This is a genomic window from Microbacterium sp. LjRoot205 (genome assembly GCF_056175745.1).
On the sequence record NZ_JBGFFH010000001.1, the window covers coordinates 562,931 to 673,934 of the forward strand.

114 protein-coding genes (2 of these 114 cut by a window edge) are annotated in these 111,004 nt (G+C 68.2%); 68 read left to right on the forward strand and 46 right to left on the reverse strand.

Features of this window, described 5'->3' with window-relative positions:
• The 4 genes from AC04ME_RS02805 to AC04ME_RS02820 form a co-directional block, all read right to left on the reverse strand.
• A protein-coding gene (locus tag AC04ME_RS02805) for a metal-sensitive transcriptional regulator (protein WP_042538273.1) crosses the window boundary here: on the reverse strand, positions 1–127 show its 5' portion. 155 nt of this gene lie to the left of the window's left edge; only the first 127 of its 282 coding nucleotides appear in the window; its start codon is at positions 125–127; its stop codon lies off the left edge, out of view.
• A gap of 108 nt (positions 128–235) precedes the next feature.
• Positions 236–1,261 carry a cation diffusion facilitator family transporter gene (locus AC04ME_RS02810; protein WP_042538271.1) on the reverse strand — a complete coding sequence of 342 codons (1,026 nt, stop codon included), beginning with the start codon at positions 1,259–1,261 and terminating at the stop codon, positions 236–238.
• Positions 1,258–1,623, reverse strand: coding sequence for an ArsR/SmtB family transcription factor (locus AC04ME_RS02815; RefSeq protein ID WP_042538269.1), 366 nt, complete (start codon positions 1,621–1,623; stop codon positions 1,258–1,260). The genes AC04ME_RS02810 and AC04ME_RS02815 overlap by 4 nt, the downstream gene beginning before the upstream one ends.
• Positions 1,624–1,765: 142 nt before the next feature.
• Positions 1,766–2,827, reverse strand: coding sequence for an alpha/beta fold hydrolase (locus AC04ME_RS02820; RefSeq protein WP_082041040.1), 1,062 nt, complete (start codon positions 2,825–2,827; stop codon positions 1,766–1,768).
• A gap of 425 nt (positions 2,828–3,252) precedes the next feature.
• On the opposite strand from AC04ME_RS02820, the gene AC04ME_RS02825 reads away from it, so the two are divergent.
• The 4 genes from AC04ME_RS02825 (at position 3,253) to AC04ME_RS02840 (ending at position 6,797) form a co-directional block, all read left to right on the forward strand.
• Positions 3,253–3,969, forward strand: coding sequence for a VIT1/CCC1 transporter family protein (locus AC04ME_RS02825; RefSeq protein ID WP_136042897.1), 717 nt, complete (start codon positions 3,253–3,255; stop codon positions 3,967–3,969).
• A 73-nt stretch (positions 3,970–4,042) separates the two neighbouring features.
• Positions 4,043–5,464 carry a ferredoxin reductase family protein gene (locus AC04ME_RS02830; protein ID WP_042538265.1) on the forward strand — a complete coding sequence of 474 codons (1,422 nt, stop codon included), beginning with the start codon at positions 4,043–4,045 and terminating at the stop codon, positions 5,462–5,464.
• A gap of 14 nt (positions 5,465–5,478) precedes the next feature.
• Positions 5,479–5,958: an FMN-binding protein gene (locus tag AC04ME_RS02835; RefSeq protein ID WP_042538263.1), complete on the forward strand. Its 480-nt coding sequence runs from the start codon at positions 5,479–5,481 to the stop codon at positions 5,956–5,958.
• The gene (locus AC04ME_RS02840; RefSeq protein WP_052492863.1) at positions 5,958–6,797 is read left to right on the forward strand and encodes an FAD:protein FMN transferase; all 840 of its coding nucleotides are present in this window, start codon (positions 5,958–5,960) and stop codon (positions 6,795–6,797) included. The genes AC04ME_RS02835 and AC04ME_RS02840 overlap by 1 nt, the downstream gene beginning before the upstream one ends.
• On the opposite strand, the gene AC04ME_RS02845 is transcribed toward AC04ME_RS02840, so the two are convergent.
• The 4 genes from AC04ME_RS02845 to AC04ME_RS02860 all read right to left on the reverse strand — a co-directional run bounded on the left by AC04ME_RS02845 (position 6,788) and on the right by AC04ME_RS02860 (position 10,061).
• Complete coding sequence (locus tag AC04ME_RS02845) at positions 6,788–7,765, reverse strand: sensor histidine kinase (RefSeq protein WP_042538261.1); 978 nt, start codon at positions 7,763–7,765, stop codon at positions 6,788–6,790. The genes AC04ME_RS02840 and AC04ME_RS02845 overlap by 10 nt on opposite strands.
• On the reverse strand, positions 7,762–8,475 hold the full coding sequence (locus AC04ME_RS02850; protein WP_228385636.1) for a response regulator transcription factor: 714 nt from the start codon (positions 8,473–8,475) through the stop codon (positions 7,762–7,764). Before AC04ME_RS02850 ends, AC04ME_RS02845 begins: the two co-directional genes overlap by 4 nt.
• 236 nt (positions 8,476–8,711) lie before the next feature.
• The gene (gene lgt, locus AC04ME_RS02855; RefSeq protein WP_052492873.1) at positions 8,712–9,599 is read right to left on the reverse strand and encodes a prolipoprotein diacylglyceryl transferase; all 888 of its coding nucleotides are present in this window, start codon (positions 9,597–9,599) and stop codon (positions 8,712–8,714) included.
• Positions 9,600–9,767: 168 nt separating this feature from the next.
• Entirely contained in the window at positions 9,768–10,061 is a 294-nt protein-coding gene (locus AC04ME_RS02860) for a metal-sensitive transcriptional regulator (RefSeq protein ID WP_042538258.1), read from the reverse strand.
• Between the two features lie 294 nt (positions 10,062–10,355).
• On the opposite strand from AC04ME_RS02860, the gene AC04ME_RS02865 reads away from it, so the two are divergent.
• The 5 genes from AC04ME_RS02865 to AC04ME_RS02885 all read left to right on the forward strand — a co-directional run bounded on the left by AC04ME_RS02865 (position 10,356) and on the right by AC04ME_RS02885 (position 14,016).
• Positions 10,356–10,721: a thioredoxin family protein gene (locus tag AC04ME_RS02865; RefSeq protein WP_042538256.1), complete on the forward strand. Its 366-nt coding sequence runs from the start codon at positions 10,356–10,358 to the stop codon at positions 10,719–10,721.
• 160 nt (positions 10,722–10,881) lie between these two features.
• A complete protein-coding gene (locus AC04ME_RS02870; protein WP_042538252.1) occupies positions 10,882–12,291 on the forward strand; it encodes an MBL fold metallo-hydrolase in 1,410 nt (469 codons plus the stop codon).
• Positions 12,292–12,308: 17 nt separating this feature from the next.
• The gene (locus tag AC04ME_RS02875) at positions 12,309–13,079 is read left to right on the forward strand and encodes a sulfite exporter TauE/SafE family protein (RefSeq protein WP_475433490.1); all 771 of its coding nucleotides are present in this window, start codon (positions 12,309–12,311) and stop codon (positions 13,077–13,079) included.
• Positions 13,080–13,099: 20 nt separating this feature from the next.
• Positions 13,100–13,618: a DUF4395 domain-containing protein gene (locus AC04ME_RS02880; protein ID WP_042538248.1), complete on the forward strand. Its 519-nt coding sequence runs from the start codon at positions 13,100–13,102 to the stop codon at positions 13,616–13,618.
• A gap of 32 nt (positions 13,619–13,650) precedes the next feature.
• Positions 13,651–14,016 (forward strand): rhodanese-like domain-containing protein, encoded by a 366-nt coding sequence (locus tag AC04ME_RS02885; RefSeq protein ID WP_042538246.1) that lies wholly within the window; start codon positions 13,651–13,653, stop codon positions 14,014–14,016.
• Positions 14,017–14,292: 276 nt separating this feature from the next.
• Here AC04ME_RS02885 and AC04ME_RS02890 read toward each other — a convergent pair whose 3' ends face one another.
• From AC04ME_RS02890 to AC04ME_RS02900, 3 genes are all read right to left on the reverse strand, one after another.
• Positions 14,293–14,838, reverse strand: a complete 546-nt coding sequence (locus AC04ME_RS02890) for a hypothetical protein (protein ID WP_136057006.1) — start codon at positions 14,836–14,838, stop codon at positions 14,293–14,295.
• Positions 14,839–15,053: 215 nt separating this feature from the next.
• Positions 15,054–15,635: a hypothetical protein gene (locus AC04ME_RS02895; RefSeq protein WP_042538244.1), complete on the reverse strand. Its 582-nt coding sequence runs from the start codon at positions 15,633–15,635 to the stop codon at positions 15,054–15,056.
• A gap of 273 nt (positions 15,636–15,908) precedes the next feature.
• Positions 15,909–17,426: a SulP family inorganic anion transporter gene (locus tag AC04ME_RS02900; protein ID WP_042538242.1), complete on the reverse strand. Its 1,518-nt coding sequence runs from the start codon at positions 17,424–17,426 to the stop codon at positions 15,909–15,911.
• Positions 17,427–17,618: 192 nt separating this feature from the next.
• Between AC04ME_RS02900 and AC04ME_RS02905 the strand changes: the two genes are divergently transcribed.
• From AC04ME_RS02905 to AC04ME_RS02915, 3 genes are all read left to right on the forward strand, one after another.
• Positions 17,619–17,972: a MerR family transcriptional regulator gene (locus AC04ME_RS02905; RefSeq protein WP_042538356.1), complete on the forward strand. Its 354-nt coding sequence runs from the start codon at positions 17,619–17,621 to the stop codon at positions 17,970–17,972.
• A gap of 520 nt (positions 17,973–18,492) precedes the next feature.
• A complete protein-coding gene (locus AC04ME_RS02910; protein WP_475433494.1) occupies positions 18,493–18,897 on the forward strand; it encodes an ArsR/SmtB family transcription factor in 405 nt (134 codons plus the stop codon).
• 2 nt (positions 18,898–18,899) lie between these two features.
• Positions 18,900–19,877: an SRPBCC family protein gene (locus AC04ME_RS02915; RefSeq protein WP_475433496.1), complete on the forward strand. Its 978-nt coding sequence runs from the start codon at positions 18,900–18,902 to the stop codon at positions 19,875–19,877.
• A gap of 103 nt (positions 19,878–19,980) precedes the next feature.
• Here the strand turns inward: AC04ME_RS02915 and AC04ME_RS02920 are convergent, their stop codons facing one another.
• A complete protein-coding gene (locus tag AC04ME_RS02920) occupies positions 19,981–20,397 on the reverse strand; it encodes a DoxX family protein (protein WP_056375373.1) in 417 nt (138 codons plus the stop codon).
• A 43-nt stretch (positions 20,398–20,440) separates the two neighbouring features.
• Positions 20,441–21,187, reverse strand: a complete 747-nt coding sequence (locus AC04ME_RS02925) for a ribonuclease H family protein (RefSeq protein ID WP_056375374.1) — start codon at positions 21,185–21,187, stop codon at positions 20,441–20,443.
• Between the two features lie 84 nt (positions 21,188–21,271).
• Here AC04ME_RS02925 and AC04ME_RS02930 point away from each other — a divergent pair, with 84 nt between their 5' ends.
• Complete coding sequence (locus AC04ME_RS02930) at positions 21,272–22,324, forward strand: mechanosensitive ion channel family protein (RefSeq protein ID WP_475433498.1); 1,053 nt, start codon at positions 21,272–21,274, stop codon at positions 22,322–22,324.
• An 18-nt stretch (positions 22,325–22,342) separates the two neighbouring features.
• Here AC04ME_RS02930 and AC04ME_RS02935 read toward each other — a convergent pair whose 3' ends face one another.
• From AC04ME_RS02935 to AC04ME_RS02950, 4 genes are all read right to left on the reverse strand, one after another.
• The gene (locus tag AC04ME_RS02935; RefSeq protein ID WP_475433500.1) at positions 22,343–22,582 is read right to left on the reverse strand and encodes a hypothetical protein; all 240 of its coding nucleotides are present in this window, start codon (positions 22,580–22,582) and stop codon (positions 22,343–22,345) included.
• A gap of 87 nt (positions 22,583–22,669) precedes the next feature.
• Positions 22,670–22,999, reverse strand: a complete 330-nt coding sequence (locus AC04ME_RS02940; RefSeq protein ID WP_042538227.1) for a hypothetical protein — start codon at positions 22,997–22,999, stop codon at positions 22,670–22,672.
• A 69-nt stretch (positions 23,000–23,068) separates the two neighbouring features.
• Positions 23,069–23,374 carry a protealysin inhibitor emfourin gene (locus AC04ME_RS02945; RefSeq protein WP_042538225.1) on the reverse strand — a complete coding sequence of 102 codons (306 nt, stop codon included), beginning with the start codon at positions 23,372–23,374 and terminating at the stop codon, positions 23,069–23,071.
• A complete protein-coding gene (locus AC04ME_RS02950) occupies positions 23,349–24,413 on the reverse strand; it encodes a M4 family metallopeptidase (protein WP_056375377.1) in 1,065 nt (354 codons plus the stop codon). Before AC04ME_RS02950 ends, AC04ME_RS02945 begins: the two co-directional genes overlap by 26 nt.
• 246 nt (positions 24,414–24,659) lie before the next feature.
• Here AC04ME_RS02950 and AC04ME_RS02955 point away from each other — a divergent pair, with 246 nt between their 5' ends.
• From AC04ME_RS02955 to AC04ME_RS02965, 3 genes are all read left to right on the forward strand, one after another.
• Positions 24,660–25,877 carry a hypothetical protein gene (locus AC04ME_RS02955; RefSeq protein WP_475433503.1) on the forward strand — a complete coding sequence of 406 codons (1,218 nt, stop codon included), beginning with the start codon at positions 24,660–24,662 and terminating at the stop codon, positions 25,875–25,877.
• A 74-nt stretch (positions 25,878–25,951) separates the two neighbouring features.
• The gene (locus AC04ME_RS02960; RefSeq protein WP_475433505.1) at positions 25,952–27,157 is read left to right on the forward strand and encodes a hypothetical protein; all 1,206 of its coding nucleotides are present in this window, start codon (positions 25,952–25,954) and stop codon (positions 27,155–27,157) included.
• Positions 27,158–27,398: 241 nt separating this feature from the next.
• Complete coding sequence (locus AC04ME_RS02965) at positions 27,399–28,919, forward strand: SDR family NAD(P)-dependent oxidoreductase (RefSeq protein WP_311877211.1); 1,521 nt, start codon at positions 27,399–27,401, stop codon at positions 28,917–28,919.
• Positions 28,920–29,048: 129 nt separating this feature from the next.
• Here the strand turns inward: AC04ME_RS02965 and AC04ME_RS02970 are convergent, their stop codons facing one another.
• Positions 29,049–29,387: a winged helix-turn-helix transcriptional regulator gene (locus AC04ME_RS02970; protein WP_475433507.1), complete on the reverse strand. Its 339-nt coding sequence runs from the start codon at positions 29,385–29,387 to the stop codon at positions 29,049–29,051.
• A gap of 77 nt (positions 29,388–29,464) precedes the next feature.
• Here AC04ME_RS02970 and AC04ME_RS02975 point away from each other — a divergent pair, with 77 nt between their 5' ends.
• A complete protein-coding gene (locus AC04ME_RS02975; protein WP_475433509.1) occupies positions 29,465–30,121 on the forward strand; it encodes an FMN-dependent NADH-azoreductase in 657 nt (218 codons plus the stop codon).
• Between the two features lie 236 nt (positions 30,122–30,357).
• Here the strand turns inward: AC04ME_RS02975 and AC04ME_RS02980 are convergent, their stop codons facing one another.
• A complete protein-coding gene (locus AC04ME_RS02980; protein ID WP_475433511.1) occupies positions 30,358–31,440 on the reverse strand; it encodes a sensor histidine kinase in 1,083 nt (360 codons plus the stop codon).
• A 28-nt stretch (positions 31,441–31,468) separates the two neighbouring features.
• Entirely contained in the window at positions 31,469–32,140 is a 672-nt protein-coding gene (locus AC04ME_RS02985) for a response regulator transcription factor (RefSeq protein WP_042538211.1), read from the reverse strand.
• Between the two features lie 102 nt (positions 32,141–32,242).
• On the opposite strand from AC04ME_RS02985, the gene AC04ME_RS02990 reads away from it, so the two are divergent.
• Genes AC04ME_RS02990 through AC04ME_RS03005 form a run of 4 tightly spaced genes read left to right on the forward strand, consistent with a single transcriptional unit; the run spans position 32,243 to position 35,968 of the window.
• Positions 32,243–32,851 carry a M15 family metallopeptidase gene (locus tag AC04ME_RS02990; protein WP_475433514.1) on the forward strand — a complete coding sequence of 203 codons (609 nt, stop codon included), beginning with the start codon at positions 32,243–32,245 and terminating at the stop codon, positions 32,849–32,851.
• The gene (gene alr, locus AC04ME_RS02995) at positions 32,848–33,984 is read left to right on the forward strand and encodes an alanine racemase (RefSeq protein ID WP_475433516.1); all 1,137 of its coding nucleotides are present in this window, start codon (positions 32,848–32,850) and stop codon (positions 33,982–33,984) included. The genes AC04ME_RS02990 and alr overlap by 4 nt, the downstream gene beginning before the upstream one ends.
• On the forward strand, positions 33,981–34,937 hold the full coding sequence (locus AC04ME_RS03000) for a D-alanine--D-alanine ligase family protein (RefSeq protein ID WP_079112085.1): 957 nt from the start codon (positions 33,981–33,983) through the stop codon (positions 34,935–34,937). Before alr ends, AC04ME_RS03000 begins: the two co-directional genes overlap by 4 nt.
• Positions 34,934–35,968: an acyltransferase family protein gene (locus AC04ME_RS03005; protein ID WP_475433518.1), complete on the forward strand. Its 1,035-nt coding sequence runs from the start codon at positions 34,934–34,936 to the stop codon at positions 35,966–35,968. Before AC04ME_RS03000 ends, AC04ME_RS03005 begins: the two co-directional genes overlap by 4 nt.
• A 70-nt stretch (positions 35,969–36,038) precedes the next feature.
• Here AC04ME_RS03005 and AC04ME_RS03010 read toward each other — a convergent pair whose 3' ends face one another.
• The 3 genes from AC04ME_RS03010 to AC04ME_RS03020 all read right to left on the reverse strand — a co-directional run bounded on the left by AC04ME_RS03010 (position 36,039) and on the right by AC04ME_RS03020 (position 40,096).
• A complete protein-coding gene (locus tag AC04ME_RS03010) occupies positions 36,039–38,552 on the reverse strand; it encodes a DEAD/DEAH box helicase (protein ID WP_475433520.1) in 2,514 nt (837 codons plus the stop codon).
• Positions 38,553–38,679: 127 nt separating this feature from the next.
• Positions 38,680–39,393 (reverse strand): purine-nucleoside phosphorylase, encoded by a 714-nt coding sequence (gene deoD, locus AC04ME_RS03015; protein ID WP_079112088.1) that lies wholly within the window; start codon positions 39,391–39,393, stop codon positions 38,680–38,682.
• 34 nt (positions 39,394–39,427) lie between these two features.
• Complete coding sequence (locus AC04ME_RS03020; protein WP_475433522.1) at positions 39,428–40,096, reverse strand: DNA alkylation repair protein; 669 nt, start codon at positions 40,094–40,096, stop codon at positions 39,428–39,430.
• Between the two features lie 104 nt (positions 40,097–40,200).
• Between AC04ME_RS03020 and AC04ME_RS03025 the strand changes: the two genes are divergently transcribed.
• Positions 40,201–40,389 carry a hypothetical protein gene (locus AC04ME_RS03025; protein ID WP_042538199.1) on the forward strand — a complete coding sequence of 63 codons (189 nt, stop codon included), beginning with the start codon at positions 40,201–40,203 and terminating at the stop codon, positions 40,387–40,389.
• A gap of 33 nt (positions 40,390–40,422) precedes the next feature.
• On the opposite strand, the gene AC04ME_RS03030 is transcribed toward AC04ME_RS03025, so the two are convergent.
• A complete protein-coding gene (locus AC04ME_RS03030) occupies positions 40,423–41,457 on the reverse strand; it encodes an FUSC family protein (protein WP_042538197.1) in 1,035 nt (344 codons plus the stop codon).
• A gap of 121 nt (positions 41,458–41,578) precedes the next feature.
• On the opposite strand from AC04ME_RS03030, the gene AC04ME_RS03035 reads away from it, so the two are divergent.
• From AC04ME_RS03035 to AC04ME_RS03085, 11 genes are all read left to right on the forward strand, one after another.
• Complete coding sequence (locus tag AC04ME_RS03035; RefSeq protein ID WP_042538348.1) at positions 41,579–42,034, forward strand: SRPBCC family protein; 456 nt, start codon at positions 41,579–41,581, stop codon at positions 42,032–42,034.
• A gap of 184 nt (positions 42,035–42,218) precedes the next feature.
• Positions 42,219–42,584: a hypothetical protein gene (locus tag AC04ME_RS03040; RefSeq protein WP_475433525.1), complete on the forward strand. Its 366-nt coding sequence runs from the start codon at positions 42,219–42,221 to the stop codon at positions 42,582–42,584.
• Positions 42,585–42,652: 68 nt separating this feature from the next.
• Positions 42,653–45,538, forward strand: a complete 2,886-nt coding sequence (locus tag AC04ME_RS03045) for a helix-turn-helix transcriptional regulator (RefSeq protein WP_475433527.1) — start codon at positions 42,653–42,655, stop codon at positions 45,536–45,538.
• Between the two features lie 76 nt (positions 45,539–45,614).
• Positions 45,615–45,818: a cold-shock protein gene (locus AC04ME_RS03050; RefSeq protein ID WP_042538190.1), complete on the forward strand. Its 204-nt coding sequence runs from the start codon at positions 45,615–45,617 to the stop codon at positions 45,816–45,818.
• 382 nt (positions 45,819–46,200) lie between these two features.
• Positions 46,201–47,235: an iron-siderophore ABC transporter substrate-binding protein gene (locus tag AC04ME_RS03055; protein WP_475433529.1), complete on the forward strand. Its 1,035-nt coding sequence runs from the start codon at positions 46,201–46,203 to the stop codon at positions 47,233–47,235.
• Between the two features lie 53 nt (positions 47,236–47,288).
• A complete protein-coding gene (locus AC04ME_RS03060) occupies positions 47,289–48,311 on the forward strand; it encodes a FecCD family ABC transporter permease (protein WP_042538343.1) in 1,023 nt (340 codons plus the stop codon).
• Between the two features lie 5 nt (positions 48,312–48,316).
• On the forward strand, positions 48,317–49,390 hold the full coding sequence (locus AC04ME_RS03065; RefSeq protein WP_475433990.1) for a FecCD family ABC transporter permease: 1,074 nt from the start codon (positions 48,317–48,319) through the stop codon (positions 49,388–49,390).
• The gene (locus AC04ME_RS03070; RefSeq protein WP_042538187.1) at positions 49,387–50,187 is read left to right on the forward strand and encodes an ABC transporter ATP-binding protein; all 801 of its coding nucleotides are present in this window, start codon (positions 49,387–49,389) and stop codon (positions 50,185–50,187) included. The genes AC04ME_RS03065 and AC04ME_RS03070 overlap by 4 nt, the downstream gene beginning before the upstream one ends.
• Positions 50,177–51,133: a siderophore-interacting protein gene (locus AC04ME_RS03075; protein ID WP_475433531.1), complete on the forward strand. Its 957-nt coding sequence runs from the start codon at positions 50,177–50,179 to the stop codon at positions 51,131–51,133. The genes AC04ME_RS03070 and AC04ME_RS03075 overlap by 11 nt, the downstream gene beginning before the upstream one ends.
• A 91-nt stretch (positions 51,134–51,224) precedes the next feature.
• Positions 51,225–51,935: a hypothetical protein gene (locus tag AC04ME_RS03080; RefSeq protein ID WP_475433533.1), complete on the forward strand. Its 711-nt coding sequence runs from the start codon at positions 51,225–51,227 to the stop codon at positions 51,933–51,935.
• Between the two features lie 115 nt (positions 51,936–52,050).
• The gene (locus AC04ME_RS03085; RefSeq protein ID WP_475433534.1) at positions 52,051–52,938 is read left to right on the forward strand and encodes an alpha/beta fold hydrolase; all 888 of its coding nucleotides are present in this window, start codon (positions 52,051–52,053) and stop codon (positions 52,936–52,938) included.
• Here AC04ME_RS03085 and AC04ME_RS03090 read toward each other — a convergent pair.
• On the reverse strand, positions 52,935–53,942 hold the full coding sequence (locus AC04ME_RS03090; RefSeq protein ID WP_475433536.1) for a LacI family DNA-binding transcriptional regulator: 1,008 nt from the start codon (positions 53,940–53,942) through the stop codon (positions 52,935–52,937). The genes AC04ME_RS03085 and AC04ME_RS03090 overlap by 4 nt on opposite strands.
• A 215-nt stretch (positions 53,943–54,157) precedes the next feature.
• Here AC04ME_RS03090 and AC04ME_RS03095 point away from each other — a divergent pair, with 215 nt between their 5' ends.
• The 5 genes from AC04ME_RS03095 to AC04ME_RS03115 all read left to right on the forward strand — a co-directional run bounded on the left by AC04ME_RS03095 (position 54,158) and on the right by AC04ME_RS03115 (position 62,952).
• On the forward strand, positions 54,158–56,164 hold the full coding sequence (locus AC04ME_RS03095; protein ID WP_475433538.1) for a beta-galactosidase: 2,007 nt from the start codon (positions 54,158–54,160) through the stop codon (positions 56,162–56,164).
• A 114-nt stretch (positions 56,165–56,278) separates the two neighbouring features.
• Positions 56,279–57,508, forward strand: a complete 1,230-nt coding sequence (locus AC04ME_RS03100; protein ID WP_475433540.1) for a sugar ABC transporter substrate-binding protein — start codon at positions 56,279–56,281, stop codon at positions 57,506–57,508.
• A gap of 113 nt (positions 57,509–57,621) precedes the next feature.
• Positions 57,622–59,244 (forward strand): ABC transporter permease subunit, encoded by a 1,623-nt coding sequence (locus AC04ME_RS03105; RefSeq protein ID WP_309693260.1) that lies wholly within the window; start codon positions 57,622–57,624, stop codon positions 59,242–59,244.
• A complete protein-coding gene (locus AC04ME_RS03110) occupies positions 59,244–60,155 on the forward strand; it encodes a sugar ABC transporter permease (protein ID WP_475433542.1) in 912 nt (303 codons plus the stop codon). Before AC04ME_RS03105 ends, AC04ME_RS03110 begins: the two co-directional genes overlap by 1 nt.
• Positions 60,156–60,186: 31 nt before the next feature.
• Positions 60,187–62,952, forward strand: coding sequence for a glycosyl hydrolase 53 family protein (locus tag AC04ME_RS03115; protein ID WP_475433543.1), 2,766 nt, complete (start codon positions 60,187–60,189; stop codon positions 62,950–62,952).
• 172 nt (positions 62,953–63,124) lie between these two features.
• Here AC04ME_RS03115 and AC04ME_RS03120 read toward each other — a convergent pair whose 3' ends face one another.
• Positions 63,125–63,967 (reverse strand): alpha/beta fold hydrolase, encoded by an 843-nt coding sequence (locus tag AC04ME_RS03120; protein WP_042538169.1) that lies wholly within the window; start codon positions 63,965–63,967, stop codon positions 63,125–63,127.
• A gap of 96 nt (positions 63,968–64,063) precedes the next feature.
• Between AC04ME_RS03120 and AC04ME_RS03125 the strand changes: the two genes are divergently transcribed.
• The 3 genes from AC04ME_RS03125 (at position 64,064) to AC04ME_RS03135 (ending at position 65,825) form a co-directional block, all read left to right on the forward strand.
• Positions 64,064–64,627, forward strand: a complete 564-nt coding sequence (locus tag AC04ME_RS03125; protein WP_042538167.1) for a TetR/AcrR family transcriptional regulator — start codon at positions 64,064–64,066, stop codon at positions 64,625–64,627.
• A gap of 99 nt (positions 64,628–64,726) precedes the next feature.
• Entirely contained in the window at positions 64,727–65,521 is a 795-nt protein-coding gene (locus AC04ME_RS03130; protein ID WP_475433545.1) for a tryptophan-rich sensory protein, read from the forward strand.
• A 31-nt stretch (positions 65,522–65,552) separates the two neighbouring features.
• Positions 65,553–65,825, forward strand: coding sequence for a DUF1905 domain-containing protein (locus AC04ME_RS03135; protein ID WP_042538163.1), 273 nt, complete (start codon positions 65,553–65,555; stop codon positions 65,823–65,825).
• A gap of 124 nt (positions 65,826–65,949) precedes the next feature.
• On the opposite strand, the gene AC04ME_RS03140 is transcribed toward AC04ME_RS03135, so the two are convergent.
• The 6 genes from AC04ME_RS03140 to AC04ME_RS03165 form a co-directional block, all read right to left on the reverse strand.
• Positions 65,950–66,621 carry a response regulator gene (locus AC04ME_RS03140; protein ID WP_042538161.1) on the reverse strand — a complete coding sequence of 224 codons (672 nt, stop codon included), beginning with the start codon at positions 66,619–66,621 and terminating at the stop codon, positions 65,950–65,952.
• The gene (locus AC04ME_RS03145) at positions 66,618–69,140 is read right to left on the reverse strand and encodes an ATP-binding protein (RefSeq protein ID WP_475433992.1); all 2,523 of its coding nucleotides are present in this window, start codon (positions 69,138–69,140) and stop codon (positions 66,618–66,620) included. Before AC04ME_RS03145 ends, AC04ME_RS03140 begins: the two co-directional genes overlap by 4 nt.
• 14 nt (positions 69,141–69,154) lie before the next feature.
• The gene (gene kdpC, locus AC04ME_RS03150; RefSeq protein WP_042538159.1) at positions 69,155–69,754 is read right to left on the reverse strand and encodes a potassium-transporting ATPase subunit KdpC; all 600 of its coding nucleotides are present in this window, start codon (positions 69,752–69,754) and stop codon (positions 69,155–69,157) included.
• Positions 69,755–69,857: 103 nt separating this feature from the next.
• The gene (gene kdpB, locus AC04ME_RS03155; protein ID WP_475433547.1) at positions 69,858–72,065 is read right to left on the reverse strand and encodes a potassium-transporting ATPase subunit KdpB; all 2,208 of its coding nucleotides are present in this window, start codon (positions 72,063–72,065) and stop codon (positions 69,858–69,860) included.
• Between the two features lies 1 nt (position 72,066).
• Complete coding sequence (gene kdpA / locus AC04ME_RS03160; RefSeq protein ID WP_079113886.1) at positions 72,067–73,746, reverse strand: potassium-transporting ATPase subunit KdpA; 1,680 nt, start codon at positions 73,744–73,746, stop codon at positions 72,067–72,069.
• A gap of 17 nt (positions 73,747–73,763) precedes the next feature.
• The gene (locus AC04ME_RS03165) at positions 73,764–73,853 is read right to left on the reverse strand and encodes a potassium-transporting ATPase subunit F (RefSeq protein WP_056276367.1); all 90 of its coding nucleotides are present in this window, start codon (positions 73,851–73,853) and stop codon (positions 73,764–73,766) included.
• Between the two features lie 289 nt (positions 73,854–74,142).
• On the opposite strand from AC04ME_RS03165, the gene AC04ME_RS03170 reads away from it, so the two are divergent.
• From AC04ME_RS03170 to AC04ME_RS03195, 6 genes are all read left to right on the forward strand, one after another.
• Positions 74,143–74,328, forward strand: a complete 186-nt coding sequence (locus AC04ME_RS03170) for a hypothetical protein (protein WP_079112101.1) — start codon at positions 74,143–74,145, stop codon at positions 74,326–74,328.
• 107 nt (positions 74,329–74,435) lie between these two features.
• A complete protein-coding gene (locus tag AC04ME_RS03175) occupies positions 74,436–75,734 on the forward strand; it encodes an RNA polymerase sigma factor (protein WP_475433549.1) in 1,299 nt (432 codons plus the stop codon).
• Entirely contained in the window at positions 75,731–76,084 is a 354-nt protein-coding gene (locus AC04ME_RS03180) for a YciI family protein (RefSeq protein WP_079112102.1), read from the forward strand. Before AC04ME_RS03175 ends, AC04ME_RS03180 begins: the two co-directional genes overlap by 4 nt.
• Before the next feature lie 71 nt (positions 76,085–76,155).
• Positions 76,156–77,334, forward strand: coding sequence for an SLC13 family permease (locus tag AC04ME_RS03185; RefSeq protein WP_475433550.1), 1,179 nt, complete (start codon positions 76,156–76,158; stop codon positions 77,332–77,334).
• A 212-nt stretch (positions 77,335–77,546) separates the two neighbouring features.
• Complete coding sequence (locus AC04ME_RS03190) at positions 77,547–78,281, forward strand: GntR family transcriptional regulator (RefSeq protein ID WP_079112103.1); 735 nt, start codon at positions 77,547–77,549, stop codon at positions 78,279–78,281.
• Position 78,282: 1 nt separating this feature from the next.
• The gene (locus AC04ME_RS03195) at positions 78,283–78,984 is read left to right on the forward strand and encodes a GntR family transcriptional regulator (protein ID WP_475433552.1); all 702 of its coding nucleotides are present in this window, start codon (positions 78,283–78,285) and stop codon (positions 78,982–78,984) included.
• Here AC04ME_RS03195 and AC04ME_RS03200 read toward each other — a convergent pair.
• The 3 genes from AC04ME_RS03200 to AC04ME_RS03210 are packed head-to-tail and all read right to left on the reverse strand — an operon-like array spanning position 78,971 to position 81,147.
• Positions 78,971–79,576: a GNAT family N-acetyltransferase gene (locus tag AC04ME_RS03200; RefSeq protein ID WP_475433554.1), complete on the reverse strand. Its 606-nt coding sequence runs from the start codon at positions 79,574–79,576 to the stop codon at positions 78,971–78,973. The genes AC04ME_RS03195 and AC04ME_RS03200 overlap by 14 nt on opposite strands.
• A 9-nt stretch (positions 79,577–79,585) precedes the next feature.
• Positions 79,586–80,197, reverse strand: a complete 612-nt coding sequence (locus tag AC04ME_RS03205; RefSeq protein WP_079112106.1) for an FMN-binding negative transcriptional regulator — start codon at positions 80,195–80,197, stop codon at positions 79,586–79,588.
• Positions 80,197–81,147, reverse strand: a complete 951-nt coding sequence (locus AC04ME_RS03210) for a DMT family transporter (protein ID WP_475433556.1) — start codon at positions 81,145–81,147, stop codon at positions 80,197–80,199. Before AC04ME_RS03210 ends, AC04ME_RS03205 begins: the two co-directional genes overlap by 1 nt.
• On the opposite strand from AC04ME_RS03210, the gene AC04ME_RS03215 reads away from it, so the two are divergent.
• On the forward strand, positions 81,146–82,552 hold the full coding sequence (locus AC04ME_RS03215) for an aminotransferase-like domain-containing protein (protein ID WP_079112108.1): 1,407 nt from the start codon (positions 81,146–81,148) through the stop codon (positions 82,550–82,552). The two genes, AC04ME_RS03210 and AC04ME_RS03215, sit on opposite strands and share 2 nt — an antisense overlap.
• Before the next feature lie 6 nt (positions 82,553–82,558).
• Here the strand turns inward: AC04ME_RS03215 and AC04ME_RS03220 are convergent, their stop codons facing one another.
• Both AC04ME_RS03220 and AC04ME_RS03225 read right to left on the reverse strand, forming a co-directional pair.
• On the reverse strand, positions 82,559–84,646 hold the full coding sequence (locus tag AC04ME_RS03220; protein ID WP_475433994.1) for an APC family permease: 2,088 nt from the start codon (positions 84,644–84,646) through the stop codon (positions 82,559–82,561).
• A 102-nt stretch (positions 84,647–84,748) separates the two neighbouring features.
• Entirely contained in the window at positions 84,749–85,108 is a 360-nt protein-coding gene (locus tag AC04ME_RS03225) for a nuclear transport factor 2 family protein (protein WP_056375415.1), read from the reverse strand.
• Positions 85,109–85,206: 98 nt separating this feature from the next.
• Here AC04ME_RS03225 and AC04ME_RS03230 point away from each other — a divergent pair, with 98 nt between their 5' ends.
• The 5 genes from AC04ME_RS03230 (at position 85,207) to AC04ME_RS03250 (ending at position 89,070) form a co-directional block, all read left to right on the forward strand.
• Positions 85,207–85,905 (forward strand): GTP pyrophosphokinase, encoded by a 699-nt coding sequence (locus AC04ME_RS03230; protein ID WP_042538139.1) that lies wholly within the window; start codon positions 85,207–85,209, stop codon positions 85,903–85,905.
• Between the two features lie 200 nt (positions 85,906–86,105).
• On the forward strand, positions 86,106–86,378 hold the full coding sequence (locus AC04ME_RS03235) for a hypothetical protein (protein ID WP_056375416.1): 273 nt from the start codon (positions 86,106–86,108) through the stop codon (positions 86,376–86,378).
• Between the two features lie 84 nt (positions 86,379–86,462).
• Positions 86,463–88,103: a molybdopterin-dependent oxidoreductase gene (locus AC04ME_RS03240; RefSeq protein ID WP_475433559.1), complete on the forward strand. Its 1,641-nt coding sequence runs from the start codon at positions 86,463–86,465 to the stop codon at positions 88,101–88,103.
• A gap of 41 nt (positions 88,104–88,144) precedes the next feature.
• Complete coding sequence (locus AC04ME_RS03245) at positions 88,145–88,633, forward strand: MogA/MoaB family molybdenum cofactor biosynthesis protein (RefSeq protein ID WP_042538132.1); 489 nt, start codon at positions 88,145–88,147, stop codon at positions 88,631–88,633.
• Positions 88,630–89,070, forward strand: a complete 441-nt coding sequence (locus AC04ME_RS03250; RefSeq protein WP_367822276.1) for a molybdenum cofactor biosynthesis protein MoaE — start codon at positions 88,630–88,632, stop codon at positions 89,068–89,070. Before AC04ME_RS03245 ends, AC04ME_RS03250 begins: the two co-directional genes overlap by 4 nt.
• 13 nt (positions 89,071–89,083) lie before the next feature.
• Here the strand turns inward: AC04ME_RS03250 and AC04ME_RS03255 are convergent, their stop codons facing one another.
• From AC04ME_RS03255 to AC04ME_RS03270, 4 genes are read right to left on the reverse strand one after another with little or no spacing between them, the layout of a single operon-like run.
• Positions 89,084–89,317: a MoaD/ThiS family protein gene (locus AC04ME_RS03255; RefSeq protein WP_367822278.1), complete on the reverse strand. Its 234-nt coding sequence runs from the start codon at positions 89,315–89,317 to the stop codon at positions 89,084–89,086.
• Positions 89,314–89,793: a cyclic pyranopterin monophosphate synthase MoaC gene (moaC, locus tag AC04ME_RS03260; RefSeq protein WP_079112112.1), complete on the reverse strand. Its 480-nt coding sequence runs from the start codon at positions 89,791–89,793 to the stop codon at positions 89,314–89,316. Before moaC ends, AC04ME_RS03255 begins: the two co-directional genes overlap by 4 nt.
• Complete coding sequence (locus AC04ME_RS03265; protein WP_475123371.1) at positions 89,790–91,037, reverse strand: molybdopterin molybdotransferase MoeA; 1,248 nt, start codon at positions 91,035–91,037, stop codon at positions 89,790–89,792. Before AC04ME_RS03265 ends, moaC begins: the two co-directional genes overlap by 4 nt.
• Positions 91,034–91,801, reverse strand: a complete 768-nt coding sequence (locus AC04ME_RS03270) for a HesA/MoeB/ThiF family protein (RefSeq protein ID WP_475433561.1) — start codon at positions 91,799–91,801, stop codon at positions 91,034–91,036. The genes AC04ME_RS03265 and AC04ME_RS03270 overlap by 4 nt, the downstream gene beginning before the upstream one ends.
• A 150-nt stretch (positions 91,802–91,951) precedes the next feature.
• On the opposite strand from AC04ME_RS03270, the gene AC04ME_RS03275 reads away from it, so the two are divergent.
• Genes AC04ME_RS03275 through AC04ME_RS03290 form a run of 4 tightly spaced genes read left to right on the forward strand, consistent with a single transcriptional unit; the run spans position 91,952 to position 94,962 of the window.
• The gene (locus AC04ME_RS03275) at positions 91,952–92,344 is read left to right on the forward strand and encodes a TOBE domain-containing protein (protein ID WP_042538120.1); all 393 of its coding nucleotides are present in this window, start codon (positions 91,952–91,954) and stop codon (positions 92,342–92,344) included.
• 1 nt (position 92,345) lies between these two features.
• Positions 92,346–93,125: a molybdate ABC transporter substrate-binding protein gene (modA, locus tag AC04ME_RS03280; protein WP_042538118.1), complete on the forward strand. Its 780-nt coding sequence runs from the start codon at positions 92,346–92,348 to the stop codon at positions 93,123–93,125.
• Positions 93,122–93,910 carry a molybdate ABC transporter permease subunit gene (gene modB, locus AC04ME_RS03285; protein ID WP_042538116.1) on the forward strand — a complete coding sequence of 263 codons (789 nt, stop codon included), beginning with the start codon at positions 93,122–93,124 and terminating at the stop codon, positions 93,908–93,910. The genes modA and modB overlap by 4 nt, the downstream gene beginning before the upstream one ends.
• Positions 93,907–94,962: a sulfate/molybdate ABC transporter ATP-binding protein gene (locus AC04ME_RS03290; RefSeq protein ID WP_475433564.1), complete on the forward strand. Its 1,056-nt coding sequence runs from the start codon at positions 93,907–93,909 to the stop codon at positions 94,960–94,962. Before modB ends, AC04ME_RS03290 begins: the two co-directional genes overlap by 4 nt.
• A gap of 130 nt (positions 94,963–95,092) precedes the next feature.
• Here AC04ME_RS03290 and AC04ME_RS03295 read toward each other — a convergent pair whose 3' ends face one another.
• The gene (locus tag AC04ME_RS03295; RefSeq protein ID WP_475433566.1) at positions 95,093–96,073 is read right to left on the reverse strand and encodes an aldo/keto reductase; all 981 of its coding nucleotides are present in this window, start codon (positions 96,071–96,073) and stop codon (positions 95,093–95,095) included.
• A 124-nt stretch (positions 96,074–96,197) separates the two neighbouring features.
• Here AC04ME_RS03295 and AC04ME_RS03300 point away from each other — a divergent pair, with 124 nt between their 5' ends.
• Together AC04ME_RS03300 and moaA are read left to right on the forward strand one after the other, a co-directional pair.
• Entirely contained in the window at positions 96,198–97,085 is an 888-nt protein-coding gene (locus tag AC04ME_RS03300) for a helix-turn-helix transcriptional regulator (protein ID WP_475433568.1), read from the forward strand.
• 207 nt (positions 97,086–97,292) lie between these two features.
• On the forward strand, positions 97,293–98,378 hold the full coding sequence (gene moaA, locus AC04ME_RS03305; protein ID WP_475433570.1) for a GTP 3',8-cyclase MoaA: 1,086 nt from the start codon (positions 97,293–97,295) through the stop codon (positions 98,376–98,378).
• 117 nt (positions 98,379–98,495) lie between these two features.
• Here the strand turns inward: moaA and AC04ME_RS03310 are convergent, their stop codons facing one another.
• Positions 98,496–99,710, reverse strand: coding sequence for an amidohydrolase (locus tag AC04ME_RS03310; protein ID WP_042538106.1), 1,215 nt, complete (start codon positions 99,708–99,710; stop codon positions 98,496–98,498).
• Positions 99,711–99,733: 23 nt separating this feature from the next.
• Entirely contained in the window at positions 99,734–100,381 is a 648-nt protein-coding gene (locus AC04ME_RS03315) for a TetR/AcrR family transcriptional regulator (protein WP_042538103.1), read from the reverse strand.
• A 166-nt stretch (positions 100,382–100,547) separates the two neighbouring features.
• Here AC04ME_RS03315 and AC04ME_RS03320 point away from each other — a divergent pair, with 166 nt between their 5' ends.
• The 6 genes from AC04ME_RS03320 (at position 100,548) to AC04ME_RS03345 (ending at position 108,436) form a co-directional block, all read left to right on the forward strand.
• Positions 100,548–102,215, forward strand: a complete 1,668-nt coding sequence (locus AC04ME_RS03320; RefSeq protein ID WP_042538101.1) for an ABC transporter substrate-binding protein — start codon at positions 100,548–100,550, stop codon at positions 102,213–102,215.
• Between the two features lie 139 nt (positions 102,216–102,354).
• Positions 102,355–103,179 carry an ABC transporter ATP-binding protein gene (locus tag AC04ME_RS03325; RefSeq protein ID WP_042538098.1) on the forward strand — a complete coding sequence of 275 codons (825 nt, stop codon included), beginning with the start codon at positions 102,355–102,357 and terminating at the stop codon, positions 103,177–103,179.
• Complete coding sequence (locus AC04ME_RS03330; protein WP_475433573.1) at positions 103,176–103,982, forward strand: ABC transporter ATP-binding protein; 807 nt, start codon at positions 103,176–103,178, stop codon at positions 103,980–103,982. Before AC04ME_RS03325 ends, AC04ME_RS03330 begins: the two co-directional genes overlap by 4 nt.
• Positions 103,979–105,067 carry an ABC transporter permease gene (locus tag AC04ME_RS03335; protein WP_042538094.1) on the forward strand — a complete coding sequence of 363 codons (1,089 nt, stop codon included), beginning with the start codon at positions 103,979–103,981 and terminating at the stop codon, positions 105,065–105,067. The genes AC04ME_RS03330 and AC04ME_RS03335 overlap by 4 nt, the downstream gene beginning before the upstream one ends.
• A 1-nt stretch (position 105,068) precedes the next feature.
• Positions 105,069–106,190: an ABC transporter permease gene (locus tag AC04ME_RS03340; RefSeq protein WP_475123380.1), complete on the forward strand. Its 1,122-nt coding sequence runs from the start codon at positions 105,069–105,071 to the stop codon at positions 106,188–106,190.
• A complete protein-coding gene (locus AC04ME_RS03345) occupies positions 106,190–108,436 on the forward strand; it encodes an exo-beta-d-1,3/1,6-glucosidase (RefSeq protein WP_475433575.1) in 2,247 nt (748 codons plus the stop codon). Before AC04ME_RS03340 ends, AC04ME_RS03345 begins: the two co-directional genes overlap by 1 nt.
• 19 nt (positions 108,437–108,455) lie before the next feature.
• On the opposite strand, the gene soxR is transcribed toward AC04ME_RS03345, so the two are convergent.
• A complete protein-coding gene (soxR, locus tag AC04ME_RS03350) occupies positions 108,456–108,938 on the reverse strand; it encodes a redox-sensitive transcriptional activator SoxR (RefSeq protein ID WP_042538088.1) in 483 nt (160 codons plus the stop codon).
• A gap of 79 nt (positions 108,939–109,017) precedes the next feature.
• On the opposite strand from soxR, the gene fdxA reads away from it, so the two are divergent.
• The 3 genes from fdxA to AC04ME_RS03365 are packed head-to-tail and all read left to right on the forward strand — an operon-like array spanning position 109,018 to position 110,513.
• Positions 109,018–109,344 (forward strand): ferredoxin, encoded by a 327-nt coding sequence (gene fdxA / locus AC04ME_RS03355; protein WP_042538086.1) that lies wholly within the window; start codon positions 109,018–109,020, stop codon positions 109,342–109,344.
• The gene (locus tag AC04ME_RS03360) at positions 109,341–109,862 is read left to right on the forward strand and encodes a flavin reductase family protein (protein WP_042538083.1); all 522 of its coding nucleotides are present in this window, start codon (positions 109,341–109,343) and stop codon (positions 109,860–109,862) included. The genes fdxA and AC04ME_RS03360 overlap by 4 nt, the downstream gene beginning before the upstream one ends.
• A gap of 21 nt (positions 109,863–109,883) precedes the next feature.
• On the forward strand, positions 109,884–110,513 hold the full coding sequence (locus AC04ME_RS03365; protein WP_042538081.1) for a superoxide dismutase: 630 nt from the start codon (positions 109,884–109,886) through the stop codon (positions 110,511–110,513).
• 120 nt (positions 110,514–110,633) lie between these two features.
• Here AC04ME_RS03365 and AC04ME_RS03370 read toward each other — a convergent pair whose 3' ends face one another.
• On the reverse strand, positions 110,634–111,004 hold the 3' portion of the coding sequence (locus AC04ME_RS03370; RefSeq protein WP_475123382.1) for an arsenate reductase ArsC. It continues 37 nt past the right edge of the window; 371 of the gene's 408 nt are visible here — the last part of the coding sequence; the start codon falls outside the window, past its right edge; its stop codon occupies positions 110,634–110,636.

Here is a 111,004-nt window from a genome sequence, read left to right on the forward strand (position 1 = left end):
AGACCTGCGTGAGGATGTCGATGCAGCACTTGTCGTCGTCGACCATCCGCGCGATACCCCGCACCTGACCCTCGACACGGTTCAACCGCTTACGCAGATCAGCCTTGTTGTTCTCGTAGCCGTTCATACTTCCAAGATACCCCCTGGGGGTATCCAACACAATGGCACGCAGATCATTCCCGCGGGTCGGACCGACCTCAGGCGTGAGCTTCGTCACCCCTGTGCGGACTCTGGATCAGGTGTTGCTTGTGGCCATCGAGCTGCGGGTGCTGACAAGAAACTCATCCAGGTTGGGGAGGTGGGAGTGGACACTTCGGCGTGCGCGCTCAGTGACTTCATCTACCCGTTCACGGGTGGCGTGCGCGTCGACAGCGAGGATCGCGTCGCCTTCCAGGCGATGTCCGTTCCAGCGGAGTCTGATGCGGTCGACAGCGGTGATGCCGTCGACATGATCGAGGGCGTGCGCAACCTTGTCGACGAGTTCTGGTTCGACGCCGTCCAGCAGGCGCCGTCCGACGCTGCGGACCGTTCCGATGAGGAGGACGAAGATCGCGACCGAGATGACCAGGCCGACGATGGGATCTGCCAGAGGGAAGCCGAGGAGCACGCCGATCCCGCCGGCCACGACGGCGAGTGAGGTGAATCCGTCTGTGCGGGCATGGATGCCGTCGGCAACAAGGGCGGCGGAGCCGATTCGCTGCCCGACTCGGATGCGGTAGACGGCGACGATCTCGTTGCCGAGGAATCCGATGATGCCCGCGGCGATGACCCAGCCGATGTTTGTGAGGGGCTGCGGGTTCAGGATGCGGTGGATGGATTGCCAGGCGGCGGCGATTGCGGAGAGGGCGACCACGAAAACGATGAACAGCCCCGCGAGATCTTCGGCACGGCCGAGCCCGTAGGTGTAGCGGCGCGAGGCTGCACGCCGGCCGAGGATGAAGGCAACCCACAAAGGAACAGCGGTGAGCGCGTCGGAGAAATTATGGACGGTATCAGCCAAGAGCGCGACGGAACCGCTGAAGATGACCACGACAGCCTGAAGGACGGTTGTGACCAGCAGGATCAGAAGGCTGATCTTCAGAGCACGGATGCCTGACCGGTTCGCCTCCAACGCATCATCGATGGAATCTGCCGCGTCATGGGAGTGGGGCACGAAGAGTCCGTAGAAGAACCCCTTGATGCCGGTCGGGTGGTCATGGTGTGCGTGCGGGGCGCCGTGGTCGTGGTGCCCGCCGTGCGAGTGATCGTGGGTCGGACTCATTCGCTCGCCCGATCCGCATGATGGTGTCGGGGTGTGCCACCCAGGGAGTGTTCGGCTTGGAAGATGGCGTCCGCGACCAGTCGGGATGCGTGCTCGTTGTCTAGCCGGTAGAAGACCCTTTGCCCGTCCTGACGGGTGGAGACGATGCGAGCCAGACGAAGTTTCGCCAGGTGCTGCGATACCGCGGCTGGTGACTTGCCAACCGCGTCGGCGAGGCTGTTCACCGACAGTTCCGAGGCTTCCTGAAGAGCGAGAATGATCCGCACCCGTGTTGCATCCGCGAGCATCCCAAACACTTCCACCGCCAGCTCAACGAAGGAACTATCCGGCCGATACCCACATCCTTGCGTATCTGCACTCATACGCAGATACTACGACATCTCTGCATCAGCGCTGGCAGCAGCTCGAGATCGCCTTCGGGGACCGATTCTCGATGTGGCCCGCGGCTTGTCCGATGCCCGTCAGGCAGGATGTCTCTCGCACATCCCTCAATACGCTTGCTTTTCAGGACGGGTCGCCGTTGATCGCCCTTGCCACGGTCTCGGCGCACCAGTCGGGATCACTCAGTGGAAGCTGGTGTCCACCCCGATGAGTCGAGACGGTGAGGTTCGGATAGGAGCGTGCGAGCCGATCGGCCAGTCCGGGCACCGGCACGGGGTCATCGGTGCCGTTGACAAGGAGGACGGCGATGTTGCGCCGCCCCAGGGCCTCCAGTGCGGGTAACCAGTCATCCGACATCACGATCGAGTTCAGGGCGCCGGAGTACGACAGCCATGTGTGCCTGACACCGTCTCTGGCCACGGTTATGGGCAGTGATGGGTTCACCGCGATGGCGGCATAGGAGGCGAATCGCCGATGGCGGCACATCCATGAGCAGACCAGATGGGCGATCGGACCGCTGGCCAGCAGGGTTTCGAACCAGCCCATGCCCGAGATTCGTTGCCGGGCTTCCTGCTCTGACACGAACAGGGGGGCGTCGAAGGCGATCACCCCTGCAATGGTGATCGCGGTGTCGGCGGCGGCGGCGGCGGTGATGATCGCGAGGGAGGCGCCCATCGAGTGGCCGACCAGGGTCACCGGGCGAGATGCTAAAGGGGAAGAAGACAGCACATCGATGATCGCGTTCTGATGATCGGAGATTCCGAATAGAGCATCGCCGTCGGGTTCGACCATCGATTGGCCGAACCCGAGCGGGTCGATCACGAGGACGGTGGCGATGTCACCGAGCTGATCGAAGGCGGCACCGTAGAACGATCCGCTTGCGGCGATTCCGGGCAGCAAGACCACGATCGGGTCACCGTCGCCGAATGTTCGGATGCTGAGTGGACCGTGCCGCGACACCACTCCCGCGCCGGGACGCCAGCGCGCCCGTCGGCGGGAGAGCAGGTGAGTCCCTCCCCACAATGCGACCGCTGCGCCCAGAGCGGTCCCGACAACGCACCGTGCTGCCGTCGTCTTCGATCTCGATGCCATCCCATTTACCTCTCTATCGATCGGACGCGGAAGGTCTACTGAATGGATAGCGACATTTCGGCTAAGCCGAGGGGCGGGCGGGTTGTGGTTCATGATGGTCTCGAACTCGAACGGGTGTCAAACGTCCCAGGCAAGCCCGTCGACGACGCCGATGGCAGGGGCGGTCGGACCTACCTGAAGATCGCTTTGCGGAGGTCTGGTGGGTGTGCCGGAAGCGCCTGTTGACTGGTACGGCTACTGCCTCTGTTCAACCCACCGAAAACGATCGTTTCCGGCGCGGTATCACTTGGTTGCCGGGGCGGTCGCCGCTAACGGGAGCCGGAACCCCGTTCTGGCATGGGCCTTCGGTTGGTGCCGCGACCGGACTTGCTAGCGGTCGAGCTGCGGAGGGCGCGTTTGTGGCGGGCGTACTCTTGTCCGATGACTCGACCTCTCACGAAGTGGCATTCCGCGCACGCAGAGCTCGACCTACGTCGGGATGTGCCTTCCATAGCCGCGCCGGGAGAAAGAACGGGGCGATGATGTTGGCGACGCATCCGGGTGAACCCCACCGCGGCGATCTCGCTGGGCGGCTCAACTGGCTCAGAGCCGGAGTGCTCGGCGCGAACGACGGCATCGTGTCGGTCGCGTCGCTCGTCGTCGGTGTCGCGGGGGCGACGACCGATTCCGCGACGCTGCTCGCCGCGGGTGTCGCCGGTCTCGTCGGCGGTGCGATCTCGATGGCGCTCGGGGAGTACGTGTCGGTGAGCAGCCAGCGAGACAGCCAACGGGCTCTGATCGAGAAGGAACGAGGAGAGCTGGCCGATAATCCTGCGACCGAGCTCGAGGAGCTGGCGGGCATCTATCAGGCGAAAGGTCTTAGCCCGGCGACCGCACGCCTCGTTGCGGAGGAGCTCACCGCGCACGACCCGCTGACCGCGCACCTCGAAGCGGAACTAGGCATCACGGAGAATCAGGTGGTCAGTCCGTGGGCGGCGGCGGGGGCCTCCGCACTTGCCTTCGCACTCGGAGCGCTGCTTCCGCTCTTGGCGATACTGCTCCCGCCTCCCGAGATCCGGGTGCCGGTCGCTTTCGCGGTGGTGCTGCTGGCGCTCGCGCTGACCGGATTCCTGAGCGCGAGGATCGGCGGGAACCCCGCGCTGAGGCCCACGATCAGGGTGGTGCTCGGTGGGGCGATCGCGCTGGTGGTCACGTTCGCGATCGGTACGCTGCTCGGGACGAGTGGCGTTGCCTGAGAGACAGATATGAGTTGCCTATCGGGAGCCGTTCCTTAGACCTGTCTCAGAGTCGGCGCAGCACGATTCCCCTATGACCACTCTGACGACGAGACCGCGTGCTTCCGTCCCCGCCGCTTCCCCTGAGCCACGGCGGGCAGCCCATGGCCGCGCGCGGGTCTGGCGTGCAGCGGCGATCACGGTGATCTGGGCGACCAGCCTGTTCGTCGTCGCTTTGTGGATCGCCTGTGGTGGAGTGACCGCAGTCCTGGGAGTCAACGCCGAGACCGTCACGACGCTCGGACGCCTCACCGGGTTGGTCGCGGCGAATCTGCTGCTCTATCAGGTGCTGCTGATGGCGCGCGTCCCGCTGTTCGAGCGCGGATTCGGTCGCGACGGGATCACGCGGCTGCATCGCTTCGTCGGATTCTGGTCGTTCTGGTTGATGGGCGCGCACATCGCACTGCTCGCGGTGGGCTACGCGATGGCTGCCGGCATCAACCCGCTCGTCCAGCTGTGGAGCTTCATCTGGGAATACCCCGGCATGCTCCTGGCGACTGCCGGCACTCTGCTGATCCTGCTCGTGGTCGTCACCTCGATCCGGCGTGCTCGTCGGCACCTGCGGTACGAGTCCTGGCACCTCCTGCACCTGTACGCGTACCTGGGCGTCGGGCTCGCGCTGCCGCACCAGCTGTGGACGGGCGCCGACTTCCTGTCCTCACCGATCGCGACCGTCTACTGGTGGTCGATCTGGGCGCTCTCCGCAGGATCGGTACTGCTCTTCCGCATCGGGATGCCGCTGCTGCGGTCCACTCGTCGGGCCCTGCGGGTGGCGGGGGTCGAGGCGGACGGTGCTCGGGGCGTCACCATCCGGGTCACCGGTCGCGACCTCGCGACGCTCGGTGCCAGGGCTGGTCAGTTCTTCGTCTGGCGGTTCCTCGATGGACCAGGCTGGACTCGCGCGCACCCGTTCTCGCTCTCCGCTGCGCCGGGAAGCGAGCTGACGTTGACTGCCCGTGTGCTGGGCGACGGCACGCGACGCCTCACCGCGCTGCTCCCTGGCACCAGGGTCATCGTGGAAGGACCATACGGGGAGATGACCGGTGAGCGCAGGACCGGGACGAAGCTGCTTATGATCGGCGCAGGCGCCGGGGTCGCACCGCTCGTCTCGCTGCTCGAGACGGAAGGCTACGGACCGGGAGAAGCGATGCTTATCACCCGGGAGTCCGCGGCCGAGGACGCTCTTCGGCAGGAGGCCATCGCTCACCTCATCAGTACCCGTGGCCTGAGCTACCTGCCGTTCATCGGCCCGCGATCTTCCGGCGCGTCGAGCTGGATCCCTGCCACGCACGAGGCGTGGTCGGGCGCAGATCTCCTCCGCCATCTCGTGCCGGAGCCGAAGGACCACGACGTGTTCATCTGTGGCGGTGAGGCCTGGATGAAAGACCTCAGGCGCGACCTGGTTGGCGCCGGGTTCCCCGCCCATCGCATCCATTCCGAATCGTTCACGATCTGAGCAGGGAGACGGCCATGAAGAAGATCCTCTACACGCTGCTCGCGACCGTCAGCGGACTCGTGCTGCTGTTCAGCTACCGAACGTCTCTGGAGGCGGTCACCCCGACCGACGCCAGTGCGGCGACAGCGGGCAGTTCATTGACGACCGCCGAGACCGGCGCGAGCGGCTCGGGAACCACATCGACGAACTCGGGAACCATGTCTGGCACCGGCCTCGCCGACGGAACCTACACCGGCGCATCATCGCAGACCCGCTACGGGCCGGTGCAGGTGCAGATAACCGTCTCCGGTGGACAGATCACGGACGCACAGGCGGTCGATTACCCGAACAGCAACGGTCGGGACCGGCAGATCAACGGCACCGCGATCCCGAGGCTCGTCTCGGAGACGATCCAGGCGCAGAGCTCGAAGATCCAGATGGTGTCCGGTGCCACATACACGAGCGGTGGCTACCTCTCGTCGCTGCAGAGCGCGATCGACCAGGCGCAGAGCTGATGCGTACCGCGAATGAGGTGACGCGGGTCTGGGTCGAGGAGATCATGGGCATTCCGATGAGCATCCATCTGATTGCTCCGGGGGAAATGACCGACGAGGGCGCCGACCGGGCAGTGCGAGCATGCTTCGACGAACTGCGTGACATCGACCGGGTCTTCTCGACATATCGCACTGATTCCGACATCAGCCGCATCCGTCGCGGTGAACTCTCCATCGCCGACGCTGACAGCAGGGTGGCGCTGGTCGCGGATGCCTGCGAACGCGCCGAAGAGGAGACTGGCGGCCTGGTCTCCGCCCGGTGGCGGGGAAGGTTCGACCCGACGGGATACGTCAAGGGCTGGGCGGTGGAAGCTGCGGGCCGTCGGCACCTCGAGCCGCTGCTGGCTGCCGCGACCGCGGTCGGCATCAACGCCGGAGGAGACCTGCAGCTGTTCACAGCCGAGGGAGCCGACTGGCGATGGCCGGTGGGAATCGCCGACCCGCACGACCGCGGTCAGTTGATCGCGGTGGTCGACGTGGTGAACGGTGCGGTGGCGACCTCAGGGACGGCGGAGCGCGGGCATCATATCCTCGATCCGCGCACCGGTAGGCCCGCGACAGGCACCGCGTCGGCCACGATCGTGACCGACGGTCTCACGCAAGCGGACGTCTGGGCGACCGCTGCCGTGGTGGCCGGCCCGGCGAACCGCTCGTGGATCGCGGCTGCGGGGTCGCGCACCGGCATCGTCGTCGATGCTGATCGTCGCGTGACCCGCTGGCTCGGCACGACGATGGTGGACGTGCAGACGACGACGGTCGGTTCGCATCCGATCGGAGGAGACGCACTCGTTCAGGGATGAGCCGGCAGTGTGAGCAGGAAAGTCGTGCCGGATGCTGTCGACCGTTCGACCTCGATGGACCCTCCGGCACGGCGAGCGACATCTCGCACGAGTGAGAGTCCGAGACCGAAGCTGCGAGGGCGCCCACTCTCGCGCGGACGCGCGAAGCGCTCGAAGACCTGCTCGGGCGAGATGCCTTCGATCCCGGAGCCCTCGTCGATGACGCGCACCGTCACGTTGCGGGCGTCCCGCGCGATGCGGATCGAGACGGTACCTCGCGCCGGGGAGTGCTGCACGGCGTTGTCGAGCAGCGCGACCAGGATGCGGACGAGCGTGACTTCCGGCAGCTGCGCCTTCACCTCCTGATCCACGGTGATCGCGAGCGAGACCTCGGAGCGCTTCTCGCTCGTCGTCATCGCTGCGACCGCTGTCGCCGCCGCTGTCGCGACGTCCGCGTTCCCGTCGGCGAACGATTCTCCTTCCGCGGCGATGAGCAGGTCGTTGAGCACGTCGGCCATCATGTCCGCATCGCGCCGGAGGTTGGTGAGACCCGCTCCGAGGTCCTCGCCTCGGTCATGACGGCGTTGCAACACCTGGATACGGCTCGTCAGCGCCGTCAGCGGCGTACGCAGTTCGTGGCTCGCGTCGGCCACGAAGTTTCGCTGCCGACGCAGCGCCTCCCCGAGCGGGCGGACCGATCGTCGAGCGGCGACCGCGGCGACAACCCCGAGCAGCACCACGCCGATCACTCCGATGATGATCACGGCCGGAACGATCACGTCGATGTCGACGATGAAGTCGTCCCGCGTTCCGGCGGGACCGCCGAACCAGCCGCCGCCGTGCTCCTCGCCTTCGCGGCGCGACGTTGAGAGCACCACCGCGATCAGCACGCCGATGCCGATCGCGACGATCACACCCGACGAGACTCCGACCCAGAGTCCGATGGATAGCGCTGCGCGACGCACGCGTCGATTATCGGCGTCGCTCATGACGGTGTTCCCGCGCGGTAGCCGCGTGCGCGGACGGTCTCGATCATGTCGGGGGACGTCTTGCGCCGCACATAGTGCACGTACGTGTCCACCGAACTCGTCGTATCTCCTTCATGGAACACGGCGCGGAGGATCTCGTCCCGACTGAACACGTGCTCGGGGCTGGTGCTCAACAGCTCCAGGAGCGCGCTCTCCGTCGCCGTCAGCGCCACTCGGATTCCAGATGGATCGTACGCGGCCTGGGCGTCCGGCGTGAACACCCACTCGCCGAGGCGTCGACGTACCCCATCAGCCCTGAACGCGCGTCGCAGCGCCCGAAGGCGCGCCAGCAGCTCGTCGTAATCGAACGGCTTCACCAGGTAGTCGTTCGCTCCGCCGTCGAGACCGGTGACACGATCGTCCACGGTGCCGAGCGCGGTCAGCATCAGGACCGGCGTCGTGATGTGCGCGGTACGCACGGCACAGATGAAATCGACGCCGTCCATGCCGGGGAGGCGTCGATCGACCACCATGGCGTCGTATCGCCTGCTCAGCGCGAGCCGGAGCGCGGTCTCGCCGTCCGCGGCATGCTCGACGTCGTACACCTCTTCCAGCACTTCGACGGTCAGCGCAGCGATCTCCGCATCATCTTCAACATAGAGCAGCGAACCGCGTGGCCCCTGTGCCGAGTCGCCCATGGTCGTCGTCCCGTCTTCCGCGATCGAGACCATCAGCGTACGCCCGGCGCAAACCGGGTCGGGTAACCCGGATGATCTTCCGCATGCCGTCGTCCGTCACACCAGAAACGATCGTTTTGGCGTCACTGGCCCGGTGGCTCCTTATGAGGCGCCACAAACGATCTTCGGAAACCCCTCTCGGCAGGGATTTTCGGCGCACCACGTCAAGAGGCGTTGTGTCCGTGATCGCTTAGACAGAACTAGCTGACAGCTGGAGGTGTGGGTGGCGTTCAGCTCTCGTCTGCGCTGCTGGGCTGATGTTCCACCGCTGGCGCGCGTCCTTCTTGGTACACGGAGGGTTCGGGTTCGGGGTGTCGTCGCCCCTGGACGACGAATAGCGCGATGCCGAGGGCGACGACGACGACGGATGCCCAGACGTTCGCGGGGATGCCGAACAGGGCGTCGCTGGTGGGGTCGATCCTGATGGCCTCGAGCCAGCTGCGTCCGAGGCCGTACCAGATCATATAGAGGGCGAAGGTTCGTCCCCACCGGAACCGGTATCTGCGCTCGAGGAGGAGGATGATCGCCACGCCGATCAGGTTCCAGATGATCTCGTACAGGAACAGCGGGTGGAACAGCGTTCCGGCCGGGAGGCCGTCCGGGAACATGGTGTCCGTCGGCAGGATCTCGAGCCCCCACGGCAGCGTGGTGGGCAGCCCGAAGAGTTCGTGGTTGAAGTAGTTGCCGATCCGACCCATGGACTGCGCGATGAGCATCGCGGGCGCGAGAGCGTCGGCGAAGGACCACAGCCGGATACCGGTTCGTCGGCAGCCGATGTACGCACCGACAGCGCCGCCCAGGAGGGACCCGTAGAGGGCGTTGCCGCCGTCCCAGATGGCGAAGATGTTCCCGAGGTTCGCGCCCGGATAGAAGTAGTCCCCGACGTGGGTGAACACGTGATAGAACCGGGCTCCGATGATGCCGATCGGGACAGCCCAGATGACGATGTCGACAACCACGCCGTCCTCCGCGCCTCGTGCCGACAGGCGTCGTTGGGTGATGATCACGGCGGCGATGATCCCGGCGATGATGCACAGCGCGTAGGTGTGGATTGTGAGCGGCCCGAGGGTGAACTGTGCCCACGACGGTGGGGGGCTGGGAAGACTCGTCAAAAGCACGAAGCACCGCTCCTCATCTGGCATCACTGTGAATGCTTCAACACATCATTGTTCAGCGCCGGTCCCATGCGAACAGCGCCCTGGGAAGACTAACGGTGTTCGACACGGGAATCGTCGAACTCCTCCCAGGTCACCAGGCGAGGGCCCCGAGGAGCGGGCCTGACCGGTTCAGGCCAGGGAGAGGAAGAGCTTCTCCAACTCGGCGGGGGAGGTGACGTCGTCGGCGTCCGGATCGGTGAGGCATTCCCGCAGCGCGGTCGAGATCACGAGGAATCCGGCCCGGTCGAGGGCCTTCGAGACGGCGGAGAGCTGCTGCACGACGTCGCGGCAGTGCGCGTCGTCCTCGACGGCCGTAATGACCGCCGCCAGCTGGCCCTGAGCTCGCTTGAGGCGGTTGACGACTTTGCGCTTGGCTTCGGGGTCGTGGACGAGCGGGTCGCCGGTGACGAGGGTGTCGGTCATGGGTGGTCCTTCCGTCGAGTTGACAACCAGTATACCCCCTGGGGTATCGTATTCACATGAACTGATACTCCCCGGGGTATCGCCGAGCAAGGAGATCAGCGTATGTGCAGAGCAACGAAGTGCCACACCTGTGGAAAGACGACCTGGACCGGGTGCGGTCAGCACGTCGCATCCGTGCGGAAATCCGTGCCCGCATCCGACTGGTGCAATGGCAGCCATACCCGTGCCGAAGTCCAGGCCGCCCAGTCTCAGCGGGGTGGCTTCTTCGCCCGCCTGTTCGGACGGTGATCGGCGATGGCAACTGTTGAACTGACCACCGGGAACTTCGAACAGCTCACCCACGCCGAGGGCATCGCGCTGATCGACTTCTGGGCTGAGTGGTGTGGACCCTGCCGGGCCTTCGCCCCGGTATTCGATGCAGCATCCGACAGGCACCCCGACATCCTCTTCGGGAAGGTCGACACCGAGGCCGAGACCGCTCTGGCCTCCGCCCACCGCATCACCTCGATTCCGACCCTGATGGTCGTCCGCGACGGCGTCCTGGTCTACCGGCAGCCGGGAGCTCTTGCCGAACCGCAGCTCGAGCTGCTCATCGAGAAGGCCCGCGAACTGGACATGGACGACGTCCGCCGCCAGCTCGCCAACACCGCTACCCCCTGAAAGGACCTGGCACCATGTGCGCACGAATCACCTGCTCCTCCTGCGGCAAGCCCACCTGGGACGGCTGCGGCCAGCACATCGAACAAGCCCTCGCGGGCGTCCCCGTATCCCAGCGCTGCACTTGCACGCACTGACCCAGAAGAAAGCGACGGAGACCCTTATGCTCCTCGAACGCCTCTACGACGACGACCTCGCCCACGCCAGCTACATCATCGGCTGCCAGCGCACCGGTGAAGCGATCGTCGTCGACCCGCGCCGCGACATCCAGGTCTACCTCGACCTCGCCGCGAAGAACAGCATGACCATCACCGCGGTCACCGAGACCCACATCCACGCCGACTACCTCTCCGGCACCCGCGAGCTCGCAGCCCGTACCGGGGCGACGATGTATGTCTCCGGCGAGGGCGGCCCGGACTGGCAGTACGGTGTCGGGTTCCAAGACGCCACCCGGATAATGCACGGTCACCGCATCACGGTCGGCAACATCACGGTCGAGGCGGTCCACACTCCCGGGCACACCCCCGAGCACCTGTCCTTCCTCGTCATCGACGGCGCCACGACCTCCGAGCCGGGCTATGTCCTCACCGGTGACTTCGTGTTCGTCGGGGACGTCGGACGCCCGGACCTGCTGGACGAGGCCGCAGGCGGCATCGACACCCGCTTCGACGGCGCACGGGATCTATTCGCGAGCCTCCGCGACCACTTCCTCACCCTGCCCGACTACGTGCAGGTGCTCCCCGCGCACGGGTCGGGGTCCGCCTGCGGCAAGGCGCTCGGCGCCGTCCCAAGCTCGACAGTCGGATACGAGCGGCGTTTCGCCTGGTGGGCTCCCTACCTCGAGGCCGGCGATGAGCAGGGATTCATCGACACGCTGTTGAACGATCAGCCCGACGCACACGCCTACTTCGCACGAATGAAGCGGCAGAACCGCGTCGGACCGGCCGTGCTGGGCGAACTTCCTCCGCTCCTCGAGCGCAGCGTCTTCGATCTTGACGCCGACATCGACGCCGACCGGGTCATCATGGTCGACACCCGCCACCACTCCCTCGTGCACGAGGGCACTGTTCAGGGCGCGCTGAACGTGCCCGGAGTCGCGAAAGCAGCCAGCTACGGCGCCTGGGTCTACGACCCCGACACCGAGACGCGGCCGCTCGTCCTCATCATCGACTCGGGGGACGCCGCGGCCCGGTTCCGGGATCATCTGCTGCGGGTCGGCATCGATCAGGTCGACGGGTTCATCACCACACTCGATGGCCTCCCCACGGTGCAGCCCAAGACGATCGCCCCCACCGACCTGGACCAGGTCGACGCGGCGCTCCTCCTCGACGTGCGAAACCGTACCGAGTACAACGCCGGGCACATCCCCGGCGCCGCGCAGCTCTCCGGTGGTCGGGCCCTCTGGCACACCGACGAACTGCCCGCCGGCAAGATCCTCACCTACTGCCAGAGCGGCGTCCGCAACAGCGTCGCCGCCAGCGCCCTGCGCCGGGCCGGCCTCGACGTCATCGAGATCGAAGGCAGCTACAACGCCTGGCTCGCCGCGACGCCGTCTCGGCCGACGGCCGCCTGAGCGGCCGAGGAGCTCGAGTGGACACCTCCATCATCCTCGCGATGACTCTCGCGGCCCTTGTCGGTGTCGCACTCGGGCTCCTCGGCGGCGGGGGCTCCATCCTCACTTTCCCCATCTTCTCCCTCGTCCTGGGCATCGGAACGAGGGAGACGATCGTCTCCTCTCTCTTCGTCGTCGCTATCACCAGCGCCGTCTCCGCCGCCTTCCGTGTGCGCCGACGCGAGGTGCGCTGGAAAGTCGCCGGCGTCTTCGCGGCGACCGGCTTGATCGGGGGAATCGGTGGCGGGATGGTTGGTCAGCTGCTACCAGAAACCGTGCTCATCGTTCTGTTCGCGGCGATCATGATCGTCACAGCGATCGCCATGATGCGGCCGCGACGAGAACGCGCGGCGCGCCCTCCGACGCGGCCGGTCGTCCGTGGAATCCGAACGACAGGTACGGGACTCGGCGTGGGAGTCCTCACAGGGGCACTGGGAGCAGGCGGCGGGTTCCTCATCGTCCCCGCCCTCACCTTCCTCGGCCAGCCCATCGCCGCTGCAGTGGGGACATCGCTACTAGTCATCGCCGTGAACTCGTCCGCCGGCTTCCTCACCCAGATCACGACCGTGGCCATCCACTGGCCCATCGTCCTCACCTTCACCGCGCTCGCCGTCGCCGGATCCTTCATCGGTCTGGCACTGTCGCATCGCCTCCCGGCTGCCGGCATCCGCACCGGGTTCGGGGTTCTGGTGCTGGCCGTGGGGCTGACCATGCTCGCCACCCTCATCATTCAGACGCTCTCCGCCTGACCACCACCAGAAAGAAGCCCATGCCTCACGCGACCGACACCGCGCCCCGCACCGGGGAACACGTCGACGGATACGAGGTGCCCGTCCTCGACGAGCACGCCGTCCGCATCGCCGCCGGCATCCTCCTCGCCATAGGCATCACCGCCCTTACCATCACGCTCGCCTCCGACAGCATCAGGCCGCTGCAGATGTTCGGCATGTTCTTCCTCCTCGACATGACGACGCGCGTACTCATCAGCGACCGGCTGTCCCTCACTCTCGCCCTCGGCCGTGCTCTGACACGCCGCCGCCGTCGGCACTGGGTGGGCGCGCCGCAGAAGGTCTTCGCCTGGTGGCTCGCCCTCGGTCTCGCTGCTATCTCGTGCGTGACGATGAGCGCTGGAATGGTCCCGCTACCCGTGACTCTCGGGCTCTGCGGAGTCTGCTTCACAGTCCTGCTCCTAGAAGCCACCCTCGGGTGGTGCGCGGGATGTGCCCTGCACCAACGCTTCAGTAGGCAGCCCACCCGCCACTGCGCCAACGGCGCCTGCGACCGCTGACACTCTCGCTCCCTCACAACGAAAGGACGCACATGGGCCGCCTAACCCTCACCACCCTCGCCGTCATCACCGCACTCACGCTCACCTCCTGCGCCAGCACACCCACACCACAGGCTGACCTCGGCCCCGACGCGGTCATCATCGACGTGCGCACCCCCGCCGAGCGCGCCACCGGCCACCTCGACGGCGCCCTCCTGCTCGACGTCACGGGCGGCGACCTCCAAGCTGCGCTGCCGGACCTTGACCCCGAAGCCACCTACCTCGTCTACTGCCGTTCAGGTAACCGGGCAGGAGTCGCCATCGACCTGATGAAGCAGGCCGGCTTCACCGACCTCCTCAACCTCGGCTCCCTGGAAGACGCCGCCGCCACGACAGGCCTCCCCGTCGTGCAGCCCTGAGACGTACGTGCTCGCCCCCACGAGCACGTACCTGCGTGCACAGCACGCCACCGCATCGCTCGAGCACTGCCTCGCGATGCACAGTCGGGGCGGGGTCGCCAGATGCCCGCCCCGACTGTTCAAACCTGCTCGCCTTAGCCCACCGAAAACGATCGTTTACGGTGAGGTCAGGTGTCGTGCGCTTTCGAGGGTGCCACTAACGTTCGCCGGAAGCGCGTTTCGGCAGGCGCTTTCGGCAGCTCCCGTTGATCGCCGGCGGACGGAAAAAGTCGATGCCTACCCGTCGAACACCTCACCACTAGCAAATGCGGCATCCTCGGCTAAGAGTTCCACGAGGGGTGTTGGACACTTCGTGAGGATGTCTCGTTCTGCTGACGGCATTGGCTGCGAGCGAAAATCGGCCCTCACGTCGTAGCAGGTGTAAACCTCGCTTGGCCCGTTGTAGGCATAGCCATCATCGGTCGGGATGGCCGGTCGTGGTCCTGAGGCGATGAACACCGAGACGTGAGCGAAGGCATCCGTCGAAGAGATGTTGTAGAGGACGATGCCACCCTGCTCGATCTCGAACTCAGCCGCTGAGAGGGCGTCGCCATCCCACCGTGCGCCAGGAAGGGTGTCGAGGTAAGCCGTCGGACCATCAACTGGGGGACTGTAGAGACGCTGGGATAGAGGATCTTCGAAGGATGCGACTTGTCGCCAGAGCACACCATCTATTCCGCTGGGATAGCCATGGTATTCGACAGCGCATCCTGTGAATGTTGTCGTCGCCACGATTGCGCAGAGGAACATCGCGCCCGCTCTGCCCTTCCGCCTCATCTCCACGCTCTCACTCTCTCACTCCGAAGCTCGAGAAATGTCGGAGATGTGGTTCAACGGGATCCCCCGGAGAATAGCCGCGATCGCAGCCGAAATCGATCGTTTACGGCGCGATCCTGGCGTGTGCAACGGAAGGCCTGCCGAAAACGCGCGGCGTAACCACCAAGCGGCAGAGGTTTTCGGCTGAGCGTGCGGGTGACAGCGACGCTAGGAGCTCGCCACTAGTCAGCGTCGGGAGCTACGTTAACGTCCCAACCGCCTAACGAGTCAGGCAGCGAGCTCGTCCAGCGCAGCATGTCTTGCCAGGGAAGAGGGGTCGCATGTACGACGCTGGGCTTTCCCGCGCATAGGTCGTACCCCCATTGGAACGCTGCAATCGGCGTGATCACTCGCGGTTCGTAAACAGAGAACCGGACAAGATATGAATGGGCGCGCCATTGAAGGTCTGGCGCGTTGGGATTCGCGGGGGCGTCAAACAGCGTCGGCAGAAACCCAAGCGAACTGAAAGGACCCTGCTGGTTCAGGCTCGGCATATTGTCCAAGAACGCTGTCGAGGGCGATTCATCTGCGGGGGTCATCTCCACGAACTGAACCCAGGCGAACACAGCGTTGTAGCCGGAGCCGGCATGCTCAACGGTTGCCGTCATGATCGGGTAGCCGATGAGCCGTTCGTGTGGCACATCGTTCAGAAGGGCGTTCAGCCCAGTCTGCGAAATGTTCGTGCTCGTCACCGTGTCTACAGTGACGACGCCTGCAAACCCCTTCGACTCGAACGGGATGCGCAACACCTGACCCGTGCTCATCCTCTGAGCCTACGGTGGGTCTCATCTGACGAAGGGCATACTCCGTAGTTGTGGAGTGCCGAAAACGATCGTTTACGGCGTGATTTCGTATTCTGCTCTGCGAGGGGTGCCGCAAACGTGCACCGGAAGCCGGTTTCGGCAGACTATTTCGGCGCGCTGGAGGGCCGAGCCTCGCGCTCGATGCCGAGCTTGAGGGTCGAGGAGCGGCGGCGTCGGTGGATGACGAAGAAGGGGCGACCCGAGGCCGCCCCTTCTTCTTGCGTGAATCGTGACTCAGTGCCCGGCGCCGAGGTTTCCGGTGAGGCGGCCGTGGAACGCTGCTGCGGTGTCGTTCAGGCCTTGGATGGTGACGGTCTTCCCGTGGTTTTCGTACTTGGTGACGATGGCGTCGAGGGCGGCCACGGTGGAAGCGTCCCAGACGTGGGAGTGACTCATGTCGATGACTACCGTGTCGGGGTCGTCGCCGTACTCGAACTGGGTGGTGAGGTCGTTGCTGGAGGCGAAGAAGAGTTCTCCATCGACGGCGTAATGCGCTGTGTCGCCGTCGTCACTGAGGGTGCGGGTGACGCTGACGAAGTGTGCGACGCGTCGGGCGAACATGATCATCGCGGCCACGACTCCGAGGATGACGCCAACGGCGAGGTTGTGGGTCCAGACGGTGGCGATGACGGTGATGAGCATGACGGCGGTCTCGCTCTTCGGCATGCGCTTGAGCGTGCTCAGGCGGATGCTGTGCCAGTCGAAAGTCGCAATCGAGACGAGGATCATGACGGCGACGAGCGCTGCCATGGGAATGATCGCCACCACGTCGCCGAGCGCGAGCACGAGGACCAGCAGGAAGACGCCGGCGAGGAAGGTCGAGATCCGGGTGCGTGCGCCGGAGGCTTTGACGTTGATCATGGTCTGGCCGATCATCGCGCAGCCACCCATGCCGCCGAACGCGCCGGAGAGAACGTTCGCGGCGCCCTGTCCAAGTGCCTCGCGGGTCTTGCGGGAGTGGGTGTCGGTGATGTCGTCAACGAGCTTCGCGGTCATGAGCGACTCGAGCAGGCCGACCACGGCCATAGCCAGCGCGTAGGGAGCGATGATCTGCAGCGTCTCGAAGGTGAGCGGCACATTCGGAATGAACAGCGCCGGCAAGCTCTCGGGAAGTTCTCCCTGATCGCCCACGTTCGGCACGTTCCACGCGAAGACCACGACTGCCGCGGTGAGCAGCACGATCGCGACGAGTGGCGCCGGGATCACCTTCGTGATCCGCGGCATGAGATACATCACCAGCAGGCCGACCGCGACGAGCGGGTAGACCAGCCAGGGAACGCCGATGAGCTGCGGAAACTGCGAAGTGAAGATCAAGATCGCCAGAGCGTTCACGAACCCGACCATCACCGAGCGCGGGATGAACCGCATCAGCTTGGCGACCCCGAGCAACGCGAGGACGATCTGGATGAGTCCACCGAGCAGGACCGTGGCGATGAAGTAGTCCATGCCGTACTCACGAGCGACGGGCGCGATGACGAGCGCGATTGCTCCGGTGGCCGCGGTGATCATGGCAGGGCGTCCGCCGAGGAACGCGATCGCGACGGCCATGATGAAGGACGAGAACAGGCCGACTCGGGGGTCGACGCCCGCGATGATCGAGAACGCGATCGCCTCCGGGATCAGGGCAAGGGCGACGACGAGGCCCGCGAGGACTTCACGGGTCAAAAGGCGCGGGCTGCGCAGCGCCTGCATGACGGTGGGTTCGATGCGGTAACGCGACGCGGAGTCGCGGGTGGGGGTGACGGCAGTCATGTGCCCTCCGGGTGCTGGGCTCTCTCGTGAGAGCGCGGGAAACGAATGGGAGCGCAGCGGTGCGCAGGCGTCGGTCAGGCCGACACGGAAAGATAAGGGGAGCGGGCGCGAGAGCCGCGCCGATCTAGACTCTAACGTAACGTGAGTGTTGTGGGGAAATCAGTGGAAGACGAACACAGGACCGTCGAGACGATGCGGATCGGCGAAGTGGCCGAGCGCACGGCGCTCTCGTTCCGCTCGCTTCGACACTGGGACGACGTGGGGCTCGTGCAGCCGTCCGCGCGCACGGAGGGCGGGTTCCGGCTTTACACCGAGAAAGATGTCGATCGCATCCTCATCATCCGCAGAATGAAACCGTTGGGATACACCCTCGACGAGATGCGCGAACTCCTCGACGTCGTCGACGCCCTCACCGTCGACCCGAGCGACGTGGCGTTGCGCGCCCGGATCGATGACATCCGCGACGGCGCCGACCAGCGTCGCCAGAAACTCACGGAGCAGCTCGCCATGGCCGACGAGTTCGTGCAACTGCTCGGTCAGCTCTAAAGAGAGACGGATGCACCGCGTTGGAGGCCTCGGCCCATAGTCGATCGGTCTGCCGAAAACGATCGTTTGCGGCCGGGGATCCTCGGTGCTGGTGGGAAGCGCGACACGCCGTGCCTCGCTCCGCCGTAACCCCCTGCCGAAACCGTAGGGCACCGAAACAGGTGATGTGTGGGTTTCGGCGCAGGCTCTGTCAGCAAGAAAGCACCCGTAATCGAGGTCTAGAGGTTCACTCGTCAAACCGTCGTCGCTCATGGGCCAGTCTGAAGATCTGACTCGTCTGCGTGACCTCAGCTGGCTGCATTGCCATCCCGAGGGCGGAGCGTCAGGTTCGTCACGCGTTGTGGCTTGCCCGCAGGATCAGCGCCGCACACCGCTGTCAATCTCCCGACACTTGCTTTAGCCCGGACTAAGTCCGATCGAGCGGCGGGTAATCCGATGTAAAGCGGTTAGTCCGATCTAAAGACGTAACTCACATCGAACCTGTTGACATCCGATCCGTCCGGGTCTAACGTACAACCAAATGGTTGCACAAAGAGAACTGAGCGATGCGGAGGTCGACCGTGTGTTCCACGCACTGGCGACGTCGACCCGGCGAGACATCCTGCGCCGGACGATCGAGCGGGAGCAGTCCGTCTCGACCCTCGCCTCCGAATACGAGATGTCGTTCGCCGCGGTGCAGAAGCACGTGGCCGTGCTCGAAGCAGCGAATCTCATCGTCAAGCGCGCCGAGGGACGCGAGCGGCTCGTCCGCGCGAACCCCGAGATGATCGCCCGCGCCAGGGCGCTGCTCGCCCGATACGAAGAGCTGTGGCGGTCGCGCATCGCCCGACTCGACGAGCTGCTGGCCGAGACGCCGGCACGCTCGGGGACCGATCGGTCCGACGACGACACCATCGATGAACCACGAACCGAAGAAGGAGACTGACAATGCCTGTCACCGATGTCACCACTGATGCCGAGAACCTGACCATGACGGTTCTCGCAGATTTCGCCGCCCCTGTCGAGCGGGTCTGGGACGCCTACAGCGACCCGCGTCAGCTCGAGCGCTTCTGGGGCCCTCCCGGATGGCCGGCCACGTTCACGAAGTGGGACCACACGGTGGGCGGCAAGGCCAACTACACGATGAACGGCCCCCGCGGCGAGAAGGCTTCGGGCACGTGGGAGTTCCTGCGCATCGATGCGCCGCGCGGCTTCGAGGTGCTCGACGCGTTCGCCGACGAAGAGGGCACGCCCGACCCCGACCTGCCCTCCATGCGCATGGTGTTCACGTTCGAGCCCACGGCAGACGGCACGCGGATGGTCACCACGAGCTACTTCAGCTCGGCCGATGCACTCGAGCAGGTCGTGTCGATGGGCGCGGTCGAGGGCACGAAGCTCGCGATGAGCCAGCTCGACGCGGTTCTGCAGGACCTCCGCGACTACGCGCAGGGCAAGGGCACGCAGGTCGAGCTGCTCGACGACACCCACGTGCGCATCACGCGTCTCGTCGAGGGGCCGCGCGAGCTGGTGTGGCGTGCGCACAACGATCCCGAACTCATGAAGCAGTGGCTGCTGGGCCCCGACGGGTGGGAGATGACCGAGTGCGTCGTCGCGACCGAGGTGGGTCAGACCTACCGCAACTCGTGGGCGCCCGTGGGTGACACCGAGGGGCAGGCGTTCGGATTCGAGGGCGAGGCGCTGCTCATCGACGCGCCCCGGCGTTCGGTGCAGACCGAGCGGATGGTCGGGATGCCGGTCGAGACGCTGAACGACCTGAACCTCTATGAAGAGGACGGTGCGACGCTGATCACGCTCTACATCGAGTACCCCGACAAGGAGACGCGCGACATGATCCTCGCCACCGGCATGGCCGACGGCATGGAGACCTCGTACGCACGCCTCGAGCGGGAGCTGCTCGCGGTCTGACGTTCACAATTCAGCATGAGGAGGCGGTTCTCACGAGAACCGCCTCCTTTCTGCTGGCTTGCCGGCTCTCATGCTGAATTGTGAACGAGCAGCGGCGACGAGGTCAGAGTGCGGCCGTGCGATCGGCGCGGCGCGGGGTGCGCGTCGACCAGATCGCGAGTGCGATGAGCACGGGCTGGAAGAACAGCCGCACGAAGCGCTTCATGTCGGTGTCGAGGCCGAAGGCGTCGCGGTGCTCGACCCACTGCGCGATGTTGCCGGGGAAGACGGCGACGAAGAACAGCGCGGTGATCACGCCGACCAGCCCCCGACGCTTGCGTGCGACGAGCAGGGCCGCACCCAGACCGACCTCGACGACGCCCGAGGCGAGCACCGTCACGTCCGGATCGAGCGGCACCCAGTCCGGCACCTGCGCCTGGAACTCGTCTCGCGCGAAGGTCAGATGCGAGACGCCGGCGAAGAGGAGGAAGGAGCCGAGGAAGATCCGACCGACGGTACGCGCGACACTCTTCTTGGGCATGGTGCGAGTGTACGCGGGCTGTGCGGCGGAAGCCCCGCGCGCCTCAGATCAGGCGGCGGAGCGCCTCTTCGAGCGAGATGCCCTGCGCCTCAGCGCTGTCTCGCAGGCGGGCGTGCTCATCGGACGAAAGCGCCAACTGCACCACGATCGGGTCGTCGACGGGGGCATCGAGGCCGTCGAGCAGATCGGATGCCTCGGCCCACAGCGGCTCGGCGATCGCCGTCTGCGCGCTCGTGGTGGCAGCAGTCGAGACAGGAGGGGAAGCGGATGCCGGAGCGGCCGCGGCGATCGGTGCGGATGCCGCGACGGCGGCCCCGGCATCCGTCGCCATGGTGAATCCGGGCCCGCGGCGCGGCTCCTGCTTCGCCTGGTAGGCCTTGGCTGCGGCGTTCGCGCGCTCGTCCGCCGCCTCGTTCAACGGGTGACCGGCATGACCCTTGACCCACGAGAATTCGACGTCGCGCCCGCGGATGGCCTCGTCGATGCCTTCGAGCAGATCGCGGTTGAGCACCGGCCCGCCGTCCGACTTGCGCCAGCCCTTGCGCTTCCAGCCCGGCATCCACTTGGTCACCGAGTCGATCACGTAGCGGCTGTCGCACTCGATCATCAGCTTCTCGGAGATGCCTGCGGTCGCCTGCAGCAGCTCGAGCACGGCCCGCAGCTCGCCCTGGTTGTTCGTCCCGTGCGGCGAACCGCCCGCGGCCCAGTTGGCGTCGTCGATGTACCAGGCCCAGCCGTTGGGGCCGGGGTTGCCCAGGGCGGAGCCGTCTGCGGCGGCGGTGATCGTCATCCCTCAACCGTAGCCGCGCGCGGCGACACCGCACGCTGGCCGGCGTCTTTCGCGTGCTGCCCGCCCGCGGCATAGTGTGGAGTGATGCCTTCCGACTTCACATGGAATTCCTGGATCGGCAGCGCGGTGGCGATCGGCACCGCGATCGTCGTCGCCGCAGCCGCACTCGCGCTGCTCGCTCTGGTCGCCAACCTGATCAGCCGGCGGGTGCCGTGGGTGCGTGATCTCGCCCGTCGGGTGCGCAACGCGATGATCGTGGCAGCGGCGGTGGTCGCGATCTGGATCGCCGCGTCCGTCACCGAACCCGCGGAGCAGTCCTGGTGGCCATCGGTGTCGAGGATCTTCTTGATCGCCACCATCCTGACCGGGTCGTGGCTTCTCGCCGCATCGGTCTCATTCGGCTTCGAGAGGCTCATCGACCGTGAAGAGGCCGTGCTCGTCGGTCCGGAGGCGCGCCGTCGGCGCACGCAGCTGCTCGTCATCCACCGCCTCGTGCTGGTCACGATCGCCGTGCTCGCATTGGGCACCGTGCTGTTCACGTTCCCCGAGATGCGTGCAGTCGGCACGAGCCTTCTCGCCTCCGCCGGAATCGTCAGCATCATCGCGGGCCTTGCCGCGCAATCGATCCTCGGCAACCTGATCGCAGGCGTGCAGGTCGCGTTCACCGATGCGATCAAGGTCGGCGATGTCGTGGTCATCCAGGGCGAGTGGGGGCGGGTCGGTGAGATCAACCTCTCGTACGTGGTCATCTACGTCTGGGATGAGCGGCGACTCGTCGTCCCGTGCAGTTACTTCACGACCACGCCGATCGAGACCTGGACCAGGAAGTCCGACAAGATCCTCGGCACGGTCTATCTGGATCTCGACTGGCGGGTGCCGATGGACGAGCTGCGCCAGGAGTTCCAGCGCATCGTCGAAGCGTCGCCGGCGTGGGACGGGCGGTCGTGGGACGCGGCCGTCACGGATGCCCAGGGTGGTTTCGTCACCGTGCGCCTGGTGATGTCGTCCAAGGACTCGGGCGATCAGTGGACGCTGCGCTGCGAGGTGCGGGAGAAGATCATCGGCTGGCTGCAGCGAGAGCACCCCGACGCGCTCCCGCGAACACGGGTCGACCTGGCCCCGCAGCTCGCGGACTGAGGCGCAGCGAGGCCGACGTCAGTCCTCGGGTTCGGGGTCGGGTTCGCCGTTCTCGGTCGAGGACGACTCGGGCGCGGGCGGCGCGACGGGGAACGCGACCGAACTGACCGACACACCGGGACCGAGTCCCAGGCCGATCGACAGCGGGTCGACGGCCGACACCTCGTCGAGCACCTCAGACTCCGTGCGTTCGAGCGGCTCGGAGGGCAGAGTCCACTGGTTCTCTTCTTCGTCGGTGCGCTGCTGGAAAAGTCCCATGGGTCCCATTCTCGACCTGCCCCGCGGCAGGGAGGCCGGATTCACACCGGATTGGTCGGTTCAGACAGTCGGTGCAGACGGATGCCGTCAACCGACGCGACGGAACGTGAAGTACCCCGCGACATGGCCGTGGTTGACGACGCCGGTGCCGGTGCTCAGCATGCGCGCCGAGGTCGTCGCGCCGGATTCCACGAACGTGTAACCGGTGTGCTCGAGACGCCACCCGATTCGCTCGACTTCGCTGAGGAAGTAGCCGACGTGGTCGTCGCTCACGAAGTCGTTCTCCGCGGAACCCCACGACGAGGGCTGGCCGGTCAGTCGGCTGACCTCGGCCTGCAGGTGCAGCAGCGCATCGCCGCGGTCGTAGGCGTCGCGTGACAGCTGCAGCAGGCGCGTGGCCTCTTCGCTCGTCGGCATGATGTCCCCTCTTGTCGTCATTCCTCAGCGATGGTGGTTCGTCGCGGGCGCCTCGCTCGGTGCGGCGCGTCAGGCGGATGCCTCACGGACGGCGTCGACGAGTTCTCGCCACGGGCCGTCCAGTGCGGAGTCGGGAAGCTCCCGCTCGCGCTCCTCTGACGGCGTGCGCACTCTGATCAGCCAGACGAAGCGGTCTGCTCCCGAATCGGTGTCGCTGTCGGCATCCCACGGGCAGCTGTCGACCATCGCGATCCAGTGGTGCGTCTCGGCGGGATCGGGTTCGACCTGCCATTTGCGACGGATGCCGGCGATGCCGCCCGTGCGCACCACCGCGATGACGACCTGCGGATCAGTCGGTGCGGGGGACTCGCTCATCTTCATAGACTCCCACGGTCGCCCACGCACGTCGAGCGGCTGCGGCCGTGGCGTCGTCGATGGCGGATGCCGCGGCGACGGTCGCGTCGGCGAACTCGGTGAAGCTCGCGGTGCTCGACAACCCGCCGGTGAGCGCGCGATACCAGACGGTTCCTGCGGTCTCCCACGCGTTGCCGCCGAGGTCGATCGCGAAGAGGGCGAAGGCGCGATTGGGGATGCCGGAGTTGATGTGCACGCCGCCGTTGTCTTCGGTCGTGCGGACGAAACCGCTCATGTGCGCCGGCTGCGGATCTTTGCCGAGCTCGTCGTCGTCGTAGGCGGTGCCCGGCTCGATCATGGAGCGCAGTGCGCTGCCCTGCACGGCATCCGTGAAGATCTCGGCACCGATGAGCCAGGTCGCATCCGCTGCGCTCTGCCCGAGGAGGTGCTGCTCGGTGAGAGCGCCGAAGACGTCGGCGATCGACTCGTTGAGCGCACCCGGCTGCCCCTGGTACTCCAGGTTGGCGGTGTACTGCACGACGCCATGCGCCAGCTCGTGACCGATGACGGTGGTCGACGAGGTGAACCCGACGAAGACCTCGCCGTCGCCGTCGCCGAACACCATGCGCTCGCCGTCCCAGAAGGCGTTGTCGTAGTCGATGCCGTAGTGCACGGTCGCATCGAGCGGCGCGCCGGCGTCGTTGAGCGAGTTGCGGCCGAAGGCGGAGAGCAGCATCTCGAACGTCGCCCCGAGGCCGTCGAACGCCTCGTTGACGGACGTGTCGGCGACCGGCTCGTCGTCTTCACTGCGCACGATCGCACCGGGGAGGGTCTGCGTGTTGCCCGCGTCGCTGATCGTGCGGTTGGGGGCATCGGAAAGCTGGGCGACGAGGTCGCCGTTCTCGTCGATCGAGAGGTCGAGCCGTGCGCGGAACGGCGGTCTGCCCGCCGTGAGCGTCTGCCGCGCGGCGGCGGCGGCGCGAGGGTAGCGGCCCGACTCGGCGAGGCGCGCGAGCAGGTAGGACGGGACGACTCCTGGGGTTTCGGTGTGGCTGCTCATGTTCAGACCCTACGCCGGGGGTCCGACGTTCCGGCAAGGGCCGGCGCGCGTCGGACGTGGACGAAGCGCGTACGCCCGTCACGGTGAAAAGCGCCCAGAAGTCCCAGTTCTCCGCATCCAGACGGCGCACACGCCCACGGACTCCCCCATGCACGCGGACTTCGCCGTGTCGTCCGACCTGCCCGAACTCCCACGCACATCGCCTCGATTTGAGATTGAGAATCGTTCTCAATAGTGTGGAGTCTCGTGACCCCCTCTCCCCGCGCCGGCCGCACACTCGTTCTCGCTTCGCTGCTCGCCGCCGGTCTGACCGTGACCTCGTGCGCAGCATCCGATGCTCCTGCACCCGCCTCGAGCGCGGCGGTCGCGCCGAACGACGGGGTCGACGGCGGGGGAGCCGCCGAGGTCGCATCGCCGGCGCTCGCACTCGTCATCGCCGACGCCGACGGCGAGCTCACCCTGCTCGACCTCGAGACCGCAGAACGCTCGACGCTCGCGGATGCGGATGCGGATGCGGATGCCGTGCTCGGCGTCGGCCGTTTCGCCCACCTGATCCATGTCGACGGAGACGGCACCCGTGTCGACATCATCGACTCGGGCCGGTGGACGGTGCCGCACGGCGACCACACGCACTCTTTCCTCGGCGATGCCGGCATCACCGGGTCGATCGACGGAACCGGCCCCGCCGACATCCGGGTCGGCGACACCGCCACCGCCGTCCGCTTCGGCAGAGAGGTCGCTCTCGTCGATCACGAGAAGCTCGCCGACATCGAGGACGCCCCACGCGTCACTCTCCCCGTCGATCCGACCGGCCCCGTCGTCCCGTTCTCGGGACACCTCCTCGCGGCCGCAGGCGAGATGATCCACATCGTCGACACCGAGGGCACCGCGACCGGCGTCGGCGCGCCCTGCACGAGCTCGACCGATGCCGACCTCACCCGCGTCGGCGCCGTCTTCGCCTGCGACACCGGAGCGGTGCTCGTCACCCGACAGGTCGGGGGAGCGCTCGCCGCTGAGCTCATCCCGTATCCGGTGGGATCCGCGCCGGCCTCCGACCTCGCCGGACGCGCCGACCGCCCCGACCTCGCGGGCATCGCCGCCGACCAGGGCGCCTGGTTGCTCGACGTCAGAGCCCGCGAATGGATGCTGCTCGCCACAGACACCCCGCTGCTCCGAGCCGCGGCGATCGGCGACGACGAGAGCCGCACGGTCGTGATCGCGACCGACGGCACTGTGCGCGTGCTCGCTCCGGACGGCACCGAGCTCGCCAGGACAGAGCCGCTCCTCGCGGCATCCGCCTCCGACCCCTCCCTGCGCGATCGGGTGCAGCTCCTGGTCGACGCCCGCCATGCCTATGTCGCCGACCCGGCGACCGGAGCCGTGTTCGAGATCGACCACGCCGACGGTGCCGTGACCCGCACCCTCGACGGCCTCGATCCCCATCAGATCCAGCTCGTCGGCTGAGCCGCACCCGAACTCATCGACGGCGTCCGTCGTCACGCGCAGCCTGCGCACCCACCCAGAAGAAGGAGAACCCCATGCATCGACCTGCCCGCAGCCGCCTCGCGGCCGGCGCGATCGCCGCGCTCGCCGTGGTCGCGCTCGCCGGATGCGCGACCGCAGCGCCATCCGCGTCCGGAGAAGCCGAATCCTCATCGGCGCACGAGGGCGACACGAGGGTCGCCGTCGCCTACGACGGCGGCATCGTCGTGCTCGACGGCGAGACCCTCGAGACCGTCGACTCCGCCGAGCTCGACGGATTCCTGCGCGTCAACCCGGCCGGCGACCATGACGGACACGTCTTCGTCACCGCGGCCGACGGCTTCCACGTGCTCGACACCGGTCTCGCGTCCGACACCGTCGAGTTCACGGGCGAGGTGTTCGACGCCGTCACCCCCGGCCACGCCACCCCGCATGCCGGGCGCACCGCGCTGTTCGACGACGGCACCGGCGACGTGACCCTCTTCGACACCGATGCCGTCGGCACCGGAACCCTGCCGGAGTCGCAGACCGTCGAGTCGGAAGCGGCTCACCACGGCGTCGCCATCGAGCTGTCGGACGGCACGCTGTTGTCGACCATCGGCACGTCGGAGTCGCGCAGCGGCGTGCGTCTGCTCGCCGACGACGGCTCGGAGCTCGCCCGCGACGAGCAGTGCCCCGGGGTGCACGGCGAAGGCGCCCTGAAGGGTGAGACCATCGTGTTCGGCTGCGAAGACGGCGTGCTCGTGTTCGCAGACGGCGCCTTCACGAAGCTCGACGCGCCCGACGCGTTCGGTCGCTCGGGAAATGCCTACGTGACTGACACCAGCGCGATCGCAGCGCTCGACTACAAGTCGGACCCCGATCAGGAGGGCTACCTGCTCTCGCAGCTCGCGCTCGTGGACACCGATGCGCAGACCCTGTCCGTCGTCGCCCTGCCCGAGGGTGTGGAGTACACCTGGCGCGGGGTCGGCCGTGACGGCCACGACAACATCATCGTGCTGGCATCCGACGGCACGCTCAACGTGCTCGACGAGGCCGGCGCTGTCGTCGATTCGTGGGATGTCATCGAGCCGTGGGAGAGCCCCGAAGAGTGGCAGCAGCCGCACCCGGGCCTGCGCGTCGTCGGAGACATCGCGTACGTGACGGAGCCCGCGGAGAACCGCATCCTGGCCGTCGACCTGCACACCGGCGAGATCTCGGCCGAGGCGACGCTCGACGTCGTGCCCGGCGAGTTCGTGGTGGTCGGCGCCGCCGGACACTGACCCGGTCAGAGCCACCGGAGCCATCGGATGCTGAGGGGCGGGGCCGTGCGCGGTCCCGCCCCTCAGCAGTGAGGCGTTCACAATTCAGCACAGACAGCGACTCGGGAAGCCGTTTTTCCCGCTGTTTCGGCCCGCCTCTCGTCGACGACGCCGATTCCTGCTGAGTTGTGAACGCCGACCGGCGGTCCGCGGTCCAGCCTTCCCAGGAAAGCACCGCGCGATCTCGCGTAAAATCGGCACAATGACCGATGCCCCCTCCGACGCTGCACCCGACCTCGGACCCGGCATCGACCCCGAAGATCTGGCCACCACGCTGCGGGTTCTGTCCGAACTGCACCAGATCGACAACGAGCACCCCGACTTCGTCGCCGTGCGCCACGCGACCGCCGCGATGTTCAAGGCCGTCAAGCGCGTGCGTCGCAAAGAGATCCGCGATGCCATCGCCGACGCCGACAGGGCCGTCGTCGCCCGCACCGCCACCGGTGCCCCCGACCGCATCGACGACGAGACCCGTGGCCACGACCTCGCGACCAGTGTCGTCGACGCCCCCATCGCGGGCGAGCTGCTCAAGCCCCGCAACTGCTACATCTGCAAGCAGCCGTACACGGTGGTCGACGCGTTCTATCACCAGCTCTGCCCCGACTGCGCGCGCTTCAGTCACGGCAAGCGCAACGCCCGCACCGACCTCACCGGCAAGCGCGCGCTGCTCACCGGAGGCCGCGCCAAGATCGGCATGCACATCGCGCTGCGGCTGCTGCGCGACGGCGCCCACACGACGATCACGACGCGCTTCCCCCGCGATGCGGTTCGCCGCTTCTCGGCGCTGCCCGACTCGGGCGACTGGCTGCACCGCCTGCGCGTGGTCGGCATCGACCTGCGCGACCCCGCCCAGGTGATCGGGCTCGCCGACTCGGTCGCCGCGCAGGGTCCGCTCGACATCCTGATCAACAACGCGGCGCAGACCGTGCGCCGCTCGCCGGGCTCGTATTCACTGCTGGCGGATGCCGAACTGCAGCCGCTTCCCGACGGACCCCTGCCCGAGATGGAGACGTTCGGGCACACTGTCGACCCGCACCCGCAGGCGCTGCAGGCCTCGGTCGACTCGCACCCGCTGCTGTCGGTCGCGGCCCTCGGCGGAACCGTGGCCGCGCAGGGCGGCCAGGCGCTGACGGCCGAAGACCTCGCACGTCTCGCGATGGCCCCCGGGTCGTCGTCGCTCGAGAAGCACGCAGACGGCACCGCGATCGACGCGGGAGGTCTCGTGCCGGACGTGAACACCTCGAACAGCTGGGTGCAGTCGATCGACCAGGTCGATCCGCTCGAGATGCTCGAGGTGCAGCTCGCCAACACGACCGCGCCGTTCCTGCTGATCAGCCGCCTGCGTGCCTCGATGGCCGCATCGTCGTCGAACCGCAAGTACGTGGTCAACGTCTCGGCCATGGAGGGGCAGTTCTCGCGCCGCTACAAGGGCCCGGGCCACCCGCACACCAACATGGCGAAGGCCGCTCTTAACATGCTCACGCGCACGAGCGCCGGCGAGATGCTCGAGACCGACGGCATCCTGATGACCGCCGTCGACACCGGCTGGATCACCGACGAGCGCCCGCACTACACGAAGGTGCGTCTGGCCGAGGAGGGCTTCCACGCCCCGCTCGACCTCGTCGACGGAGCCGCCCGCGTGTACGACCCGATCGTGCGCGGCGAGGCCGGCGAAGACATCCACGGCGTCTTCCTGAAGGACTACGAGCCCAGCCCCTGGTGACTCGGGCGGCCGCACACCCGGTCGTCTGGCTGATGAGTGCCCGGATGGCTGGGTGATCGGATCGGCCCGGTCAGCCCGACGGGAATCGGTCAACTGGGTGGGGTGCGGGAGGCGACCACTCGGCCGGCGTCAACGAGCGCGGAGCTCGAGGTTCGCGGACGCCCAGGTGCCCAGCTGATCGAGGATGGGCAGCAGCCCCTGGCCGCTGTCGGTCAGCGAGTACGAGACCGTGACCGGCGGGCCCGCGTCGACCGCGCGGGCGACGAGTCCTGCCTCGGCGAGTTCGGCGAGACGGTCGGAGAGCACGGTGTCACTGATGCCCGAGACTGCGCGGCGCAGTGAGACGAAGGTCGAAGAGCCCCCGCCGAGCGACGAGACGATCATGCCGTTCCAGCGCTTGCCGAGCACGCTGAAGGCCAGTGTGACGGCGGCGTCGCACACGTGACGCCCTTCGTCGATCTCGGCCATGGCCCCATCATACCTGTGCTACGTTAACGCGAGTCGCTAAGAAAAACAGAGCGACTACGCAAACGAAAGGCACCTCCATGTCCCTGTTCCGCCTCGACGCCAGCATCCTTCCTGCGTCGTCCGCCAGCCGTTCGCTCGCCGACCTCGTCGAAGCAGAGTGGACGGCATCCCACCCCGACTCCACCGTGACCCGCCGCGACCTCGCCGCCGACCCCGTGCCCGCGACGGCATGGGCGGATGCTGTGACCGGCGGCTTCGTCGACGAGGCGCAGCGCACCGACGCCCAGCGTGCGGCCCGCGCTCTCGCCACGACCTTCGCCGACGAGCTGATCGCCGCCGACGCGCTGCTGTTCGCCGTGCCGCTCTACAACTACGGCGTCTCGCAGCACTTCAAGACCTGGTTCGACCTGGCGTACACCGATCCGCGCATCGACCCCCAGGGCACTGCGCTCCGCGGCAAGCCCGCGACCCTCGTCACCGTGCTCGGCGGCAACTACGCACCGGGAACCCCCAAGGAGGGTTGGGACCACTCCACCGGATGGCTGCGCCGCGTGCTCGAGGACGTCTGGGGCCTCGACCTGCGCGTCGTCGAGCGGCCCTTCACGCTCGTGGGTGTGAACCCGGCACTCGACGCCTTCGCCGACACCGCCCGCGAGCTCAAGGAGAACGCCGAGCAGTCGGCGCGCACCTACGGCCGCGAGCTCGCTGCACTCCGGGGCGAGCAGGTCGCCTGACCCGGCATCCGGAGGGGCCCGTCCCATCGGGGCGGCCCCGATCAGCGGCGGCCCGTCTGCAGGATCACAGCACGGATGCGGGACTGAACGACGTTTCCGGTCCTGCATCCGTGCTTCGGTCCTGCAGACGGCATCCGACCTAGACCGTCGGCATCAGTCCTGGACGTCCGGCATGCGGCTTCAGCCCCGGACCGGCGGCGCCCCGGCTTCAGATGCCCGGTTTCAGACGGAGACAGTCAGGCGAGGGGCCCCGGGAACGGATGCGGCAGCCACACCGTCACGTTCAACCCGCCACCCTGGCGAGCGGTGAGCACGAGCGACCCCTCGTGCGCCTGAGCGATGCGCTGCACGATCGCGAGGCCCAGGCCGACGCCCCCATGATCGTCGCTGCGGGTGCGGTCGGCACCGCGTTGGAAGGGCTCGGCGAGCGTCGCCACGAGATGGGCAGGCAGCACGTCGCCGGTGTTCTCGACCACGAGCGCGACGGCATGCGGCAGGGTGTGCGTCCGGACGACGACGGTGCCGCCCTCGGCGAGATTGTGCACGATCGCGTTGTGCACGAGGTTGGTGATCAGCTGCTGGAGCAGGGCCGGAGAACCGAGCACGTTCGCGGTGTCGCCGCCGACGTCGATCGTCACGCCGCGGCGTTCGGCGAGCGGAAGCAGCGTCTCGGCGGATTCCTCGGCCAGCAGTGAGAGGTCGATCGGCTCGCGAGTGAATGAGCGGCGCTCGGCGCGACTGAGCATCAGCAGCGCTTCGGTCAACTCGATCGCCCGCGTGTTGACCTCGTGCAGCCGGTCGATCAGCGCGTCGACGTCTCGATCGGGGTCGTTTCGGGCGACTTCGAGCATGGTCTGCGAGATCGCGAGCGGGGTGCGCAGCTCGTGCGAGGCGTTGGCGGCGAACCGCTGCTGCTCGGCGACGTGCGCCTCGAGCTGCTCGAGCATCGAGTCGAAGACGTCGGCCAGGTCGCGGAACTCGTCGCGCGGCCCTTCGAGGGCCACCCGATGCGACAGCGACCCCTGAGCCGCGAGCCGGGCAGCGCGCCCGATGCGGTCGAGGGGAGCCAGCATCCGACCGGCGATGATCCAGCCGCCGCCCAGCCCGATAGCGAGCAGGACGAGCATCATCGCGACGGCCGCAGGGATGAAGGCGCGGATCAGGTCGGAGCGATTCGGCACGAACAGGTCGAGATCGTTGGGAATGTTCACGTCGGGCACGTACCGCAGCAGGTAGAAGGCGACCGCCGCGAGCAGCCCGATGCCCGACACGACGACGACGCCCGCGTAGCTCAGGGTGAGCTTCCATCGCGCGCTCATGCCGCGGCGCCTCGGTGTGCGGACCTGGTCAGCCATCGGCATCCGTCCCGATGCGATAGCCGACGCCCGGCACCGTGAGGATCAGCCAGGGCTCACCCAGTCTCTTGCGCAGCGACGAGACCGTGATGCGCACGGCGTTCGTGAACGGGTCGGCATTCTCATCCCACGCACGCTCGAGCAGCTGCTCGGCGCTGACGACCCCGCCGCCCGCGTCGATCAGCACCTCGAGCACGGCGAACTGCTTGCGCGTGAGCGCGACGTACCTGCCGTCACGGAAGACCTCGCGGCGGAACGGGTCGAGCCGCAGCCCCGCCACCTCGAGCACGGGTGGCCGCACGCGCTGCCGTCGGCGATCGAGGGCACGCAGGCGCAGCACGAGCTCGCGCAGCTCGAACGGCTTGGTCAGGTAGTCGTCGGCGCCGATCTCGAAACCTGTCTCCTTGTCGTCGAGGCGGTCGGCCGCGGTGAGCATGAGGATCGGGATGCCGCTGCCCGACGCCACGATCGAGCGGGCGACGTCATCGCCCGAGGGGCCGGGGATGTCGCGGTCGAGCACGGCGAGGTCGTAGGAGTTGATGCTGAGCAGCTCGAGTGCGGTGTCTCCGTCGCCGGCGATGTCGGCGGCGATCGCCTCGAGCCGCAGTCCGTCGCGCACGGCCTCTGCGAGGTAGGGCTCGTCTTCGACGATCAGCACCCTCACGACACAGCTCCCATGTGCTCAGAGCTTACGCACCCCCACATATCGGGAGCATATGCAAAAGCGCATACGCCGTCGCAACAGACCCCCTTCTTGACTGAGGACATGAACACACGCTCTTCCCTCAGACAGCGACGCCTCGCCGCGATCATCGGTGTCGCCCTGCTCGCCGCGGCCATCACGGGCTCGGCCGTGCTGATCGGCCAGCAGTCTCTGGCGTCGGCATCCGTCGCACCGACCGTCTCTCCTGTCTCTCTCTCCGAGGCCGACGGGGTGATCCGCGACGAGGGCACCGTGTCGGTGTTCGACGAGACTCCCGCCGTGACGAACCTCGACTCCGATCTGCTGGCCGCGGTGCGCGCTGCGGCCACGGCGGCGGAGCAGGACGGCGTGCGCATGCACGTGAACAGCGGATGGAGGTCGGCCGAGTACCAGCAGGTGCTGCGGCAGGATGCGGTCGCCGAATACGGATCCGAGGAAGAGGCCGCGCGCTGGGTCGCGACGCCCGAGAACTCGGAGCACGTGTCGGGGGATGCGATCGACCTCGGTCCGCTCATCGCGCAGGACTGGCTGGCGCAGCACGGTGATGAGTTCGGTCTGTGCCAGATCTATGCGAACGAGCGGTGGCACTTCGAGCTGCGTCCGGCAGCCGTGGCGAACGGCTGCCCCCTGATGTACGACGACCCGACTGCCGACCCGAGGACCCAGCGATGACCACCGCTCTCACGACCCCGCACCTCGCGCTCTCGCGCATGCACGCACCGACCCTGCACACCCTTCGCGACGCGGTCGCGGCGAACGTCGGGCGGATGCGGACGGCCACCGAGTCCCGCATCATGGCGGTGGTGAAGGCCGACGGCTACGGTCTCGGCGCCGTCGCCGTCGCTCTCGCCGCGATCGACGCCGGAGCCGAATGGCTGGGCGTGACCGACGCGGGGGACGCCGCCGAGCTGCGTGATGCGGGCATCGAGGTGCCGATCCTCGCGTGGCTGAATCCGGCGGGGGTCGACGTCACGCAGGTCGTCGCGGATCGCGTCGACATCGCGGTCGGCTCTGTCGACGAGCTGCGCCAGTTGATCACCGATGCGTCGTCGCTGCCTGACGGACGCGTGCGCGTGCATCTGCACATGGACACGGGGATGTCGCGGGGTGAGGTGCCGCTCGAGGACTGGGCCGAGCTGCTGCGGGTGGCACGCTCCGGACGCGGTCGCGTCGAGGTGGTGGGGGTGATGGGGCATCTTCCCGACGCCGACGCCGCTGACCCCGCGATCAACGCGCCGGCGGTGCTGCGGATGAGGCAGGCGAGGGATGCCGTGCTGCGCGCCGGCTTCGGTCCGCTGATCGTGCACCTCGCGGCGACGTCCGGCACGCTGACGGATCCGGCGACGCACTTCGACATGGTGCGCGTCGGCGCCGGCCTCGTCGGCATAGACCCGTCGGAGAGCGTGGCGCTGCAGGGTGCGGCGCGGCTGACGGCATCCGTCGTGCACAGCAGCGTCGTGCCGGCAGGGACCCCGGTCGGCTACGGCGGCGCATATGTGACCGAGCGCGCGACCCGGTTGAGCGTGATCGGCGTCGGTTATGCCGACGGCATCCCGCGGGAGCTCGCCGTGGGGGCAGCGGTCGCGATCGACGGCATCCGATGTCCGATCGTCGGGCGGGTGTCGATGGACCAGATCGTCGTCGACACGGGTGATCTGACCCCGCCCAGAGGCACCACAGCCGTGGTGTTCGGCCCGGAGGGCGGGGCGGTGCCGACCGTGCAGGAGTGGGCCCGGTGGGCGGGGAGCATCCCGCACACGATCGTCACGGGAATCGGTCGCCGGGTCGAGAGGGCGATCGCGTGAGAGTGCTGGTCATCGGAGGAGGGCAGAACGCCGAGCACGAGGTCTCGCTCGCGTCGGCGGCCGCGGTCGCCGACGCGCTGCGTGTCGGCGGATACGACGTCAGCACGGTAACCATCTCACGAGAGGGTGTCTGGGAGGTGGCGGGCGTCTCGGAGGGTGCCACCGCCGCCGAGTCGCTCGTTCTCGCGATGCCGCTCATAGCCGCAGCTGATGTCGTATTCCCTGCGGTGCATGGAGCGCTGGGTGAAGACGGATCGCTCGCTTCTCTGTGCGCTCTCGCGGGCGTGCGGGTGGTCGGGTCAGGGCCGCGCGCCGGGGCGATCGGCATGGACAAGTGGGCGACGAAGCTCGTCGCCGACGCGGCGGGGCTGCGCACCGCGAGCGGCCGACTGATCGATGCAGCCGACTGCGGAGACTCCGAGTTCGATGGCCCGGTGGTCGTGAAGCCCGTGTCGGCCGGGTCGAGCTACGGGGTCTCGCTCGTGCGTGAGGAGGCCGAGCTCGGTGCGGCGCTGCGGGAGGCGGCGCGCTTCGATCGACGCATCCTCGTCGAGGAGGTCGTGCACGGGAGGGAGGTCGACGTCGCCGTGATCAAGGAGTCCGGAGGGGTGCGCTGGGCGGCGCCGTCGCTCGAGATCCACGCGGCCGGGCTGTTCGACACCGCCATGAAGTACGACGGCAGTGCGCGGTTCACGGTGCCGGCGCAGCTCTCGGGGGCTGAGGCGATCTCGCTCACGCGCGCCGCGCTGACCATGTTCGACGCCCTCGGGTGCGCCGGGGTCGCCCGCATGGACTTCTTCCTCACCGCCGAGGGGCCGGTGCTGAACGAGGTCAACACGATGCCGGGGTTGACTGCGGCATCCCAGGTGCCGCGGATGTTCGCGGCGGCCGACGTGTCGTACGTCGAGCTGGTGTCGCGCCTCGTCCGCGCCGCCGAGGTGCCGGGGCGGTGACCGCGCGCGTCGGCTGGCCCGATGTCGCGAAGGGCGTGTGCATCATCCTCGTGGTGCTCTGGCACGTCGTCACCAAGCACGCGATCGCGGTCTCAGGTGCCGGGCCCGTCACCGATGCCTGGGCGACGCTCAACGCGCAGCTGCTGCCGCTGCGGATGCCGCTGTTCTTCCTGATCTCGGGGATGTTCGCAGCGCGCGCCGTGAACGCGCCCGCGGGCACCCCCTGGCGACGTCGCGCCGGCCGCCTCGCGGCGGTCTATGTCATCTGGGTCGTGATCCAGACGTTCGTGCTCGCCCTCACTCCGGACTTCGACACGGCCAGGGCGGAGAACGGATGGCAGCTGCTCGCGCAGCTCACGATCAGCCCGACCAACCTCTGGTATCTGCTCGCCCTGGCCGTGTACCTGCTCGTCGCGCGCCTCGTGAGGCACGTACCGACCGCCGTGGTGCTGCCGGTCGCGTTCGTGATCGCTGCGGTCGCGGCGGCGGGGGTGATCCCCGACCTGGGCAACCTGTGGCAGCTCGTGCAGAACCTGTTCTTCTTCCTCGCGGGGCTGCGGCTGCGGAGCGTGATCGAGCGATTCGCCGCGGGTGCGACGCCGCTGCGGATGCTCATGCTCGGAGGGGCATATGTCGCGGCCGTCGGTGCGGTCGGAGTGCTCGGCATGCGTCGATGGCCGGGAGTATCGCCGCTTCTCGCGGTCGTCGCGGTGGCATTCGGGGTCATGGCGTGCGTGACGATCGACCGACATGCGAGCGTCATCGCGCGGCCGCTGCGGTGGGTGGGACAGCGCACGCTGCCGATCTACGTGATCCACATGATTCCGCTCGCCTTGATCGACGGTGCGCTGCGCGGATCCGGATGGGTCGTGACGCCGGCGGTCGAGGCCGTCTGGCCGATCGTCCTCACCGCGGTGGTGATCACCGTCTGCCTCGCGGTGCATGCCGGCCTCGTGCGAGTGGGGCTCGGGGTGCTCTTCGATCCGCTGCGACCGATCGACCGGATGACTCAGGCACGGATTGCTGACTGAGCCCCGGACTGCTGACGGAGGAGGCGTGTGCGGTCAGGCCGCCGGGGAAGGATCAGGCGTCCGACCGCGCTCAGAGCCGGTCGACGCCCGTCACGGTGAGCACCGCAGCGCCCTCCTCGTCGGAGGCGGCGAGGTCGACGGTCGCGGAGATGCCCCAGTCGTGATCGCCCGCCGGATCGTCGAGGATCTGGCGGACGGTCCACTCGGTCGTGCCCTCGGTGATGAGCAGCAGCTGTGCGCTGCGCGCGTTCGCTCCGGTGAGGATCTCGTCGTGGTCGGCGAAGTAGCCGTCGAGTGCGTCCGACCAGGCGTCCGCACCGAACGACGGGTCGAGGTCCGCGAGAGCGGAGACGTCTTCACGTGCCGCGAGCTGCACCCGTCGGAACAGCTCGTTGCGCACGAGGGTGCGGAAAGCGCGGGTGTTCGACGTCAGGCGCTTCGGAGCGGGCGGCACGATCGGCTCGTCATCCGGGCCGTGCAGCACGCCGTTGACGAGCTCTTCCCATTCGTCGAGCAGGCTCGAGTCGACCTGACGGACGAGCTCGCCGAGCCACTCGATCAGGTCGCGGAGGTCCTCGTCTTTACCCTCTTCGGGAATCGTCTGGGATGCTGCCCGGTAGGCGTCGGACAGATAGCGCAGCACCACGCCCTCGGAGCGGGCGATCTTGTAGTACGCGACGTATTCCCCGAACGACATGGCCCGCTCGTACATGTCGCGCACGACCGACTTCGGGTGCAGTTCGAAGTCGCGGATCCACGGCTGCGCGGCGCCGAACGTCTCGAACGCGGCCGTGAGCAGCTCATCGAGGGGCTTCGGGTAGGTGATCTCCTCGAGCAGCTCCATGCGCTCGTCGTATTCGATGCCCTCGCGCTTCATGGCGGCGACGGCCTCTCCGCGGGCAAGGAACTCCTGCTGCCCGAGGATCGCCCGAGGGTCGTCGAGCGTCGATTCGACGATCGAGATCATGTCGAGGGCGTAGGAGCCGGTTCCCGTGCCCGCAGCCGGATCGCGGTCGAGCAGGTCGAAGGCCGCGAGGGCGAACGGCGACAGCGGCTGGTTCAGCGCGAAGTTCGGCTGCAGGTCGACGGTGAGGCGGATCTCGCCGTCGTCCGTCTGCTCGACGACGCCCGATTCGAGCAGCGTCCGGTAGATGCCGATGGCGCGCAGTGCGAGCTCGCGCTGCCTCTTGCGAGGCTCGTGGTTGTCGTAGACCAGCGCACGCATGTTGCCGAACACGTCGCCGCCGCGGCCGATCACGTTGAGCATCATCGCGCTCGTGATCTGCATGTGCGAGGTCAGTGTCTCGGGCTCCGCGTCGATCAGCTTGCGGAACGACGGCTCGCCCCAGGACACGAAGCCGTCGGGTGCCTTCTTGCGGATGATCTTGCGCTTCTTCTTCGGGTCGTCGCCGGCCTTCTTGATCGCGGCGATGTTGTCGCTCTCGTGCTCGGGAGCCTGGGCGACCACGGTGCCGGCGGTGTCGAAGCCCGCGCGTCCCGCTCGCCCCGCGATCTGGTGGAACTCGCGCGCGCTGAGCTGCCGCATCCGGGTGCCGTCGAACTTCGTCAGAGCCGTGAGCAGCACCGTGCGGATGGGCACGTTGATGCCGACGCCGAGGGTGTCCGTGCCGCAGATCACGCGCAGCAGTCCGCGCTGGGCGAGCTGCTCGACGAGGCGCCGGTACTTCGGCAGCATCCCGGCATGGTGAACGCCGATGCCCGCACGCAGGAACCGCGAGAGGGTCTTGCCGAAGGCGGTGGTGAACCGGAATCCGCCGATCAGCGCGGCGATCTCATCGCGCTGCTCACGCGTGGCGACCTTTGTGCTCGACAGCGCCTGTGCCCGCTCCATCGCTGCCGCCTGCGAGAAGTGCACGACGTAGATCGGGGCCTGCCCGGTGCCGAGCAGGTCGTCGATCGTCTCGTGGATCGGCGTCGTCTCATAGAAGTAGTGCAGCGGCACGGGACGCTCGACGCCCGTGACGGATGCCGTGTCGCGGCCCGTCCTGCGGGTGAGGTCGCTCGACAGCTGCGAGACATCGCCGAGCGTCGCGGACATCAGGATGAACTGCGCCTGTGGCAGCTCGAGCAGCGGCACCTGCCACGCCCACCCTCGATCGGGGTCGGCGTAGAAGTGGAACTCGTCCATGACGACCTGGTGCACCGCGGCATCCGTGCCCTGTCGCAGTGCGAGGTTCGCGAGGATCTCCGCCGTGCAGCAGATGATCGGCGCATCGGGGTTGACCGAGGAGTCGCCGGTGATCATGCCGACGTTCGCGGCGCCGAACACGTCGACGAGGGAGAAGAACTTCTCGCTGACGAGCGCCTTGATCGGCGCCGTGTAGAACGAGCGACGCCCCTCGACGAGTGCCGCGAAGTGCGCCCCGATCGCGACGAGCGACTTGCCGGTGCCGGTGGGCGTCGACAGGATCAGGTTGTTGCCCGAGACGATCTCGATGACAGCCTCGTCCTGCGCGGGGTAGAGACTGATGCCGGTCGACTCCGCCCACTCGACGAACGCCGTGTAGACGGCATCCGCATCGGATCCGTCGGTCAGCGTCGTGTGGTCGAGGATCGCAGGCATGGTCTGTCGATCATCCCACCTCCGGCACGGGCGAACCTCGTGCAGTACTCAGCAGGGAATCGTCCGATGCGGCCGAGATCACCGGATTCGAGCGGTCAGCACGATCTCATGCTGAATTGTGAACGCCTCAGACCGAGGTCGCGGCGCGCAGCGCGATGCGGATCATGTCGCCGAACGTCTGCTCGCGCTCCTGAGCGGTGGTCTGCTCGCCCGTGACGATGTGATCGGACACCGTGCAGATGGCCAGGGCGCGGCGCCCGTGGAACGCCGCGAGGGTGTACAGCCCTGCGGCCTCCATCTCGACGCCGAGCGCGCCGTGCTGCACGAACGGCTCGGTGAGCTCGGGGCGCGTGCTGTAGAACTGGTCGCTCGAGAACAGCAGGCCCACGTGCACGGCGGCGTCGAGCGGCTCGGCCTCGCTCGCCTCGACCGCGGCGCGCAGCAGCCCGAAGTCCGCGACGGGTGCGTAGTCGAGTCCATGGAAGCGCACGCGGTTGATGCCCGAATCGGTGCAGGCGCCGTTCGCGATGATGATGTCGCGCACCTTGAGCTTCTCGGTCAGCGCCCCGCATGAGCCGACGCGCACGATCGTCTGCACGCCGTACTCCTCGAACAGCTCGCTCGCATAGATCGCCATCGACGGCTGCCCCATGCCCGACCCCTGCACCGAGACGCGGTGGCCGTTCCAGGTGCCGGTGTAGCCCAGCATCCCGCGGGTCTCGGAATACAGCTCGGCGCCGTCGAGGAAGTTCTCGGCGATCCACTTCGCCCGCAGCGGGTCGCCGGGGAACAGGACGATGGGGGCGATCTGACCGGGCTGTGCGGCGATGTGCGTGCTCATGGCCTCAGCGTACGAGGGGATCCGATGAGGATGCTCAGCCCTCGCGCCTGCGCACGATCTCGCCGATCCAGATCGGGGCGAACGGCGAGGTGCAGCCGGGGGCGGTGGGGTAATCGGCGAGCACCTGCAGGCGTTCACCGATCTCCAGCGCCCTGGCCCGCAGCTCCGGGTGGAAGATGCCGATGTTCGCGAGCGTCTCGTTCATCGCCCACTGCAGGCGCTTCGGGGCATCCACCAGGTCGCGCTCGATCAGGTCGAGAAGGTGCTCCAGGTCGAGGCCGTCGGCATCCTTCGCCACGCGCACGGTCGTGAGCGACCAGGCGGCGGCGGCGACCGTCGGGTCTGCGTCGTCGAACCAGCGCAGTCGCAGCTCTTCAGCGAGCGGAGTCTTCTTGGCGACGTAGTTCACGAACCAGTCGTTGACCTTGGGGGCCTGGGTCTGGCGCAGCATCGCGTCGAGCTCATCCGCGGTGAACTCGCGCGGCTTGCAGATGAGCAGCGCGAGCAGACGGGCGGACGTCTCGCCGGTCGCCCACAGGTCCTTCGCGAGGGCCTGGTCGGTCTTGATGCGCTTGGCCACCCCGCGCAGCCGGCTGAGGTTCATGCCGTGGTCGTCGCCGCGCTTCTCGTTGGCGGCGCGCATCTTCGGATCCTCGAGGGCTGCCAGTTCGGCGAGGGCTTCGGGCACGGTCATGTCGGGCATGTGACCAGGGTAGGCCTCGGGTGCTTGTCAAGGCCCGCGCTTCAGGGGCTGATGGCCCGTAACCTCGCGTGCACGCAGACCGAACGCCGACGAGAGGAACGCGCATGAACCGCGACAGCAATGACATCGAGTCCGAGCGCAACGACATCAGCACAGAGCCGTCGCCCGGTGCGGAGGAGAACGACAACCTCGGCACCGAAGACAACAAGGGAGAGCCGGCGACTGCCGTCCCCTCGGGCCCTGCCTCCGACGACGACGGCGACGTGCTCGCCGACGACCCCGACCAGGACTGACCCCACCGCCGCCCCCTCGTGAGTGGGCAGCGCTCACTCCTCCTCGACGAGCTCCCCGCGGATGCGCCGGAGGTCTTCCATCAGCGACCCGATCAGGATCCAGTGGGTCGACGACGGCGGCCGGATGACGAGCGGCGCCGTGAGCGCGGGGATGGCCGAAGTCAGGGTCTCGGGTTCGGGTGACACGTCGGCGATCTGCACGGCCAGCCGCACGTCATGCCCCGCACGCCGCAGCTGCTCGGCGATCGCCGTGACGGCCGGCTCCTGGCCGATCGAGTCGTCGTAGTGGTCGAAGTACGCACGGGTCATCCCGATGGTCTGCGTCACGATCGGTGACAGTCGCTCGAGCAGCGCCCGCATCTCGCGGAGCTCCTCGCGGTGCGTCGAGCGACGCGGATTCAGGGTGAGAGACTCCTCGCCGGCCGCGATGGAGGCCTCAGCGGCATCCTTCATCGGGCGCAGCAGCCGGGCCTCGAGCATGAGCTCCTGCAGCTTCGCGGGCGTCTGCGGTTCGGGCAGCGCGTCGGCCAGACGGTCGAGGCTCGCGGCGAGCTCGCTGCCGAGCAGTCCGAGGTCGCGGCGGGCGGGGGCGACCAGCACCGGCGGCACGATCAGCGCGTTCACGACGATGCCGATGACCACGCCGATCAGGGTCTCGAAGATGCGCGCGATCGCATAGTCGGGGGTCGAACCGAGGGCGAGCACGAGCATCGCCGAGATCGCGACCTGGTTGCCGGTGCCCGGCGTCGCCTTGAACGCCCACGCGACCAGCATCGCCACGACGATGGCGAGCAGCACGATCCAGCTCGGCGAACCCAGCAGCAGGCCGAGAGCCACCGCGATCACGACGCCGACGATCACGCCGATGCTGCGCTCGAGCGCCTTCGACAGCGACTGGTTGACGCTCGGCTGCACGACGAGGAGCGCTGCGATCGCGGCGAACACGGGCAACTGCCCCGGAACCACCCAGCCGGCCAGCAGCCACGCGGCGATCGTCGCCGCGGCGGACTTCACCACCTGCAGCAGGGGCGAGCGCTTCGAGGCGCGGATCGCGGCGTGGATGCGCATGCACTCCACGCTACTCGCGCGCATGCTCGGTCGTGGCGCCCTCGATGTCAACCCCGTCGCGGATCCCCGTCGCATGCAGCTGAATGGGATCACACGAACGACGAACAGTGAGGAGCATCACATGGCGCAGATCATCGAGACCATCGACGTACACGTTCCGGTCGACATCGCTTACAACCAGTGGACGCAGTTCGAGAGCTTCCCCCACTTCCTCGACGAGGTCGAGTCGATCGTCCAGATCGATGACACGCACAACCGCTGGACCGTGAAGGTCGGCGGTGCGACGCGTGAATTCGACGCCGAGATCACCGAGCAGCACCCCGACGAGCGCGTCGCCTGGAAGAGCGTCGGTGGCGACACCGAGCACGCGGGCGTGGTGACCTTCCACAAGCTCGAGGACCTCACGACTCGCGTGACGGTGCAGATCGACTGGGAGCCCGAGGGCCTTCTCGAGAAGGTCGGCTCGCTCGTCGGCGCCGGCTCGCACGCCGTGAAGAAGGACCTGAAGAACTTCAAGGAGTTCATCGAGAAGCGCGGCGCCGAGACCGGTGCCTGGCGCGGCGACGTCGACGCCTGATCGACCCCTGATCCGAGGTCCGGGCGGTGGTGCCCCCATCACCGCCCGGGCCTCTTTCGCTGCCTGCTCGCAGTCTGCCTGCCTGCGGCCTAGGGCGCGCTCGACGCAGAAGATAGGGCATCCTCCCGATGTCGACGGGGCACCTCAGAGCGGAGTCTGAGGACATCCCAACTGAGGAGATGTCATGTACGAGCACCCCTACTTCGCCGAGAAGATCAGCGAGTACGAGAACGAGCGTCTGGAGCAGGCGGCTGAACGCCGTCGTTTCCTCGCCGAGCACGCCGACCAGATCGTCCCGCGGACGCCCGGTCCGGTGGGACGGTTCGGACAGCGGATGCTGCGCACAGTCACCCGGCGACAGCCGAATGGGCCGGATGCCGCCGCGCATCCTGCCGCGGACGTTGCACCGGATGCCGCCGCGGCCGCCACGCGCACCGTCATGACGGTCGCTCCGCGAGCCTCGCGGGTCGCTGCGCCCGCTGAAATGGCGCCTGCTGCACCATCCGCCGGTCTGGCCGCCGTCTGCTGCGAGCCCGCGGCGGTTCGGTGAGTTCGGCATCCCTGGCACCGACCGCGCCACCCCGCCCGGATGTCGGAGGAGAGTGGGACGATGAGTCCATGTCACTCTCCGCCGCGAGCGCTGCGATGGTCGGCCGAGAGGCCGAGATCGCAGTCGTGCGCGGCCTCTTCGACCGAGTCGTCGAGGGGGTCCCGCTCGCGGCGCTCATCGAGGGCGAGGCGGGCATAGGCAAGTCCCGGCTGCTGCGCGAGTTCGGCGCCGAGGTGGTCAACCGAGCCGATGTGCATGTCGGGTGGTGCCTCGATCTCGGGGCCTCGCGCACGCCCTTCGGGCCGATCACCGGCATTCTTCGCTCGATCGTCACGCGCATGGGCGCAGATCGGGTGCGCGAAGAGCTCGGTGTCGGCGTCGAGGCTCTGGGGATGCTGCTGCCCGAACTCAATCCCACCGAGCGCTCGCAGACCAGCCCCGACAGGCTGCGCGATGCGATCGCGGCACTCATCGAGGCCGCGGCCGAGCACGCGCCGCAGGTGCTCGTCGTCGAAGACCTGCACTGGGCGGACGAATCGACCCTCGCGCTCCTCTCCTTCCTGCTGCGCACGCTGACCCACGGGCGCATCCTTCTTCTCCTCACCTGCCGCTCCGACGACGTCCGCCGCGGAGACGCGGTCAGCCGGTTCATCGGTGAGTCCACTCGCGCGCGCCTGCTCGAGCGGGTCACCGTCGAACGGCTCGAGGCCTCGGCGGTTCGCCAGCTCGCCGAATCGATCACCGGGCAGCCCCTCAGCGATGCGGCTCTCGAGCGCATCCAAGACCGCGCCGAAGGAGTTCCCTTCTTCGTCGAAGAGCTCGCCGGATGCTCCTCGGGTCCGCTTCCGGGCAGCCTGCGTGATCTGCTGCTGGCCCGTTTCGACCGACTCGGCGATGACGCGAGGAGGGTGGTGCAGGTGGTCTCGGGGGCGGAGCGTCCGCTGACCCATCCGCTGGTCACGCGGCTCGCGGGTCTGGCCGAGGCGCGCCTCGATGAGGCGATCCGTGAGGCGACGCTCAGCGGCATCCTCGTCGTGGCCGACGACGACTATCGATTCCGGCACGCGCTGCTGCGCGAGGCCGTGCACGACGATCTGCTTCCGGGTGAGAGGGCGCGGCTGCACCGAGCGTATGCCGAGGCGCTGGAGGAGAACTGCGAAGGCTCCGACACCGCCGGCTCGGCCGCGCTCGCCTATCACTGGCAGCTCGCGCAAGACGACCACCGAGCGCTCGCCGCGGCCGTCGCCGCGATGTTCGATGCCAAGTCGCGGTTCGCCTTCGCGAGCGCGGCACGCTTCGGAGAGCTCGCCCTCGATCTGTGGATCCAGGTGCCAGACGCCGAGAGCGTCGTGGGTCTCGGTCGCCTCGAGGTGCTTCGCACTCTGGGTTCGGTGCTCCGCAACGCCGGTGACGGCGAGCGAGCGCTTGCTGTCGTCAATCTCGCGCTCGACGAGGTAGACCCCGACACCGTCGACCCGCGGATGCACGCGAGGCTGCTGCGAGACAAGGCCTACTACATGATGAACCTCGGCCGATCGGGGCCGATCCAGCTGCTGCAGCAGTCGCTGGAGATCCTCGAGAGGCAGGTCGACGATGATCGACTGCGCGCATCGGTGCTCAATCAGCTCGCGAGTCGCTACATGATCGCCGGGCGACTCGATGACGCGATCGCGCTGGCGACCGAGGCCGGTGAGCGCGCCGAGCGGGTCGGGGCCGACGATGAGGCGTCGATCGCCGCGAACGTGCGCGGCGGGGCTCGAGCACAGCTCGGTGATCTCGAGGCCGGGCACCGGGAGTATGCGGCCGCTCTCGATCTGGCGCGCAGTGCGAACCCCGAGATGCGATATCGCGTCAACTACTCCGACCTGCTCGGGCTGCTCGGGCGCTATAGAGATGCCGTCTCCGTGGCCGAAGACGGCTTGGCCAGAGCGCGTGCGTTCGGCGTCGAACGCACGACCGGTGCGTTGATGACGCAGAACATGGCCGTGCCGTTGCTCGAGATGGGGGAGATCGAGCGGGTCGAGGGGATGCTGTCCCGCGAACTCGCGCAGAGGACGCTGCGCATCTCTCACATGTACTCCTCGATGACCCGCGTGCGCGTGCTCTCGTGGCGAGGGCGACACGACGAGGCGGCCGAGATCCTGCGCGAGTGGCATCCCGCCTTCGAGGAGACCGGTCGTGTCGAGCGGCAGATCTGGTACGACGAGGTGATGATGCGCGTCGCCGTCGCCGAGGGGGGAGGAGACCACGCAGGTGCGCTCGACGAGATCCGTGCGATGCTCGCCGATGACGGTCCGGTCTTCCTGCACCAGAGGCGGCTTCTTCTCGAGGCGGGCTGGTTGATCGCCGAGCTCCGGGCGGCGGGTGTCGACGTCAGCGAGGCGAGCGACGAAGTCCGAGCGGCGTGGCTCGCCCAGCCGGGTCAGCTGCTCGGCGACACGTGGTGGTCGATTCTCGAGTCGCTGCTGTCGCCGTCGACACAGAGCCTGCGAGAAGCCGTCGAACTCGCCGACGGCGATGACGTGCCCGTGACCTTCCGCCTCATCACCCGGCTCGAGCTCGCCCGGTTGCTGGTCGATGCCGGCGATCGCTCCGAGGCGACGGCGGTGCTCGCCCATGCGATGAACGAGGGCGAACGCCTCGGGCACGTTCCCCTGACCCGGACGATCGGTGCGTTCGCGGCTGCGGCGGGCCTCGCGGCGGCACCGGCGAGTGCGCAGAGCGCGGAAGAGTCCGACCCGCTCACGGCCCGCGAACGGCAGGTTCTCGACCTGATCGCCGAGGGGCTGAGCAATCGTCAGATCGGCGAGCGGCTCTTCATCAGCGTCAAGACGGTGAGCGTTCACGTGTCGGCCGTGCTGCGAAAACTCGGCGTCAGCACGCGCACCGAGGCGGCGGTCCTTCAAAAGAATCCGAACTTCGGGGTTTCACGTCAGGATGCCGTGGTACGTTGAGCTTGCGCGTATGTCGGACGTTCCGTCACGGCGCAGGCCGCGCAAGCGGCCGTTTGAAAAAGAAAGTAGAAAACACATGGCCACTGGCACTGTGAAATGGTTCAACGCTGAAAAGGGCTTCGGCTTCATCGCTCCCGATGACGGCACGGACGACCTTTTCGCCCACTACTCGGCAATCACCGGCTCCGGTTTCAAGGAGCTCCGTGAGAACCAGAAGGTCGAATTCGACGCTGAGCGTGGCCCCAAGGGCATGCAGGCTGCGAACATCCGCGCTCTCTGAGCGCGAGCAGACTTCCTGAAGCCGGTCGGATCCTCACGGATCCGGCCGGCTTTCTCTATGCCCGAGCGCTTTTCCGAGACGGACGTGATGCGGTGCGGGGTCAATAACGCATCTGAGCGGGCGTGCGAGGTCAATAAAGCATCCGAATCGGGCGTGGGGGATGCGTTTTTGACCCCGCACGCGCGGACTCGCTGCTGACCGCTGCGGGGTCGAGCCTGCATCCGGACATGCGTTTTCGACCAGGCACGCGCGGGATGGACGCCGCCCGGCGCCCGGACCCGAGATGAGGCTTGCCTAACTTTCTGTTAGATTAGGCCAGGCTTACCAAAGCCTGGCGCCCCTCCGCGCCGCACCCCCTCATCCCAACCCGAAGGGAATGCCTGTGCGCACCTCTCGTCTTCTCGCCGCCGGCGTCGCCGCGGCCCTCGCCCTCGGCCTCACGGCCTGCGCGACGCCGTCGAACGACTCGACCTCCGACTCCGCCGGCGGAAACCCCGCCGATGACAGTGCCTTCCCCGTCACGATCGAGCACGTCTATGGCGAGACCACGATCGAGAAGAAGCCCGAGCGCGTCGCGACCGTCGCCTGGGCCAACCACGAGGTTCCCCTCGCGCTCGGCATCGTTCCCGTCGGCATGAGCAAGGCCTCGTGGGGCGACGACGACGACAACGGCATCCTGCCCTGGGTCGAGGAGAAGCTCGACGAGCTCGGCGGCGAAGAGCCCGTGCTCTTCGACGAGTCCGACGGCATCGACTACGAGGCCGTCGCCGACACCGAGCCCGATGTGATCCTCGCTTCGTACTCCGGCCTCACGCAGGAGGAGTACGACACTCTCTCGAAGATCGCTCCGGTCGTCGCGTACCCCGAGGTCGCCTGGGGCACGCCGGTCGACGAGATGATCGAGATGAACTCGAAGGCTCTCGGACTCGAAGCAGAGGGCGATGCCCTCATCGAGGATCTGCACGCCGACGCCGAGGCCGCTCTCGAGGAGAACAGCGCTCTCAAGGACAGGAAGGTCCTCTTCGCCTACATCGACCCGAGCGACCTGAGCCAGGTCGGCTACTACACCGCGATCGACACGCGCCCCGGATACCTGCACGACGACCTGGGCCTTCCTCTGCCGTCCGTCGTCGAGGAGAACGCCGACAGCGACCAGTTCTACCTGACCGTGAGCTCCGAAGAGGCCGACAAGTTCGCTGACGTCGACGTCTTCGTGACCTACGGCGACGAGTCGCTCATCGCGACGCTGCAGGCAGACCCGCTGCTGTCGAAGATCCCGGCCATCGCCGAGGGCCGCATCGCGATCCTCCCGGATGCCACTCCGATCGCCGCGTCGGCGAACCCCTCGCCGCTGTCGATCCCGTGGGGGCTCTCCGACTACCTCGGCCTGCTGGCGGCACCGCTCGCCGCGAAGTGACCTTCAGCGTCACCCTCGCGCACTGAATTCCCGTGACCGCTGTCACCCTTCCCATGCCGGGCACCGCAGACCTGCGGCGCCCGGCATGGGCGCGCTCGCTCTGGCTGCTCGTCGGTCTCGGAGTGCTGCTCGTGCTCTGCATCCTGTCGATCTGCTTCGGCGTGCGCTCCGTGAGCATCGACGACATCTTCGCCGCGCTCAGCGGGCAGGATGACACCCTCGCCCAGGCCGCGATCATCAAGCGCTTCCCGCGCACCGTGCTCGCGCTCCTCGTGGGTGCCGCCCTCGCCCTCTCCGGCGCGACGATGCAGGCGGTCACCCGCAACCCGATCGCCGATCCCGGCATCCTCGGTGTCTCGAACGGCGCCTCGCTCGCCGTCGTCATCGGTCTCGCGTTCATCGGCCTCACCGACGCATACAGCCAGATGGCGCTCGCGATCATCGGCGCCGCACTCGCCGCAGCCTTCGTCTACACGGTCGGCTCGCTCGGCCGCGGCGGCGCCACTCCTCTCAAGCTCGCCCTCGCGGGTGCAGCCACGTCGGCCGCCTTCGCCTCGCTCATCAGCGCCATCATGCTGCCGCGCGTCGACCTCCTGCAGGCATTCCAGTCGTGGCAGATCGGGGGCGTCGGCGGCGCCGAATGGCCGCGCATCGCGATCACGGCGCCCGTGCTCGCGCTGGGAGCGCTGATCTGCTTCGTGAGCGCCCGCGGCATGAACTCCCTCGCCCTCGGCGACGACATGGCCAAGGGTCTCGGCGAGCACGTCTTCCGCACGCGCCTCATGTCGGCGCTCGGCGCCGTGATCCTCGCCGGCGCCGCCACCGCCATCGCGGGTCCGATCGGCTTCGTCGGACTCGTCGTTCCGCACGTCTGCCGGATGCTGATCGGCACCGACCACCGCTGGCTTCTGCCGTTCTCGGCCATGGCCGGCGCAGCGCTGCTTCTCGCGAGCGACATCGTCGGCCGCGTGATCGCGCCCTCGTCGGAGGAGATCCAGGTCGGCATCATCACCGCGATCATCGGAGCCCCGTTCTTCATCTGGATCGTCCGCCGTCAGAAGGTGCGTGAACTGTGAGCGCCATCGACCGGGCTGCGGCCCAGACTCCTGCGGCATCCGAACGAAGGGGCGGGTCCGTCGCCGCGATCGTCGCCGGCCGTCGCTCACGACACCGCCGCCACGCGGTCGCGACCATCGTTCTCGGCGCGATGCTCGTGGTGCTGTTCGCCGTCGCCCTGATGATCGGCAACACGTTCTATCCGCTCGACGAGGTGATCCGCGTCATCATGGGCGAGACGGTTCCGGGGGCGTCGTTCACAGTGGGTGAGCTGCGTCTGCCCCGCGCGGTGCTCGCGATCCTCGCCGGGTTCGCGTTCGGCATCGCGGGCGTCTCGTTCCAGACGCTGCTCCGCAACCCGCTCGCGTCTCCCGACATCATCGGCATCTCGAACGGCGCCGGCGCCGCTGCGGTGTTCGGCATCGTGGTGCTGTCGTTGAACGGCCCGGTGGTCTCGCTCCTGGCTCTCGTCGGCGCGATCGTGACCGCGGGAATCATCTACCTGCTGTCGATCAAGAACGGCTTCGCGGGCACGCGACTGATCCTGATCGGCATCGGCGTCGCGGCGATGCTGCAGAGCGTCATCTCCTACATGCTGTCGCGCGCAGCGAGCTGGGACATCCAGACCGCGATGCAGTGGCTCACCGGAAGCCTGAACAATGCCTCGTGGGAGCGCGTGATGCCGCTCGCGATAGCCGCGGCGGTGCTGATGCCGCTGCTGCTCTCGCAGGGGCGCGCACTCGGAGCCATGCAGCTCGGCGATGATTCGGCGTCCGGTCTCGGCGTGCGGGTCAACACCACCCGCCTGCTGTTCATCCTGGGCGCCGTCGCCCTGCTCGCCTTCGCGACCGCGGCCTGCGGCCCCATCGCGTTCGTCGCGTTCATGGCGGGTCCCATCGCCGCCCGCATCACCGGCCCGGGAGCGAACCTGCTGCTTCCGAGCGCGTTCGTCGGTGCCGTGCTGGTGCTCGGCGGCGATCTGCTCGGCCAGTTCGCGTTCGGGGATCGCTACCCGGTCGGCGTGATCACCGGCGTGCTCGGCGCTCCGTATCTCATCTTCCTGCTCATCCGCACCAACCGCTCGGGAGGCTCACTGTGACCGAGGCGCACACTCTGACGGCCGAGTCCGTCACGCTCGCCTACGGCGACCGCACGATCATCGACGGCCTCGACCTAGCGATCGCCCCCGGCAAGATCACGACGATCGTCGGAGCCAACGGATGCGGCAAGTCGACGCTGCTGCGCTCGCTCGCGCGTCTGCTCTCGCCGACCGCCGGCCAGATCGTGCTCGACGGCAAGTCGGTGCACGCGCGCCCCACCAAGGAGGTCGCGCGCATCCTCGGTCTGCTGCCGCAGTCGCCCGTCGCGCCGGAGGGCATCGCCGTCGCCGACCTCGTGGGTCGTGGCCGGCATCCGCACCAGAAGATGCTCGCCCGCTGGAGTGCCCACGACTACGAGATCGTGGCGGACGCCCTCGAGGCGACCGGAACCACCGACCTCGCCGACCGCAGCGTCGACGAGCTCTCGGGTGGCCAGCGTCAGCGCGTGTGGATCGCGATGGCGCTCGCGCAGGAGACCGACATCCTGCTGCTGGACGAGCCGACCACGTTCCTCGACGTCGCGCACCAGGTCGAGGTGCTCGACCTGCTCACCGACCTGAGCGTCTCGCGCGGCACCACGATCGTCATGGTGCTGCACGACCTCAACCTCGCCGCGCGGTATTCAGACGAGCTCGTCGCGATGAAGGAGGGCAGGGTGCACGCCACCGGCGCTCCACAGGATGTCGTGACCGCCCAGCTCGTCGAAGAGGTCTTCGACCTCGCGAACCAGATCACCATCGACCCGGTCTCGGGAAAGCCGATGGTCACCCCGATCGGAAGGCATCATGTCCGCTGAGACGACGACCGAACGCCCCACCTACGTGCTGGCCCGCGCCGAGGTGCGCGCGGTCGAACGGGTGTCGCCGAACTTCGTGCGCGTCACCTTCGGCGGTGACGACCTCTTCGAGTTCGGCACGCCCGGCGACACCTTCGACTCTCGGATCAAGATCGTGTTCCCGCCGGCATCCGGCATCCTTCCCGAGCTCGATCGGGACACCGACGACTGGTGGGGGTCGTTCCTCGCCGTGCCCGAGGACGAGCGCGGATCCATGCGCACCTACTCAGTGCGCGAGCTTCGCGTGACGGATGCCGGCACCGAGCTCGACGTCGATTTCGTGCTGCATCTGGCGCCTGGACTGACGGGCCCCGCGTCGAGGTGGGCCGATGCGGCCGCCGCCGGCCAGGAGCTGTTCATCGTCGGACCGCGTCGCGGGGTCGCCGCAGCGGCTCACGGCGGTGCCGAGTACGAGCCGGGCACTGCTGCGTCGGTCGTTCTCGCCGGTGACGAGACCGCGGCTCCCGCGATCGCCCGCATCCTCGAAGACGCCCCGAGCGACCTCCGAGGCTGCGCGTTCATCGAGGTGCCGTCTCCCGCCGACATCCTGCGCATCGACGCTCCCGCCGGCGTCGAGGTGCACTGGCTGCCCCGAGATGCGGGCGAGCCCCACGGTGTGCGTCTCATCCCCGCTGTGCTCGAGTACCTCGGCGATGCGGACGCCGCCGACGAGATCGACGTGAAGGACATCGAGTCCGAGGACCTGCTCTGGGAAACCCCCGACTACTCGGGCCTCGGCGAGGAGATCGCGGCGACGGATGCTCCCGCCGAGCGCTACTTCTGGATCGCCGGCGAGAGCGGCGTCGTCACCACATTGCGCCGTCACCTGGTCAAGGACCTCGGCATCGACCGCTCCCAGGTCGCCTTCATGGGCTACTGGCGCCGAGGCGTCGCGATGCGGGGCTGAGCCGCCTGCTTTCGCGCGGTCGGCCGCCGCAACGGTTCGCATCGCCCCTTGAGTCCTGGAGTTCCGCCACGGCAGAGGTCAGACTGGGCGGATGGAGTACGCCGGAGTAGTGCCGATGGACGCCCCTGACCCGAGCGCCGATTTCGAAGCTCGCGTGCGCGGGCTGTCCTACCCGGTGTTCCAGCTGCGGCCGCAGCCATCACTCACGCGCATACCGGGTGCCTCGTTCATGGAGATGGGCGCGTCGGCGGCAGCGGGCGCGCCGATAGGACTGGCGGAGTCGTCGGTGTCGCTCACCTACACGCTGTGGAGGAATCCCGACGACCATTCCGACCCGCGCAACGAGATCGAGCTGGACCCCGGCATCCGACGATCGATCGAGGAGGAACCGCCGTGGGGCCGCCCAGCGTGGCTGATCGAGCGGGCTCAGCTGCTCAAGTACCCGATGCTCTGGGAGGCGGTGCGCACCAGCTGGCAGGCGTCGCCCGATCCCGAGCGGCACGCGCTCTCGGAGCAGTTGGTCGACCACACCAATCACATACTGCGGAACAGATTCCGTGAGGAGCTCGGACTCCCCGACCTGCCGAGCGAGGGTGACGACGGCGGCTGGGAGGCGAAGACATCGGCGGCCAGGGATGCCGTCGTCGCGGTGGATGGCCGGAATCGACCGGGTGTGCAGATCGACACCGATCCCTTCGTCTACGCGGTGGGCTTCCGCGTCGATGAGAACGTGGTCTGCACTGTCGTCGTGCCGCGCGACAGCCTGCCGATGATCGACCTCGCCATCACGACCTTCGAGTGAGCCGACGGGTGTCCGGCGAGTCCAACCGCCTCGTGGCGGGACATGGCCCGGTGGCGCCCGGGGATGCCGCGTCGTAGCATCCCAATGGAATCGTTCGATGACGAGGAGGCCGTCCATGACGCAGCACACGCTCGAGCTTCCGGAGGTCGACCTCGTCTACGACGTGCACGGGCCGCTCCCGACTGCGGATGGTCGTCCTCCGCTGATGATGATCGGTCAGCCGATGGACGCGACCGGATTCCAGGCCCAGGTGGCGCTGTTCGGCGATCGCACCGTGGTGACCTACGACCCGCGTGGCATGGGCCGCAGTACGCGCAAGGACGGCGGTGTCACGAACGACCCGGAGACCCAGGCTGAGGATGTCCACGCGATCATCGAGGCGCTCGGTGTCGGCAGCGTCGACATGCTCGCGAGCAGCGGCGGCGCCGTGAGTGCGCTCGCCCTGGTCACGGCGCACCCGCACGACGTCGCGACCCTGGTCGCTCACGAGCCGCCGATCGACAGCGTGCTGCCGGATGCCGAGGCGGTCCACCGCGCCCGCATCGCCTACACGCAGGTGTATCAGGACAAGGGGTGGGGCGCAGGGATGGCGGCGTTCATCGCGATGACCTCGTGGGAGGGCGAGGTCACCGACGAGTACCTCGCGCAGCCGGCGCCGGACCCCGCGGCGTTCGGGATGGCGACCGAGGACGACGGCAAGCGGGACGACCCGTTGCTGTCGGAACTCTCGTGGGCGGTGCCCCTCTATGTGCCGGACATCGAGGCGCTGAAGGCCGCGCCTACGCGGATCGTCGTTGCCGTCGGGGAGGAGTCGCTGAAGGTCTACACCGGCCGCACCGCGATCGCCTGCTGGCCGAGCAGCTCGGCCAGCAGGCGACGGTGTTCCCCAGTCACCACGGCGGCTTCATGGGCGGAGAGTTCGGCTACGCCGGTCAGCCCGAGGCCTTCGCCGCCAAGCTCCGCGAGGTGCTCGACCGATCGTAGAGGTGAGAACGGCGCCTAGGCGCTCTCGCGCACCACGAGCTCGGTGTCGAGGATGACCGAGCGGGGCGATGCTCCGGCGATGACCTCGAGCAGCACGGCGACCATCTGAGCGCTGATCTGATCCCAGGGTTGACGCATGGTCGTGATCGGAGGCTCGTGGGTGGCGGCGAGGCCCGAGTCGTCGAACCCGGCGATCGCGATGTCCTCCGGCACGCGGCGTCCGGCACGGCGGGCGGCGGCGATCGCTCCGGCGGCCATCCGGTCGGATGCTGCGAACACGGCGTCGACGTCGTGCGCGAGCATCCTCGTCATCGCGGCCTGCCCTGATTCGTACGAGTAGTCGCCCACCTCGACCAGCGTCTCGTCGAACTGCTCGCCGAGCTCTTCGCGGAAGCCGACCAGGCGGTAGCGCCCGCCGGGGGTGTCGTCGGGTCCCGTGATCATGCCGATGCGGCGGTGGCCCTGCGCCACGAGGTGCGCGGCCATCGTGCGGGCCGAGGCGACCTCGTCGACCGAGATCGTCGAGAGCTCGCGTTCGTGCCCGAGGGGCAGACCGCAGCAGACGGTGGGGATGCCGACCTCGATCAGCTGGTCGAGCAGCGGGTCGGACTCATGCGATGAGATCAGCATGACGCCGTCGACATGACCGGCGCTGAGGAACTGGGCGACGCTCTCGCGCTCGGCGGGCGTTCCGGCGACGAGCAGCACCAGTGTCATCGCCCGCTGCGCGAGGGCTTCGGCCGCTCCGCGCAGCAGCAGTGCGAAGGTCGGGTCGTCGAACAGCAGCTGCTGCGGCTCGGTCAGCAGAAACGCCAGTGAACCGGCGCGGCCCGTCGCGAGACTTCGCGCGTGATGGTTCGCCGTGTAGCCGGTGGCGAGGATCGCCTCTTCGACGGCCTGCCTGGCATCGGGGGACACCCAGTGCCCGCCGTTGATCACACGCGAGACCGTGCTGCGGGACACCCCCGCCTGCGCCGCGATCTGGCGGATCGTCGGCTTGCGCTTCGCGCTGACATCACTCATCGCCTGTGACTCTACCCACAGCATCCCGTCGAGCGGTAGTCCAACCTGGGACCGGTCTCAGTTCGGTAACGGCAGTTGTGATCGACAGCGGACCTGGGGTAGAACTGAGACCGGTCCCAGTCACTCTCATGAGTCAGGCTGAGACCGGTCCCAGTCGAATGAGCGACAGCACGCCGGGACCCGCACCACGACCACACCGACCCGATGGAGTGCCGATGACCTCGCCCCACGCCTGGCCTGAGCTGCGCGGAATCGCCTATGGCGGCGACTACAACCCCGAGCAGTGGTCGCCCGAGACGTGGCGCGAAGACGTCATCCTGATGCGCGAGGCCGGAGTCAACCTGGTGAGCGTCGGCATCTTCTCGTGGGCGCTCATCGAAGTCGCCGAGGGCGAGTTCGACTTCGCCTGGCTCGACGAGCTGCTCGACCTGCTGCACGCGAACGACATCAAGGTCGACCTGGGCACGCCCACGGCATCCCCGCCGGCGTGGTTCTTCGCGAACCACCCCGACGCCCACGTGATCGACCGCGAGGGACGCACGATGGGCTTCGGCTCGCGCGGCATGGCCTCGCACTCGTCACCGGCCTACCGCGAGGCGATCGTGCGGATCGCGGATGCTCTCGCGGCTCGCTATGCGCAGCATCCGGCCGTCGTGCTGTGGCACGTGCACAACGAGTACGGCGTTCCCGTCGGTGAGGACTACTCGCCGAACGCGGTCGCCGCCTTCAGGCTCTGGCTCCAGGAGAAGTACGGCTCGCTCGATGCGCTGAACAGCGCGTGGGGCACCGCCTTCTGGGGTCAGCACTACTCGGCGTGGGAGCACGTCGGTGCGCCCGCCATCGCCCCGAGCGTCGTGAACCCGGCTCAGCGCCTCGACTTCGCGCGCTTCACGGATCACCAGCTGCGTGCGTGCTTCATTGCCGAGCGCGACGCGATCCGCGCGCACGCCGATCAGCCGGTCACGACGAACTTCATGGCGAACCAGAGCTGGACCACAGACCTGTGGGCCTGGGGCCGCGAGGTCGACATCGTCTCTGACGACCACTACCTGTGGGCCGCCGACGAGGACGCGCACATCGGGCTCGCCATCGCAGCCGACCTCAGCCGGTCGGTTGGGGGCGGCAAGCCGTGGATCCTCATGGAGCACTCGACCTCGGCCGTGAACTGGCAGCCGCGCAACATCGCCAAGCGTCGCGGCGAGATGCAGCGCAACTCCTTCACGCACCTCGGCCGCGGAGCCGACGGCATCCTGTTCTTCCAGTGGCGCGCAGGCCGCTCGGGCGCCGAGAAGTTCCACTCCGCGATGCTGCCGCACGCCGGCACCGAGTCGCGGGTCTTCCGGGAGGTCGTCGATCTGGGTGCCGCGCTCGGCCGCCTCGACGAGGTGCAGGGAAGCACGGTGAAAGCCGACGTCGCGATCCTCTGGGACTTCGAATCGTTCTGGGCACAGGACCTCGAATGGCGCCCCTCCGAAGATGTCACGCACGCCGCCCAGGTTCGCCGCTTCTACGAGCAGCTGTGGCGTGACGGCATCACGGTCGATTTCGCCCTGCCGGGCCAGGACCTCTCGGGCTACCGCCTGGTGGTCGCTCCGGCGCAGTACCTGTTGAGCACCGCGGATGCCGCGAACCTCACCTCGTATGTCCGCGACGGCGGCACGTTGCTCGTGTCGTTCTTCTCAGCCATCGTCGACGAGAACGACGCCGTGCACGCCGGTGGCTTCGTCGCCCCGCTGCGTGAGGCGCTCGGGCTCACGGTCGAGGAGTTCCTGCCGCTGCGCGAGGGCGAGAGCCACGGACTCGACTGGGTCGATCACGACGGCATCATCGCCGACGTCTGGCAGGAGGACATCGCGCTCGAAGGAGCCGAGGTCATCGCGAACTTCTCGGGCGGACCCGGTGAGGGCGAGCCCGCGATCACGCGTCACCGTCACGGGGCGGGCACCGGCTGGTACGTCGGCACCCGGCTGGATGCGGCGGGAATGCGCGCGCTCCTGCACGAGGTCTACGCGGATGCCGACGTCACCCCGTCGGGTGTCGCCGAGGGCCTCGAGGTCATCACCCGTCACGGCGGCGACTCGGTCTACCGCATCGCCGTGAACCACCGTGATGACGACGTCGAGCTCGAAGCCGCAGGCGTCGAGCTCCTCAGCGGCGCCGAGATCTCGGGCGTCCTGACGATCGCGGCGGGCGGGGTCGCCGTCATCCGCACCTCCCACTGACAGCACGATCCGCACGACCCGCATCACCCTGCACCACCACGAACCACACAGCAATACCCACCCCGGTCGCGATGACGCGCAGCGCATCGTCGGCCACGACAGATAGGAAAACGCATGCGCAAGCACATCGGAGTCGGCGCACTCGCTCTGGCCGCGGCCGTGGTCCTCGCGGGCTGCTCCGCCGGCGCACCCGAAGGCGGCGGCGACGACGCCGCATCCGGCGACGGCGCTGAACTCGTCATCTGGACGGATGCCGAGCGCGAAGCCGCGATCACCGCAGCCGCCGAGGCGTTCGAAGAGGAGACCGGAGCCAAGGTCACCCTCGTGCAGAAGAACTTCGAGGACCTCCGCAACGACTTCATCGCGCAGGTCCCGACCGGCGAGGGACCCGACATCACGGTCGGCGCGCACGACTGGCTCGGCGCGCTCGTCGCGGCCGGTGTCGTCGACACGATCGACCTCGGCGACAAGGCGTCGGAGTTCGAGCAGGTCGCCCTCGACGCCATGACCTACGACGGCCAGCTGTATGCGATGCCGTACTCGCTCGAGACCATCGCCCTCGTGCAGAACGTCGACCTCGTCGGCGCAGAGGCCCCGGCCACCTGGGACGACATGATCGCCAAGGGCGTCGCGGCGGGCACCGAGCGTCCGTTCGTCATCAACACCGGCGGCGAGACCGGCGACGGATACACGATGTACGGACTGCAGACCTCGTTCGGCGCCCCCGTCTTCGTGCAGGACGACACCGGCTCGTACACGAGCGAGGTCGGCATGGGCGGAGCACCCGGCGAGGCGTTCGCCAGCTGGCTCGGGGCCAACGGCTCGAGCGGCACCGGCTACATCTCGACCACCGTCGACTACGACATCAACAACGAGCTGTTCGCGTCGGGCAAGGCCCCGTACACGATCCAGGGCCCGTGGGCCATCAGCGCGTTCGACGGAATCAACGTCGCCGTGAACCCGATCCCCTCTGCGGGCGGCGAGCCCGCAGCCCCGTTCGTCGGCGTGCAGGGCTTCTACCTCTCGAGCAAGAGCAAGAACGCCCTTCTCGCCCAGGAGTTCCTCGTGAACTACCTCGGCACCGAAGACGCGCAGCGTGCCCTCTACGAGGCCGACCCCCGCATCCCCGCGTGGTCGACGCTCGCCGACGAGGTCTCGTCCGACCCGATCACCGCCGGCTTCGTGGCCTCCGCCCAGAGCGGCGTGCCGATGCCGTCGATCCCCGAGATGGGTTCTGTCTGGGATCTCTGGAACGCCGCGCAGGCGCAGATCATCAACGGCGCCGACCCCGTGTCGACGTGGAACACCATGGTCGCCGACCTCGAGACGACTCTCGCGGGTTGACCCGACTTGTGGGGCGTTTCGTCTCGGTCGCTTCGCTCCCTCGCTCAACGAACATTCCCGGTCGTTGAGCGAGCGGAGCGAGACGAAACGCCCCGCCAGACAGGACTGATGACATGACGATCCAGGCACCACCGGCCGAGGCCCCCACCCCCGTGGTGAAGCCCTCGCGCGAATCCCACGCCCGTCGCTTCCGCGGCCTCGGCTGGGGCTTCCTCATCAAGCTCGCCCTGATGGCGTTGGTCAACGCCTTCGGCATCATGACCGCGATCTCGGCCTGGAGTGCCGAGTCGTGGATCGTTCTCGGCGTCGTCGTGCTGCTGGTCATCATCGCCGACTGGGTGTACTTCACCCGCAAGGCGCTGCCGCTGAAATACCTGCTCCCCGGGCTGATCTTCCTGCTCGTCTTCCAGGTCTTCATCTTCGGCTACACGGCGTACATCGCCTTCACGAACTACGGCACCGGTCACGTCGGCACGCAGGCGCAGGCGGTCGAGGCCGCGCTGATCCAGGGCGAGCGTCGCATCGAGGGCTCGTCGGACTACCCGCTCTCGATCGTGCAGCGCGGCGACGAGCTCGGGTTCGCGATCGTCGACGACGACGGCGACGTGCAGGTCGGATCCGCGACCGAACCGCTGACCACCGCATCCGATGCCGAGATCGGCACCACCGGCGCCCCGAGCGAGGTGCCCGGGTGGGAGGTCGTCCCGCGGGCGACCGTGCTGACCGATCCGACACTCGGAGCGACGATCAAGGACCTCAGGGTGCCGGTCTCGGACGACCCGAACGACGGTTCGATCCGCACCCGAGAGGGCTCGACCGGCTCGGTCTACGAACCGACGCTGGTGTGGGATGCCGAGGCGCAGACGATCACCGACACGCAGTCGGGCACGGTCTACACGGCCACGGATCTCGGTGCGTTCGTGGCTGAAGACGGCACGGCGCTGCCGACGGGGTGGTCGGTGAACGTCGGGTTCGCCAACTTCCTCAAGCTCTTCACGGATGCGAACCTCGCGGGCACCCTGTTGAGCGTCACGGTCTGGACCTTCGCGTTCGCGATCCTGTCGGTCGTGCTGAGCTTCGCCGTCGGACTCGGCCTCGCGATCGTCTACAACGACCCGCGCGTCAAGGGTCGCCGGTTCCTGCGGGCGCTGTTCATCCTTCCCTACGCGTTCCCCGCGTTCATGGCCGCGCTGCTGTTCCGCGGCATGTTCAACGCCGAGTTCGGCGTGATCAACGACCTGTTCTTCTTCGGCTCGCAGATCAACTGGCTCGGCGACCCGTGGCTCACCCGAGCCGCGGTGATCTTCGTGAACGTGTGGCTGAGCTACCCGTACTGGTTCCTCGTGTGCACGGGCGCGCTGCAGTCGCTGCCGGGCGAGACGCTCGAAGCGGCCGAGATCGACGGTGCGAACAAGCTGCAGCGCTTCCGCGCGATCGTGCTGCCGCTGCTGCTCGTGTCGACCGCCCCCCTGCTGATCGCCTCGTTCGCCGTCGCGTTCAACAACTTCACCGTGATCTACACCTTCAACAACGGCGGGCCGGCCATCGCCGGCGCTCCGTACGCACTGGGCTCGACCGACATCCTCGTCTCGGCCATCTACGACGTCTCGGGCGTCTCGGGTGGTGCGGCCGACTACGGCCTCGCGAGCGCGCTGTCGATCATCGCCTTCATCGTGGTCGGTCTCATCTCAGCGCTGAGCTTCCGACAGACCCGCAAGCTCGAGGAGTACCAGTGATGAGTGAGACAAGAGTCATCGTGACCGGTTCAACGAAAGAAGCGGATGCCGCGCGCGCAGGCGCTCGACGGCGTCGGTGGTGGGGCGAGGTCGGATGGAAGTACATCCTGGCCGCAGGCGTGCTGTTCTTCGCCGCGTTCCCGCTCGTCTACGTGCTGTCGGCGTCGCTCAACCCGAACGGCAGCCTTGCGGCATCCAGCGCTCTGTTCAGTGCGCTCGATCCCGCGAACTACATCGCCCTCGGCGAATCGCGCTACTGGGTGTGGTTCGGCAACACCCTGCTGATCGGCGGTGTGACCGCGGTGGGCTCGGTGCTGATGGGAGCCTGCGGCGCCTATGCGTTCTCGCGCTTCCGCTTCAGCGGGCGACGCGCGAGCCTCACCACCCTGCTCGTGCTGCAGATGTTCCCGCAGGCGCTGGCGTTCATCGCCATCTTCCTGATGCTGCAGACCCTCGGCGACGTGGTCCCTGCTCTCGGCATCAACTCGAAGATCGCCCTGATCTGCGTCTACCTCGGCGGCGCACTCGGCGCGAACACGTTCCTGATGTACGGCTTCTTCAACACGATTCCCGTCGAGATCGACGAGTCCGCGAAGATCGACGGCGCCAGCCACGCGCAGATCTTCTGGCGGCTCATCATGCCGCTGGTCGTGCCGATCCTCGCGGTCGTCGCCCTGCTCGCGTTCCTCGCGGCGTTCGGCGACTTCATCCTGTCGAAGATCATCCTCACCTCCGAGGACAACTGGACCCTCGCCGTCGGCATGTACCAGTGGGTCTCGAACCAGCTGACCTCGCGCTGGGGGCTCTTCGCCGCCGGTGTCGTCGTCGCCGCCGTGCCCGTGCTCGCACTGTTCTTCTCGCTGCAGAAGTACATCGTCGGCGGGCTCACCCAGGGATCCGTCAAGGGCTGATCCTCTCTTCCGCACCGCTCGAAAGGCCGTCATGCACCGTCGCACGCGTTCCCTTCTCTCCACCGCCCTGGCCACGGTCACCGCCGTCGCCCTGATCGGCGTCGCGCTGCCGGCGTCGGCCGCGCCATCCCCGGCATCCGTGCCGGCTGCTGTCGCCGCCATCGAACCGGTGGATGCCGGCATCACCGTCCCTCGAGTCGAGAACCTGCCCGACGACTTCATCGGCGGCGTCGACGTGTCGTCGGTGCTGTCTCTCGAAGAGTCGGGCGTCGTGTTCCGAGACTCCGACGGCACGCCGGGCGATCTGTTCGAGATCCTCGCCGACGCCGGGGTCACCGACGTGCGGGTGCGCGTGTGGAACGACCCGTTCGACGCGAACGGCAACGGCTACGGCGGCGGCGACGTCGACGTCGATCGTGCGATCGAGATCGCGCAGCGCGCGACGGATGCCGGACTCGGCGTGCTCGTCGACTTCCACTACTCCGACTTCTGGGCAGACCCCGCCAAGCAGCAGGTGCCCAAGGCCTGGGAGGGGATGACGGCTGACCAGGTCGCCGCCGAGGTCGGCACCTTCACCCGTGATGCCGTGCGACGACTGGTGGATGCGGGCGTCGACCTGCGCATGGTGCAGGTGGGCAACGAGACCAACGGCGGCGTCGCCGGGGTGCGCGGCTGGGACGACATGGCGAAGGTGTTCTCGGCAGGCTCTGCCGCCGTGCGCGCCGAAGCGCCCGACACCCTCGTCGCCGTGCACTTCACCAACCCCGAGCGGGCCGGCTTCTATGCCGACGTCGCAGCCCAGCTCGACCGCCGCGACGTCGACTACGACGTGTTCGCGTCGTCGTACTACCCGTTCTGGCACGGCACCCCCGAGAACCTCACGGCGGTGCTCTCGCACGTCGCCGAGACGTACGGCAAGAAGGTCATGGTCGCCGAGACCTCGTGGGCGTTCACGCTCGACGACGGAGACGGCCACGGCAATGTGGTCGACCTGCCGTCCGAGGCGACGCAGTATCCGGTGAGCGTGCAGGGTCAGGCCGATGCGGTGCGCGCGGTCGTGCAGGCGGTCGCCGACGTCGGCGAGGCCGGCATCGGCGTCTACTACTGGGAGCCCGCGTGGCTTCCGGTGGGGCCGCCGTCGCAGCTCGAGCAGAACAAGGTGCTCTGGGAGCGCGACGGCTCGGGGTGGGCGTCGAGCTTCGCGGGCGAGTACGAGCCCCATGATGCGGGCCAGTGGTTCGGCGGATCCGCGTGGGACAACCAGGCGCTGTTCGGGTTCGACGGCAGGGCATCCGATGCGCTGAACATCTTCTCCTACGTGCGCACCGGAGCCCAGGCCCCTCGCGCTGTCGAGTCGGTGCAGCCCGTGGCGCTGCAGCTGGTCGAGGGCGATGCGGTCGAGCTGCCCGGCGAAGTGTCCGTGCTCTACAACGACGGCTCGTCGGAGCAGCAGACCGTCACCTGGTCGACCGGCGCGGAGTACATCGAGGGCGTCGGCGAGTATGCGATCGCGGGCGTGACGGAAGCGGGACTCGCGGCCTCCGCCACAGTGTCGGTCGCGGCGCGCAACTATCTGCGCAACCCTGGATTCGAGGATGCGGACACGAGCATGTGGAGCGCGACCGGGTCGGGCCTCACCCTGCGAGCATGGGATGACCCTCGGAGCGGCACCCATTCGGCGCACTTCTACGCGGCATCCGGATACTCGTTCGAGCTGTCGCAGACCGTGAGCGGGCTGCCCGCAGGGTCGTACGTCGCTCGGGCATCGCTGCAGGGCGACGGTGAAGGCTCGGACGGGCGGGCTTCGCTGTCGCTCTCGTCGTCTGCAGCGGGCCCCGCTGCGGCCTTCGGGTTCGACGGCTGGCGGGTGTGGTCGACGCCGACGACCGAGGCGCTGCAGGTGGGTGCCGAGGGCACGGCGACCGTGCGGATCTCCGCGGCGCTGCCGGCGGGGGCGTGGGGCACGATCGACGATCTCGAGCTCGTGCGCGAACCGATGCCCGGTGCCGACACCACGCAGCTGCGGGATCGGCGCGACGCGGCTGCGGCTCTCGACCTGACGACGTATGTCGAGTCGTCGACGACCGCCATGCCCGGTGCGATCGCGCGTGCCGACATCGTGCTCGCAGCGACCAGCCCGAGTGAGGATGCCGTGGCAGGAGCCGTGGCGACGCTCGATGACGCCGTCGACGCACTCGTGCGGAAGGACTCGGCGACGGCCGCCCCGGCTCGCGGAGTGCTGTCGCACGACAACGGCCATGACACCGGGCTGCTCGACGGCGACTTCACGCTCACCATGAATCTGTGGTGGGGGCAGAACGCCACCAAGCTGCGAGTCTTCGAGAACGGCGTGCTGATCGAGACGGTGCCGCTGACATTCGGAGGCACCGGTGCGCAGACGGCACAGGTCGCCGTGACCGGCAAGGCGAACGGCAGCTACGTCTACACCGGCGAACTGGTCAACTCGCGAGGCGTGACGGCGGTGAAGCCCGTGACGGTGAAGGTGAAGGATGCGGCTCCCGGCACACCCGTGCTGTCGGCCGACAACTGGGACGGCGACGGGTCGTACACGCTCACCGCCGACATGTGGTGGGGCACGAACGCGACCTCGTACCGCCTGTACGAAGACGGTGTGCTGATCTCCGAGGGCGACATGGTCGCGAACAGCCCCGCCGCGCAGCGTGTGACGGTGCCGGTGTCGGGGCGGTCGGTGGGAAAGCACACCTACCGTGTGGAGTTCGTGAACGCCGCGGGCAGTACCGAGAGCAAGACGCTCACGGTGACGGTCAAGCGCTGACGGCATCCGGCTGCGTCCTGAATCCGTGGTCGGGTCAGCACCGGATGCTTCTGTTCGTTGAGCGAGCGGAGCGAGACGAAACGCGGTGAGGACACCGGAGCGTTGAGCCCCTGCATCCTCACCGCGTTTCGTCTCGTCGCTGCGCTCCTCGCTCAACGAACGGAAGGGTGCGTCACTTGCTGAGGAAGTCCTTCAGCGCGGCGTTGACCTCGTCGGCGTGGGTCCAGAGCAGGCCGTGCGGGGCGCCCTCGACCTCGACGTAGGTCGCCGCGGGCACTGCCTGGTGGAACCGGCGGGCGGTGGCGTCGATCGGCAGGATGTTGTCCTTGGTGCCGTGGAGGATCAGCGTGGGCTTGCCGGCATCGCGCACCGCATCCACGTCGCCGCGGAAGTCCTCGATCCACGACGAGACCACGGCGTAGGCGGCGACAGGAGCGCTGCCGATCGCGACGTTCCAGCTGCCGGTGACAGCCTCCTGGCTGATGCGCGAACCGAGGTTCTCGTCGAGGTTGTAGAAGTTCTTGTAGAAGTCGGTGAACCAGGCGAAGCGGTCGCCCTTGGCTGCGGCCTCGATGCCGTCGAACACATCCTGCGGCACGCCCTCGGGGTTGTCATCGCGCTGCACGAGGAACGGTTCGAGCGAGGCGAGGAACGCGAGCTTGGCGACGCGGTCGTGGCCATACGTGGCGACGTAGCGGGCGAGCTCGCCGGTGCCCATCGAGAAGCCGACGAGCACGACGTCGCGCAGGTCGAGGGTCTCGAGCACCGTGTTGAGGTCGGCGGCGAAGGTGTCGTAGTCGTATCCGGTGCCGACCTTCGACGACTGACCGAATCCGCGGCGGTCGTAGGTGATGACGCGGTAGCCCTGAGCGAGGAGCTCGCGGGTCTGGCGCTCCCAGCTGTGTCCGTCGAGCGGGTAACCGTGGATCAGGACGACGGGCTGGCCCGATCCCTGGTCTTCGTAGTAGAGCTCGATCGGGGTGCTGTTCTCGTTTCCGACGGTGATGTAACCCATGATCCTGGTCCTTTTCGATCCTGTGAGAACGGTCGTTCTCGGCTGATGTTGTCCACTGTAGAGAACGCTCGTTCTCATGTCAAGTACACTGAGGATATGACGGAGCAAACGGTGCGTGAACAGATCCTTGCGGCGGCGGACGAGCTCTACTACCGCAAGGGATACGCGGCTGTCGGCATGGACGAGCTGAGGGCCGCGGCCGGCGTGTCGCTGCGCCGCCTCTATGCGCTGTTCCCGTCGAAGACCGACATCGTCACGGCTGTCCTCGCCCGCAAGCACGGGGAATGGGAGTCGGGACTCACGGGGGCGGTGGCGGATGCCGGGGCTGACCCGCGCGACAGACTGCTCGCCGTCTACGGGTATCTCGAGGACTGGTTCTGCACCGACGACTTCCGCGGCTGCGCCTTCATCAACGCGTTCGGCGAGCTCGGCGGCACGAACCCCGAGGTGGCCAAGATCGTCCGTGACCACAAGGCCTCCTTCCAGGCGTATATGGCGGGGCTCGTGGTCGCGGCCGGGGCGCCGGCATCGCTCGCCGCGCAGCTGTCGATCCTCGCGGAGGGGGCCCAGAGCACAGCCGCCATCGCGGCCGATCCGCAGGTCGCCGTGCAGGCGCGCAATGCGGCCGAGGTGCTGATCGACGCCGCCGTCGCCGCCTGACCGCGGCGCACTCGAGGGATTTAGCTAGCCTGGCTAGCCTTCTCGGATGTCGGTGTCAAGGCTGGTGTGTTCCCGCGCTCACGCGCGTATGGTGCGAGCATGGAATCCCGGACGCAGGACATCGCCCGCCAGTCGATCATCATCGCCTCGGCCACGTTCATGCTGATAGCCGCGGCTGTGGGGTCCGGCGCCTTCGGTGGCACCTCGGTCAGCGAGCTGCAAGACGGAGCGCTCTCGGCGCAGGGGTCGTATCTCGCCCCGGCCGGCCCCGCCTTCTCGATCTGGTCGCTGATCTACCTCGGCCTCATCGCCTACACGGTGTGGCAGGCGCTTCCGCCGCAGCGGGCGGATGAACGTCAGCGCGCGGTCGGCGGATGGATCGCCGCATCGATGATCCTGAACGGGCTCTGGCTCGTGACGGCGCAGTTCCTGTCTCTTCCGCTGACGGTGCTCGTGATCGCACTGCTGCTCGCCACCCTCGCCCGTGTCATCGTGATCCTCGGCCGCAGCCGTGCCCGGACCTGGCCCGAGCGCATCGTGGTCGACGGCGCGAACGGCCTGCACTTCGGCTGGGTCACCATCGCGACCGTGGCCAACACGACGGCGTGGTTCACGCAGATCGCCCCGGCAGCGTGGGCAGACAAGGCTGAGATCTGGGCGGTCGCCGTGCTCGCCGTCGTGCTCGTGATCGGAGTGGCCAGCGCGCTCGTCACTCGACGCATCGCCCCCGCTCTCGCGACCGCCTGGGGCCTCGGCTGGCTGGCAGTCGGCCGCCTGACCGGCGAACCCGAGAGCACCGTCACCGCCATCGCCGCGATCATCGTCGCGATCGTCCTCGTCGCCGCAGGCGTCTGGGGAGTGCTGCGCCGCCCGCGCGCCGACATCGCGCTCTGATTCAGCGCTCGGTCGCGAATAGCCTGTTCTCATGAGTACGGATCAGCTGAGCTTTCACACCACGATCGGTGTCGAGGTCAAGGGCGAGACGTGGAGTTGCGTCGAGATACCCGGCTCCGCCGAGTTCTTCGGAACCGGGAAGACGGTCAGGGTCGACGCCCTGATAGACGATGTGAAGCTCGAGAACGTCGGCGCGATGGTGACCGGTACGGGTGGACACATGGTGTCGCTGAACGCGAAGGCGCGGAAGTCGCTGGGCAAGGACATCGGTGACACCGTCGAGGTCACCATCATGAAGCGTTGATCACGCACACCGTTCACAATTCAGCACGAACTGCGGCCGAACGCCCTGAACCCGTCTATTCCGCCGGCCGCCGCAAGTTCATGCTGAGTTGTGTACCGGGCATGACGAGAACGGCAGACCTGGGTCAGAGGACGAGCCGGTAACCCATCCCCGACTCGGTGAGCAGGTGTGCCGGCGCGCTCGGTTCGGCCTCGAGCTTCTTGCGCAGCTGCGACATGTACAGCCGCAGGTAGCCGGAGTCGGAGACCTGCTCGCTGCCCCAGATCTCCTTCAGCAGATCCTGCCGAGTCACCAGGGCGCCCGGATGCCGGGCGAGATGCTCGAGCATGCGCCACTCGGTGGGCGTGAGATGAACCCGCGTGCCCGCCCTGGTGACGGTCTTCGTCGCGAGGTCGACCACGACGTCGCCGAATCCGACGGTCGACTCGCCGCCGGCCGGCACCGACCGGCGAGACAGCGCCCTCAGCCGCGCGAGCAGCTCGTCGACCTGGAACGGCTTGGTGACGAAGTCGTCGGCTCCGGCATCCAACGCCTCGACCTTGTCCGCTGATCCGGTGCGGCCGGAGACGACGATGATCGGCACGGTCGTCCAGCCGCGCAGCGCCTGGATCACCTCGATGCCGTCGAGCCGCGGCATGCCGAGGTCGAGCATGATGATGTCGGGGTGCGTCTGCGCGGCGGCGGCCACGGCAGCGGCACCGTCAGCGGCCACGACCACCTCGTAGCCGTGGGCGGCGAGGGTGATGCGCAGCGCCCGCACCATCTGCGGGTCGTCATCGGCGATGAGGAGCTTCACTCCGTCTCCTCCTGCGTGAGATCGGGCTCTCCTGCCAGCGGCAGCGAGATGACCATGGTGAGTCCACCGCCGGGGGTGTCCTCGGGTGTCAGGGTACCGCCCATTCCCTCGGCGAATCCGCGCGACAGCGCGAGGCCGAGGCCGAGACCGGTGGTGTTGTCGGTGTCGCCGAGGCGCTGGAACGGCTGGAAGATGCGGTCGCGATTCTCTGCCGGCACGCCTTTGCCCCGGTCGATGACGCGGATCTCGGCGCGCTCGCCGAGGGTGCTCGTCGACATGATCACCCGACTGTCGGCGGGCGAGTGGCGGTGCGCGTTCGCGATCACGTTCACCAGCACTCGCTGCAGCAGCACCGGATCGGCCGACACCGCCGGCAGGTCGGCGTCCAATGCCAGCTCCACGTCGTCGGGGCCGAGGCCGAGTTCATCGACCGCCGCCAGCACGGGACCCGCGACATCGAGTCGCATGCTCGAGACGGCGAGCACTCCCGCCTGCACGCGGCTGACGTCGAGCAGATCCGTGACCAGCGACGACAGGGTGGCGAGGCTCTCATCCGCCGTGGCGAGCAGTTCTTCCCGATCGGATGCCGACAGTCTGTGCGCCCCGCGGAGTCCGCCGATCGCGGCGACGGCCGAGGCGAGTGGTCGGCGAAGGTCGTGGCTCACCGCCGAGAGCAGCGCACTGCGCACCTGGTCGGTCTCGGCGAGAGCGGCGACCTCGCGCGCTGTGGCACGCAGGTCGGTGTGCTCGATCGCCGCCGCGAGCTGGGCGACGATCGCATCGAGCAGTCGCCGGGCGGGGGTGTCGAGGGGCTCGCCGTGCAGCTCGAGCACGGCGGGAGACGATCCGCCCGCGCCGACCGGAATCGAGGTGGCCCGACCGTCGGGCACGGGTTCGCCGTCGCTCGCCAGCACCTCGCCCTCGGCGGTGAGCAGGCGCACACCGGTGAGGCCGAAGGCCTCGCGCGTGCGACTGACCATCGCGAGCACGGCGTTGTCTCCACGGAGCACGTTGCCGGCGACCGCGGCGAGGAGTTCGGCCTCGGCGGCGGCGCGCTGGGCCGTGCGGGCTCGCCGTGCGGCCTGGTCGACGATGATGCTGACGAGGATCGCGATGATCACATAGAGCGCGAGGGCGAGCACGTGCAGCGGATGCGCGATCGTGATGGTGAAGATCGGCGAGACGAACAGGAAGTCCAGTGTGATGCCCGAGAGCACCGCCGCGAAGACGGCCGGTCGCAGCCCGCCCACGAGCGCGACGATCACGACGAGCAGCTGGAAGGCCAACACCTCGACCGTGATCGACTCGGGACTGCGGAAGGCGAACATCGCCCACGAGAGCAGTGGTCCGACGATGAGCGCGATCACGAAGCCGAGCAGCTGGCGTCGCCAGCCGAGCGCGCCGCCGGTGATGCGGGGGAGCGCAGCGCGCCCGCCCGCGGCGGCGTGCGTCACGATGTGCACGTCGATATCGCCCGAGCGGCGGATGACCTCCGACCCGATCCCGGGTCCGGTGAGCGCGGCCGCGAGGCGACCGCGTCGGCTGACGCCGATCACGAGCTGCGTGGCGTCGGCGCCGTGCGCGAACTCGACGAGCGTGCCGGGGATGTCGTCGCCGATGATCTGGTGAAAGCTGCCGCCGAGCGACTCGACGAGCGAGCGCTGGGCGGCCAATGCCCCCGGGGTCTCGTCGCGGAGGCCGTCTTGCGCGGCGATGTGCACTGCGAGCAGCTCGCCACCGGCCGAGCGGGCGGCGATGCGGGCCCCTCGACGCAGCAGCGTCTCGCCCTCGGGGCCACCGGTGAGGGCGACGACCACGCGCTCGCGCGCCTGCCAGGTGCCCTCGATGCCGTGGTCGGCGCGGTAGCTGCGCAGCGCACTGTCGACCTCGTCGGCGAGCCACAGCAGCGCGAGTTCGCGCAGCGCCGTCAGGTTTCCGAGGCGGAAGTAGTTCGACAGCGCCGCGTCGATCCGCTCGGCCGGGTAGACGAGGCCCGCCGAGAGTCGATCGCGCAGCGACTGCGGCGCCAAGTCGACGACCTCGATCTCGTCGGCGGCGCGCACCACGGCATCCGGGATCGTCTCCTGCTGAGCGATGCCCGTGATCTTCTCGACCACGGCGTTCAGCGACTCGATGTGCTGCACGTTCACGGTCGTGACGACGTCGATGCCCGCGTCGAGCAGCGCGTCGACGTCCTGCCAGCGCTTCGCGTTCTGCGAACCGGGGGTGTTGGTGTGGGCGAGCTCGTCGACCAGAGCGATCTCGGGGTGCCGGGCGAGAACCGCCTGCAGGTCCATCTCGCTCAGCGGCACGCCTCGGTGCAGATCGGTGCGGCGAGGCACCTCGGGGATGCCGATGGTCTGCGCCGCCGTCGCCGCGCGGTCGTGCGTCTCGACGATCGCGATCACGACGTCTCGGCCCTCGTCGAGCAGTCGGCGGCCTTCGACGAGCATCTCGAAGGTCTTGCCGACACCGGGGGCTGCGCCGAGCAGCACGCGGAGTCGGCCGCGCCGCGGCATCCGCTCTGCCGTCATCAGCCCTCCTGCTCATCGAGCGCGAGATTGAGTTCGGCGACGTTGATGCGTTCTTCGCCGAGGAATCCCAGATCCCGCCCTTGAATCCTAGACTCCACGAGGTCGCGCACCTGCTGTTCGGGCAGGCCGCGCTCCTCGGCCACCCGTGGCACCTGCAGCAGGGCGTAGGCGACGCTGATGTGCGGGTCGAGGCCCGAGCCCGATGCCGTCACTGCGTCGGCCGGAACGGCGTCGGGACTCACTCCTTCGCGCTCCGCGATGGCCGCCTGACGCTCGCCGATCGCCGTGACGAGGTCGGGGTTCTCGGGCCCCAGGTTGCTGCCGCTCGAGCCCGCTCCGTCGTACCCGTCACCGGCGGCAGACGGACGCGACTGGAAGTACTCGGGAAGCGCCTCGCCGTCGGCATCCGTGAAGGACTGCCCGATCAGCGAGCTGCCCTTGTCGTCTGCGAGCGGCGAGCCGTTCGCCTGGAACGGCATCAGCAGCTGGCCGATGCCGGTGACCACCAGCGTGTAGCCGACGCCGAGCACGAGGGTGAGCACGAGCATCGCGCGGATGGCGACGCCGGTGGTGCGGGCCACGGTGCGGGAGGAGGACATGAGATGCCTTTCAAAGAAGTCGGTCGTTGAGCGAGGAGCGGGTGACCTCGCCCGGTCGTTGAGCGAGGAGCGAAGCCCCGAGACGAAACGCGGTGAGTCGCGCTCAGAAGCCGGGGATGAGGGTGATCACGAGGTCGATCAGCTTGATGCCGATGAACGGTGCGATCACGCCGCCGAGGCCGTAGACCAGCAGATTGCGCTGCAGGATCTGCGAGGCGCTCGCCGGGCGATACTTCACTCCTCGGAGCGCCAGCGGGATCAGGAACACGATCACGATGGCGTTGAAGATGATCGCGCTGGTCACGGCGGATGCCGGCGAGTGCAGCTGCATGATGTTGAGCGCCGCGAGGCCGGGGAAGACGCCCATGAACATCGCCGGGATGATGGCGAAGTACTTGGCGATGTCGTTCGCGAGCGAGAACGTCGTGAGCGCTCCGCGGGTGATGAGCAGCTGCTTGCCGATGCGCACGATGTCGATGAGCTTCGTGGGATCGGAGTCGAGGTCGACCATGTTGCCGGCCTCCTTCGCCGCCGACGTGCCGGTGTTCATCGCGACGCCGACGTCGGCCTGGGCGAGCGCCGGGGCGTCGTTCGTGCCGTCGCCTGTCATCGCGACGAGGCGGCCGCCCTCCTGCTCGCGCTTGATCAGTTCGAGCTTCTGCTCGGGAGTCGCCTCGGCGAGGAAGTCGTCGACCCCTGCCTCCTTCGCGATCGCGGCGGCGGTCAGCGGGTTGTCGCCCGTGATCATGACGGTGCGGATGCCCATGCTGCGGAGCTCTTCGAACCGCTCGCGCAGGCCGTCTTTCACGATGTCCTTGAGGTGCACGACGCCGAGCACCTCGCCGTCGGTCGCTGCCGCGTCTTCGCTCAACGACCGAGAGCCGCACAGCGACCGGGGCGTGGCGTTGTCAGCCATCCGCACGGCGACGACCAAGGGGGTGCCGCCGCTCGACGCGACGCCGTCGGTCAGGGTGGTGAGCTCGGCATTCGAGTCGAGTCCGAGCCAGGCGCTGATCGCCGAGCCTGCACCCTTGCGGATCTGCGTGCCGTCGGGCAGGTCGAGGCCGGACATGCGGGTCTGCGCGGTGAACGGCACGACGACGGCTCCGACCGGCTCCTCGACCTGGATGCCGTGAGACGCGGCCAACGCGACGATCGACGCGCCCTCGGGCGTGGGGTCGGCGAGGGATGCGAGGGCGGCGACGCGCAGCAGCTCCTCGGGGTCGACCCCCGCGAGCGGCAGCACCTCGTGGGCCTGTCGGTTGCCGTAGGTGATGGTGCCGGTCTTGTCGAGCAGCAGGGTGGTGACGTCTCCCGCGGCTTCGACCGCGCGTCCCGACATGGCGAGCACGTTGCGCTGCACGAGGCGGTCCATGCCGGCGATGCCGATGGCCGAGAGCAGGGCGCCGATCGTCGTGGGGATCAGGCACACGAGCAGGGCGATCAGCACCGGGATGCTGACGGGCGAGGCCGCGTACGACGCGATCGGGTTGAGCGCCAGCACCACGACGACGAACACGATCGACAGGCTCGCGAGCAGGATGTTCAGCGCGATCTCGTTGGGGGTGCGCTGACGGCTCGCGCCCTCGACCAGGGCGATCATGCGGTCGACGAACGTCTCGCCGGGCTTCGAGGTGATGCGCACGACGATGCGATCAGACAGCACCCGTGTGCCGCCGGTGACGGCGCTGCGGTCTCCGCCGGATTCGCGGATGACCGGCGCGCTCTCGCCGGTGATCGCCGACTCGTCGACGGTCGCGATGCCCGCGACGATGTCGCCGTCTCCGGGGATCAGCTCTCCCGCCGCGACGATCACGATGTCGTCGCGCTGGAGCTCGGCCGACGAGACGTCGACGGTTTCGGAGCGCTCTGCCGTGGCATCCGCACCGGCGTCGTGCCGGACGACCTTGCGTGCCATGGTGCTGGTCCGGGTCTTGCGCAGGCTCGCAGCCTGGGCCTTGCCGCGGCCCTCGGCCACCGACTCGGCGACGTTGGCGAACAGCACGGTGAGCCACAGCCAGATGGCGATGCCCCAGGTGAACGGCGCGCGCACCGGGGTTCCGCCCGAGTCGGCGGGGCCTCCGAGGAAGGGCTCGGCGATCGCGAGCACGGTGGTGAACGCGGCGCCGACCCAGACGAGCAGCATCACGGGGTTGCGCACGAGCGAGGCGGGGTTGAGCTTGCGCAGCGCGCCCGGCAGGGCCTGGGTCAGCTGCGCCCAGCCGAACGCGCGGGGCGGTTCGGTCGAGGCGGATGCCGCGGCATCCTGCTGTTCCGACGGCGTCTCGGAGGGGGTGGTGATGAGGGTCATGTCAGACGAGTCCTTCAGCGAGGGGTCCCAGTGCGAGCACGGGGAAGTAGGTGAGTGCCGTGATGATGACTGTGACGGCCGAGAGGAGGCCGACGAACTGCGGTCGGTGCGTGGGCAGCGTTCCGGTGTTCTCCGGCACGCGCTGCTGCGCGGCGAACGATCCGGCGAGGGCCAGCACGAGCACGATCGGCAGGAAGCGGCCGAGCAGCATCGCGATGCCGAGTGCGGTGTTGAACCACGGGGTGTTCGCGGTGAGGCCGGCGAAGGCCGAGCCGTTGTTGTTCGACGCCGAGGTGAAGGCGTAGAGCACCTCGCTCATGCCGTGCACGCCGGGGTTGAGGATGCTGGTCGCCTCGACGTCCGCCCGGATTCCCGGGATCGCGAAGCTCAGCGCCGTGCCGACCAGCACGAGGGTGGGCGTCACGAGGATGTAGAGGCTCGCGAGCTTGATCTCCTTCGGGCCGATGCGCTTGCCGAGGTACTCGGGGGTGCGGCCGACGAGCAGTCCGCCGACGAACACCGCGATGATCGCGAGCACGAGCATGCCGTAGAGACCCGATCCGACGCCGCCGGGGGCGACCTCGCCGAGCATCATGTTGAGCATCGGCATCATGCCGCCGAGTGCCGTGTACGAGTCGTGCATCGAGTTGACCGCGCCGGTCGACGTCAGGGTGCTGGCGCTGCCGAAGAGCGTGGATCCGAGGATGCCGAAGCGCGCCTCCTTGCCCTCCATGGCCGCCCCTGCGAGTTCGGGAGCGCTGCCGCGGCCGGCGAGCTCGAGTGCCGAGAGGGCGAAGGTCGAGATCAGGAAGATCGTTCCCATCACGGCGGCGATCGCGTAGCCCTGGCGGTTGTCGTCGATCATGCGGCCGAACGTGCGGGGGAGTGCGAACGGGATCACCAGGATCAGCAGGATCTGCAGCAGGTTGGTCCAGCCCGTCGGATTCTCGAACGGGTGCGCCGAGTTGGCGTTGAAGAAGCCACCGCCGTTGGTGCCGAGCAGCTTGATGGCCTCCTGCGAGGCGACCGGTCCGCCGGGGATGGTCTGCGTGCCCCCGGAGACGGTGGTCACGTCGGTGAAGCCGGCGAAGTTCTGCACCACGCCGCCCGCGATCAGGGCGATCGCGCCGATCAGGGCGATCGGCAGCAGGATGCGGCCGAGCCCGCGGATCAGGTCGACCCAGAAGTTGCCGATCGTGGTCGAGCCGCGGCGGGCCAGGCCGCGGGTCAGTGCGACGGCGACGGCCAGGCCGACGGCGGCCGAGACGAAGTTCTGCACTGTGAGGCCCGCGAGCTGCACGGTGTAGCCCATCGTCTGCTCGGGCGAGTACGACTGCCAGTTGGTGTTCGCGACGAAAGACGCGGCGGTGTTGAACGCCAGGCCCTCGGGCACGGCCGGGAGTCCGAGCGACTCGGGCAGGAAGCCCTGCAGACGCTGCAGCCCGTAGACGAGCAGCAGGCCGACGACCGAGAACGCGAGGACGCTGCGGGCGTAGGCACGCCACGTCTGCTCGGATGCCGGGTCGACGCCGATCAGACGGTAGATGCCCCGCTCGGCCTTCAGATCACGAGGGGTGCTGAAGACGTGCGCCATGTAGTCGCCGACGGGGCGGTAGAGCAGCACGAGGGCGACGATCAGGACGGCGGCCTGGAGAACGCCGAACCAGAGTTCGGCGTTCATCGAAGAGCCGGCGCCCATCAGAACTTCTCCGGGGCGACGAGAGCCACCACGAGGTAGACGACGGCGGCCACGGCGAGGGCGGCGGCGATGATCTCGAAGACGATCACAGTCGTTCCACCCCCTTCGCGACCAGGGAGACGAGGGCGAACAGCGCGAGAGTCAGCGCGATGTAGATGATGTCGAGCACGAGACTCGATATAACTCCCGTGCGGACCGGCATATGGCGATCCTCACGCTTTGCCTACGGGGGCGTGCGGGATGCATGCGAGTTGCTCACGTTCCGAGGTCGTGTGGACTTTTTCGCGCCTCGATGTCGCATCCCGCCGTCGTCGTTCGTGGTGCAGGTAGGAGGCGACCGTTTCGGGTGGTCTCGCAGATGAGAGGCACGGTGACGACGTGTACAACGATCCGATGATGGCGAGTGTTCTCTACCGGCTGGAGGCAGAGGAGGCAGAGCAGGCCATCGAGCGGCGCCGCGTCGCCCTCGAGCATCCCGGCATGATCAGGCGGCCGTCGCTGTGGGCTCGCGCTCGCCGCGTCTGGACGGGCGGCCCTTCTCGCCGACGCCGTGAGCGGCAATGATCGTGGTGACGGCTGGTTCGCTGCAGATCCTGCTGGTTCGACCGGATGGAGAGAGCACAGATGACGCGATGGGGCGGCGCCCAGGGGTCTCGTCACGGAATGACGCGATGATTGCGGATGCCGGGCGGTCGCGACGCGCTGACATCGACGTGCGCGTCGCCCAGGTGTACCGCGAGGAGTGGGCGAGGATCGTCGCCGGTCTGACGCGGCGCTGCGGTGATCTCGGGCTCGCCGAGGAGATGGCCGCTGAGGCGTTCGCCTCTGCTGTCGAGCGGTGGCCGGCTGAGGGCGTGCCACCGAATCCGGGCGGATGGATCACCACCACCGCCTATCGCAAGGCCATCGATCGGCTGCGTCGGGAGTCGTCGCGCGACGCGAAGCAGCGGGAGGCACTGATGCTGCACGATCCCGAACCGCCCGAGCCGACCGGCGCCATCGACGACGATCGGCTGCGCCTGCTCTTCACGTGCTGCCATCCGGCGCTGTCGCTCGAAAGGCGCGTCGCCCTCACTCTGCGCGTGGTCGCCGGCCTCACGGTCGAGGAGATCGCGCGAGCCTTCCTGATGCAGGAATCCGCTGTGCGGCAGCGCATCACACGAGCGAAGTCGAAGATCAAGACCGCGCAGATCCCCTATCAGGTGCCCGCGCCTGAAGATCTGCGCGTGCGCATCGACGGGGTGCTGGCGGTGCTCTATCTCGTGTTCAACGAGGGCTACTTCGCATCCGGCTCCGAGATGCCGGCGCTCCGCAGCGAGCTGACCACCGAGGCGATCCGGCTCACCAGACTCGTGAGAGAGCTGCTGCCCGACGACGCAGAGGTCGCGGGGATCCTGGCGCTGATGCTGCTCAGCGAGGCGCGCTCTCCGGCCCGGATCACGGCGAAAGGCGAGCTCGTGCGGCTCGATGAGCAGGACCGCGGGCTGTGGAATCGTGAGCTGATCGACGAGGGCCTGTCGCTTCTCGACCGACTGTGCGGGGCGGTTCCCGGTCGCTACACGCTGCTCGCCCAGATCAATGCGGTGCATGCGGCGGCCGTGGATGCTGAGCACACCGACTGGCAACGCATCGTCGAGCTCTACGAGCAACTGGAGCGCGTCGACCCGAGTCCGGTCGTCACCCTGGGCAAGGCCGTGGCGATCGCCGAACGGGACTCACCGCAGCAGGCGCTGGTCATCGTCGAGTCGCTGAGCGACGCACTGGCGGACTTCCACGGCTTGCACGTGACTCGGGCCGAGCTGCTGCGCGCGGCGGGCAGACCTGCAGATGCCATGGACGCCTACGACCGAGCGATCTCGTTGGCGAGCAACGACGCCGAGATCGCCCACCTGACCCGGCGCCGCGATGAGATCGCGGTGTCACTCGTGCCCGGACCCTCCGGGACCACGTCGAACGGAGAGAGCAGATGAGCAACAAGTACCTCGTGATCCACATGACCGACCCGACTGGCGGCACGATGCCGCAGGGAGAGGATCAGCGGCTGCTCGAAGACTGGGCGGAGGAAGGCGACGCGGCGGGCCGGCTGGGCGACGGTGCACCCGTAGCAGGCCCTGAGGAGGCGAAGTCCGTGGCTGTGCGAGACGGCAAGGTGCTCGTCACCGACGGTCCGTTCCCCGAGTTCAAGGAGTGGTTCGCGGGCTACGACATCGTGACCGCCGAGTCGATCGACGAGGCCGCGAGCTTCATGGCGACGCATCCGACCGCCGTGATGGGGAGGGTCTACATCTTGCCGGTGGTGAAGCTCCCCTGGGACGCCTGACCGCACCCGGCTGACAGGCCGCGAGACGGACACTCACCGGATCACACCCTCACCGGATCTACACTCAGCGAGTGAGTGCGACGCGACGGCGGCTGGGAGCAGGGACGATCATCGTCCTGGCGCTCATCGCCGTGGCACTCGTCTGCATCGTCACGGGCGTCCTCCCACCCTCGGATGCCGGGGCGCTCGGTGCCCGCATCGCACCCGTGCTCGGATTCGTCATCGCGATCACGATCGTCGCCGAGCTGGCCCGGGATGCCGCGGTGTTCGACGTCGTCGCTCAGCGTCTGGCTCGGTGGGGGCACGGGCGCGTCATCCTGCTCTGGTTGTCTGTCGTGGTGCTCGCCGTCATCAGCACGGTGTTCCTGTCGCTCGACACCACGGCGGTCATCGTGACGCCGGTCGTGGTCGTGCTCGCGCAGAGCGTCGGCATCCCTCCGCTGCCGTTCGCCCTCGTCACGGTGTGGCTGGCGAACACTGCATCTCTCGCACTGCCCGTCTCGAACCTCACGAACCTGCTCGCGGCACGGTCAATCGGTGACGACCCGCTCGCGTTCCTCGCGCTGAGCTGGGCGCCGACGCTCGTCGGGGTGCTCGTGCCCGTCGTGATCCTCACACTGCGACACCGACGCACGCTCTTCGGCGGGTATCGCGCTCCGACAGGCGGTGACCCTTCCGACCGGGTGCTCTTCTGGGCGGCCTCCGGCATCCTGCTGCTCCTGATGCCCCTGCTCGCAGTGACCCATGACGTCTGGATCCCCGCGACGGTCGCCGCGCTCGTGCTCATCGTCGTGTTCGGCATCCGGCGTCGTCATGTGCTGCGACTCTCGCTCGTGCCATGGCAGGCGATCGGCCTGGCGGCGGCCCTGTTCGTCGTGGTCGAGACCGCGCACGCGAACGGCATCCTCGACGTCCTGTCGGTCCTCGCGGCCAGTGGACACGCGCCCGCAGAGCTGCTGCGTCTCTCGGCAGCGGGAGCGCTCGCCGCGAACGGGGTCAACAACCTGCCCGCCTACCTGATCCTCGAACCCACCGCCGGCGACCCGGTCGCGCTCATGGCACTGCTGATCGGGGTGAATCTCGGACCGCTGATCACACCGTGGGCGTCGCTCGCCACGCTGCTCTGGCACCACAGAGTGGTGTCGCTGGGCGTCGAGATCCGCTGGGGCAGCCTGATGCTCTGGGGTGCGATCGTCGCCGTGCCGACGGTGCTGGTCGCCACTCTCGTGCTCGCGTTCGTCGCAGGCTGAGATCGTTCATCCCGGCGCTGGCCCGGGGTAGGGAAAAGGGCAGCGACTCAGGTCACGGGATCTGGGGGAGGTCCGCGGCACGACATGGGGAGTGTGTGCCGGGTGAGGGTCGCTGCCCTACGCCTACACGCTACGCACATGTCGCCGGATCCGGTGAAACTTCAGTGCCTGATGTATGGTGCGAGGCCATGACACCGGCATAAAGTGTGCCCGTGGGCGACATCAGCGCATCTCTGCCGATTCGGCCGCGGCAGCTGATCCGCGACCAGGTCTTCGCCACGCTCGCCGAAGAGATCATCTCTGGGCGCATGCAGCCCCTCGAAGAGATCCGCGACCAGGATCTGCAGGCCGAATACGGCGTCTCCCGCACGCCCATCCGCGAGGCCCTGAACCGCCTCGCCGACCTCGGGCTCATCGAAGTCAGCACCAACCGGTTCACTCGCGTCGCCCCGGTCGATCTCGACGCCCAGGCCGACCGTGTCGAGACCGCCGTCGCGATGATCGGATACTGCGCGGTCAAAGCCGTGCCGACCTACACCGACGAACAGGTCGCGTCGCTGCAGGGGCGCATCGACGGTCTGCTCGCCGCCGGCCTGGCAGGTGCCTCCAGCCGTGAGGGCCTCAGTCTCTGGTACGCGCTGTGGGGTGAGATCGTGCTGAGCGCCCACAACCAGACGATGATCGACATCCTCGACGGGCAGCTCGCCCTGCACCTGACCAGAACCGTGCCAGCGCAACCGGTCGCCGCCGAGCTCGTCGACTTCATGCGCACGGGTCTCGAGCAGCTGCGCGCGCTGCTCGAGCGACGGGATGGCGTGGGGGTGCGCGAGGTCATCGAACCTCTGTTCCTGAGATCGACGATCGAGCCGCTCCGAGCGGCGGCTGCGCTCGCCGCCGCATCTGCCTCCAGCGATCCGACACGCATCGGCCGATCACCCGGGGAATGACATGCCCGACCGGCGGATCGACAAGCTGAACTCCACGCGACTGCTGGGAGGGGTCGAGCAGCCACTGCCCCTCTTCACCTCGAGAGCGGATGCCGTCGTCGACTCGCTCGCGCACTCGATCGAGTCGGGCGAGCTGGCCCCCGGCGACCCCCTGTCGGTCACGGCCCTCGTGCAGCGCCTCAACGTCGCCGCCGGCACGGTGCGATCGGCCCTCGGCGCGCTCGAGGCGATGCACCTGATCGACCACCGGCTCAACAGGGCGTCCGTCGTCGTGACACCGACCCCCGCGTGGTTCGTCGCCGTCGCCGCCGAGTGCTCGGGGCTGTCGATCGCGGCGGCCGACCTGGGCATCGCGCACGCGACCGAGGCGCAGGTCACCGAGTTCGCCGCGAGGGCGGCGACCGTCAGAGAACTCTGGGAGACCGACGACAAAGACCAGGTCGTCGGAGCAGAGGGGCTGTGGGAGCTGCTCGACCTGCTCGCGGTGTTCTCGCGCAACCGATACCTGAGCGCCCTGCACGCGTCGAAGAGACCTGCGCTGGTGCTCGGCATCCGCTCGCTCAGCCGACCTCGCAACCCCGCGATGCTGCGATCGGTCGTCGACGTTCTGGTCGCCGCCGCGCGCGATCGCGACCGGCTCGAGGCGACCGACCTGGTCAGAGACCTCTACACCTTCGTGGTCGACGGGGTCACAGACCTCTGACCGTCGGCGTCCACTCCTCGGCGAGGATGCCGTAGTTCAATCCGTCGAGCCACTCGCCAGACCGGTGCAGAGCGGTCTTGCGGCTGAACTCCTCTCGACGCATGCCGAGTCGCTCCATGAGGCGCCATGACGGCTCGTTGTCGGCGAAGCAGCCGGCGTGCACGCGGCGCAACCCCAGCGGACCGAAGCAGACGTCGATCACCGCGCGGATCGCCTCGGTCGCGTAGCCGCGCACTGTGTGTTCCGGGTCGAGCACCCATCCGAGCTCGGCCTCGACGCCCTTCGCCTGATCCGCGACCTCGAGCTGCGCCCACCCGTCGCCGATCCTGATCATGATGTCGCCGATCGGCACGGGCGCCAGGTCGTCGTCTGCGGGCAGCAGCTCGACGACGTGCATCGAGGCGAGCCGCTCAGGGTCGAGGTACCGCTCGCGGAATGCCTCGATCGTTGCAGGCGCCAGCCCGAGCCAGCGGTTCACCTCGGGCTGGCGTCGCCACTGCCACATCGCGTCGACATCGGGGGCGCTCATCGGCCGGATCTGCAGGCGATCGGTGCGGACGGGCCAGACGTCGGTGCGCGGCGAATCGGTCATCGCCCCAGCCTATTGAGCCGTCTGATCCGCGACGCGGCGCATCTCGGCAGCGAGCGCCGCGTTCGTCCGCTCGTAATGCCCCGTGATGTTGTCTCGCACCTCGGGAGACTTGTTCTGGCTCAGCTTGGCGCGCGCATCGAAGCGGTCGACGCGCATTCTCAGGCCCACGGTGCCCTTCGCCGCGCGACGCGTGCCGGCCTCGTCCTCCGACAGGCTGCGCCCGTGCGGCGTGCCCTTCTCGAAGTGGTCGGTGAGCTGCGCGAGCATGGCGTAGTTCTTCTCCTCGCTGAGGATCTCGGGTGTGCCGTAGAGGTGGGCGGTGACGTGGTTCCAGGTCGGCACCAGGTCTCCCGGCGCGTAGAGACTGGGCGACACGTAGTCGTGGGGGCCCTGGATGATCACGAGGATCTCGTGGTCTCCCAGCTCGTGCAGCTGCTCGTCGGGTCGGCCGAAGTGACTCGCGATCACGATCTCGTGCTCGTCTTCGATCAGCAGGGCGGGATAGTGCGAGGCGACCAGTCCGGTGCTCGCGGGCGACACGAACGTGGCCCACGGGTTGCCGCGGATGAGGCGCTTCACCTCGAGTGGGTCGGTCATCAGGTAGCGGGGTGTGTGGCGCATCAGAACTCCTCGTTCAGGGGGTGAGTGGTGGGTCGGGGATGGATCAGTCGGGTGCGCACGGCGAGCGCGGCGCACAGGATGACGGCTATGCCACCCAGTGCGGTGGGCCAGCCGATCTGCTCGTGAAGAAGCAGCGCGGCCCAGGCGATGCTCATCACGGGCTGGACCAGCTGGATCTGGCTGACCTGGGCCATGGGCCCGATCGCGAGCCCGCGGTACCAGGCGAAGAATCCGAGGAACATGCTGACCACGGCGAGGTACGCGAAGGCGAGCCACTGCACCGGCGAGGCGGATGGCGGGTGGGTGAGCGCCGATCCCAGCGTGAGCGCGAGCATCAGCGGCGCCGCGAGCACCAGCGCCCAGGACACGGTCTGCCACGATCCGAGTTCCCGCGCCAGCAACCCGCCCTCGGCGTACCCGATGGCCGCCGCGAGCACCGCGCCGAACAACAGCAGATCGGCCCAATGGAGTTCGCTCAGGCCGCCGTTCTGCAGTGAGGCGAAGACGACCGCCGCGGCGGCACCCACAGCAGCGAACCACCAGAACGCTCGTCCGGGGCGCTCGCGGGTGCGCAGCACCACCATCACGGCTGTCGCTGCGGGCAGCAGGCCGATCACCACGGCGCCGTGGCTCGCAGGCGCAGCGGTCATGGCGAACGACGTCAGCAGGGGGAACCCCGCGACCACGCCGCCGGCGACGATCGCGAGGCGCCACCACTGCGCCGTGGTCGGCGGATGCTGACGTGTCACCGCCAGCGCCAGGGCGGCGAGTGCTGCGGCGACGACCGCGCGGCCGGATCCGATGAACAGCGGCGAGAGGCCGCCGACCGCGATGCGGGTGAAAGGGAGAGTGAACGAGAAGGCGGTGACGCCGAGGAGTCCCCACCAGAGTCCGGGACTCGAGGATAGCGGCGCACGTGGGCGGACGATAACGCTACTCTGTTGTTTCATGAGTCAGGATAGCAGTGACCGGATCGTGGCCGGCCTCCGCCGGTGGATCGCGTCGGCTCCGCCGGGCGCCCGCGTGCCGTCGAATCGCGCCCTCGTCGCAGAGTACGGTGCGAGCCCCGTCACGGTGCAGAAGGCCATGGCGCACCTGGCGCGACTGGGGCTGGTCGAGTCGAGGCCCGGATCAGGCACGTTCGTGCGGGCACAGCGACCACCTCGCGCTGCGGACTACGGCTGGCAGACGTCCGCCCTCGGGGCGCCTCCCGCCCGACTCGCCGGTCTCACCTCGACGCAGCGCACCGTCGCCCCCGATGCGATCGGCATGCACTCGGGGTACCCCGCCGTCGAGCTGCTTCCCGAACGTCTCGTCCGCCAGGCGATCACCCGCGCGGCGCGCACCTCCTCGGCGCTCACCCGTTCACCCGCCGCCGGGCTGCCCGAACTCCAGGCATGGTTCGCCGCCGAGCTCGCGGCATCCGCACCGGCAGACGTCGCTCCAGCATCCGCGAGGGATGCACTCGTCATCGCGGGCAGTCAGAGCGGGCTGAGCTCGATCTTCCGAGCTGTGGTCGGCGCCGGCCAGCCGCTGCTGATCGAGTCCCCCACCTACTGGGGTGCGCTGCTCGCTGCTGAGCAGGCAGGGGTGGTCCTGGTGCCGATCCCGTCGGGCCCCCACGGTCCGGATCCGGATGCCGTCGAGCGAGCCTTCGCCGAGACCGGGGCTCGCGCGTTCTACGCGCAACCCACATTCGCGAACCCGACCGGCGCCAGGTGGCCGGCGGCGACGGGCCTCGCCGTGCTCGAAAGCGTGCGTCGACACGGGGCCTTCCTCATCGAAGACGACTGGGCGCACGATCTGGCCATCGATGGCGATCCGCGGCCGATCGCGGCGATGGACGATGACGGCCATGTCGTCTATCTCCGCTCGCTGACCAAGAGCGTCTCACCGTCGCTGCGGATCGCAGCGCTGATCGCCCGCGGCCCGGCTCGCGAACGCATCCTCGCCGACCGCGCCGCCGAGTCGATGTACGTGAGCGGGGTGCTGCAGGCCGCAGCGCTCGACGTCGTGACCCAACCGGCCTGGCGGACTCACCTCCGTGGATTCAGAGAACAGTTGCGGGCGCGACGGGATCTGCTGCTTTCGAGCCTCGCCGAGCACGCGCCGACGGCGATCGTCGAGACGGTGCCGACCGGCGGCCTCAACCTCTGGGCGCGGCTTCCGGAGGGCACCGATGTCGTCGCAATCGTTCGCGCATGCGAGGCGCGCGGCCTCATCATCTCTCCCGGGTCCGAGTGGTTCCCCGCCGAGCCCTCCGGGTCGTATGTGCGCCTCAACTACGCCCACGCCGACCCGTCGCGTTTCCCGGAGGCGGCAAGAATCCTCGGGGGTGTGCTCGCCGCATCCTGAGCAGCGTCAGCTCTCGGGCGGACCTTCGGGCCGGTGCGCGCGACGCCCGCTCACGACGACCGGACGCCCCGCACGCTCCTGCCCGGGCAGGGGACGCGAGCGCCGTCCATAGATCAGCTCGGACGAGTCGAGCAGCCACGGCACGAGCGTGATCGACACCCCGTGCACGAGCAACAGCTGGTTGGCGAGACGACGCGAGCGCCGGTTGTGGAGGAATGTCTCCCACCAGTGCCCCACGATGTACTGCGGCAGGTAGACCGTGACCACCGACGAGCCGTGCTTCTCGCGGTACTGCGTGATGAACTGGGTCACCGGCTGAGCGAAGGACCGGAACGGCGACTCGACGATCACCAGGGGGATCGGCACGAGGTGGTCGGCCCATTCCTTCTGCAGCTGCGCGGCATCGTCGGATGCCACGGCGACGTGCACCGCCAGCGTCTTGCCGTGCTTCGCGGCGACCGCATAGTCGATGGCCTTGATGACGGGCTTCTGCAGACGGTTGACGAGCACGATCGCCAGGTCGCCCGTCGCGCCGAACTTCGTCGTGTCGTCGATCGCGATCTCGTGCTCGACGTCGCGGTAGTACCGCTTCACGCCCATCATCAGGAACGCCAACACCGGGATCGCGAAGAACACCAGGTACGCGCCGTGCGTGAACTTCGTGATCGTCACGATCAGCAGCACGGCGACGGTCATTGCGGCGCCCACCGAGTTGATGACCAGGCCGATCCTCGCCGAGCGGCGATCGGATGCCGAGGCGCCGTCGATTCCCGATCCTGACGTCTTCTCGGCCGGTCCGCGCAGGATGCGCCTCCAGTGACGCACCATGCCGATCTGCCCGAGCGAGAACGACACGAAGACGCCGATGATGTACAGCTGGATCAGCGTGGTGAGCTTCGCCTGGAACACCACCAGCACCGCGATCGCGGCGATGCCGAGCACGATCATGCCGTTCGAGAACACCAGGCGGTCACCGCGGGTGTTCAGCGCCTTGGGCGCGTATCCGTCGCGGGCCAGCACCGAGCCGAGCAGCGGGAAGCCGTTGAAGGCGGTGTTGGCCGCCAGCAGCAGCACGCACGCCGTCGCGGCCTGAATGATGAAGAACAGGATGCTGCCGCCGCCGAACGTCGCCGAGGCGATCTGCGCCATCAGGCTCGGCTGCGGGTTCGAGCAGTCGAAGCCGATCAGGTCGCAGGGGTTCTCGGCGTAGTGCACCCCGGTGATCAGCGCGAGTGCGGTGAGACCGGCGAAGAGGCAGGCCGCGATCGAGCCCATCAGCACGAGCGTGGTCTGCGCGTTGCGCACCTTGGGCGTGCGGAAGGCGGGCACGCCGTTCGACACCGCCTCGACGCCGGTGAGGGCCGAGCATCCGCTCGAGAACGCGCGCAGAATCAGGAGGATGACCGCAGCCTGCCCGAGGTCTTCGGAGTGCACGGCGAACTCGGCGCTCGACGCCACCGGTGCATCGCCGAGGAACGTGCGGATGAGTCCCGTCACGATCATGAAGCCCACCGAGCCGATGAACACGTAGGTGGGGATGGCGAAGACGAGCGACGCCTCGCGCACCCCGCGCAGGTTCACGATGATGATGAGGATCACGAATCCGACCGCGAGCTCGACCCGCAGGGGATCGAGCCCGGGCACGGCCGAGATGATGTTGTCGACACCGGAAGCGACCGACACGGCGACCGTCAGCACGTAGTCGACCAGCAGGGCCGCCGCCACGATGACGCCGGGGATCTCGCCGAGGTTCTTCGAGGCGACCTCGTAGTCGCCGCCACCCGATGGGTAGGCCTTGATGAGCTGCCGGTAGCTGAGCACCACGACGATCAGCAGCACCACCACCGCCACCGCGACGATCGGCGTGAACGACAGGAAGGTGAGCCCGCCGATGAGCAGGATCATCACCAGCTCCTGCGGCGCATAGGCGACCGAGCTCAGCGCATCCGATGCGAAGATCGGCAACGCCATCTTCTTGGGGAGCAGCTGATCGTCGACCTGCGCACTCGTCAGCGGGTCGCCGATCAGGATGCGCTTCACGCGAGGAGGAGCGTCGGTGTTGCCGCGGGTTTCTTCTGACACGTCGGGCGACATTACGCCCGCAAACGGCTTCCTCACGCGTTCCTCACGGAATCCCTACGGGTGCTCGAGCGTCCCTAACGGAATCCTCACGGGCCACTGTCGAGACCCGTCAGGTCAATCCTGATGAGGGCGGGGCATGTACCACTCGGTGAAGGCGGTCGCCCGCCCATCCGCATCCAGCCGGACGATCCAGAGGTTCACGTAGTCGCGCTCCGCCGGATACTTCGTGCGCCCCTCGACCACGACGAACTCGTCGTCTTCGCGCACGATCCACCAGTCGAACGACCACGTTCCCGGTTCGTCCAGGTCGTCGAGCCAGCCGGCGACGATGTCCGCCCGGCCGACGCGCGGCTCGGCGTCCGGGCTGGTGAGGTAGATCGCGTCTTCACTGAAGAGCGCGGAGATCTGCTGGGGATCGTTCGACTTCCAGGCCTCGACGTACGCCTCGGTCCACTTCTCTCCTGCGCTGGTCATGTCCTCCGTTCTAGACCCGGCCTCCGACATCGTCAAGGTTCACGACTCCATCGAAGATGCACAGCCACTTCCGATCACGGACGGATAACGTCGAAGGCATGACGTCTCTTCAGGTCACCGACGACGCGATCCAGCAGACTCGGGAGCTCCGCGACGAGTTCCAGCGCTTTCTGCGCGAGTACGAGTTCGGCATGCGGGAGGTCGAGACGAAGATCGGGATCCTGCGCGACGAGTTCACCCACCATCACGCCTACAACCCGATCGAGCACGTGAAAAGCCGGTTGAAGACTCCCGACAGCATCGTCGAGAAGATCGCCCGCAAGGGGATCGCCGAGCCGGACTTCGCGCGCATCCGCTCGGAGATCACCGACATCGCGGGCGTGCGTGTGACCTGCAGCTTCGTCGCCGACGTGTATCGCCTGTTCGACCTGCTGACTGCTCAGGACGACGTGACCGTCGTCACGGTCAAGGACTACATCGCGAACCCCAAGGACAACGGATACAAGAGCCTGCACGCCATCATCGAGGTGCCGGTGTTCCTGTCGACCGGAGCTCTGTCAGTGCCGGTCGAGGTGCAGTTCCGCACGATCGCGATGGACTTCTGGGCCAGCCTCGAGCACAAGATCTATTACAAGTTCTCGAATCAGGTGCCCTCGCACCTCGTCGAGAGCCTGACCGACGCGGCCGAGGCCGCAGCCGAGCTCGACAGCCGCATGGAGCGCCTGCACCGCGAGGCACACGGGGTGCCGCAGCGCCAGCTCGCGCCGCCGCCCCCGCCGCACGTCGTGCAGGTCTGACCCGCCGCCCGCGCGATGGGTGCGCAGGCGGTTCGTTCACAATTCAGCATGAGCGCATCGAATGGGCCGGTTCTGGGGGTGTTCTGGCCGTTCGCGCGGCTTTCGTGCTGAATCGTGCACGGCGGCGCACGCGAGTACCGCGGTGTGGTGCCCGCGCTACCGTGTTGCGCGCAGCCGCGCACCCCTGGGAACATCGGCAGGTGGTGAAAACGCAGCAGCCTCCGGTCTCCGACGTCGAGCGAACCCTCGTTGAGCTCCCCGGTCTCGACGATCGCGGACGCCAGCTCTGCGAGTGCGACCACGGTGACGACGAGGCGTACGCCGCCTGCGGCCGCAAGGCCAAATGGCGCGTGACCGTCGACTGCGTCTGCGGCGAGAACCACCCTCGTCGCGTCGAGATCCTGTGCTCCCGATGCCTGCGCACCCTGCGTCAGCTGCAGGACCGCGACACCATCACGGCGCGCCGCCTCTAGCGACAGCTCCCGCGCGCCCATCCGTTCGCGTCTCCGCTCCGAACAAACGCTGACCACACCGTCGGCGGTGCGAAGGAGCAGACCATGGCACAGCGCAGCAAAGGCACTCAGCGCAGCACAGGCAGACGATTCATCTTCTGGGCCGCACTCTCGGGTGTGATCAGCGGGGCCGTCTTCCTCGCCACCGCCGAGCTGTTCGCGCTGATCTTCGCGCGCTCAGCGAGTCCGATACTCGCGGTCGGCGGGTTCGTGATCGACATCGTGCCCCAGCCGTTCAAGGAGTTCGCGATCGCGACCTTCGGCGAGTACGACAAGATCGCGCTGCTGGTCGGTCTCGGTCTCGCGGTGGTGATCGCGTCGGCGATCGCCGGAATCCTGCAGCTGCTCCGTCCCCCGCTCGGCGTGATCGCCCTGGCGGTCGCGGGCGCGCTCTCCACCGCCGCGATCGTGACCAGGGCCGGTGTCACGGCCCTCGCCTTCCTGCCTCCCGTGCTCGGCACCATCGCAGGGTCGATCCTGATCGTCCTCCTGATCCGCCGTCTGAAAACGTGGAAGGCGTCGGCCGTTCCCGTCGCGATGACCGACCGCAAGGGCGAGGGTCTCGCCGTGACCGATCGCGAGACGGTGGGCCAGGATGTCGAGCAGCCCCCGAAGGCGATGGGGCGCCGTCAGTTCTTCGTCCTCGCGGGCATCGCCAGCGCTTCGGCCGTCGTCGTCGGCATCGCCTCGCGCGCCGTGAGCATGACCGTCGCCTCCGTCGCGACGATCCGCGACGCGCTCAAGCTGCCCGCGCCGAAGTCGACCGTCACCGTGCCGAAGGGCGCCGAGCTCGACATCCCCGGACTCAGCACGCTCTTCACTCCCAACAAGGACTTCTACCGCGTCGACACCGCACTGACCGTGCCCACGATCGACCCCAGCACCTGGCGTCTGGTGATCGACGGCATGGTCGATCAGCGGGTCGAGATGAGCTTCCAGGACATCCTCGACATGGGACTCGACGAGTATGCGATCACCCTCACCTGCGTCTCGAACGAGGTCGGCGGCGACCTCGTCGGCAACGCGAAGTGGCTCGGTGTGCCGTTGCGCGATGTGCTGAAGAAGGCCGGCGTGAAGTCGGGTGCCGACATGGTGCTGTCGAAGAGCGTCGACGGCTACACGGCGAGCACGCCTCTGTCGTCGCTGACCGACGACAACATCGACGCGATCCTGGCGGTGGGCATGAACGGCGAGCCGCTGCCCCTCGAGCACGGCTTCCCGGTGCGCATGGTCGTGCCCGGCCTGTATGGCTACGTGTCGGCGACGAAGTGGCTCACCGAGCTGAAGGTCACGACCTTCGACAAGGACGAGGCCTACTGGACACCTCGCGGATACAGCGCCGAGGCACCGATCAAGTTCGCCTCGCGCGTCGACACCCCCAAGGTGGGTCAGGCGGTCGACGCCGGGCGCATCCCGATCGCGGGGGTCGCGTGGGCGCAGACGGTGGGCATCGAGCGCGTCGAGGTGCGCATCGATGAGGGCGAATGGATGCCGGCGACCCTCTCTGCCCCGATCAATGAGAACACCTGGGTGCAGTGGTTCATGGAGTGGGATGCCACCCCCGGAACGCACTATGTGGCCGTACGGGCGATCAACAAGAACGGCGACATGCAGATCGAAGAGCGTGCGCCGGTCGCGCCGAACGGTTCGTCGGGCTGGCAGCGCTCGCTCATCCGCGTCGCGTGATGCCGGCGCGTCCTGCCGGATCTCGCCCTAGTGTGGGAGCCATGACGTCGCTCCCCGCCTGTGTGATCACCGTCTCCGACCGATCCTTCGCGGGTGAACGAGAAGATCGGGGCGGCCCCATCGCGGTCGGCCTGCTGAGAGATGCCGGGTGGCACTGCCCCGATGCCGAGGTCATCGCCGATGGTGCCTCGTCGGTCGCTGACGCGCTGCGCCGGGCGGTCGCGCGCGGCGTGAAACTGATCGTGACCACCGGGGGGACCGGCGTGGGCCCGCGCGACGAGACCCCTGAGGGAACCCGTCGGGCGATCACCCGTGAGGTGCCGGGCCTCGCCGAGGAGCTGCGCCGCAGCGGTCTCGCCGACACTCCGCTGTCGGTGCTGTCTCGCGGAGTCGCCGGCATCGTCGACCCCGCCGGAGTCCTCGTCGTGAATCTTCCCGGATCCCCGCGGGCCGTGGCATCCGGGGTTCCCGTCGTGCTGACCGTCGCGAGACACGTGGTCGACCAGGTCGCGGGCGGTGACCACTCGTGAACGAGGTTCGGATCGCTGGGATCTCCGAAGAGCGTCTCGACGTCGACGCACATCTCGCCGCGGTCGATGATCCCGCCCTGGGTGGGGTCACGACGTTCATCGGTCGCGTGCGCGACAACGACCCCGATGCGACGACTGCGGTGGTCGGCCTCGAATACAGCTCGCACCCCGATGCCGAGTCGACGCTGCGACGCATCGCCGAAGAGGCTGCGGCGGATGCCGTCGGCGATGCGAGAGTGGTGGTGGCCGTGAGCCACCGCATCGGTCGACTCGATGTGGGTGATGCAGCCGTCGTGATCGCGGTCGCCGCCGAGCACCGCGCCGAGGCCTTCGAGGTGTGCCGGGCGGTGATCGAGGACATCAAGACGTCGCTGCCCGTGTGGAAGCGTCAGGTCGAGTCCGACGGCTCCACGTCGTGGAAGGGCATCGGCGGCTGAGCCGACGCCCGAGTCAGCCCCCGGCGAAGGGCGGCAGCACGTCGATCAGCTGGGCGTCGTCGAGCGACCGGTCGTCGTCGCTGCGCACGCCGTCGACCATGACCGCGCATCGCGGCAGGATGTCGACGAGAGCCGGATGCTCCGCCACGACCGCGGCGCGCAGGGCTTCGAGCGACGTCTCATGCCGTTCTTCCGCATCGACGCCTGCCGCCTCGGCTGCGGCGGCGAAGTAGCGCACGCGGGTCATCGCGATTCTCCCTCGCGCACCCAGTCGCCCGAGCGTCCGCCCGACTTCGCGACGATGCGCACGTCTTCGATGACCACAGACCGGTCGAGGCCCTTGATCATGTCGACGATCGCCAGAGCGCTCACCGACACGGCCGTGAGCGCCTCCATCTCGACGCCGGTGCGGTCGGCGGTGCCGACGGTCGCCTCGACATGCACGCCGTCGTCGACGATGTCGAGCTCGATGTTGGCGCGGTGCACACCGATCACGTGAGCGAGCGGCAGCAGGGTCGGCGTCGACTTGGCGGCCTGGATGCCGGCGATCCGCGCGACCGCCAGCACGTCGCCCTTGGGAGCGGTGCCGTCACGCAGCGCGGCGATCACGTCGGTGCTGCAGCGCACGAAGCCGCGCGCGGTGGCGGTGCGGACGGTCGGCTGCTTGCCGGTCACATCGACCATGTGGGCATGGCCGGCCGAGTCGAGGTGCGTGAAGCTCATTCGACCAGCATGACATCGATCGCATCGCCCACGGCGACGGCCTCGACCTCTGCGGGCACGATCGCGAATGCACGCGCTCTGGCGAGACCTCCGGCGAGGTGCGAGCCCGAGCCGCCGGCGGTCGCCGGGCGCACTGTGCGGTTCGCGAGGTCGACGACCGCGGGGAGGTACTGACGGCGGCCGGGAGGGGGCGTCCAGGACGCATCGGCGGTGAAGGATGCGCGGGGGCGATGGATCTCGGTGCGACCCTGCAGCGCGAGCAGCGCCGGTCGCACGAAGACCTCGAACGACACAGCGACGCTCACGGGGTTGCCAGGCAGTCCGAACACGAGGGTGCCGGTGTCGAGCACACCGAACGCCTGCGGCTTGCCCGGCTGCATCGCGACGCTCGCGAACTCGACCTCGCCGCGGCCGTCGAACGCACCGCGGACGGGCTCATAGGCGCCGGCGCTCACACCGCCCGTGAACACGATCACGTCGGCACCGCGCTCGACCGCCGTCGCCGTGACGGTGCGCACGGCCTCGGCGTCATCGGCCACGCGGGCGACGAGCACGACCTCGGCGTCGGCATCCGCGACGAGCAGCTCGAGCAGGGGGCCGTTGGAATCGGGGATGCGGCCGCGGGCCGCACTCTCGCCTGGTTCGAGCAGTTCGCTGCCGGTCGAGACGACGGCCACCCGCGGCGCCCGGGTCACGGTCACACTCTCGACCCCGGCGGCGACGGCTGCGGAGAGCTGGAAGGCGCCCAGACGTTCGCCCGCGTGCACCACTGCATCCCCGGATCTCAGGTCCGCGCCGCGGCGACGGATGAAGGCTCCGGCGGCGGCCGGCGCGCGCAGCACTCGCACCTCGCCCAGAGAGTCAGCGAGGCCTCCCGCAGTGTCTTCGAAGGGCACGATCGCATCCGCCGCGGTCGGGGCAGGGGAGCCGGTCATGATTCGCGCGGCCTCGCCTGCCGCGAGCGGCGGGTCGTCCGACACCCCGGCGGGCAGGTCTGCGACGACCCGCAGCACCACGGGTTTCTCCTCGGATGCCGCGGCGACATCGGTCGCTCGCACCGCGAAGCCGTCCATCGCGGAATTGTCGAAGAGGGGGATGTCGTGGGCTGCCGTCGCCGGCTCGGCGAGGGTGCGATGGGCGGCGTCGCGGATCGCCCGTGTCTCACCGGGCAGGGTGCGCACGGCGTCGAGCACGCGAGCGAGCTGCTCCTCGACCGATCGGCGGCCGCCTCCTGCGGCGCTCATGCCGACACCGCCGAGCGGATCGCGATCTCGTGCTGCCTCGAGGTGAGGGCGTCGATCATGGCGAGGCGTCCGAGCAGCGGCTCGCCCGCGCCGGTGATGAGCTTCACGACCTCGGTCGCCAGCATCCCTCCGACCTGCACGCACAGCGCACCCAGCACGCCCACTTGCGCGCAGCTCGGCGGCTCGCCCTCGGTGCCGAGTGGGAAGAGGTCGGTCAGCACGACCGGATCGCTCTCGGGCGGGTTCGACCAGAACACGGTGGCCTGTGCGTGCCACTCCTGCACGGCTCCCCAGACGAGAGGGATGCCGAGGGCCTCGGTCGCGGCCGCGACGTCGCGGCGGGTGTCGAAGGAGTCGCTCGTGTCGACCACGATGTCGGCGCCGGCGAACAGGCGCTCGGCATTCTCGGAGTCGAGTCGCTCAGTGGCGAGCAGCACGTCGGCGTCGGGCGACAGGGCCGTGATCGCGCGGGCGGCGGAGGCGGTCTTGGGGCGGCCGATGTCTTCGACGCGGTGCGCGAGCTGGCGCTGCAGATTCGTCAGTTCGACCACGTCGTCGTCGATCACGGTGATGGTGCCGATGCCGGCGGCTGCCAGCGCGAGCAGCACGGGGGAGCCGACGCCGCCGGCACCGACGACCGCGACGTGGGCCGCCGCCAGGCGACGCTGCCCCTCTTCGCCGATGCCCGCGAGCACGGCGTGCCGGGCGGTGCGGACGAGCTCTGCCGGATCGAGGGCGGGTGCGGGTGCGACGAGCGGCTGCATGGCACCAGGCTATGCCCGGCGTGCGACGTCGCGGTGAACTCAGACAGATTCGTCGTCGTCGGAGAGCGGACGAGAGCGCGCCAGGGTGTCGTGCTCCGCAGATGCGGTCGATTTGGCCCGCAGCATCCGCATTCGCGGTAATGTTCACGCATGCAGACCTTTCGAATCGCCCGGGCCGCGCAGCTGCTCGGCGTGAGCGATGACACCGTGCGGCGCTGGGTCGATCAGGGCCTGCTGCCGACGACCGATGCAGTGCCCGCCGAGATCCCCGGCGATGCCCTCGCAGCGCGGGCAGTCGAGCTGGCCGATGAGGCGCACGAATCCAGCGACGCCCACTCGAGCGCCCGCAACCGCTTCGTCGGCATCGTGACCCGTGTGCAGATCGACGGGCTGATGGCGCAGGTCGACCTGCAGTCCGGTCCGCATCGCGTCGTCTCCCTCATGTCGGCCGAGGCGGCACGCGATCTGCACCTCGAGGTGGGTTCTCTGGCCACGGCATCCGTCAAGGCGACGCAGGTCGTCGTCGAAGTGCCGAAGGCCTGACATGCGCCGCACACCGCGCCGAACCGTCGCGATCGCACTGGCTGCCGCCGCCCTCGTGCTGACCGGGTGTGCCGTCGAGTCGCCGACACCCGCCGGCACTGAGGGGGCGTCCGCGGGCGCGGTGAGCGGCGAGCTCACGGTGTATGCCGCCGCGTCGCTGTCCAGCGCCTTCGACGAGATCGGCGACGCGTTCGAGCAGGAGAATCCCGACGTGCGGTTCACCGGCGTGTACGACGGATCGTCGACGCTGGTCACCCAGCTGCTCGAGGGCGCCCCGGCCGACGTGTTCGCCTCAGCCGACGAGGCCAACATGGACAAGCTCGAGGATGCCGCGGTCGATCCGACCCTGTTCGCCTCCAACACTCTCGTGATCGCCGTGCCGACGGGCAACCCCGGCGGCGTGAAGACCCTCGACGACCTGGCCGACGTCACCACGGTGCTGTGCGCCCCCGAGGTACCGTGCGGTGCGGCATCCGCCACGCTGCTCTCGAACGCGGGCGTCACGGTCGAGGCGGCCAGCCTCGAGCAGAACGTGACCGCGGTGCTGACCAAGGTCGCCGCCTCCGAGGCGGACGCCGGGCTCGTCTACGCGACCGACGTGGTCGGCCGCGACGATGTCGAGGCGATCGTGCCCGACGGTGCCGACGAGGTCGTCAACCACTATCCGATCGCAGCGCTGTCCGAGGCATCGAACTCGGCGGGGGCTGAGGAGTTCGTCGCCTTCGTGCTCTCGGACGAGGGCCAGCGGATCCTCGCCGACCACGGTTTCGGGGCGCCGTGAGCGCTGCGGTCTCGCACGGATACGCGCCGCGCGCACTGGCCATCCCCGCCCTGATCGGTCTCGCGTTCCTCATCCTTCCGCTGGCGGCTCTCGTCGCCCGCGTCGAGTGGTCGACCTTCATCTCCGACGTGACGTCGGAGGCCGCACGATCGGCGCTGCTGCTCTCGCTCGGCACGGGGCTCATCGCCACCGTGCTCTGCATCGTGATCGGAGTGCCGCTGGCTCTGACGATCGCCCGTTCCGGCCCGCGTCTCGCCGCCGTGCTGCGGGCCGCCGTCACCGTTCCGCTCGTGCTGCCGCCCATGGTCGGCGGCGTCGCGCTGCTCTACCTGTTCGGACGAGCGGGGTGGTTCGGCGGCCTCGGCCTCTCGTTCAGCACTCCGGCCGTCGTGCTCGCGCAGACCTTCGTGGCGCTGCCCTTCCTGGTGCTGGCCGTCGAGGGTGCCGTGCGCACCTCCGGGGTCGAGTACGAGCGCACGGCGGCGGCTCTGGGCGCCGGACGCTGGACGATCCTCCGCCGCATCACGCTGCCGCTCGCCGCGCCCGGCATCGTCGCCGGAGTGGTGCTGTGCTTCGCCCGGGCCATCGGCGAGTTCGGAGCCACTGCGCTCTTCGCCGGCAATCGCCCCGGGGTCACACAGACCATGCCGCTCGCGATCTACACCGCGTTCAACGGTGCGGGAGTGACGCAGGGGGCCGCCGTCGCGTTGGCACTGCTGCTGCTCGCCACCGCGATCCTCGTGCTGCTGCTCGTGCGTGGATGGCGTCCCGGGGCGGCGCGATGACCGGCGCAGAGGGTCTTCGCGCCCACGTCGTCGTTCAGCGGGAGCACTTCGTCGTCGACGTGTCGCTGCAGGTGCCCGCTGGCGCGACAGTGGCTGTGATGGGCCCGAGCGGTGCGGGAAAGTCGACCTTGCTGCAGGCGATCGCCGGACTACAGTCGCTCGATGCCGGAGAGATCACGGTCGAGGGGCGCGTCGTGGATCGTGTCGCCAAGCCACGAGTGCGCACGGAGCCGATGCGCCGAGGTGTGGTGCTGCTCGGGCAGAAGCCGAGGCTGTTCCCCCATCTCTCGGTCGGCGAGAACGTCGCCTTCGGTCCGCGCGCTGCGGGTATCGAGCATCGTGCTGCCCGCGCAGGCGCTGACGACTGGCTCGCACGGGTCGGGCTCCCGGGCTCGGGAGAGCGGATGCCGCACGAGCTGTCCGGAGGCGAGCAGCAGCGCGTCGCGGTCGCTCGTGCGCTCGCCGCATCCCCTCGCGTCGTGCTGCTCGACGAGCCGCTCGTCGCCCTCGACCCCGAGACCGCAGGCGACATCAGGCGGATGCTGCGCGATCAGCTCGCCTCGACCACCACCGTCGCCGTCACCCACGATGCGGCGGATGCCGTCGCGCTCGCCGATCGGTTGATCGTCGTCGAGGCTGGCCGCGTGACGCAGGAGGGGCCGGTGCGCGACGTGCTCGCCGCCCCGGCATCCAGGTTCGTGGCCTCGATCGCCGGGCTCAATCGCCTGGTGGGCGTCGCGAGCCAGGGTGCGTGGCGCGGCGGCGATGTGCGGCTGACCAGCGCCGATCCTGCGTCGCGTGAGCTCGCTGCGACGGACGGTGCCGCGCTCGCCGCGGTGTTCCGTCCGGGGGATGTCCAGGTCGCGGAGGCTGGCCCGGAGTCGTGGACGGCCGTGGTGACGCGCCTCGAGCCCACGCTGGGAGGTGTGCGCGTGCACACCGATGCGGGTGCGGTCGACCTGTCGCTGGATGCTGCCGGGGGCCTCACGGTCGGGGACAGGCTGCGGCTGCGCATCGACCCGGCGCTCGTGGGATTCGTCGCCGTCACCTGAGTCCGCCTCCGCTGCGCCGGATTGCTCACGGCATCCCGGATGGCTGATCGGATTCGGCCTCTCCGCCGGCCACCCGGGGACTCGTCAGCCGGAAAGCCACCAGCATCGATGGTTCATCCGCACAGCCGATTCACCTGTCGATCGTGGCCATGTTCGCGTCGTCATGCCGTGCGCCCGCAGCCGGTTCGAGCGCGGTCAGCCGGTCGGCCTGGTCGGCGGTGAGCTCGACGGCGTCCGCGGCGGTGTTCTCCTCCATTCGGGCAACGCGGCGCGTGCCGGGGATGGGCGCGATGTCGTCGCCGCGAGTGAGGATCCACGCCAGGGCGGTCTGCGCCGGCGTCGCGCCGATCTCGGCTCCGATCGCGCGCACCTCGTCGACGAGGCGGAGGTTTCGCGTGAAGTTCTCGCCCACGAACCGCGGGTTGGTCTTGCGCCAGTCGTCGTCGGGGATGTCGGCCGCTGAACGGATCTGACCGGTCAGCAGACCGTGTCCGAGCGGTGAGTAGGGAACGAAGCCGATGCCCAGTTCGCGCAGCAGCGGCAGGATCTCCGACTCCACATCACGGGTCCACAGCGAGTACTCGGTCTGCAGCGCCGACACCGGATGCACGGCGTGCGCGCGTCGGATCGTCTGCGCGGAGGCTTCGGAGAGCCCGAAGTGCAGTACCTTGCCTTCGGCGACCAGGTTGGCGACCGCGGCTGCCGTGTCTTCGATCGGCGTGTTCGGGTCGACACGGTGCTGGTAGTAGAGGTCGATGTGGTCGGTGCCCAAGCGTCGCAGGGAGCCCTCCACGGCGGCCTTCACGTTCTCCGGGCTGCTGTCGGTCACACCCGGTCCGCCGCCGGAGTGTGAGACGAGCCCGAACTTGGTGGCGATCTTCACCTGATCGCGGCGCCCCCTGATGGCCTGACCGACGATCTCCTCGCTGAGGTACGGCCCATAGATCTCGGCGGTGTCTAAGTGGGTGACGCCCAGGTCGAGGGCGCGGTGGATGGTGCGGATGGACTCGTCATTGTCGAGGCCACCCCCGGTCGTGTATGTGCCCGCCATGGTCATGGCGCCGAGGCCGATGCGCGAGACGTCCAGGCTTCCGAGGTGTGCGTTCTTCATGACTGTTCCTTCTGTCGGATGATGATTCGAGTCAACGCTCTTCGGCCCGAGTTAGCGTGGCCCCGGCTATGGGTGCACCGACAGGACCCCTCTCGACCGAGCGGATCGGCGTACCGTCGTTGGCATGGAGACCCACGACGCCATCAGCGAGTTCCTCACGACGAGGCGTGCCAAGCTCACCCCAGAGCAAGTCGGGCTGCCCGACTTCGGCGGTCGTCGTCGGGTGCCGGGGCTGCGCCGAGAAGAGGTCGCCCTCGTCGCCGGAATGAGTGCCGAGTACTACAAGCGCCTCGAGCGCGGCAACGCGGCCGGGGTGTCGGAGCAGGTCATCGACGGAGTCAGCCGGGCCCTGCAGCTCGACGATGCCGAACACGCGCATCTGCACGACCTCATCAGGGCGGCGAACGCCGGAGCGCATCTGCAGCCGCGTCGTCGTCCCGTACGGGCGCAGCAGCTCACGCCGGGCTTGCGGCAGACGATCGATGCGATCTCCACCGTTCCGGTCTACGTGCAGAACGGTCGTCTCGACGCGGTCGCGACCAACGCCCTCGGTCGGGCGCTGTTCTCCGAGATGCTCGATGACGCGCATCCCCCGGCCAATGCGGCACGGTTCATGTTCCTCGATCCACGCGCCCAGTCCTTCTACCGGGAGTGGGACGCGCAGACGCGTCAGATCGTCGCTGTGCTCCGTGCCGAGGCAGGTCGGTCGCCGTACGACCGGAAGCTCAGCGATCTCGTCGGTGAGCTCTCCACCCGCAGCGATCTCTTCCGTACGCTGTGGGGAGCCCACGATGTGCGGGAGCACCGCACGGGGGTGAAGAAGGTGCACCACCCCGTGGTCGGAGACCTGGACCTCACATTCCAGGCCATGGACCTCGCGTCCGACCGGGGGCTCTCGATGATCGTCTTCTCTGCTGAGCCGGGCTCGGCCACCCATGAGCGCCTCCAACTGCTCGCCAACCTGGAGCACACGGCGGTGCGTGAAGCCGCGACGGAGAACGGTCGAGCCTGATTCGCCGCGGCTCCGGGTGCCGGCGGGATCCCGAATGGCTGATCGGATGCGGCCGTGGATCCCGCCAGGTGGGGGAACAGCAGCCAGGCGGTCCCGTCCGAGCCGACCGGCTCCGCGACCTGGCAATATGCCGGTCGTCGCGCCAGACGGGCCCCGACACCGAACGCGCGGGTAGTCTCGGAACATGTCGGGGAGAGGGAGACTGCGATGACGGCCGTGCCGGTCGTGATCGGTGTGCGCTCGCCGAACCCCGTGATCGCCGCTGACTCGGCGCCCGCGCCGCAGGGCCTCGTCGACACGCACGGTCGCGTGCACCGCGACCTGCGCATCTCGCTGACCGACCGCTGCTCGCTGCGCTGCACCTACTGCATGCCCGAGCAGGGCAACGAATGGCTCGCGCGCACCAGCATCCTGTCGACCGACGAGATCGTCGAGGTGGCGCAGGTCGCGGCCTCGCTCGGCATCCGCACCTTCCGGCTCACGGGCGGTGAACCGCTGCTGCGCGCCGACATCGTCGAGGTCGTTCGCCGCGTCTCGGCGATCCAGGGCGACGAGGGCCCCGTCGAGGTCGCCATGACCACCAACGGCATCACGCTCGCGAAGCACCTGCCCGCGCTGATCGACGCCGGGCTCACACGCCTGAACATCAGCATCGACACGGTCGACCGTCAGCGCTTCGCCGACCTCACCCGCCGCGATCGCATCGACGACGTGTTCGAGGGCATCGCGGCAGCGGCGGCATCCGAGCTCCGCCCGCTCAAGCTCAACACCGTCGCGATGCGCGGTGTGAACGACGATGAGCTGCCTGACCTGGTCGCGTTCGCGATGGAGGTCGGCGCGCAGCTGCGCTTCATCGAGCAGATGCCTCTCGACGCCGGGCACACGTGGGATCGTGCGTCGATGGTCACGCGCGAGGAGATCCTCGAGAAGCTCGGCGCGCGGTGGAGTCTCGAGCCCGTTCCCGGACGCGGCGGAGCGCCGGCCGAGAAGTGGCGCATCGACGGCGGCCCGCACGAGGTCGGCGTGATCGCCTCGGTCACCGCCCCCTTCTGCGGCGCGTGCGACCGGCTGCGCCTGACGGCCGACGGCCAGCTGCGCAACTGCCTGTTCTCCAACGCCGAATACGACCTGATCGGTGTGCTGCGCGGCGACGGGGCATTCGACTCCGCCCGGCGTGCCGGCGGGATCGGCGCCATGCTGCGCTCGTGCGTGCACGGCAAGCTGCCGGGGCACGCGATCAACGACCCGTCATTCCTGCAGCCCGCCCGCGGCATGAACGCCATCGGCGGCTGAGTCAGCCCCGCTTCGCGTTCACAGTTCAGCAGAGAACGCGCGTTCCGCGGGCTCAGGGCAGGGTTGCGGCCCGGTTCCGGCCGTCCATGCTGAATTATGAACGGCGAGGGAACAGTCTCAGTCGAGGAACTCGCGCGCAGCCGCCGACAGCGCCGTGACGCCGACCTCGATCGTCGGGTGGATCTCCGGTGCGAAGAAGGGCGAGTGGTTCGTCGGGATGTCCTTGTCGAGGGTCCCGGCCGCCGATGCCGCGGCGAACTTCGCCGCATCGACGCCGCCCCAGAACCAGAACACCAGGGGCGCCCCGGTGTCGCGGGCGAACCACGACACGTCCTCGCTGCCGGTGAACATGCCGGGGTCGATCACCGACGCCTCACCGAGCGCGCGCTGCAGCGCCGACGTGACGCGTGCCGTGGCATCCGCATCGTTGATAGTCGGCGGCAGGGTGTGGTCTGTGCGGATCTCGGGCTCGCGCTCTGCTCCCGATGCCGCGGCCTCGGCGCGCACGATGCGCTCGACGCTCGCGAGCACCTTGTCGCGCATCTCGTCGTTCGGGTAGCGCAGGCTGAGCTCGAGCTTCGCCTCGGCGGGGATGATGTTGTTCTTCAGACCCGCGTGGATCGAGCCGACCGTGACCACGGCGACGTCGCGGGGGTCGACCTCTCGCGAGGCGATGGTCTGCAGTCGCATGACGGTCGCCGCGGCCATGACCACGGGGTCGATGGTCGAGTGCGGCCGCGAGCCGTGTCCGCCGCGTCCGTGCAGCACGACGGTGAGGCCGTCGGATGCCGCCATCTGAGTGCCTGGGCGTACGCCGATCGTGCCGGCGGGCAGGGGAGTGACGTGCTGGCCCAGGACGACATCGGGGTGCGGCACGAGGTCACGGAGGCCGGCGTCGAGCATGGCGCGGGAGCCTGCTCCGTACTCCTCGGCGGGCTGGATCAGCACGACCACGGTTCCCGACCAGTCGTCCTTCTCGGCGACGAGCTTCTCGACCGCACCGATCATGGCGGTGACGTGCATGTCGTGACCGCAGGCGTGCATGACGGGCACGGTGTTGCCGGCGGGGTCGATGCCGGTCGCGGTGCTGGCATAGGCGAGGCCGGTCTCTTCACCTACGGGCAGTGCATCCATGTCGGCGCGCGCCCAGACGACCGGACCTTCGCCGTTGCGCAGGATGCCGACCACCCCGGTGACGCCGATGCCCTCGTGCACCTCGAGGCCGAGATCCCGCAGGTGACCGGCCGCGATGCCGGCGGTGCGCGTCTCCTGGAACGACAGTTCAGGGTGCTGGTGCAGGTCTGTGTAGAGCGCTTCGAGGTCGATCGTCATGGCCCCGAGCCTAGTCGTGGCACCTAGTCGCGGCGGTACGACTCCAGTGCCGGTCCGGGGTGCAGCACACCGTTGACGATCGAGCGGATCGCGAACTCGCTCGCCTCGCCCAGGTCGAAGACGTCGCGGTGCAGCAGCCACTGCAGCTGCAGCCCGTCCATCACGGCGAGGATGCTGGCCGCGGCGGTGGCCACGGTGTCGGGCTCCGTCACACCCTCCTGCGCGCACAGCAGGTGGAACGCGTCGGTGACCTCGCGCCGGAGGGTCGTGTAGCGGTCTTCGAAGTAGTCGCGACCGGGGTGGTTGTCGGTCACCGACTCCGACGACAGCACGGTGTAGGCCTGCACGATGCCGGGGCGCCGCTCGTTCGCGACCGCCGTGCGCACGAGGTGCAGGAAGAGCTCCGGCCCGCCGGGGATGTGCTTCTCGGCGAGCTCTGCGACGTCCGCCTGGTCGCGGTAGGCGAGCACCTCGAGGAGCAGCTTCTGCTTCGACCCGAAGTGGTGCAGCACGCCGGCGTGGGTGATGCCCACCTGCTCGGCGACGTCGGCGAGCGTGCCATTGGTCGAGCCCTTGTTGCCGAAGATCTCGACGGCGGCTTTGAGGATCTGCTCGCGCTTCTCGCGGGTGGCAGGCCGGACGGACGTGTGGGCGACAGCATCCTTCGACATGGTCCATCCTCTTCTGCACCGAATCCTGCACTGGATCGTACTTGCCAACTCTACTTACTGGCGGGTAACCTCGCACCAGCTTACTTTCTCGCCAGTAAGCGAATGAGGTCGGATGCCCGTGCACCGACAGCCACACAGCACAACGACCCGTGCCCAAGGAGAAGCAATGAAGCTCAGAAAGTCCATGATCGCTGTCGCGGCGATCTCCGCCCTCGGCGTCTCGGCCCTCGCCGGCTGCGCAGCCGGCGGATCGAACGACGGAGACGCCGGAGCAGGCGGCGCAGCCCTGACGATCGCCAAGCCCGACGGTGCGATCACCACCGAGTCGAACAACCCCTACGTCGGCGACTCGTCGGCCTCGAAGTACGGCTACGGCAAGGTCATCTTCGAGACCCTCGCCCTCGTGAACCAGACCGGCGATCGGGGGGTCACCCCCTGGCTCGCCGAGAGCATCGAGTGGAACGACGACTACACGGCCCTCACCGTGGTGCCTCGCAAGGACGTCACCTGGAGCGATGGCGAGCCCTTCACCGCCGACGACATCGTCTTCACCTACGAGCTCGTCTCGACCCCTGCGCTCGATACCGCGGGCCTCAAGTTCGAGGGCGCGACCGTCGACGGCGACGCTGTGACGCTGAACTTCGGCGAGTCGAAGTACGTGAACCAGGCCCGCGTGCTGCACGTGCCGATCGTGCCGAAGCACATCTGGGAGAACCTCGACGAGCCGGCCACCGACCCCGTCAAGGGCGACGACCTGGTCGGCACCGGCCCCTACGCGCTGTCGAACTGGTCGACCGAGTCGGTCACCCTCGAGGCGCGCGACGACTACTGGGGCGGCGACCTCGCGGTTCCCGAACTGCACTACGTCTCCTACGGCGACAACACGGCACTGACCACCGCTCTCGCACAGGGCGAGGCCGACTGGGCGCAGGCGTTCATCCCGCAGATCCAGGAGCAGTTCCTCGACGCCGACCCCGAGCACAACAAGTTCTTCGTGGCCCCGACGACCGGCTCTGCGACGCTGTTCATGAACCTGCAGCAGAAGCCGTTCGACGACGTGGCGTTCCGCCAGGCCCTCGCCTGGGTCATCGATCGCGACGCGTACGTCGACATCGCCCGTGAAGGGGCGAGCGAGCCGGTGTGGTCTGTGACCGGACTCTCGTCGATCCTCGAAGACGAGATCCAGCCCGAGTTCCAGGGCGAGGAGTACTCCGTCGATGCCGAGAAGGCGCGCGACCTACTCGAGGGAGCCGGATACACCTGGAAGGACGACGCGCTGATCGACCCCGACGGCACGCCCGTCTCGTTCACGCTCTCGGTGCCCTCGGGGTGGAGCGACTGGAACACCGCGCAGGAGCTCATCGCCGAAGACGTCACCGAGGCCATCGGTGCCGAGGTCAAGATCGACATGCCCGACTGGGGCGGCTGGGCAGGACCCCGCGACGACGGGTCGTTCTCGGCCATCATCCACTGGCTCGAAGACAGCGGCACGGCCTACGGTCTCTACACGTCGACGATGGACCCGCGCTGGATCTCGCCCGAGGGCATCGCCGGGTTCAACTTCGGACGCTTCGAAGACCCCGCTGCGACCGACGCGCTGAACACCTACGCCAACGCGTCGTCCGATGACGAGCGCACCGCGGCCATCACGACGCTCGAGCAGATCTTCGTCGAGCAGGTCCCGGCGATCCCGCTCGGCGCGCACCCGCTGCTCGGCGAGTACAACACCCGCAACTACGTCGGGTGGCCTTCGGAGGAGGACCCGTATGCCTCGGGCGACCCGACTCAGCAGAACATCGTGCAGATCCTCACGAAGCTGAAGCCGGCCGAGTAAGCACGAGGCGTCGTACGCAGATTCGGCGCGTTTCGTCTCGCTTCGCTCGCTCAACGACCGGGGGAGGCCACCCTCCCCGGTCGTTGAGCGAGGACCGAAGGACCGAGACGGAACGCGCCCCCCCGACGAAGGACATCCCATGTCAGAACCCCTGCTCAGCGTGCGCGACTTCTCTGTCGTGTACGACGTCGATCCGCCCGTCGAGGCGGTGAAGAACGTGACGCTCGAACTGCAGCGAGGAGAGATCCTCGGCCTCGCGGGAGAGAGCGGATGCGGCAAGACCACCCTCGCCTACGGCGTGCAGCGTCTGCTGCGGGCCCCCGCCGTGATCGCGGGCGGCAGCGTGACGTTCCACGACGCATCCGGTGTCGACGTCGACATCAACGCGCTCGACGTCGATGCGATGCAGAAGTTCCGCTGGGACAAGGTCTCGATGGTGTTCCAGGGCGCGATGAACGCGCTCAACCCGGTGGCGACGATCGGCTCGCAGCTCGAGGACGTGTTCGAGATCCACCGGCCCGGCATGACTCGCAAGCAGCGCAGGGCCGAGGCCGAGGAGCTGCTCGAGATCGTCAAGGTCGGCCGTCAGCGCACGCGCTCGTTCCCGCACGAGCTGTCGGGTGGCATGCGTCAGCGCGTCATGATCGCGATGGCCCTGGCGCTGCGCCCGCAGCTGATGGTCATGGACGAGCCGACCACGGCTCTCGATGTGCTGGTGCAGCGCGAGATCCTCAAGCAGATCTCGCAACTGCGTCACGAGTTCGGCTTCTCGGTCATCTTCATCACCCACGATCTGCCGCTGCTGCTCGAGATCAGCGACCGCATCGCGATCATGCGCGAGGGCGAGATCGTCGAGCTCGCCTCCGCCGAGCAGATCTGGACGAACCCGCAGAACGACTACACGAAGACCCTGCTGTCGTCGTTCCCCCGTCTCACCGGCGCGAGAGGAGTGCTGACCCGATGACGACTCTCGAGTTCGCCGATGTCACCAAGGTCTACAACGTCAGAGGAGCCGGTCAGCTCAAGGCTCTCGACAACGTCAGCTTCACCCTGAACTCCGGCCAGACCATCGGTCTCGTCGGTCAGTCGGGCAGCGGCAAGTCGACCATCGCGAAGATCCTCACCCAGCTCGAGACGCCCACGTCGGGCGAGGTGCGGCTCGACGGCACGCCCATTCCCCGGCGCGGCAAGGGCTTGAGGAAGTATCGTCAGCAGCTGCGCATGGTCTTCCAAGACCCGTTCGCGTCGCTCAACCCGTACCACTCGATCAGGTACCACCTCGAGCGCCCCATCCGACTCGACGACGTCGTGCCCAAGAACGAGACCGAGGCAGAGGTGCGCCGACTGCTCGAGCGCGTGCGCCTCGATGCGGATGCCGTGATCGACCGCCGTCCGCACGAGCTCTCCGGTGGCCAGCGTCAGCGCGTCGCCATCGCCCGCGCGCTCGCCTCGCGTCCGTCACTGCTCGTCGCCGACGAGCCCGTGTCGATGCTCGACGTGTCGATCCGTCTCGGGGTGCTGAACCTGCTCGCCGATCTGCAGCGAGAAGAGGGCCTCGGAGTGCTCTACATCACCCACGACCTCGCGACCTCGCGGCACTTCAGCGACAAGATCATGGTGCTCAACCAGGGTCGCGTCGTCGAGTACGGCGATGCCGACGACGTGATCCTCAACCCGCAGGACCCCTACACGCGCGAGCTGCGGGCGGCGTCTCCCGACCCCGACAAGCATTTCGCGACGACCGGCTCGCACGGAGGTGCACTGTGACCACCGCATCCCCCGATCTGGGTCAGATCGAACAGGAGAACCGCGACGCGCTCGAGGTCGGCACGACGGCGACCACCGCGCAGAAGGGGAGGAAGCTCGTACCCTGGCGGTTCTTCGCCGGACGCGCAGGGTTCTACCTGTTCACGCTGTGGGCGGCCATCACGATCAACTTCTTCCTGCCCCGGTTCATGAAGGGCGACGCGGTCAGCTCGTACCTCGCCCGCAACCGCAACGTCAGCCCCGAGGCTGCGGAGTCGCTGCGCATCCTGCTCGGCGTCGACACCGACAAGTCGATGTGGCAGCAGTACCTCGACTACTGGGCGATGCTGTTCCGCGGCGACCTCGGCATCTCCACGCTGCACGGTCTTCGTCCGGTGACCGAGGTGCTGGCATCCGCTCTTCCGTGGACGCTCGGCCTCGTCGGAATCGCGACGATCATCTCTTTCGCGCTCGGAACGGTCGGCGGCGCGATCGTCGGCTGGAAGCGCGGCAGCAGGCTCGACGCGCTCATCCCGATCACGACGTTCTTCAACACGATCCCGTACTTCTGGCTGGGTCTGATCGCGATCGCGATCTTCTCGTCGACGCTCAAATGGTTCCCGTCGTCGCACGCCTACGACAAGGGCCAGTCGCCCGAATGGAGCCTCGACTTCATCGGTCAGGTGATCATGCACGGCACCCTGCCGGCGGTCACGATCATCATCGCGTCGCTCGGCGGATGGATGCTGGGCATGCGCAACATGATGCTCACGGTGCTCGACGAGGACTACATCACGGTCGCGCAGGCGAAGGGCATGCCGAACAGGCGGGTACTGTGGGCATACGCCGCCCGCAACGCCGTGCTGCCGCAGATCCAGAGCTTCGCGCTGTCGATCGGCTTCATCGTCGGCGGCACGATCGTCATGGAGATGGTCTTCAGCTACCCGGGCGTCGGCAAGCTGCTGCTGGACGCCACCAATGCGAAGGACTTCGCCCTCATGCAGGGAGTCTTCCTGGTGATCACGCTGTCGGTGCTGGTCGCCAACATCCTCGCCGACATCGTCTACGCATACCTCGACCCGCGCACGCGCCAGACGGAGGCCTGACATGAGCGTTCCCACCTCGACCGACACCACGGCCCCCGACGGCAGCACGGTCCCCACCGGGATGCCGGAGACCGCGACGTTCCGCACCGGCAGCGATGCCACGCCTGGAGGTAAGACCTTCTGGTCGCAGCTCGCGCACTCGTTCGCCATGTTCCGCAACCCCAAGTCGATCGCCGGCCTGATCATCCTCGGGGTGTTCGTGCTGATCGCGATCTTCGCCCCGCTGCTCGCCCCCTACGGGGCCACGCAGAAAGACCGCACGGCTCTGCGGCAGCCGCCCTCGCTCGACCACTGGCTCGGCACCACCCACATGGGTGAAGACGTGCTCAGCCAGCTGATCTTCGGCACGCGCGGCGTCGTCGTGGTCGGCTTCCTGTCGGCCATCATCGCCACGATCATCGCCATCACGATCGGCGTCATCGCCGGCTACGTGCGCGGCTGGAAGAGCGAGTCGCTCTCGGCCCTCACCAACGTGTTCCTCGTGATCCCCGGCATCCCGCTGATCATCATCGTGGCGTCGCAGTTCGAGAACCCGCCGCTCATCGTGATCGCCGCGGTGCTCGGACTCACGGGCTGGGCGTGGGGTGCGCGTGTGCTGCGCGCGCAGACCATGTCGCTGCGCAACCGCGACTTCATCCAGGCCGCCCGCGCCAACGGCGAACCGCTGCACCGCATCATCACGGTCGAGATGCTGCCGAACCTCATGGCGCTGATCGCGTCGAGCTTCGTCGGCACGGTCACGGCGGCGATCCTCGGCCTCACGACCCTCGCCTTCATCGGCGTGATCCCGGTGAGCAACCTCAACTGGGGCACGATCCTCTTCTGGGCGCAGCAGAACGGCGCGTTCCCGCGGCTGTGGTGGTGGTACGTGCCCGCGGGGCTCTGCATCGCGATCATCGGCGTCGCCCTGTCGCTCATCAACTTCGGCATCGACGAGTACGTCAACCCGCGGCTGCGGTCGGCGGGTGAGCGCGCCCGCGCGATGAAGAAGAAGGGGCTCAACGTGAACGACCCGGTGACGGCGGTGCGCAGCATCCCGGCGACCGACTCGGGTACCGTGCAGAACGCCGCGGACGATACGACGAACCAGACACACGACACGAAGACACAGAACACGAAGTGATGACCTCTCAGACCCTGACCGAATCCCTGCCCTACCTCGACCCCGAACTGCCGATCGCGGCGCGCGTCGCCGACCTGCTCGACCGCATGACGGTCGAGGAGAAGGTCGGGCAGATGCTGCAGCTCGACGCCCGCGACGACCTCGACGACCACGTGCTGGGCAAGCACGTCGGCTCGATCCTGCACACCTCGCCCGAGCGCATCATCCGGGCGAACGAGCTGACCTCGCAGACACGGCTGCGCATCCCGCTGCTCGTCGCAGAGGACTGCATCCACGGCCACTCGTTCTGGCCCGGAGCGACCATCTATCCGACACAGCTCGGGATGGCTGCGACGTGGGATGCCGAGCTCGTCGAGAAGGTCGCGAGGGCGACCGCGGTCGAGGTCGCGGCGACCGGCATCCATTGGACCTTCTCGCCGGTGCTGTGCATCGCGCGCGACCTGCGCTGGGGTCGCATCGACGAGACCTTCGGCGAAGACCCGTTCCTGATCGGTGAACTCGCCTCGGCGATGGTGCGCGGATATCAGGGCGACGGCCTCGACGACCCGACCGCCATCCTCGCGACGGCCAAGCACTTCGCCGGCTACTCCGAGACGCAGGGCGGACGCGACGCGAGCGAGGCCGACATCTCTCGGCGCAAGCTGCGGTCGTGGTTCCTGCCGCCGTTCGAGCGGGTCGCACGCGAGGGATGCCGCACGTTCATGCTCGGCTACCAGACGACCGACGGCGTGCCGATCACGGTCAACGACTGGCTGCTCAGCGACGTTCTTCGTGGCGAGTGGGGCTACACAGGCACACTCATCACCGACTGGGACAACGTCGGCCGCATGGTGTGGGAGCAGCACGTGCAGCCCGACTACGCCCACGCCTCGGCCGCCGCCGTGAGCGCCGGCAACGACATGGTCATGAACACTCCGGGCTTCTTCGAGGGCGCACTCGAGGCGGTGTCGAACGGGTTGCTCGCCGAAGACGCGTTCGACGACGCCGTGGCCCGCATCCTCACCCTCAAGTTCGAGCTCGGGCTGTTCGAAGACCCGCGGCTTCCGCAGGACGACCTGGATGCCGTGGTCGGCAGCGCCGCGCACGCCGAACTCAACCTCGAGACCGCGCGTCGCTCGATCGTGCTGCTCGAGAACGACGGCGTGCTGCCCTTGGATGCCGCGACAGCGCTGAGGGTCGCCGTCGTCGGGCCGCTGGCCGACGACGCCCAGACGCAGCTCGGCGACTGGGCCGGTGGCTCCGGCCAGGCCGGATGGCTCGACGGTCAGCCGCGCGAGATGATCACCACCGTGCTCGACGGCCTCGCAGGCGTCGAGGGGTGGTCGGTCACGCATGCGCGCGGCGCCGACATCCTCACGCTCGAGGAAGACCCTCGGGGCGCGAAGTTCCCCGACGGCCAGCCCCGGCCCTCGGTCGTCGTGCCGAGCGCACCGGACGAGACGCTGATCGCCGAGGCCGTGGCTGCGGCGGCGGAATCCGATGTCGTGGTCGCCGTCGTGGGCGACCGCATCGAGCTCGTCGGTGAGGGGCGCTCGACCGCGACCCTCGAGCTGATCGGTGGGCAGAACGCCCTGCTCGACGCGCTGATCGCGACGGGGAAGCCCGTGGTGATCGTGCTGCTCGCATCCAAGCCGCTGGTGCTTCCGGCATCCGCTTCGCAGGCAGCCGCCGTGATCTGGGCGGCGAACCCGGGCATGCAGGGCGGGCGCGCGCTCGCCGAGATCATCTCGGGTGCGGTCGAGCCGTCAGGGCGACTGCCGATCTCGTTCGCGCGTCACGTCGGTCAGCAGCCCACGTACTACAACCAGATCCGCGGACAGCACGGCGACCGCTACGCCGACCTCACGCAGTCCCCGGCCTGGGCGTTCGGTGAGGGGCTGTCGTACTCGACGGTGTCGTACGGCGAGCTGTCGCTCGCCTCGACGACGCTGGGTCGCGACGACACGATCATCGCCGAGGTGACGGTGACGAACACGGGGGAGCGTCCGGTGCGCGAGACCGTGCAGGTCTACGTGCGCGACTCCATCACGAGCGTGAGCTGGGCCGACCGGGAGCTCAAGGGCTACCGTCAGGTCGACCTCGCGCCGGGGGAGTCGGCGCGAGTGCGTCTCGTTCTCGCGGTGGCGGAGTGCTCGATCGTCGACGCCGCCGGCATCCGTCGCGTCGAATCCGGTGCGTTCGAACTGCTCGTGGGTCCGAGCTCGCGCGACGAGGTGCTGTTGAGCGCCGCGTTCACCGTGGCCTGATCGTCTGCGACGGGGGCGCTCAGGCGTCCTCGTCGCGGAGGCGCTGCGGGCCCGCGCCCTGGCTGCTGAGCGCGTCACCCGGGTTCAGCAGGCCGCACGCCTTCATAGACAGACAACCGCAGCCGATGCACCCGGTCAGCTCGCGTTCCAGGCGCTCGATGCCCTCGCGGCGCTTCTCGAGCTCGCGCTTCCAGCGTCGCGATGCGCGCTGCCAGTCCTCGTGACTCGGCGTCTGCGTCAGCGGAACATCGGCGAATGCGTGCTGAACGTCGGCGAGGGGGATGCCGAGGCGTTTCGCCACGGTGATGAGTGACACCCGGCGCAGCATGTGTCTGGCATAGCGCCGCTGGTTGCCGGCCGTGCGCGTGGAGGCGATGAGGCCGAGACTCTCGTAGAAGTGCAGGGCCGAGGGGGCGACCCCGGTGCGCCTGCTCATCTCGCCGATCGTCAACGGCTCATCAGGGCCGTGGACGGTGCGGTCGGTGTCGGTGTCTGCGCTCATCCCGGCCTCCTCGATTTGACCTCAAGTGTACTTGAGGTCATACGGTTGCAACCGTGACCCGAACGGAGACCGCCACCCTATGACCTACGTGATCGCCCTTCCCTGCGTCGATGTCAAGGATCGTGCGTGCATCGACGAATGCCCGGTTGACTGCATCTATGAGGGCGAGCGCTCGCTGTACATCCACCCCGACGAATGCGTCGACTGCGGTGCGTGCGAACCCGTCTGCCCCGTCGAGGCGATCTACTACGAAGACGACCTGCCGGAAGAATGGCAGGACTACTACAAGGCCAACGTCGAGTTCTTCGATGAGCTGGGGTCACCCGGTGGCGCCGCGAAGCTGGGCATCATCGAGCGCGACCACCCGATCATCTCCGCACTTCCGCCTCAGGAGGCACCCGAATGAGCAGTCAGCAGCACCCCGCAGCGCCGGTTCCCTCAGAGGTCGGTGAAGGGCTCAAGGCCGCGTTCCGCGCGCATCCGGCGGGAGTCGCGATCATCACGGCGATGACCCCCGCAGGCCCGGTCGGCCTCACGGCATCCAGCGTCGCGTCCGTGGCGGTCGATCCCGCCGCGATCGTCTTCTCGGTCACCAGGGCGACCGGCAGTGCCGGGTCGATCCTCTCGGCCGACACGTTCGTCGTGCACCTGATCGACGACGAGCACTCCGCGCTGGCGCAGAGCTTCGCCGTGAGCGGCGCTGATCGGTTCACCCCCGAGCAGGGCTGGAGCTCGCTCCCCACCGGCGAGCCCTATCTGGCTGAGGCGCGAGCGGCGATGCGCGGTCACACCATGTCGACCGTGGCGGTCGGCTCATCGACCGTCGTGGTCGCCGAGATCGACGAGGTGCTGCTCGGAAGGCCCGGCCGCCCGCTCGTGTATCTCGACCGCCGATTCCACTCGCTGCCGAACGACCAGCACTGAAACCCCACCGAAAGGAACAGCATGACCTCTGCGTACACCCTCCCCGAGCTGCCGTACGACTACTCGGCTCTCGCCCCGCACATCTCGGGCAAGATCATGGAGCTGCACCACTCGAAGCACCACCAGGCCTACGTGACCGGTGCCAACACCGCGCTCGAGCAGCTGGCCGCAGCCCGCGACTCGAACGACTTCGCCGCGGTCAACAAGCTCGAGAAGGACCTCGCCTTCAACCTCGGCGGTCACATCAACCACTCGGTGTTCTGGGAGAACCTCTCGCCCGACGGCGGCGGCAACCCCGAGGGCGAGCTCGAGGCGGCACTGACCGACGCGTTCGGCTCGATCGACGCCTTCCGCGCGCACTTCACGGCGACCGCACTCGGCGTGCAGGGCTCGGGCTGGGCCGTGCTCGCGTGGGACAGCGTCGGAGCGCGACCTGTCATCTTCCAGCTGTTCGACCAGCAGGGCAACGCCCCGCTCGGCGTCACCCCGCTGCTGCAGCTCGACGTCTGGGAGCACGCCTACTACCTCGACTACCTCAACGTGCGCGCCGACTACGTCAAGGCGTTTTGGGAGCTCGTCAACTGGTCCGACGTGCAGCGTCGGTTCCAGGCCGTGCAGGAGAAGACGCAGGGCCTCATCGTCGCCCGCTGAGTCGCCTGCTGATCCGTCTCCGTCCGTGCCTTCGGGAGGAGATCTCGTCTTCGGGAGGAGGATGCCGCAGCATCCGTCCTCCCGAAGCGCAGTTCTCCTCCCGAGGCGCAGGGGTCGGGATCAGGCGAGCAGTTCGTCCGCGAGCGTCTCGATGCGGCGGCGGATCTCGTCACGGATCGGACGCACGGAGTCGATGCCCTGGCCGGCCGGGTCGTCGAGCTTCCAGTCCTCGTAGCGCTTGCCCGGGAAGAACGGGCAGGCGTCGCCGCATCCCATCGTGATGACGACGTCGGATGCCTGTACGGCCTCGGTCGTAAGCACCTTGGGCTGCTCGGCGGTGATGTCGATGCCGAGCTCGCCCATCGCCTCGACCGCGACCGGGTTGATCTGCTCGGCGGGCATGGAACCGGCGGATCGCACCTCGATGCGGTCTCCGGCGAACTCGCGCAGGAAGCCTGCGGCCATCTGCGAGCGTCCGGCGTTGTGCACGC

Excerpts from the sequence above, each read along its gene's own strand:
- AC04ME_RS02810 (WP_042538271.1), bottom strand. The coding sequence starts at position 1,261 with ATGAGTCCGACCCACGATCACTCGCACGGCGGGCACCACGACCACGGC.
- AC04ME_RS02815 (WP_042538269.1), bottom strand. The coding sequence starts at position 1,623 with ATGAGTGCAGATACGCAAGGATGTGGGTATCGGCCGGATAGTTCCTTC.
- AC04ME_RS02820 (WP_082041040.1), bottom strand. The coding sequence starts at position 2,827 with ATGAACCACAACCCGCCCGCCCCTCGGCTTAGCCGAAATGTCGCTATC.
- AC04ME_RS02825 (WP_136042897.1), top strand. The coding sequence starts at position 3,253 with ATGATGTTGGCGACGCATCCGGGTGAACCCCACCGCGGCGATCTCGCT.
- AC04ME_RS02830 (WP_042538265.1), top strand. The coding sequence starts at position 4,043 with ATGACCACTCTGACGACGAGACCGCGTGCTTCCGTCCCCGCCGCTTCC.
- AC04ME_RS02835 (WP_042538263.1), top strand. The coding sequence starts at position 5,479 with ATGAAGAAGATCCTCTACACGCTGCTCGCGACCGTCAGCGGACTCGTG.
- AC04ME_RS02840 (WP_052492863.1), top strand. The coding sequence starts at position 5,958 with ATGCGTACCGCGAATGAGGTGACGCGGGTCTGGGTCGAGGAGATCATG.
- AC04ME_RS02845 (WP_042538261.1), bottom strand. The coding sequence starts at position 7,765 with ATGAGCGACGCCGATAATCGACGCGTGCGTCGCGCAGCGCTATCCATC.
- AC04ME_RS02850 (WP_228385636.1), bottom strand. The coding sequence starts at position 8,475 with ATGGTCTCGATCGCGGAAGACGGGACGACGACCATGGGCGACTCGGCA.
- AC04ME_RS02860 (WP_042538258.1), bottom strand. The coding sequence starts at position 10,061 with ATGACCGACACCCTCGTCACCGGCGACCCGCTCGTCCACGACCCCGAA.
- AC04ME_RS02865 (WP_042538256.1), top strand. The coding sequence starts at position 10,356 with ATGGCAACTGTTGAACTGACCACCGGGAACTTCGAACAGCTCACCCAC.
- AC04ME_RS02870 (WP_042538252.1), top strand. The coding sequence starts at position 10,882 with ATGCTCCTCGAACGCCTCTACGACGACGACCTCGCCCACGCCAGCTAC.
- AC04ME_RS02880 (WP_042538248.1), top strand. The coding sequence starts at position 13,100 with ATGCCTCACGCGACCGACACCGCGCCCCGCACCGGGGAACACGTCGAC.
- AC04ME_RS02885 (WP_042538246.1), top strand. The coding sequence starts at position 13,651 with ATGGGCCGCCTAACCCTCACCACCCTCGCCGTCATCACCGCACTCACG.
- AC04ME_RS02895 (WP_042538244.1), bottom strand. The coding sequence starts at position 15,635 with ATGAGCACGGGTCAGGTGTTGCGCATCCCGTTCGAGTCGAAGGGGTTT.
- AC04ME_RS02900 (WP_042538242.1), bottom strand. The coding sequence starts at position 17,426 with ATGACTGCCGTCACCCCCACCCGCGACTCCGCGTCGCGTTACCGCATC.
- AC04ME_RS02905 (WP_042538356.1), top strand. The coding sequence starts at position 17,619 with ATGCGGATCGGCGAAGTGGCCGAGCGCACGGCGCTCTCGTTCCGCTCG.
- AC04ME_RS02910 (WP_475433494.1), top strand. The coding sequence starts at position 18,493 with ATGGTTGCACAAAGAGAACTGAGCGATGCGGAGGTCGACCGTGTGTTC.
- AC04ME_RS02915 (WP_475433496.1), top strand. The coding sequence starts at position 18,900 with ATGCCTGTCACCGATGTCACCACTGATGCCGAGAACCTGACCATGACG.
- AC04ME_RS02920 (WP_056375373.1), bottom strand. The coding sequence starts at position 20,397 with ATGCCCAAGAAGAGTGTCGCGCGTACCGTCGGTCGGATCTTCCTCGGC.
- AC04ME_RS02925 (WP_056375374.1), bottom strand. The coding sequence starts at position 21,187 with ATGACGATCACCGCCGCCGCAGACGGCTCCGCCCTGGGCAACCCCGGC.
- AC04ME_RS02930 (WP_475433498.1), top strand. The coding sequence starts at position 21,272 with ATGCCTTCCGACTTCACATGGAATTCCTGGATCGGCAGCGCGGTGGCG.
- AC04ME_RS02935 (WP_475433500.1), bottom strand. The coding sequence starts at position 22,582 with ATGGGACTTTTCCAGCAGCGCACCGACGAAGAAGAGAACCAGTGGACT.
- AC04ME_RS02940 (WP_042538227.1), bottom strand. The coding sequence starts at position 22,999 with ATGCCGACGAGCGAAGAGGCCACGCGCCTGCTGCAGCTGTCACGCGAC.
- AC04ME_RS02945 (WP_042538225.1), bottom strand. The coding sequence starts at position 23,374 with ATGAGCGAGTCCCCCGCACCGACTGATCCGCAGGTCGTCATCGCGGTG.
- AC04ME_RS02950 (WP_056375377.1), bottom strand. The coding sequence starts at position 24,413 with ATGAGCAGCCACACCGAAACCCCAGGAGTCGTCCCGTCCTACCTGCTC.
- AC04ME_RS02960 (WP_475433505.1), top strand. The coding sequence starts at position 25,952 with ATGCATCGACCTGCCCGCAGCCGCCTCGCGGCCGGCGCGATCGCCGCG.
- AC04ME_RS02965 (WP_311877211.1), top strand. The coding sequence starts at position 27,399 with ATGACCGATGCCCCCTCCGACGCTGCACCCGACCTCGGACCCGGCATC.
- AC04ME_RS02970 (WP_475433507.1), bottom strand. The coding sequence starts at position 29,387 with ATGGCCGAGATCGACGAAGGGCGTCACGTGTGCGACGCCGCCGTCACA.
- AC04ME_RS02975 (WP_475433509.1), top strand. The coding sequence starts at position 29,465 with ATGTCCCTGTTCCGCCTCGACGCCAGCATCCTTCCTGCGTCGTCCGCC.
- AC04ME_RS02980 (WP_475433511.1), bottom strand. The coding sequence starts at position 31,440 with ATGAGCGCGCGATGGAAGCTCACCCTGAGCTACGCGGGCGTCGTCGTC.
- AC04ME_RS02990 (WP_475433514.1), top strand. The coding sequence starts at position 32,243 with ATGAACACACGCTCTTCCCTCAGACAGCGACGCCTCGCCGCGATCATC.
- alr (WP_475433516.1), top strand. The coding sequence starts at position 32,848 with ATGACCACCGCTCTCACGACCCCGCACCTCGCGCTCTCGCGCATGCAC.
- AC04ME_RS03010 (WP_475433520.1), bottom strand. The coding sequence starts at position 38,552 with ATGCCTGCGATCCTCGACCACACGACGCTGACCGACGGATCCGATGCG.
- deoD (WP_079112088.1), bottom strand. The coding sequence starts at position 39,393 with ATGAGCACGCACATCGCCGCACAGCCCGGTCAGATCGCCCCCATCGTC.
- AC04ME_RS03020 (WP_475433522.1), bottom strand. The coding sequence starts at position 40,096 with ATGCCCGACATGACCGTGCCCGAAGCCCTCGCCGAACTGGCAGCCCTC.
- AC04ME_RS03025 (WP_042538199.1), top strand. The coding sequence starts at position 40,201 with ATGAACCGCGACAGCAATGACATCGAGTCCGAGCGCAACGACATCAGC.
- AC04ME_RS03030 (WP_042538197.1), bottom strand. The coding sequence starts at position 41,457 with ATGCGCATCCACGCCGCGATCCGCGCCTCGAAGCGCTCGCCCCTGCTG.
- AC04ME_RS03035 (WP_042538348.1), top strand. The coding sequence starts at position 41,579 with ATGGCGCAGATCATCGAGACCATCGACGTACACGTTCCGGTCGACATC.
- AC04ME_RS03040 (WP_475433525.1), top strand. The coding sequence starts at position 42,219 with ATGTACGAGCACCCCTACTTCGCCGAGAAGATCAGCGAGTACGAGAAC.
- AC04ME_RS03045 (WP_475433527.1), top strand. The coding sequence starts at position 42,653 with ATGTCACTCTCCGCCGCGAGCGCTGCGATGGTCGGCCGAGAGGCCGAG.
- AC04ME_RS03050 (WP_042538190.1), top strand. The coding sequence starts at position 45,615 with ATGGCCACTGGCACTGTGAAATGGTTCAACGCTGAAAAGGGCTTCGGC.
- AC04ME_RS03060 (WP_042538343.1), top strand. The coding sequence starts at position 47,289 with ATGCCGGGCACCGCAGACCTGCGGCGCCCGGCATGGGCGCGCTCGCTC.
- AC04ME_RS03075 (WP_475433531.1), top strand. The coding sequence starts at position 50,177 with ATGTCCGCTGAGACGACGACCGAACGCCCCACCTACGTGCTGGCCCGC.
- AC04ME_RS03080 (WP_475433533.1), top strand. The coding sequence starts at position 51,225 with ATGGAGTACGCCGGAGTAGTGCCGATGGACGCCCCTGACCCGAGCGCC.
- AC04ME_RS03085 (WP_475433534.1), top strand. The coding sequence starts at position 52,051 with ATGACGCAGCACACGCTCGAGCTTCCGGAGGTCGACCTCGTCTACGAC.
- AC04ME_RS03090 (WP_475433536.1), bottom strand. The coding sequence starts at position 53,942 with ATGAGTGATGTCAGCGCGAAGCGCAAGCCGACGATCCGCCAGATCGCG.
- AC04ME_RS03095 (WP_475433538.1), top strand. The coding sequence starts at position 54,158 with ATGACCTCGCCCCACGCCTGGCCTGAGCTGCGCGGAATCGCCTATGGC.
- AC04ME_RS03100 (WP_475433540.1), top strand. The coding sequence starts at position 56,279 with ATGCGCAAGCACATCGGAGTCGGCGCACTCGCTCTGGCCGCGGCCGTG.
- AC04ME_RS03105 (WP_309693260.1), top strand. The coding sequence starts at position 57,622 with ATGACGATCCAGGCACCACCGGCCGAGGCCCCCACCCCCGTGGTGAAG.
- AC04ME_RS03110 (WP_475433542.1), top strand. The coding sequence starts at position 59,244 with ATGAGTGAGACAAGAGTCATCGTGACCGGTTCAACGAAAGAAGCGGAT.
- AC04ME_RS03115 (WP_475433543.1), top strand. The coding sequence starts at position 60,187 with ATGCACCGTCGCACGCGTTCCCTTCTCTCCACCGCCCTGGCCACGGTC.
- AC04ME_RS03120 (WP_042538169.1), bottom strand. The coding sequence starts at position 63,967 with ATGGGTTACATCACCGTCGGAAACGAGAACAGCACCCCGATCGAGCTC.
- AC04ME_RS03125 (WP_042538167.1), top strand. The coding sequence starts at position 64,064 with ATGACGGAGCAAACGGTGCGTGAACAGATCCTTGCGGCGGCGGACGAG.
- AC04ME_RS03130 (WP_475433545.1), top strand. The coding sequence starts at position 64,727 with ATGGAATCCCGGACGCAGGACATCGCCCGCCAGTCGATCATCATCGCC.
- AC04ME_RS03135 (WP_042538163.1), top strand. The coding sequence starts at position 65,553 with ATGAGTACGGATCAGCTGAGCTTTCACACCACGATCGGTGTCGAGGTC.
- AC04ME_RS03145 (WP_475433992.1), bottom strand. The coding sequence starts at position 69,140 with ATGCCGCGGCGCGGCCGACTCCGCGTGCTGCTCGGCGCAGCCCCCGGT.
- kdpC (WP_042538159.1), bottom strand. The coding sequence starts at position 69,754 with ATGTCCTCCTCCCGCACCGTGGCCCGCACCACCGGCGTCGCCATCCGC.
- kdpB (WP_475433547.1), bottom strand. The coding sequence starts at position 72,065 with ATGACCCTCATCACCACCCCCTCCGAGACGCCGTCGGAACAGCAGGAT.
- kdpA (WP_079113886.1), bottom strand. The coding sequence starts at position 73,746 with ATGAACGCCGAACTCTGGTTCGGCGTTCTCCAGGCCGCCGTCCTGATC.
- AC04ME_RS03175 (WP_475433549.1), top strand. The coding sequence starts at position 74,436 with ATGATTGCGGATGCCGGGCGGTCGCGACGCGCTGACATCGACGTGCGC.
- AC04ME_RS03180 (WP_079112102.1), top strand. The coding sequence starts at position 75,731 with ATGAGCAACAAGTACCTCGTGATCCACATGACCGACCCGACTGGCGGC.
- AC04ME_RS03195 (WP_475433552.1), top strand. The coding sequence starts at position 78,283 with ATGCCCGACCGGCGGATCGACAAGCTGAACTCCACGCGACTGCTGGGA.
- AC04ME_RS03200 (WP_475433554.1), bottom strand. The coding sequence starts at position 79,576 with ATGACCGATTCGCCGCGCACCGACGTCTGGCCCGTCCGCACCGATCGC.
- AC04ME_RS03205 (WP_079112106.1), bottom strand. The coding sequence starts at position 80,197 with ATGCGCCACACACCCCGCTACCTGATGACCGACCCACTCGAGGTGAAG.
- AC04ME_RS03215 (WP_079112108.1), top strand. The coding sequence starts at position 81,146 with ATGAGTCAGGATAGCAGTGACCGGATCGTGGCCGGCCTCCGCCGGTGG.
- AC04ME_RS03210 (WP_475433556.1), bottom strand. The coding sequence starts at position 81,147 with ATGAAACAACAGAGTAGCGTTATCGTCCGCCCACGTGCGCCGCTATCC.
- AC04ME_RS03220 (WP_475433994.1), bottom strand. The coding sequence starts at position 84,646 with ATGTCGCCCGACGTGTCAGAAGAAACCCGCGGCAACACCGACGCTCCT.
- AC04ME_RS03225 (WP_056375415.1), bottom strand. The coding sequence starts at position 85,108 with ATGACCAGCGCAGGAGAGAAGTGGACCGAGGCGTACGTCGAGGCCTGG.
- AC04ME_RS03230 (WP_042538139.1), top strand. The coding sequence starts at position 85,207 with ATGACGTCTCTTCAGGTCACCGACGACGCGATCCAGCAGACTCGGGAG.
- AC04ME_RS03240 (WP_475433559.1), top strand. The coding sequence starts at position 86,463 with ATGGCACAGCGCAGCAAAGGCACTCAGCGCAGCACAGGCAGACGATTC.
- AC04ME_RS03245 (WP_042538132.1), top strand. The coding sequence starts at position 88,145 with ATGACGTCGCTCCCCGCCTGTGTGATCACCGTCTCCGACCGATCCTTC.
- AC04ME_RS03255 (WP_367822278.1), bottom strand. The coding sequence starts at position 89,317 with ATGACCCGCGTGCGCTACTTCGCCGCCGCAGCCGAGGCGGCAGGCGTC.
- moaC (WP_079112112.1), bottom strand. The coding sequence starts at position 89,793 with ATGAGCTTCACGCACCTCGACTCGGCCGGCCATGCCCACATGGTCGAT.
- AC04ME_RS03265 (WP_475123371.1), bottom strand. The coding sequence starts at position 91,037 with ATGAGCGCCGCAGGAGGCGGCCGCCGATCGGTCGAGGAGCAGCTCGCT.
- AC04ME_RS03270 (WP_475433561.1), bottom strand. The coding sequence starts at position 91,801 with ATGCAGCCGCTCGTCGCACCCGCACCCGCCCTCGATCCGGCAGAGCTC.
- AC04ME_RS03275 (WP_042538120.1), top strand. The coding sequence starts at position 91,952 with ATGCAGACCTTTCGAATCGCCCGGGCCGCGCAGCTGCTCGGCGTGAGC.
- modA (WP_042538118.1), top strand. The coding sequence starts at position 92,346 with ATGCGCCGCACACCGCGCCGAACCGTCGCGATCGCACTGGCTGCCGCC.
- AC04ME_RS03290 (WP_475433564.1), top strand. The coding sequence starts at position 93,907 with ATGACCGGCGCAGAGGGTCTTCGCGCCCACGTCGTCGTTCAGCGGGAG.
- AC04ME_RS03295 (WP_475433566.1), bottom strand. The coding sequence starts at position 96,073 with ATGAAGAACGCACACCTCGGAAGCCTGGACGTCTCGCGCATCGGCCTC.
- AC04ME_RS03300 (WP_475433568.1), top strand. The coding sequence starts at position 96,198 with ATGGAGACCCACGACGCCATCAGCGAGTTCCTCACGACGAGGCGTGCC.
- moaA (WP_475433570.1), top strand. The coding sequence starts at position 97,293 with ATGACGGCCGTGCCGGTCGTGATCGGTGTGCGCTCGCCGAACCCCGTG.
- AC04ME_RS03310 (WP_042538106.1), bottom strand. The coding sequence starts at position 99,710 with ATGACGATCGACCTCGAAGCGCTCTACACAGACCTGCACCAGCACCCT.
- AC04ME_RS03315 (WP_042538103.1), bottom strand. The coding sequence starts at position 100,381 with ATGTCGAAGGATGCTGTCGCCCACACGTCCGTCCGGCCTGCCACCCGC.
- AC04ME_RS03320 (WP_042538101.1), top strand. The coding sequence starts at position 100,548 with ATGAAGCTCAGAAAGTCCATGATCGCTGTCGCGGCGATCTCCGCCCTC.
- AC04ME_RS03325 (WP_042538098.1), top strand. The coding sequence starts at position 102,355 with ATGTCAGAACCCCTGCTCAGCGTGCGCGACTTCTCTGTCGTGTACGAC.
- AC04ME_RS03330 (WP_475433573.1), top strand. The coding sequence starts at position 103,176 with ATGACGACTCTCGAGTTCGCCGATGTCACCAAGGTCTACAACGTCAGA.
- AC04ME_RS03340 (WP_475123380.1), top strand. The coding sequence starts at position 105,069 with ATGAGCGTTCCCACCTCGACCGACACCACGGCCCCCGACGGCAGCACG.
- AC04ME_RS03345 (WP_475433575.1), top strand. The coding sequence starts at position 106,190 with ATGACCTCTCAGACCCTGACCGAATCCCTGCCCTACCTCGACCCCGAA.
- soxR (WP_042538088.1), bottom strand. The coding sequence starts at position 108,938 with ATGAGCGCAGACACCGACACCGACCGCACCGTCCACGGCCCTGATGAG.
- fdxA (WP_042538086.1), top strand. The coding sequence starts at position 109,018 with ATGACCTACGTGATCGCCCTTCCCTGCGTCGATGTCAAGGATCGTGCG.
- AC04ME_RS03360 (WP_042538083.1), top strand. The coding sequence starts at position 109,341 with ATGAGCAGTCAGCAGCACCCCGCAGCGCCGGTTCCCTCAGAGGTCGGT.
- AC04ME_RS03365 (WP_042538081.1), top strand. The coding sequence starts at position 109,884 with ATGACCTCTGCGTACACCCTCCCCGAGCTGCCGTACGACTACTCGGCT.